We start from the raw sequence: 113,782 nt of genomic DNA, 5'->3' as shown, positions 1-113,782 counted from the left end.
AACGCGAACGCCCAGATCATCGCCGGTGACGAGCCGGGCACCTGCAAGACCGTCTCCACGACCGTCCTCAGCTGCACCGCCAAGATCCAGTTCCGGCCCACCGCCTCCAGCGCGTACGACGACCTGGCCAACGGCCAGGCCGGCACCTGGAAGGTGGGCGCTCTCGCCGTCCCGCACGACGCCACCGGTGAGGCCGACCTCAAGTGGCAGGGCAACCTGGGCGCCGTCAACGTGCAGCGCCAGGCGCAGCTGACGGCGGACGCCACGCCCGAGCCGGTGAAGAAGGGCAAGACCCTCACGGTCACGGGCAAGCTGACCCGCGCCAACTGGGACACCAACAAGCTCGGCGGTTACGCGGCCCAGCCGGTGAAGCTCCAGTTCAAGAAGAAGGGCAGCACCACCTACAGCACGGTCAAGACCGTGAGGACCAGCTCGACCGGCGCCCTGAAGACCACGGTCAAGGCCGCCGCGGACGGCTCCTACCGCTGGAGCTTCGCCGGCACCACGACGACCCCGGCGGTCAGCGCGGCGGGCGACTTCGTCGACGTCAAGTAGGCGGCGGGGGCCCGGCCTAGGCCGGGAAGCGGCGGTCGACCCATCTCCAGGAGAACTCCAGGGCGACCGCCGCCACCGCCGCCACGCCCACCGCGATCCACGGCATGGTCATCCCGACCAGCTTCAGCGCGAAGAAGTCCTGGAGCCACGGGACCACCAGCACCAGCACGAACGCCGCGCCCATCGAGGCCACCAGCAGCACCCGCCACCAGGTGTAGGGCCGGGCGATGATCGCCAGCACCCACATCGAGATCAGGAACAGCGTGAGGGTCGCCGCGCTGGTCTCGGCCTCCAGGGAGCCCGCGCCGGTGTAGTGGTGACGGGCCACCAGATAGGTGACGAAGGTCGCGACGCCGGCCACCACCCCGCCCGGGATCGAGTAGCGCATCACCCGGCGGACGAAGTGCGGCCGGGCCCGTTCCCTGTTGGGGGCGAGGGCGAGGAAGAAGGCCGGGATGCCGATGGTGAGGGTGGACAGCAGCGTCAGGTGCCGGGGCAGGAACGGGTACTCGACCTGCCAGCAGACCACCAGCAGGGCCAGCAGCACCGAGTAGACCGTCTTCACCAGGAAGAGGGTCGCCACCCGGGTGATGTTGCCGATGACCCGCCGGCCCTCGGCCACCACCGACGGCAGGGTCGCGAAGCTGTTGTTCAGCAGCACGATCTGGGCGACCGCCCGGGTGGCCTCGGATCCGGAGCCCATCGCGACGCCGATGTCGGCGTCCTTCAGGGCGAGGACGTCGTTGACGCCGTCCCCGGTCATCGCGACCGTGTGCCCGCGCGCCTGGAGCGCGCCGACCATGTCCCGCTTCTGCTGCGGGGTCACCCGCCCGAACACCGTGCCCTCGTCCAGGGCCCGGCCCATGTCCTCCGGCTCGGTGGGCAGCCGGCGCGCGTCGACGGTCCGGCCGTCCAGCCCGAGCTTCGCGGCCACCGCCCCCACCGACACCGCGTTGTCGCCGGAGATGACCTTGGCGCGGACGTCCTGCTCGGCGAAGTAGCGCAGGGTGTCGGCGGCGTCCGGCCGCAGCCGCTGTTCGAGCACGACGAGCGCGGCGGGCCGGGCCCCGCGCGCGGGTTCGGGGTCGTCGAGATCGCGGACGGCGCGGGCCAGCAGCAGCACCCGCAGGCCCTGCTCGTTGAGGCGCTCGGTCTCGGCGAGGGCGGGGTCGCCGTCGGCCAGCAGCACGTCCGGCGCCCCCAGCAGCCAGGTGCCGTTCTCGCCGTTGCCCTCGCTGAGACTGGCGCCGCTGTACTTGCGGGCGGAGGAAAAGGGCAGGGACTCGGTGCAGCGCCAGTCCTCGGCGTCCGGGTAGGCGGCGATGATCGCCTGGAGGGAGGCGTTCGGCCGCGGGTCGGACTCGCCGAGGGCGCCGAGCACCCGGCGTACGTACGACTCGTCGTAGCCGTCGAGTGTGCTGAGGCCGGTGACGTCCATGCCGCCCTCGGTGAGCGTGCCGGTCTTGTCCAGGCAGACCGTGTCGACGCGGGCGAGGCCCTCGATGGCCGGCAGCTCCTGCACCAGGCACTGTTTTCGGCCGAGCCGGATGACGCCGATCGCGAAGGCGACCGAGGTGAGCAGGACGAGCCCCTCGGGGACCATCGGGACGATGCCGCCGACGGTGCGGGCGATGGACTCCTTGAGGTCGTTGTTCTTGACGAAGAGCTGGGTGACGACCAGACCGACGGCGGCCGGGACCATCATCCAGGTCACGTACTTGAGGATCGTGGAGATGCCGGTGCGCAGCTCGGAGTGGACGAGGGTGAAGCGGGACGCCTCCTCGGCGAGCTGGGCGGCGTAGGCCTCCCGGCCGACCTTCGTTGCCCGGAAGGCGCCGCCGCCGGCCACCACGAAGCTGCCCGACATCACCTGGTCGCCGGGCCGCTTGACGACGGGGTCGGCCTCGCCGGTGAGCAGCGACTCGTCGATCTCCAGTCCGTCCGCCTCGACGCACACCCCGTCCACGGCGATCTTGTCCCCGGGCCCGATCTCGATGAGGTCGTCCAGGACGAGTGCGGAGGTGGAGACCTCGACGGCCGTGCCGTCGCGGCGGACGGTGGGGCGGGCCTCGCCGACGACCGCGAGGGAGTCCAGGGTCTGTTTCGCCCGCCACTCCTGGATGATGCCGATGCCGGTGTTGGCGAGGATCACGAAGCCGAACAGGCCGTCCTGGATGGGCGCGACGAACAGCATGACCACCCACAGGACGCCGATGATCGCGTTGAACCGGGTGAACACGTTCGCCCGGACGATCTCGCCGACGGAACGGCTGCTGCGGACGGGTATGTCGTTGACCTGGCCGCGCGCGACGCGGTCCGCGACCTCGGCGGCGGTCAGGCCGGTCGCCGTCGGCGCTGAGGCGGGTGCGTCGGTATGGGCCATGGGTTCGACGGTACGTGCGGATCTGGGGCTTCACCCCCTGAGGACGCCGAAGATCCGACCTCGGGAGGACGGGCGCGGCGCGGTGCAGTACCTCGGTAGTAGCGCCCCGGGAGCCAGGTGGGGGACAGCCCCTAGTCGGTGGCCGGGCCGACGGGTCCGGCGGGCTCGCGTGCCGCGTCCCGTTTGATCGCCGCGTCCCGCCGGCGGACGTACCAGATGCCGATGAGGCCGAGCCCGGCGCCCGCGAGGCATGTCCACACCCACCACGCACGGCCGTGGTCCTCGTACCAGCCGTAGAAGGGGAGCTGGACGAGGAAGAGGACGAACCACAGGATCGTGCCGCCGGTGATGGTGGCGACCACGGGGCCCTCCAGGGGCTCCGGCGCCTCGTGCCTGGGGGTCCACTTCTGGGTCCGCTTCTCCATGGGGCACAGCTTACGAGGCGGTCACATCTACGCGCGGAGATGGCCGTTCCGAACGTTATATGTTCATACTGAAACGGTTTGGTTCTGACCACTTCTCTTCGTAGGAAACGCCAAAAAGATGCCCACGTCGGCCCCTGCCAAGGTCCCCGCCCCGGAACAGCCGGGAGCCACGCCCGTCTTCGGCGCCCTCGACCGCTACTTCCGGATCACCGAACGGGGCAGCACCCTGCCCCGCGAGATCCGGGGCGGTTTCGCCACCTTCTTCGCGATGGCGTACATCATCGTGCTGAACCCGATCATCCTCGGCAGCGCCAAGGACATGTACGGGCATCAGCTCGACAACGGCCAGCTGGTCACCGCCACCTGTGTCACCGCCGCCTTCACCACCCTCCTCATGGGCGTGATCGGCAACGTGCCCATCGCCCTGGCCGCCGGCCTCGGCGTGAACTCGGTGGTCGCGCTCCAGCTCGCCCCCCGGATGGCCTGGGCCGACGCGATGGGCATGGTCGTGCTCGCGGGCTTCGTGGTCATGCTCCTGGTCGCCACCGGTCTGCGGGAGCGCGTCATGAACGCGGTGCCCTTCGGCCTGCGCAAGGCGATCAGTATCGGTATCGGCCTGTTCATCATGCTGATCGGGCTCGTCGACTCCGGCTTCGTCAGCCGGATCCCGGACGCCGCCCACACCACCGTCCCGCTCCAGCTCGGCGCCGACGGTCACCTGAACGGGTGGCCCGTTCTCGTCTTCATCCTCGGCGCCCTGCTCACGCTGGCGCTGATCACCCGCAAGGTGCCCGGCGCGATCCTGATCTCGATCGTCGCGATGACGGTCCTCGCGCTGATCATCAACGCGGTCGCGACGATCCCGTCCTGGGGCCTCACCACCCCCGAGTGGCCCGGCAACCCCGTCGCCACCCCGGACTTCGGGCTCATCGGCGAGTTCAGCCTGTTCGGCGGCTTCGGCAAGGTCGGCGTCCTGACCGGCGTCCTCTTCGTCTTCACGGTCCTGCTGTCGTGCTTCTTCGACGCCATGGGCACGATCATGGGCGTCAGCGACGAGGCCAAGCTGACCAACGCCCAGGGCGAGATGCCCGGCATCAACAAGGTCCTCTTCGTCGACGGCCTCGCGGTCGCCGCGGGCGGTGCCAGCTCCTCCTCCGCCACCACCGCCTTCGTGGAGTCCACGGCCGGTGTCGGCGAGGGCGCCCGCACCGGACTCGCGAACCTCGTCACCGGCGGCCTCTTCACCGTCGCGCTGTTCCTCACGCCGGTCGCCACGATGGTCCCGTCCCAGGCCGCCACCCCGGCGCTGCTGGCGGTGGGCTTCCTGATCCTGGCCGGCTCGGTCAAGGAGATCGACTGGGCCGACCTCACCATCGCCATCCCGGCCTTCATCACCATGGTGATGATGCCGTTCACCTACTCGATCACCAACGGCATCGGCATGGGCTTCATCACCTTCGTGCTACTGCGCCTGGCGGCCGGGCGCGGCCGGGAGGTCCCGGTGCCGATGTACGTGGTCTCCGCCGTCTTCGCCTTCTACTACCTGATGCCGGCCCTCGGCCTCACCTGACGGCCCGGCTCGGTCCGACGGCCCGCGGCCTCGCCCGACCCCCGTCCGCCCGCTCGCGGCGGGGGCTCAGGTGAGGCCGTAGAACTTCTCCGTCTCCTCGACGGCGGTCTGGAACCGCTCGTCGAAGTCATCACGAATGAGCGTCTGGACGACATAGTCCTGGACGCTCATTCCCCTTTTGGCGGCATGTTGCCGGAGCCGTTCGAGCAGCTCCTCGTCTATCCGCAGGCTGAGCACACTGGTCCCCATGGGACGAGGGTCGCGGGCCCGTACCGCAGAACGGTCACTTTCCGCTGCCTACTCACTCGTTCGAGTGATGACGAGGTTTCCGTGGCCGGGCTCACGGGGAATCCCGGCACCCCTCAGCTTGTTTAGCCAGGGTAATGAGTTATCCTAAAGAGATGCCTGACCTCACCCATGGCGACAACGCTGCCGCCGTGAACTCCCTGCGTTCAGCCGTGATGCGGCTGTCCCGTCGGCTCAAGCACCAGCGGGTCGACGAGTCGCTGAGCCCCACCGAGATGTCGGTGCTCGGCACCCTTTCCCTCTGCGGCAGTGCCACCCCGGGCGAACTCGCCCGCAAGGAGCATGTGCAGCCGCCCTCGATGACCCGCATCGTGGCGCTGCTGGAGGCGAAGGGCCTGGTCCGGCTGGAGCCGCACCCCGAGGACCGGCGCCAGAAGGTCGTCACCAAGACCGAGCAGGCCGAGGCCATGCTCGAGGAGAGCCGCGCCAAGCGGAACGCCTTCCTGGCCACCCTGGTCGACGGCCTCGACGAGGACGAGTGGGCGAAACTGCGCGCCGCCGCCCCCGTGCTGGAGAAACTCGCACACCTGTAGACAGCCGTCAGGCCATGAGGAGGCGACCCTTTTGAGTTCGGGATCCGGAGCAGACTCCGCCCCCGCACCGACCACCCACGAGACCCTTGCCGAGGAGCCCGTCACGGGCACCCGCAAGTCATCCATGTTCAGCTCGTTGAAGGTCAGGAACTACCGCCTGTTCTTCATGGGCCAGGTCGTGTCCAACATCGGCACCTGGATGCAGCGCATCGCCCAGGACTGGCTGGTCCTCAGCCTCACCGGCTCCGCGACCGCCGTCGGCGTCACGACCGCCCTCCAGTTCCTGCCGATGCTGCTCTTCGGCCTCTACGGCGGTGTGCTGGTCGACCGGCTGCCCAAGCGCCGGACGTTGCTGTTCACCCAGTCCGCGATGGCCCTCACCGGCATCGCGCTCGCCGTCCTCACCCTCTCGGGCCACGTCGAGGTCTGGCACGTCTACGTCGCCGCCTTCGCCGTGGGTCTCGCGACCGTCCTGGACAACCCGGCCCGCCAGACCTTCGTCTCCGAGATGGTCGGCCCCGACCAGCTCCAGAACGCGGTCAGCCTCAACTCCGCGAACTTCCAGTCCGCCCGGCTGGTCGGTCCCGCCGTGGCGGGCGTGATGATCACCGGTGTCGGGACCGGCTGGGCGTTCCTCTTCAACGGGCTGTCCTTCGTCGCCCCCCTCGTCGGCCTGCTGCTGATGCGCTCGCGCGATCTGCACGCCGTCTCGCGCGCCCCGCGCGGCAAGGGCCAGCTGCGCGAAGGGCTCCACTACGTCGCCGGGCGCCCCGAGCTGATCTGGACGATCGTCCTCGTCGGGTTCGTGAGCACCTTCGGCTTCAACTTCCCCGTGTATCTCTCGGCCTTCGCCGACGACGTCTTCCACGCGGGCGCGGGCTCCTACAGCCTGTTCAACACCCTGATGGCGGTCGGCTCGCTGGCCGGCGCCCTGCTCGCGGCCCGGCGCGGCACGGCCCGGATGCGGGTCCTGGTCGCCGGCGCGGTGGCCTTCGGCACGATGGAGATCGTGGCCTCCATGGCCCCCTCCCTCTGGCTGTTCGCCCTGCTCATGGCCCCGATCGGGATGTTCGGCATGACGGTCAACGTCACCGCCAACAGCAGCGTCCAGATGAGCACCGACCCGGCCATGCGCGGCCGGGTGATGGCGCTCTACATGATGGTGTTCATGGGCGGCGCCCCGATCGGCGCGCCGATCGCCGGCTGGATCACCGACGCGTACGGCGTCCGCGCGGGCCTCGCGGCCGGCGGTGCCGTCTCGGCGGCCGCGGCCGTCACCGTCGGCCTGGTCCTGGCCCGGATGGGCAACCTGCGCCTGGCGGTGGGCTGGAACCGCGGCCACCCGATCGTGCGGTTCGTGCCCCGGGAGGACCGGGAGCTCGCCACGGTGGCGTGACGGCACCCGCCGTCACGGGCCACCGGTGACCCGGTCACCCGTGACCCGGTCATTCGGCCACCCGTGACCGGCCCTTTGTGACCCGGTCATCCGGCTATCCGTGACCGGCCACCCGTGACCCGGTCATTCGGCCACCCGTGACCGGCCACCCTTGGCCTGTCACCCTCGCCGGTCACCCGGAGGACGCGGCAGGGGCCGACAGGGGCCGTACCCTCCGGGCCAGCACCTGGCCCGGCCACGCGTGGTCGCCGACGGTGTACGCCTCGGTCGGGGTGAAGCCGTTGGCCTCGTAGTAGGCGACCAGCCTGCGGTCGTCACCCGCGTAACAGTCCACCCGCAGCAGGCCGACGCCCGCCCGCCGGGTCTCCTCGGCGGCGTGCGCGAGCAGGGCGCTGCCCACGCCGTGGCCCTTGAAGCGGCGGTCGGAGGCGAGCCAGTGGATGTACCGCTCGGGCTCCCCGGGCGGCGGGAGGTGCGCCAGATAGGCGCCGGGCGAGTCGGTCAGGGTGAGGGTGGCGGCCGGCACGCCGTCGGCCTCGGCGACGAACACCCAGCCCTCGTCCATGTACCGGATGACCGACTCCACCGTCTTCCGGCTCCGGGAGAGCGGTTCCGTCCCCCACTGGCCGGGCCGCCCCTGCGCGACCAGCCATTCCACGCTGCTGTCGAGCATGCCGAGTATCACGGGGACGTCGTCGGGCCCGCCTTCTCTGATGGTGATCCGCATGACGCCCATCATGCCGGGCGGACGGCCCCGCCGACCGGGAAAATCGGGGCCATGAGACTCTTCGCCGCCGTGCTGCCCCCGGCCGACATCGCCGACGAACTCGCCGTCGAGGTGGCCCGGTTGCGCACGCTGCCCGGTGCCGACGGCCTGCGCTGGACGGACCGCCCCGGCTGGCACTTCACCCTCGCCTTCTACGGCGAGGTCGACGACGGCCTCGTACCGGAGCTGACGCGGCGGCTGGACCGGGCCGCGCACCGCGGCACGCCCTTCGGCCTGGCCGTGCGGGGCGGGGGACAGTTCGGGCACGGGCGGGCGCTGTGGGCCGGGGCCGCCGGGGATGTTCCGGAGCTGCGGCTGCTGGCCGACCGCGCGGAGGCGGCGGCCCGCAAGGCGGGCGTGGAGATGGGGGAGCACCGCCGCTACAAGGCCCACCTCACGCTGGCCCGCAGCCGGGAGGCGGTCGACGTGCGGCCGTACGTCGAGGCGCTGGACGCCTTCGAGGGCCGTACCTGGACGGTGGGGGAGCTGGTGCTGGTGCGCAGCAGCCTGCCGAGGTCCGGCGTTCCCGGGGAGCAGCCCCGGTACGAGCCGGTCGGGCGCTGGGCGCTCGGCGGGGCCGGTTAGGCTCCCTGCGTGGACCCGAAGACCAGGAACCGGATCATGGCCGGTGCGCTCGTGTTGTTGTTCGTCGTGGTGGCCCTGGCGGCCGCGCTCGGCAGATAGGCCGGGCGCGACCGTCGAGGCGCGCCCCGCTACCAGGCGAAGGCCTCCGGGGAAGGGCCCGGGCCGGGGAAGATCTCGTCCAGGCCGGACAGCAGTTCCTCGCTCAGCTCCAGTTCGACCGCGCGCAGGGCGGAGTCGAGCTGCTCCGCGGTGCGCGGACCGACGATCGGACCGGTGACGCCGGGCCGGGTGAGCAGCCAGGCCAGGCCGGCCTCCCCGGGCTCCACGCCGTGCTTGTCCAGCAGGTCCTCGTAGGCCTGGATCTGCGCGCGGGCGGTGGGGTCGGCGAGGGTGTCGGCGGCCCGTCCGGAGGCGCGGCGCCCGCCCTCGGCCTGCTTCTTGATGACCCCGCCGAGCAGACCGCCGTGCAGCGGCGACCAGGGGATGACCCCGAGGCCGTACTCCTGCGCGGCCGGGATGACCTCCATCTCGGCGCGCCGCTCGGCCAGGTTGTACAGGCACTGCTCGCTGACCAGCCCGATGGTGCCGCCGCGGCGGGCGGCGGTCTCGTTGGCCTGGGCGATCTTGTAGCCGGGGAAGTTGGACGACCCCGCGTAGAGGATCTTGCCCTGCTGCACCAGTACGTCGATGGCCTGCCAGATCTCCTCGAAGGGAGTGCTGCGGTCGATGTGGTGGAACTGGTACAGGTCGATGTGGTCGGTGCCCAGCCGCTTGAGGCTGGCGTCGACGGCCCGCCGGATGTTCAGCGCGGACAGCTTGTCGTGGTTGGGCCAGGCGTCGCCGTCGGCGGCCATGTTGCCGTACACCTTGGTGGCGAGGACGACCTGGTCACGGCGCCCGCCGCCCTTGGCGAACCAGCTGCCGATGATCTCCTCGGTACGGCCCTTGTTCTCACCCCAGCCGTACACGTTCGCGGTGTCGAAGAAGTTGATGCCCGCGCCGAGCGCCGCGTCCATGATCGCGTGGCTGTCGGTCTCGTCGGTCTGCGGGCCGAAGTTCATGGTGCCGAGGACGAGGCGGCTGACCTTGAGTCCGGTACGTCCGAGCTGCGTGTACTTCATGAAGCACAAGCCAACGACTTCGAGTGCGCTCCATGCAAGGGGGGCCGGCCGGGGAACAGGTCAGTCGCGGGGGAACTTGCTGTCCTTCACGGAGCGGTCGGCCATGGCAGCCAGGTCACATGCAGAGCCGTTCAGATGACCGGGAATGTCGATGCGTAGATCGGATGCGAGCCGCTTGCGGGGGTATTTGTCACGCAGCTGCTCGAAAATGCCCGAGATGATCTCCCAGTGGTGCTGCCGCCGCGGTGACATGAAGACGTTTCCCCCGACGATCTCAGCCTTTGTTCCCTCGGGGACGGGCATCTTCTCGGATAACGGCGCGGAGCGCATATGCCAGAACCGGGTGGGGCGCGTCCCTCAGTCCGCGTACTCCCCGCCCAGGCCCCAACCCTGGTGCATCGCCTCCGCGAAGGCCGAGGCCAGCCGGTGTTCGCCGCGCTCGTTCGGGTGGGTGCCGTCGTAGGTGTGGGTGTCGATGTCCCAGGTCCGCGGTACCGAGGCCAGCAGGATCGGGGAACCCGGCTCGTCCAGGTCGGCGGCCGTCTTCGCCAGGAGTTCGTTGAAGCGGGTGACCTGCGCGGCGAAGGCCGCGTCTTCCGCGGCACGGATGTTGGGGATGACCGGCAGCCACACCATGGCGATCCGCGGGTCGGCCGCCCGGGCCTCGGCGGCGAAGGCGCGGGCGTTCTGCGCGGTCTGCTCGGCGTTCGTGTAGAAGCCCAGGTCGATCAGGCCCAGCGAGACCAGCAGGATGTCCGCCCGTGACGTCCGCACCGCCTCGCCGATCAGCGGGGCCATGTGCAGCCAGCCCTCGCCCCAGCCGGCGAGGTGTCCGCGCGGGAAGTCGGGGTCGGCGTAGGCGTACGAGACGGCCGAGTCCGTCGCCTTGTCGTAGAGCGTCTCGCGGGGACCGGTCAGCGTGAACGGGCCGCCGTACGTGGCGCACAGGTGCCGCCACACGCGGTAACGCCAGGTGTGCTCGCCCGAGCTGCCGATCGTCATCGAGTCGCCTACGGGCATGAACCTGAGCATCCGCTCATGATGAGGGATCGGCAAAGGATCACCCCCTCCGGGGGCGTGTGAGACGGGCCACGAATCCGTGAACGGCGGGGCGGGATGGCAGGCTTGTGGACATGCGCCGATCTTTCGCCGTCCGGGCCGGAGCCCTTCTCACCGGGGTCCTCCTCTCGGGTGCCTTCACCGTGCTCGCCGCGTCCACCGCGCCCTCCGCGTACGCGGCCGACGGGGACGAGGGATTCACCATCGAGGATCCGCGTATCACCGAGTCCAGCGGTCTCGCCGCCTCGCGGCAGCACCCGGGCGTCTACTGGACCCACAACGACAGCGACGACGGCCCCTACCTCTACGCCGTCGACAGCGCGACCGGGAAGACCGTCGCCCGGCTCACCCTGACCGGTGTCGGCACGCCCCGTGACGTCGAGGCGATCTCCATCGGTCCGGGCAACGAGATCTGGGTCGGCGACATCGGCGACAACCTCGGGGGCACCTGGCAGTACGTGTGGATCTACCGGCTGCCCGAGCCGGCGAAGCTCGTCGACCAGACCGTCAAGGCCACCCAGTACGTCGTGAAGTACTCCGACGGCGCCCGCGACGCCGAGTCGCTCCTCGTGCACCCCAAGACCGGGCGGGTCTACATCATCGACAAGAAGGAGGACGGCGGTCACCTCTACGAGGGGCCGGCGAAGCTCTCCGCCTCCGGGGCGAACGTCTTCGAGCCCGTCGCCGCCGTCGACCTGTGGGCCACCGACGCGGCCTTCTCGCCGGACGGCACCCAGCTCGCCGTCCGCGGTTACTTCGGCGGTATCTCCTACGCCTGGAACGGCGGGAAGATCGAGCGCGAGGGCCGGCTCGACGTGCCGCTCCAGCGGCAGGGGGAGTCCGTCACCTACTCCGCCGACGGTACCGAGCTCCTGTACGGCAGCGAGGGCGCCGGCAGCTCCGTGGTGGCGGAGGACGCGCCCGGGGGCACCGGTCGGGGCGCCGAGTCGTCGTCCGGCGGCGGGAGTCCGCGTGCCTCGGACGAGGGCGGCGGGTCCTCGGCCGGCGGCAGCGTCACGTTCGGCGCGCTGGCGGTCGCCGCGGTCTGCGTCGCCCTCTTCGGGCTCCGCCGGTTCCGGCGCCGCGACTGAGCCGCTTTCCGCGCGGAGGCGGAACCACCGCTGCCGCACTCCTTGACGTGGTCATGATGTGTCAGTTTCCTGGGGGGTGCGCGGTGCGTGGGAGCGCTCCCATGTGTTTCGGGCCCGCGCCTCCCGAGAGGAAGCAGCGAGATGTTCCGCAGCTTGCGAAGAATGCTGTGCGGCCTGGCCGCCGCGCTTCTGATCCCGCTGGGAGCCGGAGCGCAGTCGGCCCACGCGGCGGACGCCGTCGTGGCCGAGGCCGGCGCCGGTTACTGGCACACCAGCGGCCGGCAGATCCTGGACGCCGCCGGAACGCCGGTCCGGGTCGCCGGGATCAACTGGTTCGGCTTCGAGACCGGCAACCACGTCGTGCACGGCCTCTGGTCCCGCGACTACAAGAGCATGATCGACCAGATGAGGTCGCTGGGCTACAACACGATCCGCATCCCGTACAGCGACGACATCTTCAAGAGCACCACCGTCCCCGACAGCATCGACTTCAGCGGCGGCAGGAACGCCGACCTCCAGGGCCTGAACTCGCTCCAGATCCTGGACCGGATCGTGGCGTACGCAGGTCAGGGCGGTCTGAAGGTCATCCTCGACCGGCACCGGCCGGACTCGGGCGGGCAGTCGGCGCTCTGGTACACGGCCGCCGTCCCCGAGTCCACCTGGATCGCCAACCTCAAGGCGCTCGCGGCCCGTTTCCAGGGACAGGACACGGTCGTCGGCATCGACCTGCACAACGAGCCGCACGATCCCGCCTGCTGGGGCTGCGGGGACACCGCGACCGACTGGCGGCTTGCCGCGCAGCGGGCCGGCAACGCCGTCCTGTCCGTCAACCCCGCTCTGCTGATCTTCGTCGAGGGCGTGCAGACCTTCAACGGGGTCTCCGGCTGGTGGGGCGGCAACCTGATGGGCGTCGGCCAGTACCCGGTGCAGCTCGACGTGGCGAACCGGGTCGTGTACTCGGCCCACGACTACGCCACGAGCGTCGCCCAGCAGAGCTGGTTCAGCGACCCCTCGTTCCCCGCGAACATGCCGGGGATCTGGGACAAGTACTGGGGCTACATCTTCAAGCAGAACATCGCACCCGTGTGGGTGGGCGAGTTCGGCACCACGCTCCAGTCGACGGTGGACCAGAAGTGGCTGGCGGCACTGGTGAGTTACCTCCGGCCGACGTCGACCTACGGCGCCGACTCCTTCCACTGGACCTTCTGGTCCTGGAACCCCAACTCCGGTGACACGGGCGGCATCCTCAAGGACGACTGGCAGACCGTCGACACCGTGAAGGACGGGTATCTGGCGAGCGTCAAGGCACCGGGCTTCCCGGGGACCGGCGGCGGAGGAGGCGGGGGCGGCGGTGGCGGCACGGCCGCCTGCGCCGCCACGTACACCGTCAGCAGCGACTGGGGCGGCGGCTTCAACGCCGAGGTGAAGGTCACCAACACCGGTACCACGGCGATCGGTTCGTGGAAGGTGACCTGGACCTGGAGCGGCGCCCAGCGGGTGACGAGCATGTGGAACGCCTCGTACACCCAGAGCGGGACGAGCGTGACCGCGGTGAACGCCGCGCACAACGGGGCGGTCGCGGCGGGCGGTTCGGCGAGCTTCGGGTTCGGCGGGGCCCCCGGGGGCGGGGGTGTGCCGAGCGTGAGCTGCACCGCGGTGTGAGACCCGCGGCATCACGGCGTGGGCTTCGCGGCCGGATGAGGAAGGGCGCCCGGTGTGCACCGGGCGCCCTTCGCCGTCGTACGTCGTCGTGCGGGCCGTTCTGCCGCCGTACGGGCCTCGTCGTGCGAATGCCGTCGTGCGAGTGCCGTCGTGCGGGGAACGGTTACAGCTTGTCGATCACGTAGTCGATGCTCTTCGTGAGGGCCTCGACGTCGGCCGGGTCGATCGCCGGGAACATCGCGACCCGCAGCTGGTTGCGGCCGAGCTTGCGGTACGGCTCGGTGTCGACGATGCCGTTGGCGCGCAGCACCTTGGCGACGGCGGCCGCGTCCACGTCGTCGGAGAAGTCGATCGTGCCGATGACCTGGGAGCGCTTGGCCGGGTCGGCGACGAACGGGTTGGCGTACTTGACGTCCTCGGCCCAGCCGTACAGCGTGCGCGCGGAGGTGGCGGTGCGGCGCACCGACCAGTCCAGGCCGCCCTGGCCGTTGATCCACTCCAGCTGCTGGTTCAGCAGGAAGAGGGTGGACAGGGCCGGGGTGTTGTACGTCTGGTTCTTGCGGGAGTTGTCGATCGCCGTCGGCAGGCTGAAGAACTCGGGGATGTGCCGGCCGGAGGCGTGGATCCGCTCGGCGCGCTCGATCGCGGCCGGGGAGAACACACCGATCCACAGACCGCCGTCGGAGGCGAAGGACTTCTGCGGGGCGAAGTAGTAGACGTCCGTCTCGGCGATGTCGACCGGGAGGCCGCCCGCGCCGGAGGTGGCGTCCACCAGGACCAGGGAGCCCTCGTCGGCGCCCGCCACGCGCCGGATCGGGGCGGCGACACCGGTGGAGGTCTCGTTGTGGGTGAAGGCGTAGACGTCGACACCCGCCTCGGCCGCGGGCTCCGGGTGCGTGCCCGGGTCGGCGGAGACGACCGTCGGCTCCGCGAGCCAGGGAGCCAGCTTGGCGGCCTTCGCGAACTTGGACGAGAACTCGCCGAACGTCAGGTGCTGCGACTTGTTCTCGATCAGACCGTGGGTCGCGATGTCCCAGAACGCGGTGGAGCCGCCGTTGCCGAGGACGACCTCGTAGCCCTCGGGGAGGGAGAACAGCTCGGAGATGCCCTCGCGCACCTGGCCGACCAGGTTCTTGACCGGGGCCTGGCGGTGGGAGGTGCCGAGGAGGGACGTACCGGTGGCGGCCAGGGCGTCCAGCGCCTCCACCCGCACCTTGGAGGGGCCCGCGCCGAATCGACCGTCGGCGGGCTTGATGTCAGCAGGAATCTGGATCTCAGCCACGAGGGCGAGGTTAGCCGGTGGGGGAAACCTGGGTGAAACCTGGTCCGTCGGGTGAGACGGGGCGTGTCGCCGTCGTGCGGGCGGTGCCCCCGGCCACCGGCGGCCCGCACGTCCTCGCCCTCGATCGCCGGACGGGCCCCGGGGGCGGACCCATGCTGGTTTGCTGAAGTCATGACGGATCTTGAGGCCGAACTGCGCAAGGCCGTCCGGGGCGACGTCGGCTTCGACGTCACCTCCCGGGCGCTCGTGACCATGGACGCTTCGAACTACCGACGCGTCCCCCGGGGCGTGGTCGCGCCCCGTGACGGTGACGACGTGGCCGCAGTGCTGGAGATCTGCCGGGCGGCCGGGGTCGCGGTCGTCGCGCGCGGTGGCGGCACGTCCATCGCCGGGCAGGCCACCGGTGTCGGCGTGGTGCTGGACTTCACGCGTTATATGAACCGGTTGGTCACCTTGGATCCGGAGGCGCGGACGGCCGTCGTGCAGCCGGGGCTGGTGCTCGACCGGCTCCAGGAGGCCGCCGCCCCGCACGGGCTGCGTTTCGGCCCCGACCCCTCCACGCACAGCCGCTGCACGCTCGGCGGGATGATCGGCAACAACTCGTGCGGCTCCCATTCGGTGGCGTGGGGGACGACGGCGGACGGTGTGCGCGAGCTGGAGGTGGTCACCGCGCGCGGGCGGCGGCTGCGGCTCGGGCCGGGCTGGGCGGGAGCGCCGGACGGTCTGCGCGCCCTCGTCGACGGCGAGCTCGCCCGGCTGCGGACCGGATTTCCCGAGCTGCCCCGCCGTATCTCGGGCTACGCCCTGGACGCGCTGCTCCCGGAGAACGGCGCCGACGTCGCCCGGTCCTTCTGCGGCAGCGAGGGCACCCTGGGCGTGCTCACCGAGGCCGTCGTCCGGCTCGTCGAGGCGCCACGCGCGCGGGTGCTCGCGGTGCTCGGTTACCCGGACGAGGGCGCCGCCGCCGAGGCCGCCGCCGGGCTGCTGCCGTTCGGGCCGCTGACGGTGGAGGGGATGGCGGCCGACCTCGTACCGCCGGGCGCGACGGCCGGGCTGCCGCGCGGCGGGGCCTGGCTGTTCGTGGAGACGGGCGGCGGGTCGGAGAGCGAGGCACGCGCGCGTGCGGAGACGATCGTCCGCGCGGCGGACGTCCTGGACGCGCGGGTCGTACGGGATCCGGCCGGGCAGCGGGCGCTGTGGCGGATCCGCGAGGACGCGAGCGGGACGGCGACCCGCATGCCGGACGGCACGGAGGCCTGGCCCGGCTGGGAGGACTGCGCGGTGCCGCCGGCCCGGCTCGGCGCGTACCTGCGGGACTTCCGGGCACTGCTCACCGAGCACGGACTGCGGGGCGCGCCGTACGGGCACTTCGGGGACGGCTGCATCCACGTCCGTATCGACTTCGACCTGCTGACGGCGGCGGGGATCGCCCGCTTCCGCCGGTTCTCCGAGGAACTGGCCGAGCTGGTCGTGTCCCACGGCGGCTCGCTCTCCGGTGAACACGGCGACGGACAGGCGCGCGCCGAGCTGCTGCCGAGGATGTACGGGCAGGAGACGGTCGCTCTGTTCGAGCGGGCCAAGGCGGTCTGGGATCCCGACGACCTCCTCAACCCGGGGATGCTGGTGCGCCCCGCGCCCCTCGACGGCAACCTGCGCTTCGCCGTGCTGCCCCGCGAGCCGGTCGACGTGGCCTTCGGCTACCCGTCCGACGGCGGTGACTTCTCGGCGGCCGTCCGCCGGTGCGTCGGCGTCGCCAAGTGCCGTACGACGACGCCGCCGGGGGCGGTGCCGGGCGCGGGACCGGGGGCGGGGGTGATGTGCCCGTCGTTCCGGGTCACGGGCCGGGAGGAGCACTCCACGCGCGGGCGGGCGCGGCTGCTGCACGAGATGCTGGCCGGCGAGCTGGTCACCGACGGCTGGCGCTCCACCGAGGTCCGGGACGCGCTCGACCTGTGCCTGTCGTGCAAGGGCTGCCGCTCCGACTGCCCCGTCGAGGTCGACATGGCCACCTACAAGGCGGAGTTCCTGTACCACCACTACGAGGGCCGCCGGCGCCCGGCCGCCCACTGGAGCATGGGCCGGCTCCCGGTGTGGCTGCGTTGGGCGAGCCGGCTGCGGGTGACCGCCCCGCTCAACGCGCTCGCCTCGGTCGGCCCGCTCGCGAGCCTCGCCAAGCGGCTGGGCGGGATCGCGGCCGAGCGGGACCTCCCGCGGCCGGCCCGGCGGACGTTCAGCGGGTGGTGGCGGCGCAGGAGGCCCGCCCCCGGGGCGGGTCAGGCCGGCGATCTGGTGGTCCTGTGGCCCGACACCTTCACCGAGCACCTCTCGCCGTCCGTGGGCCGGGCCGCCGTACGGGTCCTGGAGGCGGCGGGGCTGCGGGTGGCGCTGCCGCCGACTCTGCTGATGCGGGGCCGGCCGGTGGGCGACGGCCGGTCGAGGAGCGCGGCCACGCTGCTGACCGCCCGCCGGGGCCGGGTCTGCTGCGGGCTGACGTACGTCTCCACCGGCCAGCTCGACCACGCGCGCGTGGTGCTGCGCCGCACGCTCGACCTGATGGAGCCGGTGCTGGAGACGTCCGCCCCGGTCGTCGTCCTGGAGCCGAGCTGCGCGGCCGCCCTGCGCACCGACCTGCCCGAGCTGCTGCACGACGACCCGCGCGCGGCCCGTCTCGCCGCCCGCGTCCTGACCTTCGCCCAGGCCCTGGAGCGGCACGCGCCCGACTGGACCCCGCCCCGCCTGGACCGTCCGGCGGTCGGCCAGACCCACTGCCACCAGCACGCGGTCCTGGGCGACGCGGCCGAGCGGCGGCTGCGCGAGGCCGCGGGTCTCACCGGTGAGCTGAGCGGCGGGTGCTGCGGCCTCGCCGGCAACTTCGGCTTCGAGAAGGGCCACTTCGAGGTGTCGGCGGCCTGCGCGGAGGAGCAGCTCCTGCCGGCCGTACGGGACGCCCCCGAGAGCGCGGTGGTTCTGGCGGACGGTTTCTCCTGCCGCACCCAGCTGGACCAGCTGGCCGGGACCCGGGGACGGCACCTCGCGGAGGTGCTGGCGGAGGGCCTGGCGGACGCAGACGAGGCAGAGGCGGAGGCGGAGGCGGAGGCAGAGGACTGAGGGGAGACCTGGGGGCCCGGGCCAGGCACGGGGCGGCCCGTCGGCAGGTCCGGGGGGAGGGCCGAGGCGGCCGGTGCAGGCCCTGCGCGGGCGGTGAGGGTGGTGAGGGCGGTGAGGGTGGCGGTGGCGGGCGTGGCTGAGCGGGGGACGGGCGGGGGCCGCTCCTACGCTGGCCGGGACGGTCGTCCGGCGCTGCGCACGGGCCGACGCCCCGAACCCGAACCGCCATTCGAAGGAGCCCGGCGTATGAGTCTGCGCGTCCAGTCCATCACCCGTGACGAGCACCTGGCGTTCGTCGCGGGCCGCCCCGCCGCCAGCCATATGCAGATCCCGTCGTGGGGCGACGTGAAGCCGGACTGGCGGGCCGAGAGCCTGGGCTGGACCGACGGGACGGGCGCGCTCGTGGGGGTGGGGCTGGTGCTGTTGCGGCCGCTGCCGAGGCTGCGCAAGTACCTGGCGTATCTGCCCGAGGGGCCGCTCGTGGACTGGCACGCGCCGGACCTGGTCGAGCGCTGGCTGGAGCCGATGCTCGCGTGGCTGAAGGCGCGGGGGGCGTTCTCGGTGAAGATGGGCCCGCCCGTCGTCGTACGGCGCTGGAGTGCCGAGGCGGTCAAGGCGGCCATCGCGGACCCGGGCGCCCACCGGCTGCGGGACGCCGAGGCGAGTTCGTACGAGCCGCGCGCCCTCGGCGTCGCCGACCGGCTGCGCCGCGCAGGCTGGCAGCAGAGCGAGCCGGGCGGCGAGGACGGCTTCGCGGCCGGCCAGCCCCGCTACGTCTTCCAGATCCCGTTCGCGGGACGCACGCTCGATGACATCCACGGCGGCCTCAACCAGCAGTGGCGGCGCAACATCAAGAAGGCCGAGAAGGCGGGCGTGAAGGTCGTCCGGGGCGGTGCGGAGGACCTTCCGGCGTTCTACGGGCTGTACACCGAGACCGCCGAACGCGACCGCTTCCTCCCACGGCCGCTGTCCTACTTCGAGCGTATGTGGAGCGCGTTGAACGCCGAACACCCCGACCGGATGCGGCTCTACCTCGCCCACCACGACGGCGAGGTCCTCGCCGCGGCGACCATGCTGACCGTCGGCGAGCACGTCTGGTACTCCTACGGCGCCTCCACCGGCCGCAGGCGCGAGGTCCAGCCGAACAACGCCATGCAGTGGCGCATGATGACCGACGCCCATGAACAGGGCGCCGCCGTCTACGACCTCAGGGGGATCACCGACACCCTGGAGGAGTCCAACCACCTGCTCGGCCTGCTCCGCTTCAAGGTGGGCACGGGCGGCCAGGCCGTGGAGTACCTGGGCGAGTGGGACTTCCCGCTCAACAAGCTGCTGCACCGGGCGCTGGACCTCTACATGTCGCGCAGATAGCCACCCGCGCGAGCGCTCCGGCGGCCGACGTCTCACAGCCCGAGACAGCGGCAAAACGGGTTCACACACCTGACGGAGTCCATTACCCTGGACTGGACAGTGCAGCGTGATGTACGTATCCCGAGCCGAGCACCAGGACCGCCCGTGACTGCCCCCGACACCGCCGCCACACCCCAGCTCGCCCCCACCGGCGCGACGACCGGCTCCCCCGGCCCGCAGGGCCGGCTGGGAGCCCTCGGCCCGGTCGGCCTCGTGCTCGCCGGAGGCATCTCGGTGCAGTTCGGCGGCGCCCTGGCGGTGACGCTGATGCCGAGGGCGGGCGCGCTGGGCGTGGTGGCGCTGCGGCTGCTGGTGGCGGCGGTGGTCCTGCTCGTCGTCTGCCGGCCCCGGCTGCGCGGCCACTCCCGCACGGACTGGGGCACGGTCGTCGTGTTCGGCGTCACCATGGCCGCGATGAACGGCCTCTTCTACCAGGCGGTGGACCGCATCCCGCTGGGCGCGGCGGTGACGCTGGAGGTCCTCGGCCCCCTCGCGCTCTCGGTGGTGGTCTCGCGCCGCGCGCTGAACCTGGTCTGGGCCGGTCTGGCCCTCGTGGGCGTCTTCCTGCTCAGCGGGGGCGGTGGGCACGGCGGTGACGGGTCGGGGTTCGGCGGCGGCCTCGATCTGGTGGGCGTCGCGTTCGCGCTGGGCGCGGGGGCCATGTGGGCGGCGTACATCGTCTTCAGCGCCCGCACCGGCCGCCGCTTCCCGCAGGCGGACGGCCTGGCCCTGGCGATGGGGGTGGGCGCGCTGCTCTTCCTGCCCCTGGGTCTCGCCGAGTCGGGCACGAAGCTGGCCGACCCGGTGACGCTGGGCCTGGGCGCGGCGGTGGCCCTGCTCTCCTCGGTCCTCCCCTACACCCTCGAACTCCTCGCCCTGCGCCGGATGCCCGCCTCCACCTTCGCGATCCTGATGAGCCTGGAACCGGCCGTGGCCGCCACCGCGGGCTTCCTCATCCTCGACCAGGCCCTGACCACGCTCCAGGCGGCCGCGATCGCCCTGGTCGTCGCGGCGAGCATGGGTGCGGTCCGCACCCAGGTGGGCCGGCCGAAGTCGGCGGTCCCGGAAGCCTGACCGGCCCCCCGCCGGGGGCGCCGACGCCTGTCGACGACAGCGTCAGGCGGGCCCGCCTGACGACAGCGACAGACGGGCCCGCCCCCACGACGGCTCGCGCGTCGGCGAGACGGCAGGCCCGCACGCGGCCCGCGAGGGGCCCGCGAGGCCTCCGGGTAATTCATGCAAGCATGCTTGATTGTTTCTTGTCCCGCTGCCATGCTCCACCCCATGGCCGACCCGACGCCCGTGCTCGACGACCTCCGTGCCGAAAGCGACGAACTCGACCGGCTGGTGGCCGGGTTGAGTTCCGAGCGGTGGACACTGCCGACGCCCGCCCCCGGCTGGACCGTCGCCCACCAGATCGCCCATCTCGCCTGGACCGACCACTCCTCCGTGCTGGCCGTGACCGATCAGGACGCGTTCTCCCGCGAGGTCGAGAAGGCGCTGGCCGCGCCCGGGGACTTCGTCGACACCGGCGCGCGGGAGGGCGCGGCCAAGCCGCCCGAGCGGCTGCTCGCGGACTGGCGGGCCGGCCGCGAGGCCCTGGCGGACGCCCTGCGGAAGGCACCCGCGGGAGCCCGCTTCCCCTGGTACGGGCCGCCCATGTCGGCCGCCTCCATGGCCACCGCCCGGCTCATGGAGACCTGGGCCCACGGCCAGGACGTGGCGGAGGCGCTGGGCGCGACGCCCGCACCCACCGACCGGCTCCGGCACATCGTCCGGCTCGGCGTCCGCACCCGGGACTTCGCCTTCGGCGTGCACGGACTGCCCACGCCGTTCGAGGAGTTCCGGGTGGAGCTGCGCGGCCCGTCCGACGAGCTGTGGACGTACGGCCCGGAGAACGCCGCGGACCGCGTGACCGGCCCCGCCCTCGACTTCTGCCTCCTGGTCACCCAGCGTGCCCACCGCGCCGACCTCGCGTTGCGCGCCGAGGGTCCCGACGCGGACCGCTGGCTGGACATCGCCCAGGCCTTCGCGGGCCCGCCCGGCGGCGGCCGCGCGCCGAAGGGAACCGCCCGGTGACGGTCCTGCGCATCGGCAACGCGTCCGGCTTCTACGGCGACCGCTTCGACGCCCTGCGCGAGATGCTCACCGGCGGCGAACTCGACGTCGTCACCGGCGACTACCTCGCCGAACTGACCATGCTGATCCTCGGCCGCGACCGGCTGAAGAACCCCGCCGGCGGTTACGCCCGCACCTTCCTCCGGCAGCTGGAGGAGTCCCTCGGCCTCGCCCACGACCGCGGCGTGCGCGTCGTCACCAACGCCGGAGGCCTCAATCCGGCCGGACTCGCCGACGCCGTGCGGCAGTTGGCGGAGCGGCTCGGTATCCCGGTACGCGTCGCGCATGTCGAGGGCGACGACCTCGGCGCCCGTTATCCGGGCAGCCTCACCGCCCACGCCTACCTCGGCGGCTCCGGTATCGCCGCCTGTCTGCGCGAGGGCGCGGAGGTCGTCGTCACCGGGCGGGTCACCGACGCGGCCCTCGTCACCGGCCCGGCCGTCGCCCATTTCGGCTGGGGGCCCGGGGAGTACGACCGGCTCGCGGGCGCCGTCGTCGCCGGACACGTCCTGGAGTGCGGGACGCAGGCCACCGGCGGAAACTACGCCTTCTTCGCCGAGGGGGGCCGGGACCTGCGGCGGCCCGGTTTCCCGCTCGCCGAGATCCACGAGGACGGCAGCTGTGTCATCACCAAGCACCCCGGCACCGGCGGCTTCGTCGACGTCGGCACGGTGACCGCCCAGCTGCTGTACGAGACGGCGGGCGCCCGCTACGCCGGCCCCGACGTCACCGCCCGCCTGGACACGGTACGGCTCACCCAGGACGGTCCCGACCGGGTCCGGATCCACGGCGTGCGCGGGGAGGCCCCGCCCCCGACCCTGAAGGTCGGCCGCACCCGCCTCGGCGGCTTCCGCAACGAGGTCGTCTTCGTGCTCACCGGCCTGGACATCGAGGCCAAGGCCGCGCTCGTGCGGGAACAGATGGCCCAGGCCTTCCTCAAGTCCCGTCCGGCGGAGGTCCGTTGGGAGCTGGTCCGCACCGACCGGCCCGACGCCGACACCGAGGAGACCGCGAGCGCACTGCTGCGGCTCGTCGTGCGCGACCCCGAACAGGATTCCGTGGGACGGGCGTTGAGCGGGGCGGCCGTGGAGCTGGCGCTGGCCGGGTATCCCGGCTTCCATGTGCTCGCGCCGCCCGGCAAGGGCTCCCCCTACGGCGTGTTCGAGGCCGCGTACGTGCCGCAGGATGAGGTCGGGCACCTCGCCGTCCTCGACGACGGCCGTCGCCTGCCCGTGGCCGCGCCCCCGGCCGAAGGCACCCGCGTGCTCGAGAAGGTGCCGGAACCGGACCTGCCGGATCCGCTGCCGCCGGGTCCGCTACGGCGGGCGCCGCTGGGGCTCGTGGCGGGCGCCCGCAGCGGCGACAAGGGCGGCGACGCCAACGTGGGGGTGTGGGCCCGGACGGACGAGGCCTGGCGCTGGCTCGCCCACGAACTGACGACCGACAGGTTCCGGCAGCTCGTCCCCGAGAGCCGCGAGCTGACCGTCACCCGGCACACCCTGCCCCGGCTGCGCGCCCTGAACTTCGTCGTCGAGGGCCTCCTCGGCGCCGGGGTCGCCGCCCAGCACCGCTTCGACCCGCAGGCCAAGGCACTCGGCGAATGGCTGCGCTCCCGACACCTGGACATCCCGGAGGCCCTCCTGTGACGGCTCTGACGTCCGCCCTGGACATCCAGGGCCCCGACTACCGCGCGCACCGCGAGACCATGCTCGCCAAGCTCGCCGACCTCGACGCCGAACACACGAAGGCGCTGGCCGGGGGAGGGGAGAAGTACGTCGCCCGGCACCGCGCCCGCGGCAAACTCCTCGCCCGCGAGCGCGTCGAGCTGCTCCTCGACCCCGACACGCCGTTCCTGGAGCTGTCGCCGCTCGCCGCCTGGGGCAGCGAGTACACGGTGGGCGCCTCCCTCGTCACCGGCATCGGCGTCGTCGAGGGCGTGGAGTGCCTGATCACCGCCAACGACCCGACCGTGCGCGGGGGCGCCAGCAACCCCTGGTCCCTGAAGAAGGCCCTGCGCGCCAACGACATCGCCCTCGCCAACCGGCTGCCCTGCATCAGCCTGGTGGAGTCGGGCGGCGCCGACCTTCCGTCGCAGAAGGAGATCTTCATCCCGGGCGGGGCCGTCTTCCGCGACCTGACCCGCCTCTCCGCCGCCGGGATCCCGACCGTCGCCGTCGTCTTCGGGAACTCGACCGCGGGCGGTGCCTACATCCCCGGCATGTCCGACCACGCGATCATGGTCAAGGAACGCGCGAAGGTGTTCCTCGGCGGGCCGCCCCTGGTGAAGATGGCGACCGGCGAGGAGAGCGACGACGAGTCGCTGGGCGGCGCGGAGATGCACGCGCGCGTGTCCGGCCTCGCCGACCACTTCGCCGCCGACGAGCGGGACGCGCTGCGGCAGGCACGCCGCGTGGTGGCCCGCCTCAACCACCGCAAGGCGTACCGCGACCCGGGCCCGGCCCTCCCTCCCAAGTACGACGAGGAAGAGCTCCTGGGCATCGTCCCCGGCGATCTGCGCACCCCCTTCGACCCGCGCGAGGTGATCGCCCGGATCGTCGACGCCTCCGACTTCGACGAGTTCAAGCCCCTCTACGGGACGAGCCTCGTCACCGGCTGGGCGACCCTGCACGGCTACCCCGTCGGGATCCTGGCCAACGCCCAGGGCGTGATCTTCAGCGCGGAGTCCCAGAAGGCCGCCCAGTTCATCCAGCTGGCCAACCAGCGCGACATCCCGCTGCTCTTCCTGCACAACACCACCGGCTACATGGTCGGCAAGGAGTACGAGCAGGGCGGCATCATCAAGCACGGCGCGATGATGATCAACGCGGTCGCCAACTCGAAGGTCCCGCACCTGTCCGTCCTCCTGGGCGCCTCGTACGGCGCCGGCCACTACGGCATGTGCGGACGCGCCTACGACCCCCGGTTCCTCTTCGCCTGGCCGAGCGCCAAGTCGGCGGTGATGGGTCCGCAGCAGCTCGCCGGGGTCCTGTCCATCGTCGCCCGGCAGTCGGCGGCCGCGAAGGGGCACCCCTACGACGACGACGCGGACGCCGCACTGCGCGCCATGGTGGAGCAGCAGATCGAGTCCGAGTCGCTGCCGATGTTCCTGTCCGGGCGGCTGTACGACGACGGTGTCATCGACCCGCGCGACACCCGCACCGTTCTCGGCCTGTGCCTGTCGGCCGTCCACACCGCGCCCTTCGAGGGCGCGCGGGGCGGCTTCGGCGTCTTCCGGATGTGAGGCTCATGATTACTTCCGTTCTGGTGGCCAACCGCGGCGAGATCGCCTGCCGGGTGTTCCGCACCTGCCGCGAGGCGGGCATCCGCACCGTCGCCGTGTACTCGGACGCCGACGCCGGCGCCCTCCACGCGCGCGTGGCCGACGCCGCCGTACGGCTGCCGGGCAGCGCGCCCGCGGACACCTACCTGCGCGCCGACCTCGTGGTGAAGGCCGCCGTCGGCGCGGGCGCGGACGCCGTGCACCCCGGCTACGGCTTCCTCTCCGAGAACGCCGACTTCGCGCGCGCCGTCCTGGACGCGGGCCTCGTCTGGATCGGGCCGCCGCCCGAGGCGATCGAGGCGATGGCGTCCAAGACCCGCGCCAAACAGCTCATGGGGCTCGCCCCGCTCGCCTCGGACGCGGTGACGGAGGCCGACCTGCCCGTGCTGGTGAAGGCGGCCGCGGGCGGCGGCGGGCGCGGTATGCGCGTCGTACGCCGTCTGACGGAGCTGGACGCCGCGCTGGAGGGCGCCGGGGCCGAGGCGGCCGGCGCGTTCGGCGACGGCGAGGTGTTCGTCGAGCCGTACGTCGAGAACGGCCGCCATGTCGAGGTGCAGATCCTCGCCGACACCCACGGCACGGTGTGGGCGCTCGGCACCCGCGACTGCTCCCTCCAGCGGCGCCACCAGAAGGTGATCGAGGAGGCGCCGGCCCCCGGCCTGTCCGAGCGGACGGCGCAGGAACTGCGCACGCTGGCGGTGCGCGCCGCGCGGGCCGTGTCCTACGTCGGCGCCGGCACGGTCGAGTTCCTCGTCGCCGACGGCCGCGCGCACTTCCTGGAGATGAACACCCGCCTCCAGGTGGAACACCCCGTCACCGAGGCCGTCTTCGGCCTCGACCTGGTGGCCGAGCAGATCCGGATCGCCGAGGGCGCCGCCCTGGACCCCGAGCCCCCACGCGCGCGTGGCCACGCCGTCGAGGCCCGCCTGTACGCCGAGGACCCGGCGAACGACTGGACTCCGCAGACCGGCACCCTGCACCGCCTGGCCGTCCCCGAGGGCGTCCGCCTGGACACCGGCTTCGGCGACGGCGACGACATCGGCGTCCACTACGACCCCATGCTCGCCAAGGTCGTCGCCCACGCCCCCACGCGCGCGGAGGCGATCCGCAGACTCGCGGGCGCCCTGGAACGCACCGTCCTGCACGGCCCGGTCACCAACCGCGAGCTGCTGGTCCGCTCCCTGCGCCACGCGGAGTTCACCTCCGCCCGCATGGACACCGGCTTCTACGACCGGCACCTCCCCGACCTCACCGTCCCGGCCCCCGAGCCGTACGCCCCGCTGGCCGCCGCCCTCGCGGACGCGCGCACCCGCTCGCCGCTCGGCGGCTGGCGCAACCTGCCGTCCCAGCCGCAGACGAAGCGGTACGCGGCGGCGGGCGAGGAGACGGAGGTCCGCTACCACCACACCCGGACCGGCCTCACGGCCGAGGGCGTTCAGGTGGTGCACGCGGACCCCGGCCTGGTCGTCCTGGAGATCGACGGGGTACGGCGGCGGTTCGAGGTCGCCCGCTACGGCGACCGCGTCCACGTCAACGGCACCGCCCTCACGGAGCTGCCCCGCTTCCCCGACCCGGAGGCCCAGCACGCCCCCGGTTCGCTGCTCGCGCCGATGCCCGGCACGGTCGTCAAGCTCGCGGACGGCCTCATCACCGGATCGAGTGTCCGCTCCGGTGAACCGCTGCTGTGGCTCGAAGCGATGAAGATGCAACACGTCATCTCGGCCCCGGCGGACGGGACCCTGACGGCGTTGCCGGTGACGACGGGACAGCAGGTGGAGGTGGGCACCCTCCTGGCCGTCGTCGAGGGAGACGCGCCCTGAGGGCGTGGGAGACCGCCGCGCGACCGGCCACGACGCACTCGCAGACGAAGGAGTCACATTGAGCACGCTGATCGAATCCGACGAGCACAAGGCACTCCGCAAGGCGGTTACGTCCTTCGCCAGGAGCCACGCCCACGACTCCGACGCGGAGCGCGGCGGCCTCTGGCAGGAAGCCGCCAAGCTCGGCTATATCGGCGTCAACCTGCCGGAGGAGTACGGCGGCGGGGGCGGCGGCATCGCGGAACTCTCCCTGGTGCTCGAGGAGCTCGGGGCCGCCGGAGCCCCGCTGCTGATGATGATCGTCTCCCCGGCGATCTGCGGCACGGTCATCGCCCGCTTCGGCACCGAGGCCCAGAAGCGGGAGTGGCTGCCCGCCCTGGCCGACGGCAGCCGTCTGATGGCCTTCGGCATCACCGAACCCGACGCCGGCTCCAACAGCCACCGCATCACCACCACCGCCCGCCGCGACCCCGCGAGCGGCGACTGGCTGTTGACAGGCCGCAAGGTCTTCGTCTCCGGCGTCGACATCGCCGACGCCACCCTGATCGTCGGCCGCACCGAGGACGCCCGCACCGGCAGCCTCAAGCCCTGCCTGTTCATCGTCCCGCGCGACGCCGAGGGCTTCTCCCGCCGCCGGATCGACATGGAACTGGACAGCGTGGAGAAGCAGTTCGAGCTCGTCCTGGACGAGGTGCGGCTCCCGGCGGAGGCGCTCGTCGGCGACGAGGACGCGGGCCTGCTCCAGCTCTTCGCCGGGCTCAACCCCGAGCGCATCATGACGGCCGCCTTCGCGATCGGCATGGGCCGGCACGCGCTCGCCAAGGCGATCGCGTACGCGCGCGAACGCACCGTCTGGAAGGCCCCGATCGGAGCCCACCAGGCCATCGCGCACCCCCTCGCGCAGGCCCACATCGATCTCGAACTGGCCCGTCTGATGATGCAGAAGGCGGCCCAGCTGTACGACGCGGGGGACGACGTCGGCGCGGGCGAGGCCGCCAACATGGCCAAGTACGCGGCCGGGGAGGCCTGTGTGAAGGCCGTCGACCAGTCCGTGCACACCCTCGGCGGCAACGGCCTCACCCGCGAGTTCGGCCTCGGCAGGCTGATAACCGCCTCGCGCGTGGCTCGTATCGCCCCGGTGAGCCGGGAGATGATTCTCAACTACGTCTCCCACCAGACCCTGGGCCTGCCCAAGTCGTACTGACCGCAGCCGGCGCCCGTCGTGCCCGGCGCGCGCGAGGAGGAACCATGTTCCGCAGCGAGTTCGCAGACGTCCCGCCCGTAGAACTCCCCATCCACGAGGCCGTGCTGGGCCGCGCGGCCGAGTTCGGCGAACTGCCGGCGCTCGTCGACGGCACGGACGGCACCACCCTCACCTACGACCAGGTGGACCGGTTCCACCGCCGGGTCTCCGCCGCGTTCGCCGAGGCCGGGGTCCGCAAGGGCGACGTACTGGCCCTGCACAGCCCCAACACCGTCGCCTTCCCGCTCGCCTTCTACGCGGCCACGCGCGCGGGCGCCACGGTCACCACCGTGCACCCGCTCGCCACCGCCGAGGAGTTCGCCAAACAGCTCGGGGACTCCGCCGCCCGCTGGATCGTCACGGTCTCCCCGCTGCTCCAGACGGCCCGGCGGGCGGCCGAACTCGCGGGCGGCGTCGAGGAGATCTTCGTCTGCGACACCGCCGCCGGACACCGTTCGCTCGTCGACATGCTGGGCTCGGCGGCCCCCGAACCGCACGTGGACATCGACCCGGTGGAAGACGTGGCGGCCCTGCCGTACTCCTCGGGCACGACCGGTGTCCCCAAGGGCGTGATGCTCACCCACCGGCAGATCGCCACCAACCTCGCCCAGCTCCGGTCGGTGATGTCCGCCGGACCGGGTGACCGCATCCTCGCCGTGCTGCCGTTCTTCCACATCTACGGCCTGACCGCCCTGATGAACGCGCCCCTGCGGCAGGGCGCCACCGTCGTGGTGCTGCCCCGCTTCGACCTGGAGAGCTTCCTCGCCGCCATCCAGGACCACCGCATCACCGGCCTGTACGTGGCTCCGCCGATCGTCCTCGCCCTCGCCAAGCACCCGGCGGTCGCCCGGTACGACCTGTCGTCCCTGCGGTACGTCGTCAGCGCGGCCGCGCCGCTGGACGCCGCCCTCGCCGCCGCCTGCGCCGAGCGCCTGAACCTGCCCCCGGTCGGCCAGGCCTACGGCATGACGGAACTGTCCCCGGGCACCCATGTCGTCCCGCTCGACGCCATGCGGGACGCCCCCGCGGGCACCGTCGGCAAGCTCATCGCCGGCACCGAGATGCGGATCGTGTCCCTCGACGACCCCGGCAAGGACCTGGAGGCCGGTGAGGCCGGCGAGATCCTCATCCGGGGACCGCAGATCATGAAGGGCTACCTGGGGCGCCCCGACGCCACCGCCGACATGATCGACGGCGACGGCTGGCTGCACACCGGCGACGTGGGGCGGGTCGACGCGGACGGCTGGCTGTTCGTCGTCGACCGCGTCAAGGAACTGATCAAGTACAAGGGCTTCCAGGTGGCCCCGGCCGAGCTCGAGGCCCTGCTGCTCACCCACCCCGGCATAGCGGACGCGGCCGTCATCGGTGTCTACGACGACGGCAACGAGGTCCCGCACGCGTACCTGGTCCGCCAGCCCACCTCGCCCGATCTCTCCGAGGGCGAGATCGCGATGTACGTCGCCGAGCGGGTCGCCCCCTACAAGCGCGTCCGCCGGGTCACGTTCATCGACGCCGTGCCGCGCGCCGCCTCCGGGAAGATCCTGCGCCGCCGACTGAGGGAGCGTGCATGACGACCGCCCTGGTCGGACGGACCCGCCTGCGGGGCGTGGAGATCCTCAGTCTCGACTCGCCCGCCACCCGCAACGCCCTGTCGAACGCCCTCGTGAGCGAGCTGACGGACGCGCTCGGGGCCTGCGACAAGGACGACGGCGTACGCGCCGTCGTCCTCACCCACACCGGAAACACCTTCAGTGCCGGAGCCGACCTGAAGGATCCCCCGCGGCCGCACGCGGTGCCCGCGCTGCTGCGGCGGATCCTCGAACTGCGCAAGCCCGTGGTGGCCCGGGTCGCCGGGCATGTGCGGGCGGGCGGGCTGGGCCTGCTCGGCGCCTGCGACCTCGCGTTCGCCTCCGGGACGGCGACCTTCGCGTTCACGGAGGTGCGCCTCGGGGTCGCGCCGGCCGTCATCTCCCTGCCGCTGCTGCCGCGCGTCGACCCGCGGGCCCTCGCCCGCTACTGCCTCACCGGCGAGACCTTCGGCGCGGCCGAGGCGGCCCGGATCGGCCTCGTCACCCACTCGGCCGGCGACGGCGACCTGGACGAGGCCCTCGCGCCCGCCCTCGACGGACTGCGCAGGGCCGCGCCCACGGCCCTGGCCAGGACGAAGGAGCTGCTCACGGCTAAGGTGCTGGAGGCCCTCGTCGAGGACGCGGGCGCGATGACCGAGCTCTCGGCCTCGTTGTTCGCAGGCCCCGAAGCCCGCGAGGGACTGACGGCCTTCCTCGAACGACGGGATCCTCCATGGGTGTTGTGACCACGGACGACCGCGGGCCGGGCGACCGCACCCCGGGCGACCGGGTGCCCAAGCAGGACCGCAGCCGGGCCACCCGGCAGCGGCTCCTGGCGGCCGCCGTGGCCTGCCTGGCCGAACGCGGCTGGGCGGGCTCCACGGTCACCGTCGTCGCCGAACGCGCGGGCGTCTCCCGGGGCGCGGCCCAGCACCACTTCCCCACCCGTGAGGACCTCTTCACCGCGGCCGTCGAGTATGTCGCCGAGGAACGCTCGGACGCGTTGCGCGCGCTGTTCCCGCAGGGTGCGACGGGGGATCGGCGCGCCGCCGTCGCCGCCCTCGTGGACCTCTACACCGGCCCGCTCTTCCGCGCCGCCCTGCACCTGTGGGTGGCCGCCTCCAACGAGGAGCAGCTGCGCCCGCGGGTGACCGAGCTGGAGGCCCGCGTGGGCCGCGAGAGCCACCGCATCGCCGTCGAGCTGCTGGGCGCCGACGAGTCCGCCCCCGGCGTCCGTGAGACGGTCCAGGGCCTGCTGGACATGGCCCGCGGCCTCGGCCTCGCCAACCTCCTCACCGACGACGGGGGCCGCCGCGAGCGAGTGGTGGCGCAGTGGGCGGGCCTGCTGGACGACGCCCTCGGCTGAACCCGCCCGGGGGTCCGAGTCCCCCCGCGGACGATGCCGTCAGGGGCTGAGCCGCTCGACCCGCCAGCTCCCGTCCGGCCGCGCCACGTACCGCAGCCGGTCGTGCAGCCGGTTCAGGCGGCCCTGCCAGAACTCCACCGACTCCGGGGCCACCCGGAAACCGCCCCAGTGCGGCGGCACCGGCACCTGCTCGCCCTCCGGGTAGCGGGCCGCCAGCTCGGCGTAGGAGGCGTCGAGAACGGCCCGGTCGGCGATCACCGAGGACTGGGCGCTGGCCCAGGCGCCGAGCTGGGAGCCGTGCGGCCGGGTCCGGAAGTAGGCGGCCGTCTCGTCCCGCCCGGTGCGCCGCGCCACTCCGCGCACGATGACCTGCCGGGCCATCGGATGCCAGGGGAAGAGCAGCGAGACGTACGGGTTCTCGGCGAGGTCGTGGGCCTTGCGGGAGTCGTAATTGGTGTAGAAGACGAAGCCCTGCTCGTCGAAGTGCTTCAGCAGCACCGTGCGCGAGCCGGGCCGGCCCTCGGCGTCCGCGGTGGAGACGACCATGGCGTTCGGCTCGAAGAGATGGGCCTCGACGGCCGCGTCCTTGAACCAGCGGGCGAACTGCTCCACGGGTGTGGCGGCCAGCTCGGCCTCGGCGAGCCCCTCGGCCCGGTACTGCTTGCGCATGGCGGCGGGATCGGGGGCGGGGCCGGGGAAGACGGCGTCTGCGTCGGTCACGTGGTCATCTTGCCGTATGGCCCGGCGGGGCAGACCGGTCCACCAAAGGTGGCACTGAGTGCCGCGACCACTCCCCAAGGGTGGCACTCGGAGATATGGTGCAGAGGCACCCGCAGCCGCCGTCCCGCCCCGGCGGGGTGCCGACCGGGTGACCGACGGCCGCACGGGGCATCAGTGGAGTACCGCCCCCACCCGCCCCACACCCCCCTCCGCTCCCTCCCGTTCCAGTCCCCCGGTTCCACCCGCTCCGTCCCAGCCCCTCCGTTCCACCTCTTCCGTCCCGCACATCCCGTCGCACACATCACGAGGAGCCGCCCGATGTCCGACTTCGTACCCGGACTCGAAGGAGTCGTCGCGTTCGAGACGGAGATCGCCGAACCCGACAAGGAGGGCGGCGCCCTGCGGTACCGGGGCGTCGACATCGAGGACCTGGTCGGCCATGTCTCCTTCGGCAACGTCTGGGGGCTGCTCGTCGACGGCGCCTTCAACCCCGGCCTGCCGCCCGCCGAGCCGTTCCCGATCCCCGTCCACTCCGGTGACATCCGCGTCGACGTGCAGTCCGCGCTCGCCATGCTCGCCCCCGTCTGGGGCCTCAAGCCGCTCCTCGACATCGATGCCGAGCAGGCCCGCGCCGACCTCGCCCGCGCCGCCGTCATGGCCCTCTCCTACGTCGCCCAGTCCGCCCGCGGCCAGGGCCGGCCGATGGTCCCGCAGCGGGAGATCGACAAGGCACAGTCCGTCGTCGAGCGGTTCATGATCCGCTGGCGCGGCGAGCCGGACCCCAAGCACGTGGCCGCGGTGGACGCCTACTGGACGTCGGCCGCCGAACACGGCATGAACGCGTCCACGTTCACCGCGCGCGTGATCGCCTCCACGGGCGCCGACGTCGCCGCCGCCCTGTCCGGCGCCGTGGGAGCCATGTCGGGTCCGCTGCACGGCGGCGCCCCCTCCCGCGTGCTCGGCATGATCGAGGAGATCGAGCGGACCGGGGACGCGGAGGCGTACGTCAAACAGGCCCTCGACAAGGGCGAGCGGCTCATGGGTTTCGGCCACCGCGTCTACCGCGCCGAGGACCCCCGCGCGCGGGTGCTGCGCCGTACCGCCCGTGAGCTGGGCGCGCCCCGCTTCGAGATCGCCGAAGCCCTGGAGAAGGCGGCCCTCGCGGAACTCCACGCCCGCCGCCCCGACCGGGTCCTGGCGACGAACGTCGAGTTCTGGGCGGCCATCATCCTGGACTTCGCCGAGGTCCCGGCGCACATGTTCACCTCGATGTTCACCTGCGCCCGCACGGCGGGTTGGTCGGCGCACATCCTGGAGCAGAAGCGCACCGGCCGTCTGGTCCGCCCCTCGGCCCGCTACATCGGCCCCGGCTCCCGCAACCCCCGCGAGATCGAGGGCTACGGGGCCATCAGCGGCTAGGCCGCGGCGTCACCCGCGGCACCCACCCGGCGTCACGCGGGGCTGAGCAGCTCCGCGTGATGCCGTTCGGCCACCAGCGGGTGGGCCCGCAGCTTGCCCTTGAGTTCGTTGAAGCCGTACTCGGCGAAGAGCGGGTTGGCCGGGTCGTCGGTCACGCCGGGCGCGGTGGAGGCGTGCGGGAAGGGCAGCGGCTCGACGCGGGCGTCCAGACGAGGGTTGTAGAAGAAGGGCACGGAGAACCGCTCGACCGCGCTCGGCGGCGACACGACCCGGTGGTTGGTGGCCACCAGATACCCGTCGGTCGCCACCTCCAGCAGCTCGCCCAGGTTGACCACGAAGGCGCCGGGCAGCGGCGGGACGTCGTGGAACAGCCCGTCCGCGCGCTGCACCTGGAGCCCGCCGACCTCATCCTGGAGCAGGAGCGTGAGGAACCCGTAGTCCTTGTGCGCCCCCACGCCCTGACCCGCGCCGTCGCCCGCGCTGCCCGGGTACCGCACGAGCTTCAGATGCGGATGCGCCCGCTCCCCGAAAGCCCGGTCGTAGAAATCGACGGGAGCCCCGATCGAGGCGAGCAGCTCGTGCAGCAGCTTCTCGGCGACGGTGCTCAGCCGCTCGATCCACGCGAGCGCGGCGGTGCGCAGCGCGGGCAGCCCGGCGGGCCACTGGTTGGGCCCCTCCAGCCACCAGTAGGCGGGCTCGTCGGGGCCCGGTGCCCGGGCGGGCCGCTCGGCGCCTATGTCGAGCTGGTCCCGCCAGTCCTGCCGCCCGCCGGTCCGCTCGTCGCCGGTCCGGGTGTAGCCGCGGAAGTGCGGCGAGTTCACGTTGTCGATGGCGAGCCGCTCGGCCTCGGGCAGCGCGAAGAAGGCCCGCATGGCGGACAGCAGCTCACCGGTCTCCCGCTCCCCGACCCCGTGCCCGACCAGCTGGAAGAATCCCACGTCGTGCGCGGCGCTGTGCAACTGCGCGTGCAGCAGGGCCCGTGCCTGGGGACCGCGGTCGGCGGCGGAGAGATCGATGATCGGCAGTTGCTGGTACGACGGGTTCGTCATGGTACGTCCGCAGGTGTACGGGGGGCCGGCCGCCGCCGTGGGTGGGGCGGCGCACGGGTGCCCGGTGGGCAGGGAGGGAGGGAGTGCGAGGAACGCGGGCGGCGGTGGACCGCGGAAGGGGCCGGAAGCTCAGAGGGAGCGTCGACAGCCCATGCTCGTGACGCGGACGTAGTCCACGTGGCGGCGTCGAACGAGCGAAAGCATGCGCCCAGGGTACTGCCTGACGAAAGATCCGTACGTGGCGCGGATCACGGCCCGCAAACCCTGCGGGCGGAGGGCGCGGGCGCAGGGCCGGAAAAAGCAGACGACCCGCGAGTCTGGTCCTCGCTCAGGAGGGCCGGCCGGACGTACCGGCGACTCGCGGGTCGGGTGACTGCGTTGAATTGGCCGGTTGCGCGCGACTCACACGCGCCGGTCCGGCACCGCACTCAGTGGGCGACGGGCCACTAGCCCGCAGCCACCTCCGACGTCCGGTGTGCATACATGCTTCGGACCACCTCCTTTCCTTCGGTACCGAACACCCTAGGAAGCCGTCCCCGCTCGCTCAAGTGTTTTTCCGGGATGTTGACCCGGCGGACCGGGAGGCGATTCCCTGGCCGCGTGAACGATCTTCGCCGCGGCTCCCGCCCCGTCGTGGCCGGGGCGCGCTACAACGATTCCTCTGCAATCTTGCGGGAACCATATGTGGGCTGCGTCACGTTCGAGTTGAATGAGGGCACGTGAGCGAACCTGCCAGGGGGTCCAGGTGAGTGCTTCCCGACGGAGTGGGACCACCGACGAGCTGGGGCCGGACGAGCCCGAGCGGTCGGGCGGCGACGGCCCCACGCCCCCGGAGGGCGCGGAGCCCTCGCCCGGTCCGGTCGGCCCGGACGGCACCGATCTGCTCGCCGCGCTGCTCGACGGCATGGACGCGGCGCTCTGCGCGTTCGACGGCGACGGCATCGTCACCCACTGGAACCGCGAGGCCGAGCGCATCCTCGGCTGGACCGCCGCCGAGGCGGTCGGCCGGCGCGGCTTCGCGGGCTGGGCCGTGCGCGAGGCCGACGCCGGGGACATCGAGGACCGGCTGATGTCCGCCATGCACGCGCCGGGCCGCCAGGTCCACGAGTTCGCGCTGCTGACCAAGGACGGCGGCCGGGTCCTCGTGCGCAGCCAGTCCGCCGCCGTGCGCGGGCCGGACGGCAAACCCGCGGGGCTGTACTTCGCGTTCAGCGAGGTGCACGCCCAGATCGACCTGGAGCGCTCCATCGCGCTCAGCGAGGCGCTCTTCGAGGACGCCTCCTGGGGGGTCGTCCTGGTCGACGCCGACCTGCGCCCCGCCGTCGTCAACGCGCACGCCGCCCGGGCGCTCGGCACGGGCCGTACGGCCGCCCTGGGCCGCCCGCTGGGCGATCTGCTCACCCAGGGCGTCGAGGAGCTGGAGAACGCGCTGACCCACGTCCTCGCGGAGGGTCCTCCGCCCGCCCCCGCCGAGCTGTGGGTCGGGGTGCGCACCCCGGAGGGCGAGAAGCGGCGCTGCTGGCGCAGCGGCTTCCTGCGACTGGCCTCGCCGCTCGCCGAGGAGCCGGTGCCCCTCGGGGTCGGCTGGATCTTCCAGGACGTCACCGAGGCCAAGCAGGGCGAGCAGGAGGCCTCGCTGCTGCGCTTCCGCGCCAACCAGCTGCACCGGGCCGCGCGCGCGGCCGCCGAGTGCGAGGACCCCGCCGAAGCGGCCACCGTGCACCTCGACTTCGCGCTCGCCGGCTTCGCCGACCACGCCCTGGTCGACCGGGTGATGGGCGGCGCGCGGGCCGACGCGGAGGGCGCCGGGCCGCCGCGGCTGATGCGGGTCGCGGCCACCCCGTCGGGCGGGCCGGGTCCCAGCGCGCTCACCGGGCACACGGGTCTGCCCGTCCGCTACGGCGAGACGCACCCCGCGCTCCAGTGCGTGGCGCGGGCCGGTTCGGTGCGCGCCGGCGCGGGCTCCGCGCCGGCCGACGAGGCGCGGGAGTGGGCGCGGGCGCGCCTGTGGCCCGAGGACACGGTGCACGCGCTGTGCGCGGTGCTGCGCAGCCGGGGCCGCACCCTGGGGGTGGTGACGTTCCTGCGCGGCGGTGGCCGTACGGCCTTCGAGCGGTCCGACGCGGCCTACGCCGAGGATGTCGCGGTCCGGATAGCCGCGGCGCTGGACCTCGCCGATCTGACCGGGACGGCCGACGCCGCGGGCCCGGGCGACGGCGCCTGACCCGGCCGGGATCAGCGGCGGTAGAAGATCCGGTCCCGGTACTCCTCCATGATCCGTCCGTTCCAGTCGTGGCCGCCGTCGACGTTGCCGGAGCGCAGCAGCGGCGGCTCGATGCCGCGCTCGGCGAGGACACCTGCGGCGGTGGCCATCACGGCCTGGAGGAGGGCCGAGGTGACGACCGTGGAGGCCGGGGCGAAGGGCGCGGGGACGGTGTCGAGGGTGAGCTCGGCGTCGCCGACCGCGATCTTCGAGTCGAGGACGACGTCGCAGTGGTCCTTCAGGAACGTCCCGGAGGCGTGCCGGGACGCCGTCTGCGCGGCGTAGGCCACCGACGTCAGGCCGATGACCCGGACGCCCAGGGCGCGGGCGGTCTGGGCCATCTCGACGGGCAGGGCGTTGCGGCCGGACAGCGAGACGATGACGAGGGCGTCGCCCGCGCGCAGGGGCGAGGTGTCCAGGACGGCGCTCGCGAGGCCGTCGACGCGCTCCAGCGCCGAGCCGAGGGTGGCGGGGGTGACGTCGACGCCGACGACGCCCGGGACCGCGAGCAGGTTCATCAGGGCGAGGCCGCCCGCGCGGTAGACGATGTCCTGGGCGGCCAGGGAGGAGTGACCGGCGCCGAAGGCGAAGAGGCGACCGCCGGCGGCCACGGTGTCGGCGAGGAGCGTGCCGGCGGCCTCGACGGTGTCGGCCTCCTCGTCGCGGGCCCGCTGGAGCAGGGCGATCGCGGCGTCGAAGAACTGGGCGGCGAGCTGGCGGTCGCTCATCCGTGGGGCCCCTTTGCCGTAGCGGGTGTGCGTGTCGCGGATCACCGTGCGGTCTGGACCAGTGCGCTGTCAATACGCCCGGTGACGGTGGTGCGGGCGGGGCGGGGGAGGGCCTCGCGGCGGGGGTGCGCGCCCCGATGTAACCGCCTCGTTTCAACGGCGCGGCACGCTTGTCAGTGGTATCCGGCAGAATTGGGTCCAGGGCAAGCGCACGCGCCGGAGAGCCGTCCAGCCTTCGGCAGAGCTAATCGAGGGGCACACATGTCCGGACTGATCGACACCACGGAGATGTATCTCCGCACCATCCTCGAGCTGGAAGAGGAAGGCGTGGTGCCCATGCGAGCCCGGATCGCCGAACGCCTCGACCAGAGCGGGCCGACGGTCAGCCAGACGGTGGCGCGCATGGAGCGCGACGGCCTGGTCTCCGTGGCCAGCGACCGGCACCTCGAGCTCACCGACGAGGGCCGCCGGCTGGCCACGCGCGTGATGCGCAAGCACCGCCTCGCCGAGTGTCTGCTCGTCGACGTGATCGGCCTGGAGTGGGAGCAGGTGCACGCCGAGGCCTGTCGCTGGGAGCACGTGATGAGCGAGGCCGTCGAGCGTCGCGTACTGGAGCTGCTGCGGCACCCGACCGAGTCGCCGTACGGCAACCCGATCCCGGGCCTGGAGGAGCTGGGCGAGAAGGACGGCGCCGACCCGTTCCTGGACGAGGGCATGGTCTCGCTGGCCGACCTCGACCCGGGCCTGGAGGGCAAGACGGTCGTCGTGCGCCGTATCGGCGAGCCGATCCAGACGGACGCGCAGCTGATGTACACGCTGCGCCGCGCGGGCGTGCAGCCCGGCTCGGTGGTGAGCGTGACGGAGTCGGCGGGCGGTGTCCTGGTGGGCAGCGGCGGCGAGGCGGCCGAGCTGGAGTCGGACGTCGCGTCCCACGTGTTCGTCGCGAAGCGCTGAGTTCCGTCCCGGCGGTCACGGGTCGTCGTACGGGCGGCCGCGGGTCGTCGTCGAAACGCTGAGCATTGTTCAACTCCTGGGGAGCGCGGGCAAGTTGGGGTGTTCCGTCGATCTCGTCGAATCGCAGATTCCCTGTGTCGAATCGCAGCGCTCCGGCGCTTCACGTGCCAGGCTGTCGCGTGGGGCATATGACCTGAGGGGGCCGGATGCCGTGCCGCGGAGCAGTGGAGAGCCCCGGTGCCGTACGGCACCGGGGCCTGTCCTCCCCTGTTCCGACCCGGAGCCCCGAGCTCTCAGGGTCGTTCCCCTCGGACCGATTTCCCCGAGCGGTCCGCCTCCCGTTGGAGATCTCCCCTGGGCGGCGGGGATCATTCCTTGAGTGTGGTCACTCGAACGAGGGGTGTTGTGCGCGGAGAGTGCATTTCTCGAAAGGCCATTCGATAGCCTGCGGGTGATTGAAGGCAGTACGAAGGCATCGGAAGCGCAGCGGTATGACGGCTAGGGGGGTGCCAGGACCTATGGCGCGACGCATCGACGTGACCGGGGCGGGCGGCGTACGTCTGGCGGCCTGGGAGTTCGGTGACCCGCCCAAGGGCGACCCGGCGACCGTGGCGACGGACCCTGAGATTCCGCCGCAGTCGGTACGGACGCCGGAGGGGGGCCGGCTCGCGGCGCCCCTCGAGAACGGCACCGGAAGCAGGCCGGGCGTCCTGTTACTGCACGGTCTGATGGGCCGGGCCTCGCACTGGGCGTCCACCGCCCGCTGGCTCTCCGAGCGGCACCGCGCGGTCGCCCTCGACCAGCGCGGCCACGGTCAGAGCGCGAAGTCGCCCGAGGCCGCCTTCACCCGTGAGGCCTACGTCGAGGACGCGGAGGCCGCCCTGGAGCAGCTCGGCCTCGCCCCCGCCGTCCTCATCGGCCACGCCATGGGCGCGCTCACCGCGTGGCAGCTCGCCGCCAAGCGCCCCGACCTGGTGCGGGGCCTGATCGTCTGCGACATGCGCGCCTCCGCGCTGGGAGCGGCCTCGCAGCGCGAGTGGGGCGACTGGTTCAAGTCCTGGCCCGCCCCCTTCGCCACGCTCGCCGACGTCCGCAAGTGGTTCGGCGAGGACGACCCGTGGGTGGAGCGCCCCAACCCGTCCCGGGGCGAGTTCTACGCCGAGGTGATGCAGGAGTCGCCGGACGGCTGGCGTCCCGTCTTCGAGCCCGAGCAGATGCTCAAGTCCCGCGAGACCTGGGTCTACGACGCGCACTGGGAGGAGCTCACCCAGGTGCAGTGCCCGGCGCTCGTGGTGCGCGGCCTGGACGGCGAGCTCGGTCGCGCCGAGGCGCAGGAGATGGTGCGGGTCCTGCCCCGCGGCGCGTACGCGGAGGTCGCCGACGCCGGGCACCTCGTGCACTACGACCAGCCGGAGGGCTGGCGCACAGCGATCGAACCGTTCCTCGACGCCGTACTCACCCCTGAAGCCCCGTGAGGCACGCGAGGCCCGTGATGCCCGCGCGGCTCGTGAGGCTGTGGACACGTGACGCCGTGAGGCTCGTGCGGCCCGTGAGGCAGACAGGCGAGGCTCGTGCGGCTCGGGTGGCGCGTGTGGGGCATCTGATCCCCGCGCGGCCCGCGGAGGCCGCCTGTGCCTGCCGGCACGCCTGAGTGCCCGCTGGCCGCGCCTGGCCTGCCGACACCGCCTGAGGCCCGCTGAGGCCCGCAGAGGACCGCTCCGGCGGGCTGAGGCCCGTTGAGGGAGGGCCGGGGGTCAGCCCTTGCTGACCGCGGTCAGGATCTCCGGGAGGCGCGTCGCCGTCCGGGGCGCGGCCAGGCGCAGTCCCAGCAGCGTGATCGCCGCTCCGTACACCGCGCCCCCCGGCAGCAGCAGCCAGGTCCAGGAGTCCCCGCCCTCGGTGACGTGCAGCCAGATCGTCACCGCGATGACGGGCGCGCACAGCAGGGCCGCCGAGACCATCCCGCCGAAGATCGCGATCCAGGCGAGACCGGCCTGACCCGGGGCGACGTTCTTGTAGCCCTCCTGCGGGATCGAGTAGGGGAAGCGGGCCGAGGTCCAGGCGCCCGTCGCCAGCATCGCGCCCAGCAGGGCCAGGGACAGCCCCAGCGCCTCGGGCAGCTTCGACCAGTCGCCGAGCATCGCCGTCGTCAGCACCGTCACCAGCGTCGCGTACGGCAGGGTGATCAGCAGCAGCGCCAGCGCCCGCGCGCGCAGTTCGACATAGGCGTCCCGGCGCGAGGAGATCGTCATCGCGACCATCCAGAACGCGGACGTGTCCTGCCCGAACTGGTTGTACATCTGGATGCCGAGCATCCCGGCGGCGAAGCACGCGAAGTAGATCGAGCCGGTGCCCTGGAGGGCGTTGAGGACGGGCACGATCAGCCCGATGGCCAGCGAGGTCACCCAGGCCGCCTTCGTCTTCGGATCGCGCCAGATGTAGCGCAGTCCGCGCTCCATCACGGTGCCGGTGCGGCCGCCAGGCAGCAGCCGCCCGAGCCCCGAGCTCCGCCGTTCCCGCGCGGCCGGCTCGGCCGCCTGGAGGGTGGAGCCGTCGGGCGAGATCATCAACCGGGTCAGACTCCGCGTCCACGCCCGCACCAGCAGCGCCACGGCGCCCGCGCTGACGGCGAGCTGCGCGGCGGCGACCCCGTAGGCGCCCTCGCTCACCGAGTCCACCGCGCCGATCGCCGAAGCGGGCGGCAGCCAGCGCAGCACGTCCGCCGCCGGGTCGAGCTGCCCGAGACCGGACGTCCCGAGCCGCTGCGCCCCGAAGTTGACGACCTGCGCCCCGATCGCGATGACCAGCCCGCTCAGTACCGCGAGATCGCGTCCCTTGCGGCTGGTCAGCAGCCGGATGTTGGCGGCGGCCACGGCCCGGGCGAGCGCCACGCACACCAGCAGCCCGAGGGCGACGGCGAGCACGCCCACCGCCCACGCGGCGGCCCCGTGCGCCACCGACACCACCGATCCCACCAGCATCAGCAGCGTGAACAGCGGCCCGATGCCCACCAGCGAGGCCGCCAGCAGCGCCCGCACCAGCGGCCGGGGCCGCAGCGGCAGCATCACCAGCCGGGTCGGGTCCAGGGTCTCGTCACCGCTGGGGAAGAACAGCGGCATCACCGCCCAGCCCAGCCCCAGCACCGCGGCGAGGAGCACCACCAGCGACACCGCGTGGTCGTGCCCGCGCAGCGCGATCAGCCCGAGCAGCTGGAGCGCGGCGAACAGCAGGGTGACGACGGCGGAGGCGACGTACGCGGCCCGTCGCCCGCCGGACTGCCGCAGTCCGTTCCGCAGCAGCGACAGCTTCAGCCGTACGACGGTGGGGACGAGGCCCGGCGGGGAGGCCGACCCGCTCACCGGGCCGCCCCGCCGCCCAGCCAGTCGAGGTGGGAGCCGGTGTCCCGGCCCTGTGCCCCGACGAGTTCGAGAAACGCGCGCTGCAAGGAGGGGGCGGACCCCCGCACCTCCTCCAGCGTTCCGTGCGCCCGGATCCGCCCCGCCGCCAGCACCGCCACCCAGTCGCACAGCGACTCGACGAGCTCCATGACGTGGGAGGAGAAGACGACCGTCGCCCCGGACGCCGTGTACCGCTCCAGCACCCCCCGGATGATCTGCGCGGACACCGGGTCGACGCCCTCGAACGGCTCGTCGAGGAAGAGCACTTCGGGGTTGTGCAGCAGCGCGGAGGCGAGCCCGATCTTCTTCCGCATGCCGGTCGAGTAGTCGACGACGAGCTTGTGCTGGGCGCCGGCCAGGTCGAGGACGTCGAGCAGCTGCGTGGCCCGTTTGTCGACCTCGGGACCCGGCAGCCCCCGCAACCGCCCGCTGTAACCGAGCAGTTCACGCCCCGACAGCCGCTCGAACAGCCGTAGCCCCTCCGGCAGCACGCCGATCCGCGCCTTCACCTCGACGGGATCGCGCCACACGTCGTGCCCCACGACCTCGACGGACCCCTGATCGGGCCGCAACAGCCCGGTCACCATCGACAGCGTCGTGGTCTTCCCGGCGCCGTTCGGTCCCACGAGCCCGATGAACTTCCCGGACGGCAGATCGAGATCGATCCCGGCGACGGCGACCTGCTGCCCGAACCGCTTCCAGAGGTTACGCACGCGTACGGACGTCATGCCTGAACCCTACGGCGGAGAAGGCTTCCCGGGGGGTCAGCGATCGCGCCCGCACGCGTAGGCGAGCGGCGAGATCAACTCCTCGGCGTCCGGCAGCCAACGGTTCGCGGCGGTGGGCCGGCACGCCCACTGCACGGCACCCCGGGACCCGAACCGGGTGGGCGGCGCGGCGACGTACATGCCCTCGCCGAGCGTCACGAGGTCCAGCGCGCCCAGCGACCAGCCCAGCTTGCGCACCAGGTCCGGCACCTTCGCCGATGCCCCCGGCAGCACGAAGAACTGCATCCGCCGGTCCGGCGTCAACGTGACGGGACCGAGCGTCAACTCCATCCGCTCCATCCGCGCGAGTGCGAGGAACCCGGCTGTCTCCGGCACGGAGATCGCGTCGAACGTACGCCCGGTCGGCAGCAGGATCGAGGCGGTCGGCTGTTTCTGCCACATCCGGCGCGCGACGGTCGCGCTGCCGGTGGCCTGGGTCGCCCAGTCGGGGCGCGCGGGGTGCGCGCCCGGCGCCGCGCACGCGCCGTCGCCGCAGGAGCAGCGCTGCACTCCGTCGACGGGTTCCAGCCAGGTGCCGGGGAAGACGTCCCAATGACGTTCCTCGGCGTATCGAACAGCGGTCTCGAGCAGCGATTCCCCGCGCTGCTTCGGGATTTGGGTGGCTTCGGCGCCCGCGATGGTCTCTTCCACGATGAACACAACTCTAGCCGTCACCAGGGGTTACGCCCGCCCCAGTGCGCGGGGGAGGAGCATCGATTCCGCGTCCGGGGCGCATGGGTGCACGTGCGGGGGCGCGCGGGAGGAACGGGCGCGGGAGCGGGTAACCAGGAAGAGGGGGCGGGCTTCCGCCATTAACCGGCAATTCTCTGTATTCCTCGGCAAGTCTTGGCAATCCTCACATGCCTCGCATTTTCGCTGTGGCTGTGGGGCATTGATCTTCTCGGCCGGAACTTTTCGGTGGAAGACACGTCAACTCGGTGTGTGGACGGGCACCCGCCGTCCCGGTCACCGCAGCCACAGGGGGTAGTGCCCATGGCCGCAAGGCCGCTAGTCGCGCGGCAGCCGAACGAACGGCTGCAAGCGCTCATCCAGGAGGCGGGGTGCTCGAACGCCGGGCTCGCCCGCCGCGTCAACATGTGTGGCGCCGAGCACGGCCTCGACCTGCGCTACGACAAGACGTCCGTGGCCCGTTGGCTGCGGGGGCAGCAGCCGCGTGGCCGCGCCCCGGCGATCATCGCGGAGGCGCTGGGCCGCAAGCTCGGCCGTACGGTCACGATCGACGAGATCGGCATGGCCAACGGCAAGAACCTCGCCTCGGGCGTGGGTCTCCAGTTCTCGCCGACGGTACTGGGGGCCATCGAGCAGGTCTGCGAGCTGTGGCGCAGCGACGTGGGGCGGCGCGACTTCCTCTCCGGTTCGTCCGTGGCCGCCTCGGCGTTGGTCGAGCCGAGCCGCGACTGGCTGATCTCCTCCCCCGACGCGCAGGTCGCGCGGTCCGCCGGGCCCCGGGTGGGCCTCTCCGACGTCGCGGCCGTCAGGGCGATGACCCAGGCGCTGGTCGAGCTGGACCACCAGTACGGCAGCGGACATGTGCGCCCGGTCGTCGTGCACTACCTCAACAGCGTCGTCTCGGGACTGCTGGCCGGTTCCTACCGCGAGTCGGTGGGCCGGGAACTCTTCGCGGCCGTCGCCCGGTTGACGGAACTCGCCGGTTACATGGCCGTCGACACCGGCCAACCCGGCCTCGCCCAGAGGTACTACATCCAGGCCCTGCGGCTCGCCCAGGCGGCGGGCGACCGGGGGTACGGCGGATACGTCCTCGCCGCCTCCATGAGCCATCTCGCCGCGCAGCTCGGGAACCCGCGGGAGATCGCGCAGTTGGCGCGCGCGGCCCAGGAAGGTGCGCGGGGGCGGGTGACGCCGCGCGCGGAGGCGATGTTCCTCGCGGCCGAGGCGCGCGGCCACGCGCTGCTCGGGGACGCGCGCGGGGCGCAGACGGCGTCCGGGCGGGCGGTGGCGGCGCTGGAGGCGGCCGATCCGTCCGCCGGGGACGACCCCACGTGGATCGCGCACTTCGACGAGGCCTATCTGGCCGACGAGTTGGCGCACTGCCACCGTGACCTGGGCCAGGCCGAGGCGGCGGCGCGCTGCGCCGAGCAGTCCCTGGCCGGGCACCCGGAGAGCCGTGCGCGCCGGCGCGCGATCGGCTACGTCCTGCTGGCGACCGCGCAGGTGCAGCAGCGCGAGATCGAACAGGCCTGCCACACGGGGCTGAAGGCGGTCGAGCTGCTCGAGACGCTCCGCTCCAACCGGGGCGCGGAGTACCTGGAGGACCTCCAGCAGCGGCTGGAACCGTTCCGGGAGGAGTCGGTGGTAAGGGAGTTCGGGGCGCGGCTGGAGCTGAAGGCCGCGGCGTGAACGGACGGGGCGCCGCCGCGTGAACCGGCGGGAAACAGCGCGGCCGTACGCAAGGAGGGCCGGATACAGCGCGCGGCGCTCCGGAACTGTCACCGATGTCACGGTCGGACCCGGTAGGAGGGAGATCACGTTCTGAGCTGCGTGGCACGGGGTTCCGGGGACCCGGTAGCGTGAGCCGACGATTCCGAAGGTCCCCCATTCGTAGGAGTCCCGGTGACGCAGAGTGGACAGGGCGAGGAGCCCTCGGCGCAACCCGCGCGCGAAGGCATCGTGCTGCCCTCCGACGGCGGGGAACCCCTGCTGCCGGGAATGACGACGAACACCCCGAGGGCGGTGCCCCCTCAGGGTCCGCCGCCCGGAACGCCGTCGGGTGAGCAGCCGGGCCGGTACGGCGCCCAGCAGTACGGGCAGCAGCAGTACGGACAGCAGGACGAGTACGGGCGGCAGTACGGGCAGCCCGACTACGGGCAGCACGGGCAGCAGGCGCCCCAGGGGCAGCCCGACTACGGGCAGCAGGCGCCGGCCGGCGGACAGACCTGGGGCGATCCCTGGGGTCCCGCCGCGCAGCAGAGCGCCCCTCAGCAGAGCGCACCCCAGCGGTCCGCCCCGGGCTGGCCGCTCCCGGCCGACCTGACGGACGGGCCCGGCCGTACGGACCAGGCACACCAGCAGCACCAGCAGCACCAGCCGTCGTACCCGCAACAGCCGCAGGGCCAGTGGAACGGCGGGCAGCAGGCCGGGTGGAACGGCGGCACCCCGGCGGGCGCCGGCCCGCTCCCGCCGGAGAGCGCACCGGCGCCGGGAGCGCCCCTGCCGCCGGCCGCCCCCGCGCCGATCGACGAGGGCGCCACCCAGTACATACCGCCGGTCCCGGCCGACCCGGCCGCCGACGGCCATGGCCCGTACCCGCCGCGGTTCGCCGCGCCCGGCGCCGCCGACGAGGGCGCCACCCAGTACCTGCCGCCCGTCCCCGCCGCCCCCCTCGACGAGGGCGCGACGCAGTACATACCGCCGGTCGCACCGGGCGCGCTGCCGCCCGAGGTGCCGGCCGAGTCGACCCACTTCCTCGGCCGGACCCCGCAGCACGGACCGGGGCCGATGCCGTCCGCCGGGACGCAGCCGGGGGCGTACTCCGACTCCGAGCCCACCCAGTACATACCGCCCGTCACCGCGCAGTCCGACGGGGACCGGCAGCCGCCCGCCGAGTTCGAGAACCTGTTCCGCAGCGGGCCGGGCAGCGACAGCCCGGCCGGGTCCACCCAGCAGCTCCCGCGCTTCTCCGAGCCGGACGCCCCCGGCCGCGGCCACGGCGGCGCCCCGGGCTACGGCGCCGGGCCCGCCGCCCGTTCCCCGCAGTCCGGCTACACCCCGCCCGGTGACCCGGCGGCGGGCGGGCGGCGCGGGGTGCGGGACGACGGCGGTGGCCGGGGCGGCCGTACCGGCTCGCGGCTGCCGCTGTTCGCGGCGATCGGCGTGGCCCTCGCGGTCGTCGGCGTCGGCGCGGGCGCGATGCTCGCGGGCGGGGGCGGCGGCGAGGGCGACGACAACCAGACCGTCGCCGCCTCGGCCCCCGCGACCGAGGGGTCCGCTTCGGCGTCCACCGGCGCGGCCGAGCAGCAGGCCACCGAACTCGACAAGCTGCTCGCGGACAGCGGCAGCAGCCGGGCCAGTGTGATCAGCGCGGTGGCCGACGTGAAGGCGTGCGGCAACCTCGCCCAGGCCGCCACGGACCTGCGGGACGCGGCGAAGCAGCGCAACGAACTGGTCACCAGGCTGTCCGCGCTCGAGGTCGACCAGCTGCCGGACCACACGGCGCTGACCACCGCCCTCACCAAGGCGTGGCAGGCGTCCGCGTCCGCCGACGACCACTACGCGGCCTGGGCCGACCAGGTCGCCGCCGACAAGAAGAAGAGCTGCAAGAAGGGCTCGGCCCGCACCACCTCCGAGACCCAGGCCGGCAACCGCGCGAGCGGTACCGCCAGCTCCCAGAAGACGCAGGCCGCGAAGTTGTGGAACAAGATCGCGCGGACCTACGGCCTGACCGAGCGCCAGCCCGTCCAGTTGTAGACGCGGACCGGCCGGGCCGTCGCGGTGGCGGCCCGGCCGGGAGGGTCGGGACGGTCGGGCGGGTCGCCCCCCCGGGCGGGTCAGTCGACGTCGGCTTGCTCCAGGGTCTTCGTCACGTCCACGAAGCCCTTCTTGGCGGCCACCAGCCGGCCCTTCCGCACGGCCTGGAGGGTGACCTCGGCGTTGACCAGGCGGGGGAAGCCGATGGAGGCGAGCTGGTCGGTGAACTCCCAGCGGAGCGTCGGCGTGAGGCCGCCCGTCGTGACCTTCAGCCCGTCGTCCAGGGCGCCCCGTACGGAGTCGGCGCTCACCTCGCCGCCGTCCAGCGACTCCACGGCCTGGCGGAACACGGTGTAGGCGATCCAGGTGGTCTGCACGCCGGTGTCGGTGGCGTCGATCCGGGTGTCGGAGAACGCCTCCTCGCTGATCACCTTCTTCATCGGCGCCCAGGCGGGGTCGCTCGTCACCGGGTACCAGCCGGTGACGTAGGCGCCCTCGAAGGGGCCCGAGGCGGCTCCGGCGGCGTTGATCACCGTCTGGTCGACGCTGCCGAGGACGGTGCCGGTGCGGACGTCGGGGTAGTCGTCGCGGGTGCGCCGGAAGGAGTCCATGAAGGTGGCGGTGCGGTCGCCGAGCGCGGTCACCACGCAGCCCTTCCGGTCCCCGGCCTTGCCGTCGGTCGCGTCGTCCACGGCGGCCTCGGCCTGCGCCGCGTACTCGGTCGCGTCCTCCGGCGCCCGCTGGTCCTCGGCCTCGCTGTGCCCGCCCGCGGTCAGTCCGGCGTTGAGCATCGGAGGCAGCGCGTCACCCGCGACGGTGTCGGGGCGGACGAGCGAGACGGGGCCGCAGGTCGCGCCGAGCTCCTTGCCGAGACCGGCCAGCAGCGAGGGCTGGCCGCCGTTGACGGGGTAGGACAGCGGGCTGGTGAACTCGGCGTTCGTGACGCCGTAGCCGCCTATGTAAGGGATGCCGGCGCCTTCCAGGTGCGGCAGGAAGGCGTCGGAGTGCTGACTGTAGGAGCCGACCACGGCGACCGCGTTCTCCTTGACGGCCCGCCGGGCGCACGCCGCGGCCGACACCGTGTCGTTGTGGTCGTTGCAGGTCAGGACCTTGAGCTTGCGGCCGTTCAGGCCGCCGTTCGCGTTGATCCAGCGGGCGTAGGCGAGGGCGAACGCCGGCATGCCCGGCTTGTTCGTGGCGGACGTCCCCTCGGGCGCCCAGGTCATGACGACGATCGGGTCGTCCCCGGAGCCCCCCGAGACACCGGGGACGACCCCACAGCCGACGGCGAGTGACGCACAGGCGGCCAGGGCACCCGCCGAGAGGGCGGTCGCTCTGACGGACCTGGTGAAGCGGAAGGACCTGGGGAGGAAGGTGCCTCGCCTTGATGTGCGTCGCTTGCCGGTCATGGACACGCACGATTCCGTTACATCGCTAACCTGGGAGTGACCCATGGTCAACGGGCGGTGACGGCAAGGTGAATTACGGGGGCACCCGAGGTGCGGGGGACGGGGAAACGTACGATCTATGACCGTGCAAGGTTCGGAGAACTCTTCCCGTCGCGGCCGTCGCTCCTCCACCATGGGCGGCATGCCACTCAACGACATGCCGTGGTGGCGCTGGCGCAGCAATGTGCGCTCCGCGCTGCACATGCTCTCCGACCCGGTCTTCCAGCAGAACGTCTGGCTGGCCGGCGTCGAGGGGTACGGGGACGTCACCGACGCCGTGTACCGCCTCGTCGAGGACACCTGGCTCGACAACTGGTCCGCCGAGAAGTACGTCGGCACGATCTTCCGCGACTCCCAGGAGGCGGCCCTCGTGGACACCGCCGTGCTGCGGGTGCTGCGGATCATGCACCAGGTCGGACCGGACGCCCAGGTCTCCGCGTACGTCGACCACGAGGCCTGGCCGGAGGCGGTGCGGGCGGCGCGGGACGCGCACGTACGGATGGCGGCGAGCGACGGTGACGACGCCGACGCGCCGCCGCGCACCCTCGAGGTGCTGCGCATCATGACGCGGGCCGCGTAGGCCGTGTAGGCCGTGTAGGCGGCGCAGGCGGCGCAGGCGGCGCAGGCGGCGCAGGCGGCGCAGGCGGCGCAGGCCGTCGGCGGGGTCGGGGGAGCGGGGCGGACGCCGTGTTCCGTCCTGCGGGACGATTGCCCACGGCGGTGGCCGGTGTGCGACCCTGTCGGGCATGAACGCGCAGCCCACCCGAGCCGCGGCGACCGCCGCCGACCAATACGTCCTCACCCTTTCCTGCCCCGACAAGCAGGGCATCGTGCACGCCGTGTCGAGCTACCTCTTCATGACCGGCTGCAACATCGAGGACAGTCAGCAGTTCGGCGACCACGACACGGGTCTGTTCTTCCTGCGCGTCCACTTCTCGGCCGAGCCGCCGGTGACCGTGGACAAGCTCCGGGCGAGCTTCGCGGCGATCGGCGACTCCTTCCACATGGACTGGCAGATCAACCGGGCCGACGAGAAGATGCGCGTCGTCCTCATGGTCAGCAAGTTCGGGCACTGCCTGAACGACCTGCTGTTCCGCGCCAGCATCGGCGCGCTGCCGGTGGAGATCGCGGCCGTGGTGTCCAACCACACCGACTTCGCCGAGCTGGTGGGCTCGTACAACATCCCCTTCCGCCATATCCCGGTGACGAAGGAGAACAAGGCGCAGGCCGAGGCGGAGCTGCTCGAGCTGGTGCGGGAGCAGAACGTCGAGCTGGTCGTCCTCGCCCGTTACATGCAGGTCCTCTCCGACGACCTGTGCAAGCAGCTCAGTGGCCGGATCATCAACATCCACCACTCCTTCCTGCCGAGCTTCAAGGGCGCCAAGCCGTACCACCAGGCGCACGCGCGGGGCGTGAAGCTGATCGGGGCGACGGCGCACTACGTGACGGCCGACCTCGACGAGGGGCCGATCATCGAGCAGGAGGTCGAGCGCGTCGGGCACGGCGTCACGCCCGACCAGCTCGTCGCCGTCGGCCGGGACGTGGAGTGCCAGGCGCTGGCGCGGGCCGTGAAGTGGCACGCGGAGCGGCGGATCCTGCTCAACGGCCGCCGCACGGTCGTCTTCGCGTAGCGGTCGCCCCGCTTCCGCCGCCGCATCCGGCTGAGCGCGCTACATCCGGCTGAGAGACGCCGCCGCGAACAGGACGTCCCGGATCGCCTCGCGGTCGCCCAGCTGGCCCGCCGCCGCCTCCTCCGGGGAGACATGGCCGGCCGCCAGACGGCAGAACTCCACGTCGTCCAGGGCGACATGGGCCACCTCGTGGTCGGCGGAGCCCACCGCGCCCGGTGAGTCCAGCGGGATCAGCCACTGGCCGCCGCCCGAACCCTCGATCTCCAGACGCAGACTGCGGCCGGGGCGGCCCGCGGTCACCAGGTGGCGGGTCGGCGCGGGAGCGGCGAGCCCCGCGCGACGACGGGCCGCGAGGGTCTCGGGCAGCATCCGCGCGGCCAGGTCGATCATGCCGTGCAGATGGCGTGGGGCGGGCGGCGCGTAGGGGTAGTCGACCGCTTCCGCGATGTCCTCGGCGTGCACCCAGCACTCGAAGGCCCGGTCCAGCATCGCGTCACGCAGCGGCAGTTCGAACCCGCCGTACGACACCGGCATGGTGCCGTGACCGCCGCCGGTGCCGGTGCCGGTGCCGATGAAGGACACCGTCCGGACGAGGGCGTGGGTCTGTTCGCGCCAGGGCCCGCGCACGGAGCGGGTGGGCGGGAAGTGCGAACCCGCCCAGAACGACTCGGTGCGCCGGGCCGGCGTGTCCATCGGCCCGCCGGCCCGGTCCGCGTCCTTCGCGCCCTTCGTGCCCTTCGTCTTCTCCAGGTCCCCCGGGTCGTCCGTCCCGGTGGCCGCGCCCGGCTCGCCGGGGGCGAACGGGGCCAGCGGGTCGTCGAGGCCCAGGGCCACGGCCACCAGGCCGTCCACGGCGAGCAGGTGGGCGATGACTCCGGCGACGGTGGTCCGGCGGCTCGTGGCCTCCTCGCCGCGGAACCAGCGCAGCCGCACCGGCGCGTGCCACTCGGCGTCCCCGAAGTCCTGGAGCAGGGCGTCGAGCCGCGCGGTCTCGGCGTCGTACGACGCGGCCCAGAGGGGTACGGGGATGCGGGGCGGACGCCGGTCCAGGCAGCCGTCGAGGACGCGGGTGCGCAGGCCGGGGTCGAGGTCGAGGCTCTCCGGGCGCTGGAGCAGACCGACCGCCTCGCGCAGCCGTCGCGCCTCGTCGGCGCAGGCTCCGCAGTCGCCGAGGTGCTCCTCGACGGCCGCCGTCTCGTCGGCCGAGCAGGCCGCCAGCGCCCAGGCGCCCAGCAGGGACTTGAGCACCGGGTGCTCGAGTGCGAGCGGCTCCGGACCGGCCGGCTCCACCGACGGCAGCGGCAGCCCGCCGTCCTCCACGGAGGCACGGGGCAACGGGATGCGCGGCGCGCCCCCGGATCCCACAACCGACGACGCGCCGTTCCCGTCCCCGGTCCGGCCGTCCCCGGTCCGGCCGTCCCCGGTCCGGCTGACACCGGCCCCGCCGTCACCGGTCCCACCGTCCCCGGCCCGGCGGTCACCGGGACCATCGTCCCCGGTCCGGCTGTCGCCGGTTGCGCCGTCCCCGGGCAGGGGGTCATCGGTACGGCTGTCGTCGGCTGCGCCGTCATCGGTCCGGCGGTCACCGGGCCCGCCGTCATCGGCACCGGTGGCTCCGGACTCGCCGTCGCCAGGGACGCTCGGCATGTCGCCGCCGCCGCCGTCGTCGGCGCCGTCGAGGCCGGACGTCGTCGCCCTGCCCGTCTCCGGATCCGTCCCCGGATCCGTCCCCGTCCTCGGAGTCCTCGGATCTCGCTCCGGGTCCCGTTCCCGGTCCCCGTGGTGGTCCTTGTCCTGGTCCCTGTTCATGGCCTCTTCGTCTCCGCCGTCCTCCGGCGGTCGGAACACGTTCTCGCCGCTCATGCCGCGCCCCCGTATCCGGGCGGCGCCCCGGGGGCCGCGGAGTCGTGGGCGGTGGAGAGCAGTTGGAGGCCGAGGCGGAGCCTGCGGCGGGCCTCGTCCTCCGTGACGCCGAGGTCGGCCGCGGTCTGGCGGTAGTCGCGCCGCTGGAAGTAGGCCAGCTCCAGGGCGGCGCGCAGCGGGGCGGGCATGGCCTGGACGATGTAGTCGGCGCGGGCGGCGACGGAGGCGTGCCGCACCCTGCGTTCCAGTTCCTCGGTCGCCTCGGCGGAGCCGGGTCCCGCCTCGGCCAGCGCGGCGGTCTCGGTGGCGCGCAGGCGCTGCACGGCGAGGCGGTGGGTCAACGCGGCCACCCACGTGCGCAGCGGGCCCTGCTTGGGGTCGTAGGCGTCGGGGTGTTCCCAGACGTGCGCGAAGACCTCGCGGGTGATGCCGTCGGCCGCGCGTTCGTCCCCGAGCACGCGGTGGGCGAGACCGTGCACGAGCGAAGCGAACCGGTCATAGAGCTCGCCGAGGGCGGCCGCCTCACCGCGCGCCAGCCGTTGTTGCATCTTGCGGTCCCAGCGGGGCGGTGCGTCCCTCTTCGCCATGCGGCCCCCTCACCCGTGCGCGTGCCTCTGCCTGTGCGTGTGTCCAGCGTGCGTCCGCCGTCACCTCGAATGTAGTCGGCACGTCCGACAACGCACGCCCCTTTGTTTCAATGTGCGCCCCCTGTCCGTGAGCGGGTGGTATGGGCGACGTCTGCCCGACAGAGAAGGATCGAACCGGACGGGATACGACTGGAACAAGCCTCTTCCCCTCCGTTTCTGTTTTTCCTTCGGCGTTTCGGGGCACGGCCGCTGGGCAGCCGCGCTGCAAGGAAGCGAAGGGACGGCTTCCGTTTTCCGCGAGCTACAGCGAGCGAAGGGCGTGGTGGTGGCCTTCAAAGTGACCGGCGGGGAGCAGGACGGATGGGCCGTGCTCCATGTGTCGGGCGAACTGGATCTGGTGACGTCGCCGGTGCTGCGCCAGAGGGTGCACGACGAGGTGGCCGAGGGGCGCCACAGTCTCGTCCTGGACCTCTCCGAGGTGTACTTCTGCGACTCCAGCGGCGTCGGCGTCCTCATCGCCTCGCGCCGCCTCATCCGTTCCTGCCGGGGACGCCTGCGCCTGATACTGCCCGCGCGGGGCGCGGCGGAGGGCTCCCACGTCAACCGGGTGCTGGGCGCGCTGGGCGTCCGTCGTCTCTTCGACGTGTACGGGGACCTCGCGGCCGCCGTCGACGACGGGACGGAACCGCTCTCGGCGTAGCTCCACGGGTCCGCCGGGGCCCGATCCGCCACACCCTTGTCCCGGAATTCCCCCGGTCTCGGCACAGGCGTCGCTTTCCCGATGCCCGGGAGTCGACGGCGTCGTACGCTCCCTGCCGGAACCACTCCCAGCAGCATCTCCACGCGACGACGTAAGGCGGCCCGAGAAGACATGGTCAGCAGTGAGTACGAACGCAGGATCGCCGCCCGGTTCACCACCTTCGACCAGGACGGCAACGGCTACATCGACCGGGCGGACTTCGGCGCGGCGGCCAAGGCGCTGCTCGCCGAGTTCGGTACCGCGGCCCGGTCCGACAAGGGGCAGGCGCTGTACGCGGGCGCGGAGGCCTTCTGGCAGGGCATGGCCGGTATCGCCGACCGGGACGGCGACCAGCGCATCACCCGGGACGAGTTCGTGAACGGCGCGGTCAAGCGCCTGCGCGACAACCCGGAGCGGTTCGCCGAGATCGCCCGTCCCTTCCTGCACGCGGCGCTGGACATCGCCGACGCCGACGGTGACGGCCGGGCCACGGTCGCGGACACCGAACGGGTGCTCCGGGCGCTCGGAGCGCCCGAAGAGGTCGCCCGGGGTGCCGCCGCCGCCCTCGACGCCGACGCGGACGGCAAGGTCGGCGAGGCGGAGATCGTCCCCGCCTTCGCCCGCTACTTCACGGTCGCCGAGTAGCCCCGGGCGGCGGCCCCGGCAGTCCCGTCAGTCCCGGCGGCCCCGGCAGTCCCGACGTCCCCCGTCAGTCCCGGCGACCCCGGCAGTCCCGGCGGCCCCGGCAGCCCGACGGCTCCGGAGCAGCCCGCGGCCGACCGGTGGCCGTGCCCGGTCGGGCCGCCCTCACCGGGAGAAGCGCTCGCGCAGCTTGTACTTCAGCACCTTGCGCAGTGTCTCGTTGCGCGGCAGGGCGTCCAGCACCTCCAGCCGCTCCGGCAGTTTGTGGACCGCCAGGCCGCCCGCGCGCAGATACGAGCCCATCGCCTCGAGCGTCAGCGGTTCCCCGCCTCCGGGCGCCCGTTCCACCACCGCGCACACCAGCTCACCGCGCTCCGCGTCGGGCAGCCCGATCACCGCGACGTCCCCGACGGCCGGGTGGGCGGCGAGCAGATCCTCGATCTCCTTCGCCGACACGTTCTCCCCCTTGCGGATGATGACGTCCTTGAGCCGCCCGGTGAGGACCAGATGTCCGCTCCCGGTCACGTGCCCCAGGTCGCCGGTGCGCAGGAACCCCTCCTCGTCGAACGCCTCGGCCGTCTGAGCGGGGTCCAGATACCCCTGGCACACGGCCTCGCCGCGCAGCCGCACCTCGCCGTCCACCACGCGTATCCGCATGCCCCGCGGTGGCCGGCCCTCGGTCGTCGCGAGGTTCTCCGCGGTGTCGTCCGGCGCCCCCATGGTGATCATCGGCACCTCGGTCATCCCGTACCCGTGCGTCAGCTGCACCCCCATCTCGCGCACGACGGCGTGGTACACCTCGGGCGGCTTGGGCGCTCCGCCGCCCGCGAGCAGCCGCAGTGAGGGGATCAGCGGCGTTTCCGGCCGCTTGCGCTGCTCGGCGAGGAACATCGAGTAGAACGCCGTCGACCCGCCCGCGACGGTCACCCCGTGCCGCCGGTACCCCTCCAGCGCGTCGGGCAGCGCGAAGTGCTCGAACATCACGGCCGGGAATCCGTAGAGCAGCAGCATGACGGTGTAGTCGGGGCCGGCGATGTGGGCGTAGGGGAACGCCATCGAGCCGACGTCGTCCGCCGTGAGGCGCAGCGCGTGGGCCAGGCAGGAGCCGCCCGCGATCAGTGAACGGTCGGTGTGCAGCACGCCCTTGGGGTCGGAGGTGGTGCCCGAGGTCCAGTAGATCCAGCGCACCGAGGTGCCCTCGGCGGGCGGCGGCGGGAGGACGGCAGGGTCCCCGTCCGGCAGCTCGTCGTACGCCTCGAAGACGCCCTTCGCGCCCAGCCGCCGGGCCATCTCGGTGTGGTCGAAGCCGCGCCAGACGCCCGGTACCGCGAAGAACTCCGCCTTGGACTCGCGCAGCGCGAAGCCGACCTCGCGGTCGCGGTAGAAGGGGATGACGGGCGACTGCACGGCTCCGAGGCGGGCCAGCGCGAAGGACAGGACGGCCGTCTCCAGGCGGGTGGGCAGCTGCCAGGCGACGACCGTGCCGGGACGTACGCCCATGTCGTGCAGCCCGGCCGCGACCCGCTCGGCCCTCTCGCGCAGCTCCCCGAAGGTCAGCACCCGGTCGTCCTGGAGGAGGACCGGGCGGTCGGGGGTGCGGTCGGCGCGGCGGGCGAGCAGGTCCCAGAGGGTGCGGGACGCGCTCAGCTCGTGGGCGGTGGCGATGGCGGTGGTGGCGGTCGCGCCGTCGGTGGCGGTGTCGTTCGCGTTCGGCCCGTTCACGGTCGGCCCCCTGCCGTAGCTGACGGACAGTCAGATTTTCGGCAGAGCGTAGGGCCGGTCGCCTTGTCGGTCCAGGGGTCGCGGACTAGCCTGCTGGGGAGAGCGGATCTGACGGTCCATCAGAAAAGCCAGCGGACAACTGGCGTTCCGCCAGGCGGAGGGGAAGCCATGAGCACCGAACTGCCGCGCATCGTCAGCGTCGACGACCATGTGATCGAGCCCGCGCACCTCTTTTCGACCTGGCTGCCGCGCAAGTACCGGGACCGGGGGCCGCAGCCCCTCACCGCCGGGATCGGCGAGCTCGCCTACGTGGCCGGGAAGTACCGGATCACCATGGACCCGGACGGCCAGCCCACCGACTGGTGGATCTACGAGGACCTGAAGTTCCCGTACAAGCGCAACATCGCCGCCGTCGGCTTCGACCGTGACGAGATGACGCTGGAGGGCATCACCCGGGAGCAGATGCGGCGCGGCTGCTGGGACCCGAAGGCCCGGCTGGCGGACATGGACCTCAACCACGTCGAGGCCTCCCTGTGCTTCCCGTCCTTCCCGCGCTTCTGCGGGCAGACCTTCGCCGAGGCGCACGACAAGGAGGTCGCGCTGGCCTGTGTGCGCGCCTACAACGACTGGATGGTCGAGGAGTGGTGCGGGGACAGCGGCGGGCGGCTCATCCCGCTCTGCCTGATCCCGCTGTGGGACATCGACCTCGCGGTCGCCGAGATCCGGCGCAACGCGGCTCGCGGGGTGCGCGCCGTCACCTTCTCCGAGATCCCCAGCCACCTCGGGCTGCCGTCGATCCACTCCGGCTACTGGGACCCGTTCTTCGCGGTGTGCGAGGAGACCGGGACGGTCGTCAACATGCACATCGGTTCGTCCTCGCAGATGCCGGCCGCCTCACCGGACGCGCCCCCGGCCGTACAGGCGGCCCTGTCGTTCAACAACGCGATGGCCTCGATGATGGACTACCTCTTCAGCGGGGTGCTGGTGAGGTTCCCGCGCCTCACGCTCGCCTACTCCGAGGGCCAGATGGGCTGGATCCCGTACGCCCTGGAGCGCGCGGACGACGTCTGGGAGGAGCACCGCGCGTGGGGCGGGGTCAGGGATCTCGTCCCCGAGCCGCCGTCCACGTACTACTACCGGCAGATCTTCTGCTGCTTCTTCCGCGACAAGCACGGCGTCGCGTCCCTGGACGTCGTGGGGCGCGACAACGCCACCTTCGAGACCGACTACCCGCACGTCGACTCGACCTTCCCGCACACCAAGGAGGTCGCCCTCGACCACGTCAAGGGCCTCGACGACGAGACGGTCTACAAGCTCATGCGGGGCAACGCGATCCGCATGCTCGACCTGGACCTCGACAAGTAGCCGGGCGGCCGGGAGCAGGGGGATCAGGACCATGGACCTCGCGGACAGCCCCGAGGACGCGGAGTTCCGGGCCCGGCTGCGCGAGTGGCTCGGCAAGGCGCTGCCCGCCCTCCCGCCGAAGCCGTCCCCGGACGACTGGCCCGGCCGCCGCGCCTACGACCTCGGCTGGCAGCGCACGCTGTACGACGCCGGGTACGCCGATGTGCACTGGCAGGCCTCACCGGGCGTCCGGCTGATCTTCCTGGAGGAGACGGAGCGGGCGGGCGCGCCCTACGTGGGCGCCGGCTTCGTCGGGCTGCTGCACGCCGGGCCGACGATCGCCGCCGAGGGCACGGCCGGGCAGCGGGCCCGCTGGCTGCCGCCCATCCTGCGCGGCGAGGAGGTGTGGTGCCAGGGCTTCAGCGAACCCGGCGCCGGGTCGGACCTCGCGGCGCTGCGCACGCGCGCGTGGCGCGACGGCGACGACTACGTGGTGAGCGGGTCCAAGATCTGGACCTCGCACGCGGAGGTCGCCGACTGGTGCGAACTGCTGGTCCGCACGGACCCGGAGGCGCCGAAGCACCGGGGCATCACCTGGCTGGCCATGCCCATGGACGCCCCCGGCATCACCGTGCGGCCGCTGCGCACCCTGGCCGGATCCGCCGAGTTCGCCGAGGTGTTCCTCGACGAGGTGCGGGTGCCGGTCGGTCATCGGGTGGGGGAGGAGAACGACGGCTGGCGGGTGACGATGGTGACGCTGTCGTTCGAGCGCGGCACCGCCTTCGTGGGGGAGGTCGTCGCCTGCCGGCGCGTGCTGGGCGAACTCGCCGTGGAGGCACGGAGGAACGGCCGCTGGGACGATCCCGCCCTGCGACGGCGGCTGGGCGGCCTCAACGCGGAGTTCCGGGCGCTCTGGCGGCTGACCCAGTGGAACGTGAGCGAGGCGGAGGCCGCGGGCGGCCTGCCGGGCATCGGGGGTTCGGTTTTCAAACTGAGGTACTCGCAGGCCCGTCAGGACCTGTACGACACCGCCGCCGACGTCCTGGGCGACGCGTCCCTCGACACCGACCGCCCGTGGGTCCACGACCGGCTCTCCTCCCTGTCGTACACCATCGCGGCCGGCACCTCGCAGATCCAGCGGAACATCGTGGCCGAACGCATCCTGGGCCTGCCGAAGGGACGGTGAACCCGCCGCCATGCGATTTCGACTGACGGAGGACCAGCGGGCGCTGCGGGACGGGGTGCGCGCCCTGCTGGCACGCCGCTTCGACCGGGCGGCGCTGCGGGCCGCCGTGGACCGGCCGGGGCGGCTGGACCGGGCCCTGTGGCGGGAGCTTGGGGCCGCGGGGTTCTTCGCGCTGCGGCTGTCCGAGGCGGACGGCGGGGTCGGACTCGGACTGCCGGAGACGGTGCTGGCGTTCGAGGAGGCCGGCCGCGTCCTGCTGCCGGGGCCGCTGGTGGCCACCCATCTCGCGGCGGGCCGCGTGCCCGGGGCGGCCGAGGGGGAGACGGTCGTGACGGCCGTGGACGGCGGCGGCCTGGTGGAGTGGCTGACGGCCGCGGACGTCGTGTGCGGGGCGGCCGACGGGGCCGTGCCGCTGCGGTCGGTGGACCCGCTGACGCCGCTGCACCGCCTTCCGGGCGGCTCGGCGGCCGTGGATCCCGTCGCCGTCCTCCTCACCGCGGCCGAGCAGCTCGGCACGGCCACGCGCGCGTGCGAGCTGGCCGTGCAACACGCCCGGGCGCGCGAACAGTTCGGGCAGCCGATCGGGGCCTTCCAGGCCGTCAAGCATCTGTGCGCGGAACTGCTGGTGCGGGTCGAGGTGGCCCGCGCGGCGGTCTACGCGGCCGCCGTCACCGCCGACCCGGCCGACATCGCGGCCGCCCGGCTGCTCGCCGACGAGGCCGCAGTACGCGGCGCGCGCGACTGCCTCCAGGTGCACGGCGGCATGGGTTTCACCTGGGAGGCGGACGTACATCTGCTGCTCAAGCGGGCCTGGCTGCGCACCCGCCGTGCGGGCGGCGGAACGGAGAGTGAGGAGCTGCTCGCCGCCGACCTGCTGTCCCGGGCGGCTCGTTGACCACGCCCGCCTGCGGTGACCGGAGGGGTGCCGGGTGGCCGTCCGCGCGGGTGTCGCGGATTGTGGCATACCGGAATCACGGAGCGTTGATACCGGGTTGTGTCCGATGCGTGACCCGTCACGGCCCGGAGTCGGCGGGCCTCTCCGGTACCTTCTGTGGGATGCGAGTGGTTCCGAGCATGAGCCATGCCGGCGGTGCCCCTGGGGCGGTGCCGGATCCGGCGGTGCGCGCCGCCGCTCGCAGGGCGGACGGGCTTCGAGGGCCCGCCTGTTCGACTCCCCGCAACGAGCGTCGCACAGTATGCCGCACGGGTACTCCTTCGCGCTGGAATATGCCCGAAGCGCTTGTTGAGGTGACTGTATGTCAACCAAGCTGTCTCGTAAGGGATTCACGTTCCGTCACCCTGCCTCTGGCTGTTGTTCTGGCCATGCAGAAAATGGCTACGATCGTGGCCCCCGTCGTCATGGTGCACACGCGGCTCGCGTGGCTCGCGTGGCGCACGGCCATGTGTCCGCCGGTTCGGATGGTGTGAGCGGTGCAGGTGCTTCAAGTGCAGCTGGAGATCCGGCCCGACCCCGCTGAGGTGGGGCGCGCCCGCAGGTGGGCCCGCTCGCGCCTCGCCGGGTCCGGGATAGGGGACGAGGAGCCGCTCGCCGAGACGCTGATCCTGCTCGTCTCCGAACTGGTCACCAACGCCGTGGTGCACACCGGCTGTCCGGCCGTGCTGCGGCTCTCCCTGCCGGGCGGGACGGCCGAGCCGTCCACCGTCCGGCTGGAGGTCGCCGACACCAGCGACCGGGCCCCGGTGCCCCGGTGCGCCGGGGACGAGGCGACCGGCGGCCGCGGTCTGGCCCTCGTCGACGGGCTCGCGGACCGCTGGGGGTGGAGCGTCGAGGGCGCGGGCAAGCGCATCTGGTGCGAACTGGACCGCTGCGTGGACGTCGTTGAGGCCGAGGCGGACCACGGGGGCACGGAGGACCGCCTCGGCGCGGAGGAGCGTCGGGGCGTGGACGAGCGCCGGGGCGCGGTCCCGGCGGAGCCCGAGCCGGCTTACGGCGGGCTCGCGTACGAGGCCGTCTGAGCGGCGGTCGGGCGACGATCCGGCGGCGGTCGGGCCCCGGTGGGGTGGCCGTCGGGCGGCGGGCGAGGGCGCACGGTCGCGGAGGCCCCGCGGGATGGTGGTGCACGGGCGCAGAAAGCGCTGTCGCGCACAGTCCGGGCCTGTATCGGTGCGCCCGCCTGTGCTTCCGTGCGCGCCCACCACAAAGGGGATGTAAGTAATAAAACTCCGTGCGGGTGTTGACGTGACGTGTCCGTTTGATCACGCTTGTGGTCAGCGATTCGCCGTGAGGGGACGACGAGGGCTTCGGTGACGGAGGCTCTCGCCGAGTGTGGGTCGTGATTCGGCGCCGGCTCCCTCAGGGCCGAGGGGAGTCGGTGGGGGTCCCTCCCGCTCGGGCACAGCCGGGAGTGGGGGAGGGCGCGCCGGAGTCGGATGGCGGTGCGCGGTGCCGTGCTCGGGGCGGGCAGCCGCGCGCCGCCAGCCGACATGAGGGGAACGCCTGTTCACGTGTCCTGTGCCTGTCCGCGTCTGTCCGCGTCTGTCCGCGGGTCGGTCCGCGGGTCGGTCCGTCGCCTGCTCGGGGTCCTGCTCGCGGGCTGGTCCGGGCGCGGGCCCGCGGGCTCCTAGAGCACCGCCACCGGGGCCACCGGGGTTCCCGTGGCGCCGACGAACGGCTCGGGCATCGCCGACAGCAGGAAGGCGTAGCGGCCCGTTCGTCCACAGGCTGTGGACAACTCTTCGAGATTCCAGTTCTGGCCCTGGAGCATCCCCATCTCCACCAGGTGGAGCGCGTGCACCGGCAGCCACAGATCGTCGATCTCCGGCGGGAAGATCTCGAACGTGAGGGTGTCGTTGGCCACCGCCGCCACATCGCGCGCGTGGAACCACTCCGGCGTACGGACCGAGAGCCCCGGTGACGGATAGCCGTACCCCTGCTTGTCGCCGGACAGGTAGACCCGCACCTGCCCGGTCCGTACGAGCACGATGTCGCCGGCGCGCACCCGGGTGCCGGCCAGTTCCTCCGCCGCCGTCAGGTCCTCCGGGGTGACCGCGTGCTCGCCGTCCAGCCGGTCGACGCCACGCGCGCGTGCGACGTCCAGGAGGACGCCGCGCGAGACGATGTGCCGCGCCTTGTCGATACCGCCGAACTCGGCACCGCCGTGCGGGGTGATCGTGCCGGCGGGCCGGCCGTTGTAGAGCTTCCCCGAGTGCGAGACATGGGTCAGCGCGTCCCAGTGGGTGCCGGCCTGGAGGCCCATGGTCACGGCGTCGTCGCTGCACGCCACCGTGCCCGGACCGAAGATCTCCTGGTTGATCTGCACCATGGCGTGCAGGGGGTTGACCCGCCCGGGGATCAGTCCCGTCTGCACGCCGTCCTCCCGCAGCGGCAGCGCGAGCGGGACGCGGTGGCCGGTGCGGACCTCGGCGACGGCCGCGCGGACGACGTCGTCGGTGATGAGGTTCAGCGTGCCGATCTCGTCGTCGGCCCCCCAGCGCCCCCAGTTGTTGACGCGCTTCGCTATGTCGTGGAACTCGACCGGCAGTGTCATTCCGTGCCTCCCCGGGGCTTGTCCCCGACCGACGGACGGGTCAATCTAGACCTCGAATCTCAAATCTAACGGTCCGTCAGAAACTGCGGGAGGGGGCCGGACGTGGGGAACTTCCTGACCGGCAAGGTCGTCGCCGTCACCGGGGCGGGACGAGGCATCGGGCGGGCGGTGGCGCTGGCGGCGGCGGCCGAGGGCGCGCGGGTCGTCGTCAACGACTACGGGGTCTCGGTGGACGGGGCCTCACCCACCAGCGAGGTCGCCGAGTCCGTCGTCAAGGAGATCGAGGCGGCGGGCGGGGAGGCGGTCGCCGTCGCCGACGACATCTCGACGATGGCCGGCGGGCAGCGGCTCGTCGACACCGCGCTGGCGTCGTACGGCAGGATCGACGGGGTGGTGTGCGTCGCCGGGATCCTGCGCGAGCGGATGCTGTTCAACATGAGCGAGGAGGAGTGGGACTCGGTCGTCGCCACCCACCTCAAGGGCACGTTCACCGTGTTCCGGGCCGCGTCGGCGGTGATGCGCGGACAGCGCTCCGGCACACTGATCGGCTTCACCAGCGGCAACCACCAGGGCTCGGTCGCGCAGGCCAACTACAGCGCCGCCAAGGGCGGCATCATCTCGCTCGTGCGGAGCGCCGCGCTGGGTCTGCACAAGTACGGGGTGACCGCCAACGCGGTGGCTCCCGTGGCCCGTACCCGGATGTCCGCGGGCGTGCCCATGGAGTTGACGGAGATCGGGGAACCCGAGGACGTGGCCGCGTTCGTGGTGTACCTGCTGTCGGACCGCGCGCGGGAGGCGAAGGTCACCGGGCAGGTGTACACCGTCGCGGGGCCGAGGATCGCGGTGTGGGCGCAGCCGCGTGAACTGCGTTCGGCTCATGCCTGCGGCGGTTGGACGCCGGAGACGATCGCGGAGTTCCTGCCGGGGGCGGTGGGGGTGGATCCGATGCCGATGCTTGCTCGGTTGGAGGAGATGGAGCGGGCTGCGCGGGAAGGGGATCGGCCCAACGCCCGGTAGCCCGGAGGCGTGCGTGGTTCGGCGGCTGCGGGTGCGGCGTGGTTGATCGCGCGGTTCCCCGCGCCCCTGAGGTGGCGGCGGTCGCCCCTTTTCCAGGAGGTCAGCGTGGATTTCGGTTCTGCTCCGGCGGACGATTCGTTCCGTGCGGAAGTGCGCGGTTGGCTCGATGCGCATGTTCCGCGTGCCTCCGATCGGCGTTCCTGGGAGCGCACCCTCGGCTCGGCCGGGTGGATCGGCCTCGGGTGGTCGGAGGGCGGGTTCGGGAACCGGACCGGGAGCCTGACCCAACAGGTCGCCTGGGCCGAGGAGTACGCGCGATCGGGGGCCCCGGCCCGGTCCGGGCACATCGGGGAGAACCTCCTCGCGCCGACCCTCCTCGCGCACGGCACGGCGGAGCAGAAGGCGCGCTTCCTGCCGCCGATCGCCGCCGGTGCGGAGCTGTGGTGCCAGGGGTACAGCGAACCGGACGCGGGATCCGACCTGGCCGGCGTCCGGACCAGAGCCGAACCCGCCCCCGACGGACGGTCGTACCGCGTCACCGGGCAGAAGATCTGGACCTCGCTCGCCCATGAGGCCGACTGGTGTTTCGTGCTGGCCCGCACCGACCCGGCGTCCAGGCGGCACCACGGACTGACCTTCCTCCTCGTCCCCATGGACCAGCCGGGACGGATCGAGGTGCGGCCGATCCGGCAGCTGACCGGCACCAGCGACTTCAACGAGGTCTTCTTCGACGGGGCGCACGCGCGCGTGGAGCACGTCGTCGGCGCGGCGGGCGACGGCTGGCGGGTGGCGATGAGCCTCCTCGGCTTCGAACGGGGGGTGTCGACCCTCGCCCAGCAGATCGGCTTCGCCCGGGAACTGGAACGGGTCGTGCGCACGGCGGTGCGCACGGGCGCGGCCGACGACCCCGTCGTCCGCGAGCGGCTGGTGCGGCTGTGGGCCGAACTGCGCACCATGCGGTGGAACGCCCTGCGGACGCTGGGCGGCTCCGGCGGGCCGGGCGCGCCCAGCGTGGCGAAGCTGCTGTGGGCCGGCTGGCACCAGCGTCTGGGGGAGGTGGCCGTGCAGGTGCGGGGAGCGGCGGCGAGTGCCGGCCCGGCGGACTGGTCGCCGTCGTCCCCGTACGAACTCGACGAGGCGCAGCACCTGTTCCTGTTCTCCCGGGCCGACACCGTCTACGGCGGCTCGGACCAGATCCAGCGCACGATCATCGCCGAGCGGGTGCTCGGTCTGCCCAGGCAGCCCAAGGGATAGCGGACCGGAAACGGACAGGACGGTGGGGACGCGATGCGAGGCGTGGTGTTCGACGGGAAGCGGGCCGAGGTCGTCGACGACCTGGCCGTCCGCGATCCGGGGCCGGGCGAGGTGCTCGTCGCCATCTCGGCGGCCGGGCTGTGTCACAGCGACCTCTCGGTCGTCGACGGGACGATCCCGTTCCCGGCGCCCGTCGTCCTCGGCCACGAGGGCGCGGGGGTCGTCGACGCGGTCGGCGCGGGGGTCGCCCATGTCGTGCCCGGGGATCACGTCGCGCTGTCGACGCTCGCCAACTGCGGCACGTGCGCGGAGTGCGACCGCGGCAGGCCGACGATGTGCCGGCAGGCCATCGGGCGCCCGCGCAAGCCGTTCACGCGCGCGGGGGCCCCGGTGTTCCAGTTCGCGGCCAACTCCGCCTTCGCCGAGCGCACGGTGGTGAAGGCGGTACAGGCGGTCCGGATCCCGGCGGACGTCCCGCTCACGTCGGCCGCGCTGATCGGGTGCGGGGTGCTGACCGGCGTCGGGGCCGTGCTCAACCGCGCGCGGGTCGGCCACGGGGAGAGCGTCGTCGTCATCGGGACGGGCGGGATCGGGCTGAACGTGGTGCAGGGGGCGCGGATCGCCGGCGCCTCGCGGATCGTCGCGGTGGACGCCAACCCGGCGAAGGAGGCGACGGCCCGGCGGTTCGGCGCGACGGACTTCCTGACCTCTACGGACGCGGTGCGCGAGGTGCTGCCCACGGGCGCGGACCACGCCTTCGAGTGCGTCGGCCGGGTCGAGCTGATCCGGCAGGCGATCGACCTGCTGGACCGGCACGGCCAGGCGGTGCTCCTCGGGGTCCCGCCGGCCACCGCCGAGGCGTCCTTCCTGGTCTCGTCGATGTACCTGGACAAGTCGATCCTGGGCTGCCGGTACGGCTCGTCGCGCCCGCAGCGGGACATCGCGCTCTACGCCGAGCTGTACCGCACCGGCCGGCTGCTGCTCGACGAACTGGTGACGGACACCTACCCGGTGGAGGACTTCGCGAAGGCGGCGGCGGACGCGGAGGCGGGGCGGGTGGCACGGGCGGTGCTCACGTTCTGACCGGGGCGACGAAGGCCCCGTCGGCCGACCGGGAAACCCGGCCGGCTGCCCGGAAAACCCGTGGGGCCGGGTCGGTGCCGCCCCCTACGGTCCTCGTATGACCTACCGTGACGTCGCCACCCGCCAGGTACTGATCTGGTGCTGCACGGCCGTCGGCGCCCGTATGCCGGTCGCCATGGCGCCGCTGGCGCTGGTGTTCCTGGTGCGGGAGCGTCCCGGCGGCTACACGCTGGGCGCGGTCCTCGCGGCGGGGTACGTCGTCGGGGAGATCGTCGGCGCCCCGGTCCTCGGGATGCGGCTGCGCCCCGAGCGCGCCCGGCTCCACCTGGCCGTCGGGCTGATGGCCGGGGCCGCCGGATTCGCGGGGCTCGGGGCGTTCCCGGCCGCGCATCCGGCGGTGCTCGGCGGGTGCGCGGTCGTGGCCGGTGCCGCGCCGGCCGCCGCCACCGGCGGACTGCGCACGCTGCTCACCGCGCTGGTGCCGGAGCGGGCGGCGGCACAGGCGCTGTCGGTCGAGTCGATGCTGACGGCCGGGGTCTGGGCCGCCTCCCCGGCGGCGGTCGCCGGCCTGGCCCTCGGTGTCGCTCCGCGCGTCCCGCTGGTCCTCGCGGCCGCCCTGATGGCCGCGTCGGTCGCGGGCCTGTGGCTGCTCCCGGCGGCCTGGAGCGGGCACGGACCGGACGACCCGCGGGGCGGCGACCGGGCGGGCGCGTCGCCGCTGCGGGTCCTGACCGGCGCCTGGCCGGTGTACGTGACCGGCGCGGCCGGCCTCACCCTGCTCGGGCTGGCCGAACTCGTCCTGCCCGCCCTGCTGGAGCAGCGCGGCGTCGGCGTCGGCTGGTCCGGTCCGCTGCTGACCGGGATGGCGGTGGGCGGCGGGCTCGGCGCGTTCGCCTACGGCCTGCGGGTCTGGCCGGGACGGCTGCGCACCCGCAGCGTGGTGCTGACGGCGGGGACGTCGGTCTGTGTCACCTTCGTCGCGCTGACCCCGGACGCGGGGGGCATCGCGGTGGCGCTGGCCGTGGGGGGCGTCCTCCAGTCCGCGGCGGTGCTCACCCGCAACCTGTCCCTGCGCGAGGCGCTGCCGCCGCACGCCCTGGCCGCCGGTTACTCCGTCATGTACGCGGCGGCGGGCGCGGGGTACGCGGCGACGGGCTCCCTCGCCGGTGTCCTGCTGAAGGTGGTCGCCCCGTCCACGGCGGTGCTGGCCGGGGTCGGTCTGACCCTGCTGCTCACCGCGATCGGCTGGTGGGGCGAGTTGCGCACCGCCGGGAGGTCACCGCAGGGCGGCGTCGGCGACGCCGTGACCACCGCTCCCTCCACGCCCGCCACCCCCGTCGCTCCCTCCACGCCCGCCACCCCCGTCGCTCCCTCCACGCCCGTCGCTCCCGTCGCTCCCGGGGCGGACGGTGCGGAAGGTGCGGCGATACGCGGTCGGCGTGACCCCGAGGGCCGCCTGTAGGTGCTGCCGCATCGACTGGGCGGTGCCGAAACCGGCGTCCCGGGCGATCCGGTCGACCGACCGGTCGCTGGACTCCAGCAGGTGCCGGGCCCGCTCGACCCGTTGCTGGGTGAGCCACTGGCCGGGGCTGATGCCCACCTCCTCGCGGAAGCGGCGGGTGAACGTCCGTACCGACATGGCCTCCTGCTCGGCCATGTCGCGCAGTTGGATCGGCTCGTCGAGACGGCCCAGCGCCCAGGCGCGGGCGGTGGTCGTGGTCGCCTGCTGCGGGTCGGGCACGGGACGCTCGATGTACTGCGCCTGACCGCCGTCGCGGTGCGGTGGTACGACCGTACGGCGGGCCACCTCGTTGGCGACCGCCGCGCCGTGGTCGCGGCGCAGGAGATGCAGGCAGAGGTCGATCCCGGCCGCCACCCCGGCGGAGGTGAGGACGTCGCCGTCGTCGATGAAGAGCACGTCCGCGTCGACCCGGATCTTCGGGAAGAGCCGCTGGAAGTGCTCGGCGTGCATCCAGTGCGTGGTGGCCGGACGGCCGTCCAGCCGGCCCGCGGCGGCGAGGACGTAGCCGCCGGTGCAGATCGAGACGAGGCGGGTGCCGGGGCGTACACGGGCGAGGGCGGCGGCCAGTTCGGGGGTGAGCACGCCCTCCTCGTAGACGGGGCCCAGCTCGTAGGAGGTGGGCACGACGACGGTGTCGGCGGTGGCCAGTGCCTCGGGGCCGTGGGCGACCAGGACGGCGTAGTCGGCGTCCGTCTCGACCGGGCCGGGCGGCCGGACGGAGCAGGTGACGACGTCGTACAGGCGGCGGCCCGCCGCGTCGCGGGCCTTGCCGAAGATGCGCTGCGGAATGCCCAGTTCGAAGGGCATCAGCCCGTCGAGGGCGAGGACGACGACGCGGTGGCGGGAGGGTGCGTACGGTTCGGCCATGGCCCGATCCTAGCGAATGCTGTCCCTCGGGCCACTCGTTCGCCGGGTGCCGGTGCCCGAAGCTCGGTGACGTGACCCAGACAACCGATACATCGGCGTCCGCCGAAGGAGAGAAGCCCGTCTCCGACCGTGTCCCCGACGGAGCCCCCGGCCGCGTTTCCGCCCGCGTCTCCGGTCGCCTCGCCGGCCGCCGTCGCGGTCGTGTCCACCGCGCCTGGTTCGTCGCCGCCGTCACCTTCGTCACGATCATCGGCGCGGCCGCCTTCCGTTCGCTCCCCGGTCTGCTCATCGACCCGCTGCACCAGGAGTTCGGCTGGTCGCGCGGCACGATCGGCGCGGCGGTCTCGGTCAACCTGGCGCTGTACGGGCTCACCGCCCCGTTCGCGGCGGCGCTGATGGACCGCTTCGGGATCCGCCGGGTGGTCGCGGTGGCCCTGACCGTGATCTCGGTCGGCTCGCTCCTGACGGTCTGGATGACGGCGGCCTGGCAACTGCTGCTGTACTGGGGCCTGCTGGTGGGCCTCGGCTCGGGCTCGATGGCGCTCGCCTTCGCCGCGACGGTCACCAACCGCTGGTTCACCGAACGCCGGGGCCTGGTCAGCGGCATCCTGACCGCGGCCTCCGCCTCCGGCCAGCTGATCTTCCTGCCGCTGCTGTCCTGGCTGGTCACCCGGTACGACTGGCGTCCGGCGGCGGTGACGGTCGCGCTGGCCGCGCTGGCCGTCGTCCCCTTCGTCTGGCTGCTGCTGCGGGACCATCCGGCGGACGTGGGCCAGAAGCCGTACGGCGCGACGGAGTTCGTCCCGAAGCCGGCCCCGGTGCAGGGCGCCGCGCGCCGCACGCTGCGGGTGCTCTTCTCGGCGGTCCGCACGGGCCCGTTCTGGCTGCTGGCCGGTACCTTCGCGATCTGCGGCGCCTCCACGAACGGCCTGATCCAGACCCACTTCGTGCCCGCCGCGCACGACCACGGCATGCCGATCACGGCGGCGGCCTCCCTGCTCGCGGTCATCGGCGTCTTCGACGTGGTCGGCACGATCGCCTCCGGCTGGTTCACCGACCGCTTCGAGCCGCGCCGGCTGCTGGCGGTGTACTACGCGCTGCGGGGCGTCTCGCTGCTGTTCCTGCCGATGCTGCTGGCCCCGTCCGTGCACCCTCCGATGATCTTCTTCATCGTCTTCTACGGCCTCGACTGGGTCGCCACCGTCCCGCCCACGCTGGCGCTGTGCCGTGAGCAGTACGGCGAGGACAGTGCCATCGTCTTCGGCTGGGTCCTGGCCTCCCACCAGGTCGGCGCGGCCCTGGTGGCCTTCCTGGGAGGCGTGGCGCGGGACGCCTTCGGCTCGTACGACATGGTCTGGTACGCGTCGGGTGCGCTGTGCGCGGCGGCGGCGCTGATGGCGCTGGTGATCCGGCGGCGGCCGGTGCTCCCCACGCCCGCGCCCGTGCCCGCACCCGTGACGGCCTGAGCCCGTCGGCCGCCCGGGCTGTCGACCGCCCGGGCCCGCCGAGTCCCTGAGGCGGCCGGGTCTCTGACCGGGCGCCCGAGCCCGGCGGGGCCCCGGGCCGGTGGTCGGGCGGCCGGTGAGGCGGCGAGGGTTTCCGAGGGCCTTTACGTACCATATGGGCACATTCCGACACGGATGGCTGCGAGCCGCGGCCTCCGTGTCGTCGCTCTGCCCGGCCGCCCGGGGACCGTCCGCGGCGCTCGGCTGCCCTGTGCCCATGGAGGCGATACGTGACATCTCTGGCCCGTCGTGGCGTGCTGAAGTGCCTGCCGGTCGCCGCCGGAGCGGTCGTGACCGGCGTGGCGGCGAGCCCGCGGGCGGCCGCGAGTCCGCGGGAGGTGGCGCGACAGGGGGCCGACGCCGCCTTCCCGCAGCCGGAGGTCCGCAGGTCGGTGACGCGCACGGGGCGGCTGGAGACCGGTCTGACCGTCGAGTTCACCGAGCAGTCGCTCCCCGGGATCGGCACGGTGACCACCCGCACCTACGAAGGCGCGATCCCCGGGCCCACCCTGCGGGTGCGGCCCGGGGACACACTCGAGATCACACAGGTCAACGCGCTGCCGCCGAACGACGGGGCGGCCCATCAGGACATGAACGTCCCGCATCACTTCAACACCTTCAACCTGCACCTGCACGGGATGCACGTGGACCCGACGGGCGAGGCGGACAACATCTACCGCACGTTCGAGCCCTCCGGCACGCCGGGGACCACCGCCACCTACCGCACCAGGGTCGACGTCCCGGCGGATCATCCGGCCGGCACGTTCTGGTACCACCCGCACCATCACGGCTCCACGGCGACCCAGCTGCTGGGCGGTCTGGGGGGCGTCCTCGTCGTCGAGGGGGACGTGGACGAGGTGCCGGAGATCGCCGCCGCCAAGGACGTCGTCGTCTGCATCAACGAACTCAAGCTGTCCGGCGGGCGGGTTCCGGAGCTGACCTCGCACGGCGCCTACGACGGCGTCGCCTCCACCTTCCTGGTCAACGGCGTGAAGAATCCCGTGCTGACCATCGCCCCGGGGGAGGTCCAGCGCTGGCGGGTCGTCAACGCCGGCGCGATCACCGCGCACTTCCTGAGTCTGCGCGCACACGAGCTGCACCAGATCGCCTGCGACGGCATCACCTTCATGGAACCCGTCGCCACCACCGGTCTGACGCTGCCGATGGGCGGGCGCGTCGACCTGCTGATCCGCGGGGGCGAGCCCGGCACCTACAAGCTGACCGGCGGCGGCCCCTCGCAGACCCTGCTGACCCTCGTCGTCACCGGTGAGGCCCGCCCGATGCGGCTGCCCGCCGCCCTGCCCGGCAGGCCCACCAGACTGCCCGAGCCCACCCGCACCCGGTCTTTGACCTTCCGCAGCTACGAGAACGTCTTCCCGGGCGCCTTCCCGAACGCCTACCGCATCCTGGGCGACGGCGAGACCCCGCCCGCCGACCCGCTGGCCGGGCGCCACGACCTCGCCTGGGGCCGTCTCGCGCCCGATTTCGTCAACCAGCGCGTCCGGCTGGGCGAGGTCGAGGAGTGGACGGTCGTCAACGACTCCCACGCCCACAGTCACCACCCGTTCCACCTGCACACCAACCACTTCCTGCTGACCGCCGTCGACAACCGGCCGCTGGCCACACCGGTCTGGCACGACACCGTCGCCGTACCGCCGAACGGCTCGGTCACCTTCCGGCTGCGCGCCGAGGACTTCACCGGCCGCTCGATGCTGCACTGCCACCAGCTCCAGCACGGCGACGAAGGCATGATGCAGATCGTCGAATACGTGCGCTGAGCCGGCGTACCGGACGACCGACCCGGCCGCGTGTCCCGCTCGGGCGAACCGGACGGGCGAACCCCTCGGCGAACCGGACGGGCGAACCGCTCGGCGAACCGGACGGGCGAACCGCTCGGCGAACCGGACGGGCGAACCGGACGGCGTTCAGAGGAAGCGGCCCCGGTGGAACAGCAGGGGCGGCTCGTCCGCGGCCTCGCCCGTCCCCAGGGCGTGCACCCGGCCCACGACGACGAGGTGGTCGCCCCCCGTGTGGACGGCGTGGATCGCGCAGTCGATCCAGGCGAGGGTGCCGGCCAGGCGGGGTGCCCCGGACACGGGAGCCGCGTCGTGGGCGACCCCCGCGAACTTGTCGGTGCCGCTCGCCGCGAAGGCGCGGCACAGACCGGCCTGGCCGGCGCTCAGCACGTTGACGCAGAACACGCCGGCGCGGGCGATGCGCGGCCAGCTCGTGGACGTGCGGCCGACCATGAAGGCGACCAGCGGCGGATCGAGGGAGAGGGAGCAGAAGGACTGGCAGGCGAAGCCGGCCGGGCCCGCGATCCCCTGCCCGCCGCCGTCCTCGCCCTCGACGGCCGGTGCCGTCACGACCGTCACGCCCGACGCGAAGCTCCCCAGCACCCGCCGGAACTCGCCCTGGTCCACCGGGGCGCGTTCGTCCTCGCGGACACAGCGCAGCTCCGGGCGCGGCAGTGCCTCGACCGGGTGGTCCGCCCTGAGGTAACGGACGGCCGCGGCCGCCATGCCCACATGTCCCATCATGTGTTCCATTGAAACTGACGCTTCGTCAGATAGGAAGGCCCGCGGCGGCCGGGAACCGTCACCGGCCCCGGAACCTCGGCTCGCGTCGCTCCACGAAGCTCGCCACGCCGTCCCGCGCGTCCTCCGTCGTCATGTTGATCTCCTGCGCGGCGGCCTCGGCGGCGAAGGCGGTGGCCCGGTCGCCGTCCAGGGAGGTGTTGACCAGGTGCTTGGTGAGGGCCAGCGCGCGGGTGGGGCCGGCGGCCAGGCGTGCCGCCCACTCCCGCGCCGTGCGGTCCAGTTCGTCGTCCGGTACCACCCGGTTGACCAGGCCCAGGCGTTCGGCGTCCGGCGCGCCGAGCGCGTCGCCGAAGAACATCAGCTCCTTGGCCCGCCGGGGGCCGATCAGCCGGGGGAGGAGGTAGGCCCCGCCGCCGTCCGGGACCAGGCCCCGGCGGACGAAGACCTCGATGAACCGCGCCGACTCCGCGGCCAGCACCAGGTCACAGGCGAACGCGAGGTGCGCGCCCAGGCCGGCCGCCGTGCCGTTCACCGCGGCGATCACCGGCTTCTCGCAGTCGAGGACGGCACCGATCAGACGCTGGGCGCCGCGTCGCAGGGTCCGGCTCACATCGCCGGCCACCCGCTCGCCGCCGGTGGGAGCGCCCCGCAGATCCGCTCCCGCGCAGAAGCCGCGGCCGGTGCCGGTGAGGACCACCGCCCGGACGTCCGGGTCGGCCGAGGCCTGCTCGAGGAGGTCGATCAGCCGGTCCCGCATGGCGGGGGTGAGGGCGTTCAGGGTCTCGGGGCGGTCGAGGGCGACATGGCTGACCTGCCGGCCGGCCGTGCGCGACACGGTGATGCTCACCGGCACACCGCCAGCGCGTCCAACGCCACCGCGCCCTGTCCCCACGGCAGGACCACCAGGGGGTTGATGTCCAGCTCGGCGAGGTCCTCGCCCAGCTCCAGGGCCATCCGCTGCACCCGCAGGATCACCTCGACGAGCGCGTCCAGATCGGCCGGGGGACGGCCCCGTACGCCGTCCAGCAGCGCTCTCCCGCGCAGTTCGGCCAGCATGTCGCGGGCCTGGTCCTCGCCGAACGGCGGCACCCGCACGGCCGCGTCCCGCAGGACCTCCACCAGCACCCCGCCGAGACCGACCGTCACGGTCGGGCCGAACAGGTCGTCGTGGGTCACGCCGACCACCATCTCCACGCCCCGCTCCACCATCTGGCAGACCAGGACGCCGTCCAGCGCGACCCCCTCGTAGCGCGCGATGTCGGTCAGCTCGCGGTAGGCGTCCCGGACCTGGCTGGCCGAGGTCAGACCGACCTTCACCAGGCCCAGCTCGGTCTTGTGGGCGAGCCGGCCGCCGGACGCCTTCATCACCACCGGGTAGCCGACCAGCCCCGCAGCCCGCACCGAGGCCGCGGCGCTGGTCACCAGCTGCTCGCGCGGGACCCGGATGCCGTACGCCCGCAGCAGCTGCTTCGCCGCGTGCTCGCTCAGCTGCTGACCCGGCCGCATCAGCAGCTGTGCCTTGCGGAAGGACGGGGACTGGGTGCGCGGTGCCTCGTCGAAGGGGGAGCGGTAGTCGCGCACGAAGCGGTGGTGCCCGAGGTGGGCGCGGACGGCCGAGACGCAGTTGGCGAGGGTGCGGAAGGTCGCCACCCGGGAGGAGCCCAGCAGCACGTCGCGGTAGGCCGGTTCGGTGCCCACCGGTGAGCCCCAGACCACGCACACCAGCTTGTCCGTGTGTTCCGCCGCGTCCACCAGGTCCTGGACCAGGCGGTCGCTCAACGGCGGGAACGGGCCGGTGATCGGGCAGATCAGGACGCCGACGGCGGGGTCGTCGAGGATCGCGTCGATGATCTTCCGGCCGCGCTCGTCGCCCACCGGGTGCCCGCCGTTGTCGACCGGGTTGGCCACGTTCAGATACGCGGGGATCCACTCGTGCAGCTCGGCCTGCTTGGCCGCCGACAGGGTCGGCAGGGTCAGGCCCGCCGCCGTCGCGAGGTCGGCCGCGTGGGCGCCGGTGCCGCCCGAGATCGAGTAGACGACGACCCCGTCGGCCCGCGGCGGCCGGGCGCGGGCCAGCAGGGCGGCGGTGTCCTGGAGTTCGTCGAGACCGTCCACCCGGATCACGCCGTACTGGCGCATCGCCGCGTCGACGACCTCGTCCGCGCCGGTCAGCTTGCCGGTGTGGGAGGCGGCGGTGCGGGCGCCGGTCTCGGTGCGGCCGACCTTGACCGCGACGACCGGCACCCCGCGCCGGGCGGCCCGGTCGGCGGCGAGGAGGAAGGCCCGGCCGTCCTTCAGCCCCTCGACGTAACAGGCGATCGCGCCGACCTCGGGCCGCTCGGCGAAGTAGGAGAGGAAGTCGGCGGTCTCCAGGTCGGCCTCGTTGCCGGTCGGCGCCCAGTGCGAGAGGCGGATGCCGAGCTCCTGGAGGGCGAAGACCGGGCGGCCCTGGTGGCCGGACTGGGTGATCAGCGCGATCGACGGTCCGGGGAGATCGTCGCGGAACCGCTCGAAGGCGTTGAGGTTGGTGTTGGGGCCCAGGAGACGGATGCCCGAGCGGGCCACCGCCGCCGCGAGACGGTCCTGCGCGGCCGCCCCCTCCTCGCCCGTCTCCGCGAAGCCGGAGGCGAAGACGACGGCGAACCTCACCTTCGTCTCGGCGAGTTGCTCGATGACGGGCAGCGGGTCGGCGACCAGCAGGACGGCCAGGTCGACCTGTTCGGGCAGGTCGGCGACGGACGGCGAGCAGGGCAGCCCGAAGACGCTCGCGCGGGTGGGGTGCACGGGATGCAGCCGCGCCCCCACCCGCTCGGCCCAGCCCACCAGTTGCCGGGTGACACCGGTGTTCGGGCGTCCTTCGGCGTCCGAGGCGCCGATGACCGCGACCGACTCCGGCCGGAAGAACCGGTCCAGATCGGGGACGTCCGCGGCGAGCGGACGGCCGCTGACGTCGAGGTCGTCCGCCTCGGCCGGCCGGCCGTGGACGGCGGTCCCGGGATGCTCGCCGCACGCGATGACCCGGGCCCGGCGGGAGTCGGTGGTGAGGGTGCCGTGGGTTGATCCAAGCATCGGTCCGCCCGCTCCTGTGTGACTGCCATGAGTGACCGTCAAGTAACTGACGCTCTGTCAGGTTACATAGCTGACGGAGCGTCAGGAATGGTCGTGCACACAGAAAGGAGCGGGCGGGCGGCGGCCGGAGGGTGGGCGGGGAGCCGGGCGGTGAGCCTGCGGGGGCCGGGCGCGGCGGCGGCCGGCTGTGGAGGCCGACGGTGGGGGCGGGCGGTGGCTACAGCACCGCCTGCACCTCCTTCGCCACCCGCTCGCCCGACCGCACGGCTCCGTCCATGAAGCCCATCCAGTGGACGGAGGTCTCCGTCCCGGCCCAGTGGATCCCGCCGACCGGCGCGCGCAGGGCCGGGCCGTACTGGGTCAGAACGCCCGGCGCGGCGATCGAGACCGGTCCGCCGCGGGTGTAGGCCTCGTTGTTCCAGCGCTGGAGGACGAAGGAGGAGGGGGAGGCGGCCTTGTCGCCGAAGTACGTCACGTAGTCCTTCAGCACGGCCGCCCTGACCTCCGCCTCGCTAGCCGCGTCCAGCTTCCGGGCCTCGTCGGCCTCGATGAAGCCCATCAGCGCGCCGTACGAGGCGTCGGGCGGGGAGTTGTCGAAGGTCGAGCTGATCACTCCGGTGTCGCTGACCACCTGGCCGTTGAGGCCGTCGGCCCGCCAGAAGGGGGTGTCGTAGATCGCGATCGCCTTGCCGACCGAGGCCATCGGCAGGCGCTGGGTGAGCTGGTCGCGGGCGGCGGGCAGGAGCGGCTCGTACCGGATGCGGGCGGCGAGCGGCGGGGGAACGGCGACGACGACCCGCTTGGCGGTGACGGTGATGCCGTCCGCGGTGACGACGTACCTGCCGCCGGACCGGACGATCGTGCGCACCGGCGCGTTCAGGACCACCCGCTCGCCGAGGCTCGCGGCGAGCTTGACCGGCAGCAGCTGGGAGCCGCCGACGAAGCGCAGTTCCTGGGCGCCGTTCGCGGTCTCGGTGAGGCGTTCCAGAGTGCCGGGGGTCGACTCGTTGCCCGCGGCCGCGATGTAGAACAGGACGAACAGGAGCGAGAGTTCGCGGGGTTCGGCCGAGAAGATCGAGGTGCAGGCCACGTCGAGGAGGAACTTCGCCGACGGGACCACCGCGTTGGCGTTCAGCCAGCTCTCGAAGGTCTGCTTGTCCCACTCGGCGGCCTTGGCGGCGGTCCAGGGCGCGTCCACGGGCACCGTCCTGGCCATGTCGTCCAGCGAGGCCTGGACGATCGCGGCGTTGGCTAGGCCGGCGACATCGACCGGCGGGACGGAGCCGAGGAGGCCGTCGGTGGCGTACGGGGTCTTCCTGCCGTCCTTGTAGAGGAGGTTCTTGCCGGTGTTGTAGGTGGCGAAGGTGGCCACGCCCAGGGAGTCGGCGAGCGCCTTGACGCGGTCCTGGGTGGGGCCGATGAACTCGCCGCCGCCCTCGGTGACTCCGCCGTTCGCCAGAGGCAGGTTGACCACCCGGCCGCCCACCCGGTCGCGGGCCTCCAGGACGGTGACCGTGCGGCCGGCGGCCACCAGGTCGCGGGCCGCGGTGAGACCGGCGAGTCCGCCGCCGACGATCGCGACGTCCACGTCCCGGGTGGCGGCCGCGGCGGCCGGACCGGCGGCGGTCGCCGTCAGGGCGGTGGCGCCTGCGGCCACGGCGGCGGAGCGCCCGAGCAGGGAACGGCGGGACATGCCGCCGTCACCGGTGCGGGGGGAGTGCTGTCTTTCACGTGCCACGTGCGTCCTCCGTAGAGAGGGGGAGCCGGAAAGGTGAACAGGGCTCACATTCTGGCTTCGCGTGGGGGCCCGGGACAACGCTCTCGTCACATCTGACGCGTCGGTAACTGAAGTAAGCGTCAACGGAGTTGGCGGCGCACCGCCTTCGCGATGCGCTCCGCGTCGATCGCCAGCTCGCGGAGTGTGCCGCTGATGGGGGTGGTGAAGCCGGTGAAGTAGAGGCCGGGAGTGTCCTTCGGGGGGCGGGCGCCGTGGCCGACGGGTCTGCCGCGGTCGTCGAGCACGCCGAGGTGGCCGACCAGGTCCTCCAGGCCGCGGACGTACCCGGTGGCGGCGACGACGGCGTCCGGGGTGATCCGGGTGCCGTCGGCGAGGACGACCCCGTCCTCCTCGAAGCCCGTCACGGCGGCCGTGATCTCCACCCTGCCCTTGCGCACGGCGTCGATCAGGCCGACGTCCTGCACCGGGATGGCGCCCTCCTTGACGCGGGAGTAGAGACCGCTGTCGGGGCGGGGCAGACCGTGCGCCGACAGGTCGGGCACGCTGAGCTTCGCCATCGGCCGCGCGAGCCGGTCCACCAGGCGCACCGGGAGCCGCCGTACCAGCACGGCCGTGTACTGCGCGGCCCAGCCTGCCGTGGAGCGGCGCACGATGTGCGGGGCGGTGCGCACGGACAGCCGCACCCGGGCCGCGCCGTTCTCCACCAGGTCGACGGCTATCTCCGCGCCGGTGTTGCCGACGCCGACGACGAGGACGTCCCGTCCCGCGTACTCCTTGCCGCTGCGGTAGGCGGCGGCGTGCGCCAGCTCGCCCTTGAACGTCTCGCGGCCGGGCCAGTCCGGCAGGTGCGGGGTGTGGTTGTAGCCGGTGGCGACGACCACCGCCGAGCCGACCAGCTCGCGCCCGCCGCTGGCGCGCAGCAGCCAGCCGGTGCCGTCCGCGGTGCGCTCCACGCGGGAGACCTCGACGCCGGTGACGGTCTCCAGCTCGTGCACCTCGGCGTACTTCTCCAGGTAGCGCACCATGTCGTCGCGGGCCACCCACCGTCCGAACCGGCGTGGCATCACCAGCCCCGGCAGGGCCGAGAGGCGCCGGGTGGTGTGCAGATGCAGCCGGTCGTAATGGCGGCGCCAGGACGCGCCGACCGCGTCGGCCTTCTCCACGACGACGGCCCGTACGCCCTGGGCACGCAGCGCGTACGCGGTGGCGAGGCCGCCGGGACCGCCGCCGATGACGTAGACGGGGCGGTCGGCCGGGTTCGCGGTGGTGATCGCCTGGGGGGCCGGGCGCGGTGCGGAGTCTTCCATGAGCGCGAGCGTAATCACGGGGACCGTTGATGGGTCTCGGTCAAGACCGGAATTGGTTGCGGATCGATCACGCGTGGGGGAAGTGCGGGTAGGGCCGGTGACGTAGGCCACTTGGTTGTGCCCGGCCGGGTGTGACGGTGGGGACGCGACGGCGGGGACGCGTCCCGGGGAAGGGTGCGACGCCCGGCCCAGGTGCGCTCGGGCCGGGCGTCGCGTGCGACGGCGTCGGTCGCTTATGACGGGAGACCGACGCCGGCGCGGGCGGGGCGTCCATGACCATGACGGGAAACACACGCCTCCGCGTTCAGGATGCCTCCCGGGCGGGCCGGGAGGCGCGCGGAACTACCGCTTCGCGGCCTTGCCGCCGGTCCTGGCCCGGTGGCCGGTCACCTTGGCGATCCAGGTGATGAAGTCGCCCGGGTCGGTGTTGGCGCCGTGGCCCTGGTCCCAGTAGTAGAGGTGGTCGACGTCGTCGCCGAGGCCGTTCGCCGCGGCGGCGATGTTGGCGGAGACCGTCAGCGAGGTGTCGGAGTCCTTGGTGCCGAGACGGATCCACCAGTGCTTGCTGCGGCCCGGGTTGGGCTTGTCCACCAGGAAGTACATCGGGTTCATCAGCCGCAGCAGCTCGGGGATGTCGCTGTCGAGGCGCTTGGCGGTGAGCCCGGTGGTGTCGTTCCTCAGGCTGTACGCCGTGAAGTGACGGGAGAGGACCGTGCCCTTGCCGAACTCGTTGTTCTCGCCCGCCGAAAGGTCGAAGGCGTCGAAGGCCGGTACGGTCTTCTTGCGGGCGCCGACGTGGGTGAGGAAGTCCGCCCAGGTGAAGCCGGCCTTGCCGTTCTTCCAGGTGATGAAGGTGTTGGCGGCGAGGTACGTCTCGCGGGCGGAGTCGGAGAGGGCCGCCAGGTAGGTGGTGGCCGACGGCTCCAGGTACTGCTCGACCAGGTACTCGTCGTAGTTGCGGGCGTTCAGCGGACCGAAGCCGCCGAGTCCCCTGAGCTTCAGTCCGGCCTGGTACTCGGCGAACTGCGACCGGAGCGCCTTCGACACCGTCTGGTCGACCTGCTTGCCGGTGCCCAGGGCGTTGGTGCCCCAGTTCCACTCGTAGGAGCCGTCGGCGTGCTCCAGGTCGGTGATCGGGCACCAGGCGCCGGTCGCGAAGATCGCGTCGGAGGCGTCGGCCGCGCCGAGCTCCTCGAGGTACTCGGCGTAGAGCGGGCTGTCGCCTGACGCGCCGAGCAGCGAGGAGAGCGCGCCGCCCGCGCTGGTGCCGGCGGACACGATCCGGTCGGTGTCGCCGGGGATGACGCCCTTGTTGGCCCGTACGTACCGCACGGCGGCCTTGAGGTCGACGATCGCGGCGGGGGCCACGCCGTAGTACTCACCGGCGGAGTTCTTGAGCGTACGGCCGCGGGCGCCGGGCTCGACGACGACGTAGCCGGCGGCCAGGGCCAGCAGCTGGTTGGAGGACAGGGCCCCGCCGGTGGCGTTGGTGTTGCCGTTGGCACCGGGGGCGGAGGCCGAGGCGGAGGCGCTGGCGGAGGGCGCGCCGCTGGGTGCGCCGCTGGGTGCGCCGCCGCCCGTTCCGCCGCCCATGCCGCCCGCGCCGATCCCGGTGGCGTCCGCCACGGAGGACGGCATGTAGCCGCCGACGGAGTTCGCGAACAGGATGGGCGCGTCGCTCGCGTCGACCGCCGTGCCGTCGATCTCCACCGGCACGCTCACGTTCAGCGACTGGTAGGCGGCGTCCACCGGCTTGGCGACGTAGGTGATCGCCTTCCAGAAGTGGTACGTCACGGTGTGCTCGTCGCCGGCGGTGTCCGTGACGGTCGTCGTGAGCCTCGTCCAGGCGTCCGGGTCGAAGGCCAGCGAACCGGCGTCCGAGGACGAGGACGCCGACGAGCCGCTGGAAGCCTGCGCGCCGATGGCGATCCCGCCCACAGCCGCGACACCCGCGGTGGCGCCGAGCCCCAAGACGACCGACCTGCGCTTGACTGCCCTGTGCTTCACGATGCTGCCTCTCGATGAACCGGGTGGTGACTGTGCTCTCCGGGCTTGCGAAGGCGAACGTAATTCGGCGCCAACAAAATCGTCAACAATCTTCGTGGCATTCACGGTCGACGCACAGTTTCACGGCGGACGCACAGGGATCTCTCGTCGGGCGGCGCGGTCTTCCCGTGGCGGGATAGCTGACGTACCGTCAGATCCATGGAGATGGGCGACCGTTCCGACGTTCCCGAGACCGACGCGTTCACCCGCGTGTACTGGGACGCGGCCGCCGAGGGCCGGCTGCTGATCCGGCGCTGCGGGGCCTGCGCACGGGCCCACCACTACCCCCGGGAGTTCTGCCCGTACTGCTGGAGCGAGGACGTGACCTGGGAGGACGCGAGCGGTCTGGCGACCCTCTACACCTGGTCCGTCGTCCACCGCAACGACCTGCCGCCCTTCGACGGGCGCACGCCGTACGTCGCGGCGGTGGTCGATCTGGCGGAGGGGCCGCGGATGTCCACGGAGGTGGTGGGGGAGGCCGGGGGTGAGTCGGCGGGGCCGCCGGCGGGGCTGCGGGCGGGGCTGGCGCTGACGGTCGCGTTCCGGGACGGGGTTCCGGTGTTCCGGCCCGCGCCGTGAAGGACCGGCGGTGTTCAATGGCCGGATGACCGACATACGCGAGCCGCACCCGGCCCCCCTCGCCTCCGGTCTCCACGGCCACGGCCTCACCCTGCGGCCCTGGGACCCGGAGTCCGCCACCGACGTGGACGCCTGGCTGCGCGGGCACGTCGACCCGGAGTTCGTGCGCTGGAACACCCCACTGCGGACGATCACCGACGCCGCGGGCGCCCGGTCGTCCCTGGAGGGCCGCGGCGCGGACATGGCCGCCGGACGCGCCATGACGTTCTGCGTCACGGACGCGGCCGACGGCACGGTCCTCGGGCAGGTCGGGGTGAACATGATCGACCGCGTGCTGAGCTTCGCCAGGGTCGGCTACTGGGTCCTGCCGGAGGCGCGCGGCCGGCACGTCGCCACCCGCTCCCTGCTGCTCGCCGCCCGCTGGGCGTTCACCGAGGCCGGTCTGCACCGGCTGGAGTTGGGCCACGCGCTCGGCCACGACGCCTCCTGCCGGATCGCCGAACGCTGCGGCTTCCCGTGCGAGGGGACCCTGCGCGGCGCGATGTGGGAGTCGGGCCGCCGGGACGCCTTCCGCGACGTCCACCTCCACGCCCGCCTGGCCACGGACCCGGAGCCGGACCGGCCTTGAGGGGCGCCCGATCAGGAGGCGGGCGGGGTGCCCGGCGGCCCCTTCCGGGTGAGTGAGGGGCCGGAGCGTGGCGGACGCCGGACTTTCGGCGGGGTCAGCGGGGGCTTCTCACGGCCAGAGTTGTTCTCTGGACCAGGCTCCCGCCGTCCGGCGGTACCGCAGTCGTGCGTGTCGGCGGGTGCTGTCGCCCTGGAAGAACTCGACCTCGTCCGGGCGCAGCCGGTACAGGGTCCAGGTCGGGGAGGTGGCCGTCGGGTTCGCGCGGGCGTGCTCCCAGGCCGCCTCCGACGCGGCCGTCAGGTCCTCCGTCGAGGTCAGGATCTCGCTCTGCCGTCCGGTCAGGGCGGCGGCCAGGGCCCCCGTCGAGCGGGCGTGCAGATCGGCCTGGGCCTCCTCGGAGGGGGCCGAGGCGACCGGGCCGCGCACCCGGACCTGGCGGCCCAGCACCGGCCAGTAGAAGGTGAGGGCCGCGTACGGGCGGGCGGCGAGCTGACGGCCCTTCCGGCTGGTGGCGTGCGTCGCGAAGGCCCAGCCGTCCGCGTCGGCGCCGTGCAGCATCACGATGCGGGCGTCCGGCAGGCCGTCCTCGCCCACCGTGGCGAGGGTCGTCGTGTGCGGCTCGCGTTCGCCCGCCGCCACCGCCTCGGCGAACCAGTCCGTGAAGAGCGGCAGCGGCTCGGCGGGGGCTTCCTCCGGGGCGAACGGAGGCAGCGCGGTCACCTCCGGGTCCCACACCCGCAGCGACCTCAGCAGCTCATGAAGATCCTTGGCCATACCGCGAGAGTAAGCGCTCAGTGCCGGGCGAACTGGACCCGCGTCGGCTGCACCACGTCCGCCCGGACGGCGATCCCCTCCACCGTCAGCCGCTCCCCGTAGATGTCGGTGAGCCGGAGCGCGCCGCCGCAGCCGCTGCCCTGCTCGGAGAGGAAGTAGTTGTACCCGGTGCGCGCCAGCCGGGTCCAGCCGGCGCCCGTGCGGACCTCCAGCCGGGCCAGCGGGTTGCGGTGGCCGATCGCCTGGATGCCGCACCAGTACCGGGTGGAGCCGGTCTTGTAGCGGATCGAGACCGTGTCCGAGGTGGCGGGGCTCAGCAGGCTCCAGGTGACCGGTATGCGGCCCGCCGAGAGGGGGGCGAGCTCGGCGAAGGCCTGGCGGCTGAGGTCGAGTTGGCCGGCCTCGCAGGGCGCCGGGCACTCGTTGGTGATGCGGACCGTGATCGACGCTCCGCTCCCGGCCCGGACGAGGACGTACGCGCCGCACGCCTTGGACGTCTCGTAGTCGGCGGTGTTCATCGCCGCCGTCATGACGTCGGAGGTGGGGCCGTAGGAGCAGGCGCCGTCGCCGTTCCCGACGTCGTAGGAGGTGGCGACACCCCGGTAGGCGGTCCCGGGCGCGATCCGCCCCGCCGCCGGTGCCGTGCCGGCCGCGGTCCGCGCGGCGGTCCCGGCCGGACGTCCGCCCGACGGGCCGGACGCGCCGGTGGGTGTGGCGGCGGGGGCGGCCGTCCCGCCGGCCGTCGCGCTCGGGGACGCCGTGGACGGCTTCGGCGACGGTGACGGCCCGGTGGTCCGGGTCGCCGTCGGTGAACCGCTCACTGCGGCCCCGGCGGCGGGCTCGACGGCGCGGGCCCCGCCGTCGGCCCCGGTCTCGGCCCCGCCGTCCGGGCGGAAGGCGACGACCAGGGACACGGCGAGCGCGACGGCCGCCACGGCGACCACCGTGACGAGGGGAACGCGGCGGGCGCGCCGCTCGGGGCGGGGCCGGCGGTGCGAGGAGGATGCCACGGATGAATCCTTACGCGGTTCGGTGGAGCACGTCCTGAAAAAGCCTTCGCCCCGTCGGTCGCCGCCGGTCCCGCAAAGGTTGCCGTCCCCGCCGGAGAACTTCGGCGAGTCGGGTGGGGCAGGGGTGGCGCGCCGGTCGCGTCGGCTCAGTCCCGGCCCAGGACCACCGTGCCCGACGAGCAGAACCAGCCGCCTGTCCCCGAGGCGACCCCCAGCCGGGGCAGGCCCCCGTCCGGTGTCCTCACCTGTCGCTCCCCGCCCTCGCCCCGCAGTTGCCGCACCGCCTCCACCAGCAGGAACAGCCCCCGCATCCCGGGATGCTGGGCCGACAGGCCGCCCCCGTCCGTGTTCACCGGCAGGGTGCCGGACAGCGTCAGCCGCCCCTTCTCCACGAACGCGCCGCCCTCGCCCTTCGCGCAGAAACCCAGGTCCTCCAGGGTCACCAGCGTCATGTAGGTGAAGGCGTCGTAGATCTCGGCGAAGTCCATCTCCCGCGGGCGCAGGCCCGCCCGCTCGAAGGCCAGTCGGCCGCTCACCGCCGCCGGGGAGACGGTGAAGTCGTCCCACCCGGACATCGCGGCGTGCGAGACGTGCTCCCCCGTGCCGAGGACCCACACCGGGTCCGTGCGGCAGTCGCGGACGTACTCCTCGGCGGCCAGGAGCACCGCCGCGCCGCCGTCGGAGCGCAGACAGCAGTGCAGTTTCGTGAACGGGTCGGCGATCATCGGGCCGGACAGGACGTCGTCCACCGTCACCGGGTCGCGGAACATCGCACCGGGGTTCAGGGACGCGTTCGCCCGTGCCTGGACCGCCACCTCCGCCAACTGCTCGATCGTCGTGCCGTACCGGAGCATGTGACGGCGGGCGGCCATCGCGTACTTGGCGATCAGGGTGTGGCCGTAGGGGACCTCGAACTGGAGCGGACCGCGGCCGCCGAAGGCGAAGGTGCCGGTGCGGCGGCCCGCCTTCACGTCCGCGCGGGCCGTCGAGCCGTACGCCAGCAGGACCGCGTTCGCATGTCCGGCGGCGATCGCGTCGGCCGCGTGCGCGGCCATGACCTCCCAGGTCGCACCGCCGACGGAGGTGGAGTCGACCCAGGTGGGCCGCAGGCCGAGGTAGTCGGCCACCTCGACGGGGGCCAGCGTGCCGAGCCCGGCGGACGCGAAGCCGTCCACCCGCGACCGGTCGAGCCCCGCGTCCGCCAGGGCCCGCCGGGCCGCCTGCGCGTGCAGGGCGTAGGGGGTGGCGTCGTCCACTCGGCCGCAGTCGGAGAGGGCGACACCGACCACGGCCGCTTTCCGGGTACCGGATGCCATGGATCTGACGGTACATCAGATAACGGCCGCCCTGAAGATGCCTTCTCTCTGTGCATTCCAGTTCCCCCGGCCTAATATGACGCGCCGTCAGCTCTGGACGGGACCGGACGAGAGGGGTGGCCATGGACCCCGGCTTCACCGCCGAACAGGACGGGATCCGCCGCACGTTGCGCGAACTGCTCCACAGACGCTGCGGCCCCGAGGAGCTGCGCGCCGCCCTGGACACCCCGCGCGGCCACGATCCGGCCCTGTGGACCGCCCTCGCCGAGCGGCTCGGGCTGCCCGGTCTCGCGCTCCCCGAGGCGTACGGCGGTGTCGGCTGTCCGGTCACCGATCTCGCCCTCGCCGCCGAGGAGACCGGCCGGGTGCTCGCGCCCTCGCCGCTCCTCGCGACCTCCGTTCTCGCCGCGCCGCTGGTCCTCGCCCTCGGCACGGACGCCCAGCGCGCCGGTCTGCTCCCCCGGATCTGCGACGGCACCCTGACCGCCGCCCTGGCCGTACCCGCGCCCGCCCTCGCCACCGCCCTCGACCTGACCGGCCCCCAGGACGGCGACTGGGCCGGCGGCGGGCGCGCGGGCGGGATCCAGGCCCGGCGGGTACAGGGCGTCTGGCGGCTGTACGGGGAGGCCGCGCAGGTGCTCGACGGGCACAGCGCCGGCGCGCTGGTGGTCGCCGCGCACACCGGCGGGTTCGTACGGTCGCGCACCCTGCTGTTCGTCGTGGCGGGGGACGCGTCCGGGCTGGTCCGCACCCGGCAGACGGCCCTGGACGCGACCCGGCCGCAGGCCCGCGTCCAGCTCCGTGACGTGCGGGCCGAACTGCTCGGCGGCGAGGAGGCGGAGGTGACGCAGGCGCTCTCGCACGCCGGTGACTTCGCGGCCGCCTTCCTCGCCTGCGAGGCCGTCGGCGCGGCCGACCGCGTGCTGGAACGAACCGTCGAGTACCTCGGCCGACGGGAGCAGTTCGGCCGGGTGATCGGCTCCTTCCAGGCGGTCCAGCACCGGCTGGCCGATGTCTACGTCCGGATCCAGGCGGCCCGGTCCGCCGCGTACTACGCCGCCTGGGCGGCGGGTGGTCCCGGTGACCCGGGCGGCTCCGGCCCGCCTCGTGAGCGGGTGGGCGGGCTGGCTCTCGCGCAGGCGCTGGAGGCGCTGCGCCGCGCCGCCGCCGAGGGGATCCAGTTGCACGGGGGAATCGGCTTCACCTGGGAACACGAGGCGCACCTGTTCTTCAAGCGGGCCACGGGCGACGAGCTGCTGTTCGGCCCCGTGCACCGGCTGCGGGCGCACGCGGCCGAGGGTGCCCGGCTCCTCGAGCGGACGGAGGTACCGGTGTGATCGGCGTCCGGCTGGTGCAGAGGGTCTCCTCGACGCGGGCCTTCGCGAAGGTCGCGCCGCGTGTCGTCCCCGCCCTCGACCGGGCCGTGCACCGGCTCACCCGGGGAAAGGTGCTGCTCAGCGCCCAGATGCTGCCCGGGGTGATCCTGACGTCCACCGGGGTGAGGAGCGGCCTGCCGCGTCGGACGCCGCTGGCCTGTATGCCCGAGGAGGGCGGCGGGAGCTGGATCCTGGTCGGCTCCAACTTCGGCCGCACCGGGCACCCCGCCTGGACCGGCAACCTGCTGGCCCACCCGGAGGCCGAGATCAGCTGGAAGGGCACGGACGTCCCGGTGACGGCCGTGCGGCTGACGGGGGAGGAGCGGGCGGCCGTCTGGAAGACCCTGCTGGTGTTCTGGCCGCCGTACGCGACGTACCAGGAACGGGTGGACCGGGAGATCCGCGTGTTCCGCCTCACCGTGAGGGGCCGGGGCCTCGGGGACTAGGGACCCGGGACCGGGGACCGGGGACCAGGGGCCGGGGATCGAAGGTTCCGGGGACCGAGGGTCCGGGGACCGAGGTCCGGTCCGCCGGGGGCCGGGCCTCGGGGCGGCTAGAAGGCGTGCTGGAGCAGCAGGAACGTGCCTGTCCCCAGCATCGCCGCTCCGGAGGTGCGGGTCACCGCGCGGGCCGCCGCCGGGCGGGCGCCCAGCAGTTCGCGGGCCAGGACGCCCACGGTCAGGTAGACGGCGGCGCAGCACACCATGTGGAGCAGGCCGAGCACGGTCGTCCGGGCGGCCACCGGCAGGTGACCGTCGCCCGTGAGGAACTGGGGCAGGACCGACAGGTACAGCAGCAGGCCCTTGGGGTTCAGGCCGCTGATCGTGGCCCCGCGCAGGAACACCCGCCCGCCGCCCGCCGCGATCTCCTCCCCCGCGCCCGGGACCCCAGGCCGCCGCAGCACCGTCCACCCCAGCCACACCAGGTACGCCGCGCCCGCCGCCGTCAGTGCGGTGAGCAGCGTCGGCGACCCCGCGACCAGCACCGCGAGGCCCGCCGCGGCCAGCGCCGTGTGCAGGGCGTACCCGCTCACCAGGCCGCCCACCGCGGCGCCCACCGAACGGCCGCGCAGCCCGGCGGAGATCACGTACGCCCAGTCGGCGCCCGGCACGCACACCAGCAGCAGGTCGACGGCGAGGAAAGAAAGGAGCGTTCCCGAGTCCATGTCGGGAACATTAGGCGCGATGTGGGCGAAAGTGTTCCCGAAGTTTTCGCGGATCGGCCCAGCACGGGGGAAGATCTGCCCCATGGACGATGTGGACCGGAAGATTCTTGCCGAGCTTCAGCAGGACGGGCGGCTGACCGTGACCGAGCTGGCCGCGCGGGTGCGGCTGAGCGTCTCGCCCTGTCACCGGCGGCTGCGGGAGCTGGAGCGGTCGGGGGCTATCAGCGGCTACCGGGCGGTGGTGGAGCCGACCGCCGTGGGGCTGACCTTCGAGGCGCTGGTCTTCGTCTCGATGCGGCAGGAGGACCGGGACACGGTCGCCGAGTTCGAGCGGGCGGTGGGCGAGGTGGAACACGTCCTGGAGGCGCAGCGGCTGTTCGGCGAACCCGACTATCTGCTGCGGGTGGCCACCGCCGACCTCGCGGCCTTCCAGCGGTTGTACGACGAGCGTCTCGCCACCCTGCCGGGGGTGCAGCGGCTGACGTCGACGCTGGTGATGAAGCACGTGGTGAAGGACCGGGCGCTGCCCGCCTGAGGCCGACAGCGCGGCAGGCGGCAGCTCACCGGGGTGAGCTGCCGCCTGGCAGACAGGACTTGACCGTAAGGACCGTGGGGGCGGGGCTACTTCGTCGGCTTCTTGCCGGTGATGCCCAGGTGCACCAACAGGGCCAGGTTCGGCTTGAGTTCGGCCTGCTTGACGCCCCAGGTCTGGAAGCCCTTCTGGTGCGAGGCGACCGCCGCGAGCATCGCGACGAGCGCGCCCGCGACCGCGGCCGGGTTCACGTCCTTGTCGACCTTGCCCTTGGACTGGAGCTCGGCGACGGCGTCCGAAAGGGAGTTGTTCACCGAGTTGAGGATCTTCATGCGGAGTTTGTAGAAGCGCTTGTCCCCCTCCGCCGCGCCGAGGTCGACGACCCGGAGGATCGCGTCGTTCTTCCGCCAGAACTCCAGGAAGCCGTCGACGAGTTCCTGCGCCGTCTGCCAGCCGGCCTTGCCGACCCAGGAACGTCCGGCGACCAGCGCGGTCAACTCCGCGCCCTCGGCGGCCATTTGCTCGGCGATCTCCAGGACGGCGCCCTCGACGTCCGGGAAGTACTGGTAGAAGGTCGCTGGCGAAGTGCCCGCCTTCCGGGCGACGTCGATGACCTTGACGTCGCGGTACGGAGAGGAGCTGAGCATCTCGCTGAGGCAGTCGAGCAGCTTCTGCCGCGTCGCCTGCCCGCGCCGACCGGCCACGCGGCCGTCGACGGTACGCACTTGTCCTGTCATGCCGTCAGCTTACCGAGGGGTGATCGGAGCGCGATTCGGCCGACTGCAAATGGGGTGCGAGGGGGCGCGGAGGCGGGTGTGCCTGGTCTGCGGCTTGCGCGCGGCGCCGTTAGTTTGGCTGCATGGCCGAAAACAGGGCATCGGTGTACGCAGAGGGCGTCCCCTGCTGGGTGGACGCACAGCTCCCCGACGTGGACGCGGGCAAGCGGTTCTACGGTGAGCTCTTCGGGTGGGATTTCGAGGAGGCGTACGGCTCCTCGGTGTGGGCCCGGCTGGAGGGCGCTCCGGTGGCGGCGCTCGCGCACAAGACGGACGGCCGGATGCCCACCGTCTGGACGGTGTACTTCGCGACCCCGGACGCGCAGAAGACCGTCGGCCGCATCCGCAACGCCGGCGGGCAGGTCGTCATGGGGCCGTTCCCGGTCGGCGGGGCGGGCACCGCCGTGCTCGCCGCCGACCCCGAGGGCGCGGTCTTCGGCCTGTGGCAGCCGGCCGGCCACCCCGGCTTCGGCGTGCGGCACCGGCCCGGCACCTTCGCCTGGGCGCAGCTCTACGCCCGGGACACCGGGGCCGCCAACACCTTCTACGGCCACCTCTTCCACGAGGCGCTGTTCGGGCCGGGTGCCGAACCCGAATTCGGGCGGGCGCCGGTCGGGGACGTCTTCCCGGAGGTCATGCCGCCGCATTTCCTCGTCCACTTCGGCGTGCGCGACTGCGAGGCGGCCCTGGGCGCGGTGAGCCGGCTCGGCGGGCGGGTGCAGGCGGGCCCGTTCACCGCTTCGTACGGAACCGTGGCGGTCGTCACGGACAATCAAGGGGCGTCGTTCGCGCTTCTTCAGCGCTGACGGGTGCCGTATGCGTGCTGTATGCGCGTATATGAAATGAGACACCCCGATTGCCCCCGGGTTCGCAACCGGCCGTCCGGCCAGGAAGAATCAGGGTGCGTGCCGCCACGGCGGTGCGGTGGTGAGACGCTGCACGGGGCCGTGTGCACAAGCGGGTGACGCGGTTCGTACGGGGAGGTGGCAGGCAAGTGGTGGATCAGCTGACGCAGCACGATCCGCGGCGGATCGGGCCGTTCGAGGTGCTGGGACGGCTGGGGGCCGGCGGCATGGGGCTGGTCTATCTGGCCCGCTCGGCCTCGGGCCGTCGCGTGGCGATCAAGACGGTCAGGACCGAGCTCGCCGAGGACCAGCTCTTCCGGGTGCGTTTCACGCGCGAGGTGGAGGCGGCCCGGGCGGTCTCGGGGTTCTACACGGCCGCCGTCGTAGACGCCGATCCCCGCGCCGCCGTGCCCTGGCTGGCCACCGCGTACGTTCCCGCGCCCTCCCTCGAGGAAATAGTGAACGACTGCGGGCCCATGCCCGCCCAGGCGGTGCGCTGGCTGGCGGCTGGCGTCGCCGAGGCGCTCCAGTCGATCCACGGCGCGGGGCTGGTCCACCGTGACCTCAAGCCGTCCAACGTGCTCGTCGTCGAGGACGGGCCCCGGGTGATCGACTTCGGTATCGCCTCCGGCGTTTCGAACACGCGTTTGACGATGACGAACGTGGCCGTCGGCACCCCCGCCTACATGTCCCCCGAGCAGGCGAAGGACTCGCGCAGCGTGACCGGCGCGAGCGATGTCTTCTCGCTCGGCTCGATGCTGGTCTTCGCCGCCACCGGCCACCCGCCCTTCCACGGCGCCAACCCGGTCGAGACGGTCTTCATGCTGCTGCGCGAGGGCCCGGACCTGGAGGGCCTGCCGGACGAACTGCGCCCGCTCATCGAGTCCTGCATGCAGATGGAGGCCACGGCCCGGCCCAACCCGGCCGACCTCCAGGCCCAGCTCGCCCCCCACCTCTTCGGCTCCGGCTCCGACGACAGCGGTACGGCGTCGGCGTGGCTGCCCGAGAAGGCGGTCGCGCTCATCGAGACGCGCCGTGGCGGCCGCCCGACGAAGCCGGCGCCGCCGAGTCCTCGCAGCGGCGGCGCGGGCGGCGTGGGCCTGGCCCGGCCGACCGCCCCGGCCGTGCCGCCCCCGCCGCCGCACGCCCCCGTGGTCCTGTCCCGCCCGGCTCCCGCGCCGGTGGCCGTCGGCGCGCCCGACATCGGTCCCGTCCGGCTGGCGGGCGCCGCCGTGCCGATCGGACCGGGTCCGCGCGTCGCCGACGTACGGGCCACGGCCGCCGTGAAGGCGCCCGTCGCCGAGCCCGGCCTGGTCGCCAGCTGGTCCCGCCCGCGCCCCGGCGTCAACGGCGCCGACACGACCGTACCGACCCCCCAGACCGCGCCCTCGGAGACCCCCGCGGGCTGGCGGCCCTGGCGTTTCCGCATGTCGAACGATGTGTGGGGCACGCCGTCCGTCGCCGGGGACCTCGTCTACGTGACCTCCTTCGAGGTGCACGCCCTGGATGTGGCCACCGGCCGGCGCCGCTTCAAGACGCGGGACGTCGCCTGGTCGATGGCGGTCGCGGACGGCCGGGTGCACGCCTCCGACGGGCCCACCCTGTTCGCCCTGGACGCCCGTGAGGGCGGCGACCTGTGGCGGCTGTCGACGGACGCCTGGGTGTACTCGCTCAAGGCCGACCGGGGCACGGTCGTCACCGGCACGCGCGGCGGCGGCGTCCAGGCCTGGGAGGCCTCGACCGGGCAGAAGCTCTGGGAGATCACCGGCTGCCAGACCGACTTCGAGTCCCCGGAGGCCGGCCCGGCCCTGCACGAGGGCACGGTCTACGTCTGGCAGGACGCCCGGCTCAGAGCCCTGGAAGCCCGCACGGGCGAGGAACGCTGGTCCTACCCCATCGGCGACACGGCCTCCTGCGGCGGTGTCCCGGTCCGGGTCACCCCCGCCCCCGACGGCTACGTCTACCTCTCCGCCGGCACCCGCGTCCTCGCCGTCGACGTCGCGAGCGGCATGGTGCGCTGGCACTTCGAGGCCCCGGCGGTCTTCCTGTCGCCGCCGGCCTTCGTGCCCGGCCCGGCGGTGACCGGCGGCGGCGTCTACCTCGCCGACTACCTCGGCACCGTGTACGCCATCGACGCCACCGACGGGCGCGACCGCTGGCGCATCGCCACCGAGGCCCGGGCGTCCGTCGACCCGGTGCTGGTGGCCGCCGGCCATGTCCACGTCGGCAGCGGCAAGGGCCTCTACACCCTGGACGCCGTCACCGGCACGCCCAAGTGGCGCTTCCAGGCGGGCGGCGACATCGTGGGCGCCCCGGCGGTCGCGGAGGGCCGTATCCACTTCGGCTCCACGGACCACCTGCTGTACACCCTGAAGGCCGACGACGGCAGGCTGCGCTGGAAGCTGGCGACCGGCGGCGAGATCACCGGCTCCCCGGTGGTCCGCGACGGTGTGGTGTACGCGTCCAGCAAGGACCGCTGTGTGTACGCGCTGGACGCGGAGAAGGGCACGGGAACGGCCCGTACGGCCTGAACCGTCCGCTCACCGCCGGGAGGACGGCCGTCGCACCGGGACGGCCGTCGTGCCGGGACGGCCGTCGTGCCGGGACGGCCGTCGTGCCGGGACGGCCGTCGTGCCGGGACGGCCGTCGTGCCGGGACGGCCGTCGTGCCGGGTGCACGGAAGGGAGCCGGACGGCGGCCGCCACCGCAGACGCTACGCCGGGGACCGGCCGGTCGCCACGCGGTGACATGGTCGTGACAGGCTTTGCCTAGGCTGGCCGCATGGATCGACGGGGGCAGAAACTCAGGTTCACAGCGGTGGCCGCGATCGTCGTACTGGCGCTGACCGGCTTCTCCACGAGCAAGGGGCACGGCCGCGGCGGCGGTCACGGCGACGGCGGGGGCGGCGGATGCAGCAGCTCCGGCCAGAACCACGACGGCTCGTCGTCGAGCGGCGGCACCTCGGGGAGCACGTACCACGACTACGACGACGATGACGACTACACGGACGACACCTCCGGCGGCAGCGGCTCCTCCGACACGTCCACGACGCAGGCGGACGCCACGGTGGAGCTGACCGCCTGCGCGACACCGAGCGAGGCGTACGCGACGGTCGAGGTCACCAACCCGAACGCGACCGGCGGCTACTTCACCGTGACGGTCGATTTCCTCGACGCCGGTTCCCGGCGGGTGGAGGAGCGCAGCGAGGAAGCGTACGTCGCGGGGAACGACACGACGACGGTCCAGGTCGACCTGTCAGCCCCGGGCGTCGCGGCGAGGGTCGACCACTGCGACCCGCAGCAGTACGCACCGGCCCGCTGACCTCCTCAAAGAACCGGGGGAGGAACTACCCCCCCCGCCCTCCCCGCCCGGAAGGGCCACGTCACCCGTCCGGGTGACCGGCTCCGCGCCGTCCCCGCAGCGCGGAAATCCCGGAGCGGGGTCAGCGGAGCCGTGGGGTGGTGGGGGAGCGGGCGGCGAACAGTTCTGCCTGGTGGGCGGTGGGCAGGTTGCCCAGGGAGATGAGGTGCGGGGCCTGGGCGAAGCCCGTCGTGCGGGCCGCCTCCTTCGCCGCCCACAGGGCCCGCACGGTGCCCTGGACCCCGGCGGGGGGATACCCGGCGACGACGCCGGCGCGGGCTGCGGCGGCCGCCGACGCCCCGCCGGTGTCGGTGAGTTCGGACACCAGCCCGATGTCGAAGGCGCGCCGGGCGGAGATCCGTTCCGCCGTCCCCATGAGCATCATCCGCGCGACCTCGCCGTACGGCATCCGCTGCGCGAGCAGCACCGACTCGTAGGCGCTGACCATCCCGTAGGTGGTGTGCGGGTCGAAGAAGGTGGCGTCGGCGCCCGCGACGATGAACTCGCACTCCCCGAGCAGGTAGAAGGCGCCCCCGCAGGCCATCCCCTCCACGGCGGCGACCACCGGTTTCCACAGGTCGTTCGCCTTCGGGCCGACGGCGAGCAGCGGGTCGTCCTGCATGTACGGCGAGGCGGGCTGCGGCACGACGGCGTCCCGGTCGAGGCCGGTGCAGAAGGCCCGCCCCCCGGCCCCGGTGAGGACGACGGCCCGCACCGAGTCGTCGTACCGCAACCCCCGCCAGATGTCGCGCAGTTCGCGGACGGTGTCCAGGTCGAGGGCGTTCAGCCGGGCCGGCCGGTCGAGGGTGACGACGGCCACCCCGGTGTTTTCGTCGGTGTCCAGTCGCACACTCACGGCCGCTCCAGGACCCACTGCGGGAGTCCGGAGCCGTCGAAGACGACCTGGACCCGGGCGCCGATGCGGACGCGGTGGGGGGAGAGCGAGTCGAGCGGCGCCCCCGCTCCGCTCACCAGGTTGCCCACCATCCGGATGCGGGGCGCCTCGGCCAGTTCGACGAGGATCACGTTGTAGGGGGCGAAGGCCGCGTAGTCCGGCAGCAGGGGCGGATGCGGGACGACGAAGGACCAGACGCGGCCGCGGCCCGAGGTCCGCCGCCACCGGCTCGCGAAGGACTGGCAGTGCGGGCAGCAGGGGCGGGGCGGGAAGCGGGGTTCGCCGCAGTCGGCACAGGTCTGGACGCGGAGTTCGCCCTGGGCGGCGTACCGCCAGAACGGGGCGCCGTCGGCGTCGGTGACGGGGGTGAGCATCGCGGGATCAGCTCCTCGGTGCGTTCTCCTCGGTGGGTTCAGTTCCTGAGCAGCAGAGCGGAGGTCGGGACGCCCTCGCCCGCGGTGACCAGGCAGGTCGCGGCGCCGGGCACCTGGGCGGTGCTGGTCCCGCGCAGCTGCTTGACGCCCTCGTTGATGAGGTTGAAACCGTGGACGTAGGCCTCGCTGAGCCCGCCGCCGCCGGTGTTGAGGGGCAGCCGTCCGCCGGTCTCCAGGGCGCCCTGCTCGGTGAACGCCCCGCCCTCTCCCCGGCCGCAGAACCCGTAGCCCTCCAGGGAGAGCGGGACGAGCGGGGTGAAGGCGTCGTAGATCTGCGCGACGTCGACGTCCTGCGGGGTGAAGTCGGCGTGTTTCCACAGGTGCCGGGCGGCCGCCCAGGCGGGGCCGGTGAGCGGGTCGTCGTTCCAGTAGTTGACCATGCCGTGGTGCTGGGCGGGCAGGCCCTGGGCCGCGGAGTGGATGTGGACCGGTGCCCGGCGGCAGTCCCGGGCCCGTTCGGCGCTCACCACCACGCAGGCCAACGCCCCGTCCGTCTCGAGGCAGTTGTCGTACAGGCACAGGGGCTCGCTGATCCACCGCGACGACATGTACATCTCGCGGGTGAGGGGCCGCTCGTACATCACGGCGGCCGGGTTCTGGTTGGCGCGGTTGCGGCAGGCGAGGGCGACGTTGAAGAGGTGGTCGCGGGTCGCGCCGTACTCGTGCAGATAGCGGCGGGCGAGCATGGCTATCTCGTCGACGGGCCGCAGCAGTCCGAAGGGCCGGGTCCACTGGGCGGGGGTGGGGAGCTGGACGGCGGTGTTCGTCCACGGACGCGGGCCGGAACCCCGTTTGCGCGACCGCCAGGCGACGCCCACCGTGGCCTGGCCGGCGGCGATGGCGGCGGCGAGGTGGGCGACGGTGGCGCAGGAACCGCCGCCGCCGAACCCGATCTTGCTGAAGAAGGTCAGGTCCCCGAACCCGACGGCCTTCGCGAGCTCGACCTCGTCCGTCTCCTCCATGGTGTAGGAGGCGAGGGCGTCGACCTCGCCGGGGGCGATCCCGGCGTCGTCGAGGGCGGCCAGGACGGCTCGGCAGGCGAGGGTCCGTTCGTCCTCGGGGAGGTGCTTGGCGAAGGACGTCTGCCCGATGCCGACGATGGCCGTGGCGTCCTTGATTCCGGTCACTGCGGGCATGCCGCACCCACCTCCACACGGCGACAGTGCTGCTGACAGTCCGTCAGGTTACCGCTAATCTGACGGTCAGTCAGCTAGTGCTCTCCGGCGAGGAGGAGGCTGGTCGTGCGCGGTGACGTGGAGTGGGGGACGATCCCCGGTTTGGTCCGCTGGTCGGCCGAGCGGTACGCGAGCGCCGAGGCGGTGGTGGAGGGCCGCACCCGGATCTCGTACGCCGAGCTCGGCGCCCGCGTCGAGCGCGCGGCGGCGGCCTGTCTGGCGAACGGGCTGCGGGCGGGCGACCGCGTCGCCCTCTGGGCCCCGAACTCCCTGGACTGGATGGTCGCGGCGCTCGGCGCGGTCGGCGCGGGCGCGGTGCTCGTGCCGCTGAACACCCGTTTCAAGGGCACGGAGGCGGCGGACGTACTGCGCCGCAGCGGGACGCGGCTGCTGTTCGTGACGGGCACCTTCCTCGGGACCTCGTACGTGGCCTCGTTGCGCCGGGCGGCGGCCGAGGGCGCCGGTGGCGGCCCGCTGCCGGGGCTTCCCGCGCTGGAGCAGGTGGTGGTGCTCGCGGACGACGCCCCGGCGGACTTCCGGACCTGGAAGGACTTCCTGGCGAGCGGGGAGGGCGTCGGGACGGCGGAGGTGAGGGCCCGGGCGGACCGGGTGGCGGGGGAGTGGCCCTCGGACATCGTCTTCACCTCGGGCACCACGGGCCGCCCCAAGGGCGCGGTGATCACCCACGCGCAGACGCTGCGGGCCTACGGGATCTGGACCGACCTGGCCGGGTTGCGGCAGGGCGACCGCTACCTGATCGTGAACCCCTTCTTCCACACCTTCGGCTACAAGGCGGGCGTGATCGCCTGTCTCATGCGGGGCGCGACGATGATCCCCCAGCCGGTGTTCAACGTGGACACGGTCCTCGCGAACGTGGCGGCGGAACGGGTGTCGGTCCTGCCCGGTCCGCCGACCCTGCACCAGTCGCTGCTGGACCACGCCTCCCGCGACAAGCACGACCTGTCGGCGCTGCGGCTGGTGGTCACCGGCGCGGCGGTGGTGCCGCTGCGGCTCGTCGAACGCCTGCGGGGCGAACTGGGCGTCGAGACCGTCCTGACGGCGTACGGGCTCTCGGAGGCGAGCGGTGTCGTCACCATGTGCCGCCGCGGCGACGATCCCGCGGTCATCGCCTCGACCTCCGGCCGCGCGATCCCCGGCACCGAGGTGCGGGTGGACGCGGCGCCGGGCCGGCCCGGGGAGGTCCTGGTCCGGGGCTTCAACGTGATGCGCGGCTACTACGAGGACGAGGCGGCGACGGCCGAGGCCCTGACGCAGGACGGCTGGCTGCGCACCGGCGACGTGGGCGTGCTGGACGCCGCGGGCAACCTCCGGATCACCGACCGGCTCAAGGACATGTTCATCGTCGGCGGCTTCAACGCCTACCCGGCGGAGATAGAACACCGCCTCGGCCTGCACCCGGACGTGGCCGACGTGGCCGTGATCGGCGTCCCGGATCCCCGCCTGGGCGAGGTGGGCAAGGCGTACGTGGTCCGGCGGCCGGGCGCGGTCTCCACGGCCGACGACCTGATCGCCTGGGCCCGGCGGGAGATGGCCAACTACAAGGTGCCGAGGGCGGTGGAGTTCGTGACCGCCCTGCCCCGCAACGCGAGCGGCAAGGTGGTGAAGGGCGAGCTGCGCGCCCTCTGACCGCCCCTGCCGGGTCACCCCGGACACACGCCGGCCGCGGCGGCTCCCCTCCGCGCCGCCGCGGCCGATCCCCGTCGCGGTGCTGACGGGGTGGTGCCTACTTGCCGCCCAGGTCCAGGGCGGGCGGGACCGGCGCGTGGTTCTCCAGCGTGACGATCTTCTCCTCGGCGGACGGCGTGGCGACCGGAGCCGTGGCCGGCGTGGCCGCCTCGGTGGAGGTCGTCGGCGTCGTCGGCGTCGGCGTCGGCGTCACCGGCTTGTCCAGGGCCGGCAGGATCGGCGCGTGGTTCTCCAGCGTGGTGATGTCCGCGGTGGCGTCCGTCGTCTGCTTCTCGGTGCTGCTCATGTTCGGCTCCCCCTGGGAGTGTTCAAGTGAGTGAGGCGCCTCTGTCCGGCGATTCCCCCGAGTATCGCCGGACAGCGGCATGTGCCGGAGCCCACCCCCCAGCGGGCTCGTACGGCCTGTCTGCCCCCGAGGCGACGGACCGTTGAGCAGAGCCTGCCAGGCGGTGATAAACGTTCGCTGAACGCCGGCGACGGGAGGCTCAGGACGCGTCCAGAGGCGTCAGCAGGCGGCGCACCTCGGCGGCCTCGGGCGCCCCCGTCCGCTCCAGCAGGGACAGGGCCTCCTGCCAGCAGGCTCGTGCCCGGTCCGACTGGCCGAGGGCGCGCAGGCTGCGGCCCAGGACGGTCAGCACACTGCCCCGGATGAGGTCCCCGCCGATGAAGCCGATCGCCAGCGCCTGTTCGGCGTGCTGCGCGGCCTGGGCCGGACGCCGGTCGGCCAGGTGCAGCTGGGCGATGCGGAAGTGCGTCGTCCCCTCCCACAGGCGCTGCCGGTTGCTGCCGAACATCTCCAGCGCGTCGGACAGCTGCACCAGGCCCTCGGCGAGCCGGCCGGCGCTGATCAGCGCGACGCCCAGGGCGTAACGGCCGTTGGCCAGGCGCAGGGTGAGCCCGAGCTGCTGGTAGATGTCGACGCCCTGCCGGGCCAGGGTGACGGCGTCGCTAGGGCGGTTCATCCGCTCGTAGAGCCGCGAGAGGTTGCACAGCGCGTTGGCCTCTCCCGGCCGGTTCCCGTCCGCCCGGTAGCCGTCCCTGGCGGTGGTGAGGAACTCCTCGGCCTCCTCGTAGCGGCCCTGGCCGAGCGCGATGATCCCCCGGTCCGTCGCCGCCCAGCTGACCGGCGTCGCGTCCTTTGCCGCCGTGGCCAGCTCGATCGCGCGCCGGGCCTCGTCGTCGGCCTCGGCGTACCGTCCGGCGGCCAGATGGACGTTGGACAGCGCGGTCCGCGCACGGCTCTCCGCGCGGACGTCGGCGGCGTCCTGCGCGGCGTCCCGCAAGGCCGTCGCCGCCCACTCGTACTGCTTGGCGTTCGCGCCCGACTCCGCCAGGTCCTTGGCGGCCCAGAGCAGATCGACGGCCCGGCGCAGTCCGCTGCCCGTCTGCTGCTGCCGCGCGCACGCCAGCAGGCACTGCGCCTCCGCGAAGAGCCAGTCGAGGGCCTGCGTCCGCTCGCCGAAGGAGAGACCCCGGTACGACGTGGGTTCCAGGTGGACGACCGTGCGGTCGCCGGGGCGTTCGATCGCGTAGACGCCCGCCGCCGTCGCCAGGTAGAAGTCCAGCAGCCGCGACAGGGCCGCGTCGCGCCCGCCGGGGGGCTGTTCGTCGCGGTCGGCGCACGCACGCGCGTAGAGCCGCACGAGGTCGTGGAACCGGTAGCGGCCGGGAGCCGCCGACTCCAGCAGGGAGGTGTCGACCAGGGACTCCAGCAGGTCCTCGGTGTCCTCCACCGGCAGGTCCAGGACCGCCGCGGCCGCCGCCAGGGAGGTGTCCGGGCCGTCCGCGAGGCCCAGCAGCCGGAACGCACGGGCCTGGGCGGGCTCCAGCGCGCCGTAGCCCAGTTCGAACGTCGCCTTCACCGCCAGGTCGCCCGCCTGGAGTTCGTCCAGCCGGCGCCGTTCGTCCGCCAGCTTGGCGGCGAGGACGGACACCGTCCAGGTGCGGCGGGCCGCCAGCCGGGAGGCGGCGATCCGGATCGCCAGCGGCAGGAAGCCGCACGCGGCCACCACGTCCAGCGCGGCCTTGCGCTCCGCCGCCACCCGCTCCTCGCCGACGATCCGGGTGAAGAGGGCGAGGGCCTCCTCGGGGGACATCACGTCCAGGTCGACGAGGTGCGCCCCGGCCAGGTCCACCATCCGCACCCGCGAGGTGACCAGCGCCGCGCAGCCCTCCGTGCCCGGCAGCAGGGGGCGTATCTGGGCGGCGTCCTTGGCGTTGTCCAGCAGCACCAGCACCCGGCGCCCGTCCAGCACCGAGCGGTACAGCGCCGCCCGTTCCTCCAGCGAGTCGGGGATCGCCGAGTCCGGCGTGCCCAGGGCCCGCAGGAACGACCCGAGGACCGTCTCCGGCTCCGCCGACCGGGGGCCCGCGCCCTGGAGATCGACGTACAGCTGCCCGTCGGGGAAGGCGGGCCGGGCCTGGTGGGCGACGTGCACGGCGAGGGTCGTCTTGCCCACGCCGCCGATGCCCGCGAGCGCGGACACCGCCATCACCCGGCCGCCCCCGCCCGCGCCACCGTCACCGGCGCGTGCGAGCACCTCGCTCAGCTCCCGCACGAACGAGGTGCGGCCCGTGAAGTCGGGCACGGTGGCCGGGAGTTGCGCGGGGCGGACCCGGACCACCGCCGGTTCCGCCGCCGGCGCCGACGGTTCCGCGAGCTCCGGGTCGGCCTGGAGGATGCGGTGCTGGAGCAGGCGCAGCCCGGCCCGCGGGTCCACCCCGAGCTCCTCCGCCAGCAGCCGCCGGGTGTCCGCGTAGACCGCGAGCGCCTCCGCCTGCCGGCCGCTGCGGTACAGCGCCAGCATCAGCAGTTCGCGCAGCCGCTCGCGCAACGGGTACGCCGCCGTGAGCGCGGTGAGTTCGGAGACGGCCTCCGCGTGGCAGCCCTGCTCCAGGTCCATGTCCAGCCGGGACTCCAGCAGCCCCAGCCGCCATTCCTCCAGCCGGACGCGCTGCGCCTCCGCGTACGGCCCGGGGACGCCGGCCAGGGCCTCCCCGTCCCACAGTCCCAGCGTCCGGTTCAGTACGTCGCGGGCGTGCGCGAGGTCCCCGGCGTTCCGTGCCTTCTCCGCCTCCGCCGCCCACTCCTGCGCCACCGCCAGGTCCAGCGCCCCCTCCGCCGGCACGCGCACCGCGTAGCCGCCCGACTCGCTCACCAGGACGCCCGGGTCGAGCACCTTGCGCAGCCGGGAGGCGTAGGTCCGTACCGCCGCCAGCGCCTGCGACGGGGGCTCCTCGCCCCACAGCGCGTCGATCAGTTCGGCGGCCGTCGCCGTACGTCCCTCGCGCAGCAACAGGGCTGCCAGCAGGGCACGTTGCTGCGGCGAACCGGTGGCGAGCCGCTCGTCGCCGCGCCGTGCGCGCACCGGGCCGAGCACGTCGAAGCGCAGCGTCGCCGGCTCCTCGGGGGAGCCGGGCCGTCTCTGCTCCGGCACACGCGGGTCGCGGTGTCCTACCCGGTCGTCCATCAGGGCTCCCCTTAGGCATCCGAATTACCAGGCCCAGTTTGCCCTGTCCATGCCGGAAGCGTCAGCTTGCCCGGCAGGCGCACGGGAGTCCACACACCCCTGACATCCGGTGTGCACACATCCCCACAGAGTCGATCAACTCCGGCTCCCGTCCGCTAGCTGACGATCCGTCAGATCGGCGCTACCGTGCCCCCATGGAGAACGCACCGGAGAACGCATCGCAGACCGCGGCGCAGGCCGCGGCGCAGAACGCATCGCAGACGGGCTCGCAGACGGCGGCGCAGGCCGCGGCTCGCGCCACGAAGGCCACGGAGACCCTCCCGCTGATCATCTCCGTCGACGACCACACCGTGGAGCCGGCCACCGTCTGGCAGGACCGCCTCCCGAAGAAGTACCTCGACACCGGCCCCCGCGTCGTCCGGGCCCCGCTGAAGGAGATGACGTTCCTCGGCGGCCGCTTCAAGCCCGTCATGGGCGAGCCCGGCGACGACGGCCCGATCGGCGACTGGTGGATCTACGAGGACCTGCACCGCCCCCTCACCCGCCTGGACACCGCCGTCGGCTTCAGCCGGGACGAGATCAAGCTGGAGGTCATCACCTACGAGCAGATGCGCCCGGGGTCCTACGACGTCCCGTCCCGCCTCGCCGACATGGACGTCAACCACGTCCAGTCCGCCGTCTGCTTCCCCACCTTCCCCCGCTTCTGCGGCCAGACCTTCACCGAGGCCGCCGACCGCGAACTGGGCCTGCTGTGCGTGCGCGCCTACAACGACTGGACGGTGGAGGAATGGTGCGGCCCGCAGGCCCGGGGCCGGCTGATCCCGCTCACCCTCATCCCGCTCTGGGACGCCGAACTCGCGGCGGCGGAGGTCCGGCGCAACGCCGCCCGCGGGGTCCGCGCGGTCGCCTTCTCCGAGATACCCCCGCACCTCGGCCTGCCCTCCGTGCACACCGACTACTGGGACCCCTTCCTGGCCGCCTGCGACGAGACCGGCACGGTCGTGGCCATGCACATCGGCTCGTCGAGCCGGATGCCCTCCACCTCCGCCGACGCCCCGCCCGCCGTCGGTTCCACGATCACCTTCGCCAACTGCTGTTTCTCGATGGTCGACTGGCTGATGAGCGGCAAGTTCGAGCGCTTCCCGAACCTGAAGGTGATGTACGCGGAGGGCCAGATCGGCTGGATCCCCTACATCCTGGAGCGCGCCGACGTGGTGTGGGAGGAGAACCGGGGGTGGGGCGGGGTCGCCGACAAGGTCCATCGCCCTCCGTCGGAGCTGTTCGCCGACCACGTCCACGGCTGCTTCTTCGACGACGCCTTCGGCCTGCGCAACCTCGACTCCATCGGCGTCGGGAACGTCCTGTACGAGACCGACTACCCGCACTCCGACTCCACCTGGCCGAAGTCGCGCGAGGTCGGCGAGGCGCAGATGGGCCACCTGGCGCCGGACGTGGTGGAGCGGATCGTGCGGGGCAACGCGATCGACCTGCTGGGACTGACGCCGGACGGTCTCTGGAGCCCGCGGTGAGCCTCGACTACGGCATCCAGCTCCCGGTCCAGTCGCAGTCCACGCTCTACGCCGAAGCCTGGGAGGCCGACGCGGGGCCCGCCGACCTCGTCGAGGTCGCCCGCGCCGCCGACCGCGCCGGATTCGCCTACGTCGCCGTCTGCGACCACGTGGCGATCCCGCACCGGCTGGCCGAGGCGATGAGCACGGTCTGGTACGACCCCGTGGCCACTCTCGCCCACCTGGCCGCCGTCACCGAACGCGTCCGGCTGCTCGCGCACGTCGCCGTCGTCGGCCTGCGCCACCCCCTGCTCACCGCCAAGCAGTACGCGACCCTCGACCACCTCAGCGGCGGCCGGCTGATCCTCGGCGTCGGCGCCGGTCACGTACGGGAGGAGTTCGAGGCGCTGGGCGCGGACTTCGAGCGGCGGGGCGCGCTGCTCGACGAGACGATCGACGCGCTGCGCGCCGCGCTCGGGCCGGACGAGTTCCCCTCCCACCACGGCAAGTCCTACGACTTCGAGGGGCTCGGGCAGCGGCCCCGGCCGACCCAGGCGCGGGTGCCGCTCTGGGTCGGCGGATCCTCCCCGGCCGCCGTCCGCAGGGCCGCGCTCAAGGGCGACGGCTGGCTGCCCCAGGGCGACCCGAGGGACCGGCTGCCCGCGCGGATCGAGACGCTGCGGCGGCTGCGCGGGGACGGCCCGCCGCTCACCGTGGGCGCCATCGCGGAGCCGCTGTACGTCGGCGCCCCCGGCTGGGAGGTGGGCCGCCGCACCCTCACCGGGCCGCCGCAGGCCCTCGCCGAGTCGCTCAGCGCCTACGGGGCGATGGGCGTGCACCAGATCCAGGTGCGCTTCCGCTGCCGGAGCCGTACCGAACTCACCGATCAGATCGCCCTGTTCGGAGCAGAGGTGGGACCACTGCTGGCCGACACGCCGTGAGGGGGACTCCGTCGTGACGGGGGTGCGGGGTCGTGACGGAGGTTCCGTCGTGACGGGGGGTGCGGTCGTGACGGGGGTCCCGTCGTGACGAGGGTGCGGTCGAAGTGAGGGCGCCGTCCAGGTGAGGGCTGTGGCGAGACGGGGGCGCGACATGCGCCGGTCCGCCGCCGTCCGCCTTCCCCGCGCACGTATCTGATGTTCCGTCAGATACGGCGTTACGATGCTGAGCTCCACCGATGCGAAGGGAGCCGGCATGGGCAAGCTCGACGGACGGGTGGTCCTCGTCACCGGATCGGCGCGCGGCCAGGGCGAGCAGGAGGCGCGGCTGTTCCGGGAGGAGGGGGCCGAGGTGGTCGTCGCCGATGTGCTCGACGAGCAGGGCCGGGCGCTCGCCGAGGAGATCGGCGCGCTGTACGTGCATCTCGATGTGGGGGTGGAGGAGGAATGGGTGGCGGCGGTGCGGGAGGCCAAGCGGGCGTACGGCCGTCTCGACGGGCTCGTCAACAACGCCGGCATCCTGCGCTTCAACGCGCTCGTCGACACCCCCCTCGACGAGTTCATGCAGGTCGTACGGGTCAACCAGGTCGGCTGCTTCCTGGGGATCCGGACCGCCGCGCCGGATCTGTCCGACGGCGGCACCATCGTCAACACCGCCTCCTACACCGGGCTGACCGGCATGGCGGCCGTCGGCGCGTACGCGGCGAGCAAGCACGCCGTGCTCGGTCTCACCCGGGTCGCCGCGCTGGAGCTGGCGCCGCGCCGTATCCGGGTCAACGCGGTGTGCCCCGGAGCCGTCGACACCGCGATGTCCAACCCGTCCAGGCTGGAGCCGGACGCCGACCCCGAGGAGACGACCCGCGCCCTCGACTCCCTCTACCGCAAGCTCGTGCCCCTGGGGCGGATCGGCCGCGCGGACGAGGTGGCCCGGCTCGCCCTGTTCCTCACCTCGGAGGACTCGTCGTACATCACCGGGCAGCCGTTCGTGATCGACGGGGGATGGCTGGCAGGCGTCTCGGTCATCTGAGTGACCGTCAGCTATTGACCATCCCGGTACCGGGTGCCACAGTCGGCGGCATCCGCAGAATCTGACGAACCGTCAGTTAACCGCGATCCAGGAACCGGGACGGTGAACCTCCGTGGAATTCGGGCTCTTTGTACAGGGATACGTGGGCAAGCGCGCCGAGACCGATCCGCTCGCCGAACACAAGGCGCTGATGGAGGAGACCGAGTACGTCATCCAGGCGGACAAGTCCGGCTTCAAGTACGCCTGGGCCTCCGAGCACCACTTCCTCGAGGAGTACTCGCACCTCTCCGCCAACGACGTCTTCCTCGGCTACCTCGCCCACGCGACCGACCGCATCCACCTCGGTTCGGGCATCTTCAACCCGCTCGCCCAGGTCAACCACCCGGTGAAGGTGGCCGAGAAGGTCGCCATGCTCGACCATCTCACCGGCAACCGCTTCGAGTTCGGCAGCGGGCGCGGCGCCGGCTCGCACGAGATCCTCGGCTTCCTCCCCGGCATCACCGACATGAACCACACGAAGGAGATCTGGGAGGAGACCATCGCCGAGTTCCCGAAGATGTGGCTCCAGGACGAGTACGTCGGCTTCCAGGGCAAGCACTGGCAGCTGCCGCCGCGCAAGATCCTGCCGAAGCCGTACGGGAAGTCGCACCCGGCGATGTGGTACGCGGCCGGGTCGCCGCCCTCGTACGCGATGGCCGCCCGCAAGGGTCTCGGGGTGCTCGGCTTCAGCATCCAGAAGGTGTCCGACATGGAATGGGTGCTGGAGCAGTACAAGACGGCGGTGGTGAACGCCGAGCCGGTCGGCGACTTCGTCAACGACAACGTGATGGTGACGACGACGGCGATCTGCGCGCCCACCCACGACGAGGCGATCCGGATCGCCGTCGAGGGCGGGCTGCACTATCTGCCCTCGCTGGTGTTCCGCTACCACGACACCTTCCCGCGGCCCGAGGGCTTCCCGGTCTGGCCGGAGACGCTGCCCGAGTACAACGCCGAATTCGTCGAACTCCTGGTCGAGGAGGAGCTGTTGATCTGCGGCGACCCGGACGAGGTGCTGCGCCAGTGCAAGCGGTGGGAGCAGGCCGGGGCGGATCAGCTGTCCTTCGGGCTGCCGGTGGGGGTGCCGAAGGAGGAGACGCTCCAGACGATCCGGCTGATCGGGGAGCAGGTCATTCCGAAGATCGACACGGATCCCGTCCATCGGACGACGCGGTTCCGGCAAGGAGCGTAGTCGCTGTCGCGGACCTGCGGGCGCGTGGTCGTCCGGGGTGCGGGCCGCCCGGCGGCCGCGGGTCCGTCGTGGCCGGCCGCGCCCACGCGGCGGAGCCGCACTGCGATACAGCCCCGCGCCCCTGCCGGGCGCCCATCGCATCGGAGTTGAGGAGGAGCCCTCATGCTCGATCACGTCATCAAGGGCGCGACCGTCGTCGACGGGACGGGTGTGCCCGGGTTCGTCGGCGACGTCGGGATCCGGGACGGGCGGATCGCCGTCGTCGGGTCGGTCACCGAGGAGGCGCGGACCAGCGAGGACGCGCACGGGCTCGTCCTCGCCCCCGGGTTCGTCGATCCGCACACCCACTACGACGCCCAGCTCTTCTGGGACCCGTACGCCACCCCGTCCCTGAACCACGGGGTGACCACGGTCGCGGCCGGGAACTGCGGGTTCACGCTCGCGCCGCTGAACCCGGACCGTCCCGGGGACGCCGACTACACGCGGCGGATGATGTCCAAGGTGGAGGGCATGTCCCTGGTCGCCCTGGAGGAGGGGGCACCCTGGAGCTGGCACGGCTTCGGGGAGTACCTGGACGCGCTGGAGGGACGGATCGCCGTCAACGCCGGGTTCATGGTCGGGCACTGCGCGCTGCGCCGGTACGTGATGGGCGCGGACGCGGTGGGCGGGCAGCCGAGCGAGGAGCAACTGGCCGCTATCGTCCGGCTGCTGCACGAGGCGATGGACGCGGGCGCGTGGGGATTCTCCACCACGCAGTCCTCGACGCACTCCGACGGGGACGGACAACCGGTCGCGTCCCGGCACGCCCGGCCGGAGGAACTGCTCGCGCTGTCCCGGGCCGTCGGTGAGCACGAGGGCACCCAGATCGAGGCGATCGTGGCGGGCTGCCTCGACCAGTTCAGCGACGCCGAGATCGATCTGTTCGTGGAGATGAGCGCCGCCGCCGGACGCCCCCTGAACTGGAACGTCCTCACCGTCGACGCCGCCGTCCCGGAACGCGTGCCCCGGCAGCTCATGGCGAGCGAACGGGCGCGGAAGGCCGGCGGCCGGGTCGTCGCGCTGACCATGCCGATCCTCACGCCGATGAACATGTCCCTGGGCACCTTCTGCGCGCTGAACCTGATCCCGGGGTGGGGGCCGGTCCTCGGCCTGCCGGTCCCTGAGCGGATCGAGCGGCTGCGGGACCCGGAGGTGCGGGCGGAGCTGCTGCGACGGGCGAACTCCAAGGAGGCGGGCGTCTTCCGGCGGCTCACGAACTTCGGCCGGTACGTCATCGGCGACACCTGGAGCGCGGCGAACGAGGGCCTCACCGGGCGGGTCGTCCGCGACATCGCCGCCGAACGCGGCCTGGACCCCTTCGCCTGTCTGGTCGAGATCTGCGCCGCCGACGAGCTGCGTACGGTCCTGTGGCCCATGCCGACGGACAACGACCCGGACTCCTGGGCGCTGCGGGCCGACACCTGGAACCACGAGGACGTCCTGCTCGGGGGCTCCGACGCGGGCGCGCACCTGGACCGCATGTGCGGAGCGCCTTACACCACCCGCTTCCTCGGCGACTGTCTGCGCGGCCGGAAGCTGGTGGGCCTGGAGCAGGCGGTGAGGATGCTGACGGACGACCCGGCGCGGCTGTTCGGCCTCCGGGAGCGGGGCCGGATCCGGGAGGGCTGGCACGCGGACCTGGTCCTGTTCGACCCGGAGCGGATCGACGCGGGCAAGGCCACCCTGGTGCACGACCTGCCGGGTGACAGCCCGCGGCTGGACTCGAAGGCGATCGGCGTCCGGGCGGTCTGGGTCAACGGGGTGGCGGCCATCCGCGACGACGCGGTGACCGGCGCCGTCCCGGGCCGGGTGCTGCGCTCGGGGCGGGACACCAGGACGGTGAGCACGAGGTGACCGGCGGGACGGCCGGTGGCGCCGGCCGCGCCGGCGGTGGCGACGGGCAGCGGCTGTTCGTCGGCGGTGTCTGGGTGGAGCCCGACGGCGGCCATTACGAGGTCGTCGACCCGGCGACCGAGGGGACCGTCGGCCGGGCTCCGGAGGCCTCCCGGGAGCAGGTGCGCGCGGCCTGCGCGGCGGCCCGGGAGGCCTTCGGGCCCTGGTCGCGCACCCCGCCGGAGGAACGGGCGGCGATCCTGGGCCGGGCGGCCGACATCATGCGCGCCCGGCTGCTGCCGTACGCCGAACTGGCCCAGGCGGAGACCGGCGCCACGACCGGGACGGCGCGCGGGATGCAGGTCGGCGTGGGCGTGGCCCGCTTCCGGCGCTACGCGCGCGTGGAGCCCGCCGAATGGCCGATCCCCCCGCAGATCAACGAGGCCGGACCGATGGGGAGGGCGGGCGTGATGGGCGCGGTCGCCGTCCGCCAGCCGGTCGGGGTCGTCACCTGCGTCACCTCGTACAACAACCCGTGGGCGAACCCGGCCGGCAAGGTCGCCCCCGCCCTCGCCATGGGCAACACGGTGGTGGTGAAACCGGCCCCGCAGGACCCGCTGTCCGTGTACCGGATGGCGGAGGCGCTGGAGGCGGCGGGGGTGCCGCGCGGGGTGGTGAACGTCGTCTCCGGGCGCGCGGTCGGGATCGGTGAGACGGCGGTGTCGTCGCCGGACGTCGACATGGTCAGTTTCACCGGCTCGACGGCGGTCGGGCAGCGCATCGCCGAGGTGTGCGGCCGGGACATGCGGCGGCAGTTGATGGAGCTCGGCGGGAAGGGCGCGGCGCTCGTCCTCGACGACGCGGACCTCGCCTCGGCGGTGGCCGGCATCGGCACCACGTTCTCCTTCTACAGCGGCCAGATCTGCACCGCACCGACCCGGGTGCTGGCCCAGCGCCGGGTCCACGACCGGCTGGTGGAGCAACTGGCGGCCTACGCGGCCGGGTTGAAGGTGGGGGACCCCCGGGCGTCGGACACCGTGGTCGGCCCGGTGATCTCGGCCGCCCACCGGGACCGGGTGGAGTCGTACGTCGAACTCGGCCGGAAGGAGGGCGCGGTGGTCGTCGCGGGCGGCGAACGGCCGGCCCTGGACAGGGGTTTCTTCGTCGCGCCGACCCTCCTCGCCGACTGCACCAACGACATGCGGGTGGCGCGCGAGGAGATCTTCGGTCCCGTCGTCACGGTCATCCCCTTCGACGACGAGGAGGAAGGGATCGCCCTGGCCAACGACAGCGACTACGGCCTGATCGACTACGTCTGGTCGGCGGACGTCGCCCGGGCCTTCCGGGTGGCGCGACGCCTCCGGGCCGGCGGCGTCGGGATCAACACCGTGGGCCGCAACATGGAGGCGCCGTTCGGCGGCTTCAAACGGAGCGGTGTCGGCCGCGACGTCGGCTCGTACGCGCTGCACGCCTACAGCGAGGTGCAGGCGATCGTGTGGCCGGGGTGAGGACCCTCAGTCCGCCAGATCCACCCGGACGGTGAGCAGACCCGTCCCGAGGGTCCGCACGGCCGCGCTGTTGGCCTTGGGCAGGGTGCGCAGCCGGGCGACCGGGTCGTCGTCGGGGAGCAGGTGGGCGGTGCCGTGGTGCCACCGCCCACCGATCCGCACCCGCACCCGCGGATCGGCCTGGATGTTGCGGACGTACTGCGACCGCTCGCCGAACTCCGAGACCAGCCAGAAGACATCACCGATCCGCCGGCCGCCCAGCGGGGTGCGCCGGGGCAGACCGGAGACCCGGCCGGTGGTCTCCAGCAGCGTGTGGAACGGCAGACGGCGCGTGAGGGGGTTGGCGACGTACCGCTGGAAGGCGGTGGTCGCGCGGAAACGGAGGTCGCTGGAACGGGCCATGATCCGTGGGACTCCTTCGCGCACAGGTTTGTTGCTTCAATGGTCCCCGACGCCGTCGGCGTGACGAGAGCGGGTGGCTGCACATGCGAGTGGTGACCTGGAACCTGTGGTGGCGGTTCGGCCCCTGGCGGGAACGCCAGAAGGCCGTGCTGGCCGTGCTGCGCGAGCTGGAACCCGACGTGGTCGGACTCCAGGAGGTGTGGGCGGCCGGTGCCGAGAACCTCGCCGAGTGGCTGGCCGAGGAACTGGGGCTGCACTGCGCCTGGGCCCCCTCACCGGCCCCCGAACGCTGGCGGAAGCGGATCGCGGACCCCGACGCCGGCTCGGTCGACGTCGGCAACGCGGTGCTGAGCCGCTGGCCGGTGGTGGAGCGGGAGACCCTGCTGCTGCCCGCCCCCGCCGACCTCGCCGACGGCCGCGCGGCCCTCTACGCACGGGTCGCCGCCCCCGCCTTCGACATTCCCTTCTTCACCACCCACCTCACGTCGGCCCCGCACGCCTCGGCGGTGCGCCGCGAACAGGTCGTCGCTCTCGCGGAACTCGTCGCCCGGCACCGCGGCGGCACGCCCTTCCCGCCCGTCGTCACCGGCGACTTCAACGCCTGGCCGGACTCCGACGAGATCCGCCTGTTCGGCGGCACGAGGACCGCTGGAGCCGTCCCCGGCCTGGTCCTCCACGACGCCTGGGACTACGCCGACCCGGCCGCCCCGGGCGCCACCTGGAGTCCCGAGAACCCTTACGCGGCCCGCCTGTTGGAACCCGCCGTCCGCATCGACTACATCCATGTGGGCCCGCCCGGCCCGGTCGGCGAGGGCCACGTCCGGCACATCCGGCGGGCCGGCCACGGCCCCGTGGACGGGGTCTGGCCCTCGGACCACGCGGCGGTGGTCGCGGACCTGGCGGAGGAGGAGACGGCGATCCTCTAGGCCGTGTCCTCGATGACCTCCCGGGGGCCGGTCCGTCCGCGCAGCGTGACCAGCACGGCGGCCGGGACCGGGTGCTCCGGCGTCCGGGCGTGTCCGCACCCGCGCCGGTGACCGACACCCGCCCGTCCTCCTCGATCCGGATCAGACCGGCGAGTCCCCGGAGTGCTCGGACCACCGCGTCCATCGGGCGTCCTCGGCCCGCAGGAAGGGGTCGCGCCGCCGGCGGTGCTCCGCGTCCACGTACAGCCGGTTCAGCGGGGACGCCGGGCGGCGCGAACAGCTCGCCCGAGCCATGGCCTACCGGCCTCCCGCGGAGCCGGACAGGTGGCCGCTCGACACCCCCGGCGCGTTCGGAGCCGATGCCGACCAGTCGGTATGGACAGGGGACCGTCCCGCAGGTAGAGATGGGAACGTCACCCGCGACGACGCCGTCGACAGAGCCGTACACAGCGAAAGGCCCCCCATGCGCATCGCCGTCACGATCTTCCTCACCGACGAGACGATCACCCCCATCCGCCTCGCCCGTGAGCTGGAGCAGCGCGGCTTCGCCGGGCTCTACCTGCCCGAGCACACGCACATCCCCGTCGAGCGCACCAGCCCCTACCCCGCGGGCGGCGACCTGCCCCGCGAGTACGGCCGCACCCTCGATCCCTTCGTCGCCCTCGGCCAGGCCGCGGCGGTGACGGAGACCCTGGGCCTCGGCACCGGCATCACGCTCGTCGCCCAGCACGACCCGATCGACCTCGCCAAGCAGATCGCCACCGTCGACCACCTCTCGGGCGGCCGTCTCACCCTCGGCCTCGGCTACGGCTGGAACGTGGAGGAGGCCGCCGACCACGGCGTCGAGTGGCGCACCCGCCGCGAGCTGGTCCGGGACCGGATGCGGCTGATGCAGGCCCTGTGGGCGGAGGAACCCACGGCGTACGAGGGCGAGTACGGCAGCGTCCGCGCCAGCACGGCGTACCCCAAGCCGGTGCAGAAGCCGCGCGGGCCGGTCGTCGGCCCCCGCACCCTCATCGGCGGCGCCGCCGGGCCGAAGCTGTTCTCGCACATCAGTGAGTACGCCGACGGCTGGCTGCCGATCGGCGGCCGGGGCCTGTCCGAGGCGCTGCCCGTGCTGCGCGCGGCGTGGGCGGACGCGGGCCGCGAACCGGACGCCCTCCAGGTCGTGCCGTACGCCGTCCACCCGTCCCCCGGAAAGCTCGCGTACTACGCCGGACTGGGCATCGAGGAGGTCGTGGTGCAACTGCCGCCGGTGGGCGAGGCCGAGGCGCTGGGCCTGCTCGACGGGTACACGCCGTACCTCTAGGCCCGATCGCCGTACCCCCGGGCCCGGTCCCGCTGAGCCCGGTCCCTCTGAGCCCGGTCCCGCTAGGAGCCCTTCTTCGCCGAGGGCCCGAAGGCGGGCGGCCACAGCCGCTCCCCGGCGGGCTGGTCGTCGCCCTGGCGCCAGTCCGGGTCCACGGCGCAGGGCGTGGAGGCGCCGCCGGTGAAGTAGTCGCGGTCCGCGAACCACTGGAAGGACACGCGCTCGTCGCCGTCCGAGCGGGAGGCGTAGAGCTCCCAGTAGTCGCCGGAGACGTTCTCCCGGTACGAGGTGATGTCCCACCCGGTGTCCTCGAGATGGTCGCGCAGCCGGCGCAGGCCGGGGACCGCCCGCTCGGCGGGGACGTGGTCGAGCGCCCAGCTGTGACTGATGCTGAAGGCGCCGTCCACGGCCTCGTCGGTCAGGCCGCCCCGGCGGCAGTAGTTCGCGCCGACCGTGTTCTCGCTGGAGACCCCGATCTTCTCGACGCCGGGCCTGATGGTGCGGGTGAACCCGAGGACGTCGTACGCCTCGCGGGAACGGTCGACGGCGCGGTTCACCATCTCCTCGGGAGCTGCGCGCGGGAAGTCCGAGGCGTCCTTCGTCACCACGGCGATCCACGCGACGAAGGCGAGGACGAGGACCAGCGGTACGGCGACCAGCACCGCGCAGCCGATCCCGAGGGACCGCGCGGTCGAGCGGCGGGGCGGGACGGGGACGGGTGCGGGTGCGGGTGTGGGGGCGGCGGCGTCGGTGTCGGTGTCGGTCTTCTCGGGCATGCGGCGACCGTAGATCGGCCGGGGTGCGCGGGGCATCGGTACGGCCGCGCACGGGGGATGGGTACGCGTACTCAGAGTCCGCGGACCGGCGTCCGGGCCGGCGCCCCGCGCACCCCGGCCGATGCCGCCCGGGGCCCCGGTCCGCCCCGGGCCCGGAAAACGTGATCGTATGCTCGAAGGATGACGACTTCCGCGACCTCCGGAACCGGCCCCGGTCCGACCTCCGGCCCCACCGAGAACTCCATGCGTCGCGCTCTCAAACGGGCCCGGGACGGCGTCGCCCTGGACGTCGGCGAGGCGGCGGTGCTGCTCCAGGCCAGGGGTGCGGCGCTGGCGGACCTGACCGCCTCGGCCGCCCGGGTGCGGGACGCCGGTCTGGCGGCGGCCGGCCGGCCCGGTGTCATCACGTACTCGAAGAGTGTCTTCGTCCCGCTGACCCGGCTGTGCCGGGACAAGTGCCACTACTGCACGTTCGTCACCGTCCCCGGCAAGCTCCGCCGCGCCGGACACGGGATGTTCATGTCCCCCGACGAGGTGCTGGACATCGCCCGTCGTGGTGCCGCCCTCGGCTGCAAGGAAGCCCTCATCACCCTCGGCGACAAGCCGGAGGACCGCTGGCCGGAAGCGCGCGAGTGGCTCGACGCGCACGGCTACGACGACACGATCGCCTACGTCCGCGCGATCTCGATCCGCATCCTGGAGGAGACGGGGCTGCTGCCGCACCTCAACCCGGGTGTCATGTCGTGGACGGACTTCCAGCGTCTGAAGCCGGTCGCGCCGAGCATGGGCATGATGCTGGAGACGACCGCCACCCGGCTGTGGTCCGAGCCCGGCGGCCCGCACCACGGTTCCCCGGACAAGGAGCCTGCCGTCCGGCTGCGCGTCCTGGAGGACGCCGGCCGTTCCTCCGTCCCCTTCACCTCCGGACTGCTGATCGGGATCGGCGAGACGTTCGAGGAGCGGGCCGAGTCGCTGTTCGCGCTGCGCAAGGTCTCCCGCGCCTACCACGGCGTCCAGGAACTGATCATCCAGAACTTCCGTGCCAAGCCCGACACCGCGATGCGGGGCATGCCGGACGCGGAACTCGACGAGCTGGTCGCGACGGTGGCGGTGGCCCGGCACATCATGGGCCCGGCCGCCAATCTCCAGGCCCCGCCGAACCTCGTCGACAGCGAGTACGAGCGGCTGATCGGGGCGGGCGTCGACGACTGGGGCGGGGTGTCCCCGCTGACCATCGACCACGTGAACCCGGAGCGTCCCTGGCCGCAGATCGACGAACTCGCCGAGAGGTCGGCGGCGGCCGGTTTCGAGCTGCGGGAACGTCTTTGCGTGTACCCGGAGTTCGTGCGCCGCGGCGAGCCCTGGCTCGACCCGCGGCTGCTGCCGCACGTGCGCGCGCTGGCCGACCCGGAGACGGGACTCGCCGTGCCGGACGCGGTCGTCGAGGGCCGTCCCTGGCAGGAGCCGGAGGAGGTGTTCGTGCCGTCCGGCCGTACCGACCTGCACCGCACCATCGACACCGACGGCCGGACCTCCGACCGCCGTGACGACTTCGACGAGGTGTACGGCGACTGGGGCGCGCTGCGCGAGGCGGCCGCCCCCGGCATGGTCCCGGAGCGCATCGACACGGATGTGCGCCAGGCCCTCGCGACGGCGGCCGACGACCCGACGAAGCTCACCGACGACGAGGCCCTCGCCCTGCTCCACGCGGACGGCCCGGCCCTGGACGCGCTGTGCCGCGTCGCGGACGACGTCCGCCGCTCGGCCGTCGGTGACGACGTCACGTACATCGTCACGCGGAACATCAACTTCACCAACGTCTGCTACACCGGCTGCCGTTTCTGCGCCTTCGCGCAGCGCCGCACCGACGCCGACGCGTACACGCTCTCCCTGGACCAGGTCGCCGACCGCGCCCAGCAGGCCTGGGACCTGGGCGCGGTGGAGGTGTGCATGCAGGGCGGCATCCATCCGGACCTGCCCGGCACCGCCTACTTCGACATCGCGAAGGCGGTGAAGGAGCGCGTCCCCGGCATGCACGTGCACGCCTTCTCGCCGATGGAGGTGGTCAACGGCGCGACCCGTACCGGCCTGTCGATCCGCGAGTGGCTGACGGCGGCGAAGGAAGCGGGCCTGGACTCCATCCCCGGCACGGCGGCGGAGATCCTGGACGACGAGGTCCGCTGGGTGCTGACCAAGGGCAAGCTGCCCGCCGCGACCTGGATCGAGGTCGTCACGACGGCGCACGAGCTCGGGATCCGGTCGTCCTCGACGATGATGTACGGCCATGTCGACCAGCCCCGGCACTGGCTGGGCCACCTGCGGACGCTGGCCGGTATCCAGCAGCGCACCGGCGGCTTCACGGAGTTCGTCACCCTCCCGTTCATCCACACCAACGCGCCGGTGTACCTGGCGGGCATCTCCCGCCCCGGCCCGACCATGCGGGACAACCGGGCGGTCACGGCGATGGCCCGGCTGCTGCTGCACCCGTACATTCCCAACATCCAGACGAGCTGGGTCAAGCTGGGCGGCGAGGGTGCGGCCGAGATGCTCCGCTCGGGAGCCAACGACCTCGGCGGGACCTTGATGGAGGAGACCATCTCCCGTATGGCGGGCTCGTCGTACGGCTCCTACAAGTCGGTCAAGGACCTGATCGCGGTGGCGGAGGCGGCGGGCCGCCCGGCCAGGCCGCGGACGACGCTGTACGGCGAGGTGCCGGAGGAACGGCGGCGGGCGGCCTCGGCGTCGGACGGGCATCTGCCGGACCTGCTGCCGGTGCTGGACTGAGCGACCCGTCGGCGACCGCTCAGCGACCTCTCAGGGTCCGCTCCGGGATCACTCCGGGATCACTCCGGGACCACTCAGGGATCGGGGAGCGGGCCCCTCGCAGTACGATGATCGGGCCCCGACCGGAGGGGTCCCGTAGCTGAGGAGATGCGTGCCCGTGCCTGCCCGACGGCTTCCCTCCTGGGTTTGGGTCACCGGACTCACGGCCGGCGCGATCGCCGCGGTCGTCTTCCTGACGGCGCAGGCCGAGCAGGGCCCGCACCCGACGGCGTCGGCGGCGAAGCCGAGCGCCTCGGCGTCGGCCGGCGCGCCGCCCTCGGCCTCGCCGAAACCGTCGGCCACCCCCAAGACGGCCGAGGTGCCCGGCAGTTCGGGCACCGGCCGGCGGATCGTCTACTCGCTGGGGCAGCACCGGGTCTGGCTGGTCGACGCGGACGACACCGCCCGCC

Annotated in this window: 95 protein-coding genes (2 of these 95 cut by a window edge); 56 read left to right on the top strand and 39 right to left on the bottom strand. The window is 73.0% G+C overall.

Going from position 1 to position 113,782, the window contains the following annotated elements; genetic code table 11:
* Positions 1-555, top strand: the 3' portion of a protein-coding gene (locus AOQ37_RS17415) for a hypothetical protein (RefSeq protein ID WP_062645444.1). 258 nt of this gene lie to the left of the window's left edge; 555 of the gene's 813 nt are visible here — the last part of the coding sequence; its start codon lies off the left edge, out of view; it ends in the stop codon at positions 553-555.
* 16 nt (positions 556-571) lie between these two features.
* Here AOQ37_RS17415 and AOQ37_RS17410 read toward each other — a convergent pair whose 3' ends face one another.
* Both AOQ37_RS17410 and AOQ37_RS17405 read right to left on the bottom strand, forming a co-directional pair.
* Complete coding sequence (locus tag AOQ37_RS17410; RefSeq protein WP_062645443.1) at positions 572-2,938, bottom strand: HAD-IC family P-type ATPase; 2,367 nt, start codon at positions 2,936-2,938, stop codon at positions 572-574.
* A gap of 131 nt (positions 2,939-3,069) precedes the next feature.
* Positions 3,070-3,363, bottom strand: coding sequence for a DUF2530 domain-containing protein (locus AOQ37_RS17405; protein WP_062645442.1), 294 nt, complete (start codon positions 3,361-3,363; stop codon positions 3,070-3,072).
* 118 nt (positions 3,364-3,481) lie between these two features.
* Between AOQ37_RS17405 and AOQ37_RS17400 the strand changes: the two genes are divergently transcribed.
* On the top strand, positions 3,482-4,933 hold the full coding sequence (locus AOQ37_RS17400) for an NCS2 family permease (protein ID WP_062645441.1): 1,452 nt from the start codon (positions 3,482-3,484) through the stop codon (positions 4,931-4,933).
* A 66-nt stretch (positions 4,934-4,999) separates the two neighbouring features.
* Here the strand turns inward: AOQ37_RS17400 and AOQ37_RS17395 are convergent, their stop codons facing one another.
* Entirely contained in the window at positions 5,000-5,182 is a 183-nt protein-coding gene (locus AOQ37_RS17395) for a CopG family antitoxin (RefSeq protein ID WP_020130247.1), read from the bottom strand.
* A 152-nt stretch (positions 5,183-5,334) separates the two neighbouring features.
* On the opposite strand from AOQ37_RS17395, the gene AOQ37_RS17390 reads away from it, so the two are divergent.
* Positions 5,335-5,772, top strand: a complete 438-nt coding sequence (locus AOQ37_RS17390; protein ID WP_057600790.1) for a MarR family winged helix-turn-helix transcriptional regulator — start codon at positions 5,335-5,337, stop codon at positions 5,770-5,772.
* A gap of 31 nt (positions 5,773-5,803) precedes the next feature.
* A complete protein-coding gene (locus tag AOQ37_RS17385; RefSeq protein WP_107085221.1) occupies positions 5,804-7,168 on the top strand; it encodes an MFS transporter in 1,365 nt (454 codons plus the stop codon).
* A 172-nt stretch (positions 7,169-7,340) separates the two neighbouring features.
* Here AOQ37_RS17385 and AOQ37_RS17380 read toward each other — a convergent pair whose 3' ends face one another.
* On the bottom strand, positions 7,341-7,895 hold the full coding sequence (locus tag AOQ37_RS17380; RefSeq protein WP_062645439.1) for a GNAT family N-acetyltransferase: 555 nt from the start codon (positions 7,893-7,895) through the stop codon (positions 7,341-7,343).
* A gap of 51 nt (positions 7,896-7,946) precedes the next feature.
* Between AOQ37_RS17380 and thpR the strand changes: the two genes are divergently transcribed.
* Positions 7,947-8,519 (top strand): RNA 2',3'-cyclic phosphodiesterase, encoded by a 573-nt coding sequence (thpR, locus tag AOQ37_RS17375; RefSeq protein WP_062645438.1) that lies wholly within the window; start codon positions 7,947-7,949, stop codon positions 8,517-8,519.
* Positions 8,520-8,647: 128 nt separating this feature from the next.
* Here thpR and AOQ37_RS17370 read toward each other — a convergent pair whose 3' ends face one another.
* Genes AOQ37_RS17370 through AOQ37_RS17360 form a run of 3 tightly spaced genes read right to left on the bottom strand, consistent with a single transcriptional unit; the run spans position 8,648 to position 10,672 of the window.
* Complete coding sequence (locus AOQ37_RS17370) at positions 8,648-9,640, bottom strand: aldo/keto reductase (protein WP_062645437.1); 993 nt, start codon at positions 9,638-9,640, stop codon at positions 8,648-8,650.
* Between the two features lie 60 nt (positions 9,641-9,700).
* A complete protein-coding gene (locus AOQ37_RS17365; protein ID WP_199825030.1) occupies positions 9,701-9,943 on the bottom strand; it encodes a hypothetical protein in 243 nt (80 codons plus the stop codon).
* A gap of 54 nt (positions 9,944-9,997) precedes the next feature.
* Positions 9,998-10,672 (bottom strand): GDSL-type esterase/lipase family protein, encoded by a 675-nt coding sequence (locus tag AOQ37_RS17360; RefSeq protein ID WP_062645436.1) that lies wholly within the window; start codon positions 10,670-10,672, stop codon positions 9,998-10,000.
* 101 nt (positions 10,673-10,773) lie between these two features.
* Between AOQ37_RS17360 and AOQ37_RS17355 the strand changes: the two genes are divergently transcribed.
* A complete protein-coding gene (locus AOQ37_RS17355) occupies positions 10,774-11,790 on the top strand; it encodes a TolB-like translocation protein (RefSeq protein WP_062645595.1) in 1,017 nt (338 codons plus the stop codon).
* 141 nt (positions 11,791-11,931) lie between these two features.
* On the top strand, positions 11,932-13,452 hold the full coding sequence (locus tag AOQ37_RS17350) for a cellulase family glycosylhydrolase (RefSeq protein WP_062645435.1): 1,521 nt from the start codon (positions 11,932-11,934) through the stop codon (positions 13,450-13,452).
* 163 nt (positions 13,453-13,615) lie between these two features.
* On the opposite strand, the gene serC is transcribed toward AOQ37_RS17350, so the two are convergent.
* Positions 13,616-14,734 (bottom strand): phosphoserine transaminase, encoded by a 1,119-nt coding sequence (gene serC / locus AOQ37_RS17345; RefSeq protein WP_062645434.1) that lies wholly within the window; start codon positions 14,732-14,734, stop codon positions 13,616-13,618.
* Positions 14,735-14,905: 171 nt separating this feature from the next.
* Here serC and AOQ37_RS17340 point away from each other — a divergent pair, with 171 nt between their 5' ends.
* From AOQ37_RS17340 to AOQ37_RS17290, 11 genes are all read left to right on the top strand, one after another.
* On the top strand, positions 14,906-17,842 hold the full coding sequence (locus tag AOQ37_RS17340; RefSeq protein WP_062645433.1) for an FAD-binding and (Fe-S)-binding domain-containing protein: 2,937 nt from the start codon (positions 14,906-14,908) through the stop codon (positions 17,840-17,842).
* A gap of 246 nt (positions 17,843-18,088) precedes the next feature.
* A complete protein-coding gene (locus AOQ37_RS17335; RefSeq protein WP_062645432.1) occupies positions 18,089-19,213 on the top strand; it encodes a lipid II:glycine glycyltransferase FemX in 1,125 nt (374 codons plus the stop codon).
* A gap of 144 nt (positions 19,214-19,357) precedes the next feature.
* Complete coding sequence (locus AOQ37_RS17330) at positions 19,358-20,326, top strand: EamA family transporter (protein WP_199825029.1); 969 nt, start codon at positions 19,358-19,360, stop codon at positions 20,324-20,326.
* A 210-nt stretch (positions 20,327-20,536) separates the two neighbouring features.
* Complete coding sequence (locus AOQ37_RS17325) at positions 20,537-21,331, top strand: TIGR03084 family metal-binding protein (protein WP_062645431.1); 795 nt, start codon at positions 20,537-20,539, stop codon at positions 21,329-21,331.
* Complete coding sequence (locus AOQ37_RS17320) at positions 21,328-23,016, top strand: acyclic terpene utilization AtuA family protein (protein WP_062645430.1); 1,689 nt, start codon at positions 21,328-21,330, stop codon at positions 23,014-23,016. Before AOQ37_RS17325 ends, AOQ37_RS17320 begins: the two co-directional genes overlap by 4 nt.
* Positions 23,013-24,611 (top strand): acyl-CoA carboxylase subunit beta, encoded by a 1,599-nt coding sequence (locus AOQ37_RS17315; RefSeq protein WP_062645429.1) that lies wholly within the window; start codon positions 23,013-23,015, stop codon positions 24,609-24,611. The genes AOQ37_RS17320 and AOQ37_RS17315 overlap by 4 nt, the downstream gene beginning before the upstream one ends.
* A gap of 5 nt (positions 24,612-24,616) precedes the next feature.
* Positions 24,617-26,470, top strand: a complete 1,854-nt coding sequence (locus tag AOQ37_RS17310) for an acetyl/propionyl/methylcrotonyl-CoA carboxylase subunit alpha (RefSeq protein WP_062645428.1) — start codon at positions 24,617-24,619, stop codon at positions 26,468-26,470.
* Positions 26,471-26,528: 58 nt separating this feature from the next.
* Positions 26,529-27,674 (top strand): acyl-CoA dehydrogenase family protein, encoded by a 1,146-nt coding sequence (locus AOQ37_RS17305; RefSeq protein WP_062645427.1) that lies wholly within the window; start codon positions 26,529-26,531, stop codon positions 27,672-27,674.
* A gap of 44 nt (positions 27,675-27,718) precedes the next feature.
* Entirely contained in the window at positions 27,719-29,284 is a 1,566-nt protein-coding gene (locus AOQ37_RS17300) for a 4-coumarate--CoA ligase family protein (RefSeq protein ID WP_062645426.1), read from the top strand.
* Complete coding sequence (locus AOQ37_RS17295; RefSeq protein ID WP_062645425.1) at positions 29,281-30,027, top strand: enoyl-CoA hydratase family protein; 747 nt, start codon at positions 29,281-29,283, stop codon at positions 30,025-30,027. The genes AOQ37_RS17300 and AOQ37_RS17295 overlap by 4 nt, the downstream gene beginning before the upstream one ends.
* Positions 30,015-30,647, top strand: coding sequence for a TetR/AcrR family transcriptional regulator (locus tag AOQ37_RS17290; RefSeq protein ID WP_062645424.1), 633 nt, complete (start codon positions 30,015-30,017; stop codon positions 30,645-30,647). The genes AOQ37_RS17295 and AOQ37_RS17290 overlap by 13 nt, the downstream gene beginning before the upstream one ends.
* Before the next feature lie 39 nt (positions 30,648-30,686).
* Here the strand turns inward: AOQ37_RS17290 and pdxH are convergent, their stop codons facing one another.
* Positions 30,687-31,367 (bottom strand): pyridoxamine 5'-phosphate oxidase, encoded by a 681-nt coding sequence (gene pdxH, locus AOQ37_RS17285; protein WP_062645423.1) that lies wholly within the window; start codon positions 31,365-31,367, stop codon positions 30,687-30,689.
* Positions 31,368-31,685: 318 nt separating this feature from the next.
* Between pdxH and AOQ37_RS17280 the strand changes: the two genes are divergently transcribed.
* Positions 31,686-32,786, top strand: a complete 1,101-nt coding sequence (locus AOQ37_RS17280; RefSeq protein ID WP_062645422.1) for a citrate synthase 2 — start codon at positions 31,686-31,688, stop codon at positions 32,784-32,786.
* A gap of 32 nt (positions 32,787-32,818) precedes the next feature.
* On the opposite strand, the gene AOQ37_RS17275 is transcribed toward AOQ37_RS17280, so the two are convergent.
* Complete coding sequence (locus AOQ37_RS17275) at positions 32,819-33,835, bottom strand: isopenicillin N synthase family dioxygenase (RefSeq protein ID WP_062645421.1); 1,017 nt, start codon at positions 33,833-33,835, stop codon at positions 32,819-32,821.
* 709 nt (positions 33,836-34,544) lie between these two features.
* Between AOQ37_RS17275 and AOQ37_RS17270 the strand changes: the two genes are divergently transcribed.
* A complete protein-coding gene (locus tag AOQ37_RS17270) occupies positions 34,545-36,059 on the top strand; it encodes a PAS domain-containing protein (RefSeq protein ID WP_078890224.1) in 1,515 nt (504 codons plus the stop codon).
* A gap of 11 nt (positions 36,060-36,070) precedes the next feature.
* On the opposite strand, the gene AOQ37_RS17265 is transcribed toward AOQ37_RS17270, so the two are convergent.
* A complete protein-coding gene (locus AOQ37_RS17265) occupies positions 36,071-36,826 on the bottom strand; it encodes an SIS domain-containing protein (RefSeq protein WP_062645419.1) in 756 nt (251 codons plus the stop codon).
* Positions 36,827-37,087: 261 nt separating this feature from the next.
* Between AOQ37_RS17265 and AOQ37_RS17260 the strand changes: the two genes are divergently transcribed.
* Together AOQ37_RS17260 and AOQ37_RS17255 are read left to right on the top strand one after the other, a co-directional pair.
* Positions 37,088-37,780: an iron-dependent transcriptional repressor DtxR gene (locus tag AOQ37_RS17260; protein WP_020130217.1), complete on the top strand. Its 693-nt coding sequence runs from the start codon at positions 37,088-37,090 to the stop codon at positions 37,778-37,780.
* Positions 37,781-38,298: 518 nt separating this feature from the next.
* Positions 38,299-39,255, top strand: coding sequence for an alpha/beta fold hydrolase (locus AOQ37_RS17255; RefSeq protein ID WP_062645418.1), 957 nt, complete (start codon positions 38,299-38,301; stop codon positions 39,253-39,255).
* Positions 39,256-39,534: 279 nt separating this feature from the next.
* On the opposite strand, the gene AOQ37_RS17250 is transcribed toward AOQ37_RS17255, so the two are convergent.
* From AOQ37_RS17250 to AOQ37_RS17240, 3 genes are read right to left on the bottom strand one after another with little or no spacing between them, the layout of a single operon-like run.
* Positions 39,535-41,139: a hypothetical protein gene (locus tag AOQ37_RS17250; RefSeq protein ID WP_062645417.1), complete on the bottom strand. Its 1,605-nt coding sequence runs from the start codon at positions 41,137-41,139 to the stop codon at positions 39,535-39,537.
* Positions 41,136-41,906, bottom strand: a complete 771-nt coding sequence (locus tag AOQ37_RS17245) for an ABC transporter ATP-binding protein (protein WP_062645416.1) — start codon at positions 41,904-41,906, stop codon at positions 41,136-41,138. Before AOQ37_RS17245 ends, AOQ37_RS17250 begins: the two co-directional genes overlap by 4 nt.
* Before the next feature lie 36 nt (positions 41,907-41,942).
* Positions 41,943-42,605, bottom strand: a complete 663-nt coding sequence (locus tag AOQ37_RS17240) for a bifunctional DNA primase/polymerase (protein WP_107085220.1) — start codon at positions 42,603-42,605, stop codon at positions 41,943-41,945.
* A 333-nt stretch (positions 42,606-42,938) separates the two neighbouring features.
* Between AOQ37_RS17240 and AOQ37_RS17235 the strand changes: the two genes are divergently transcribed.
* Both AOQ37_RS17235 and AOQ37_RS17230 read left to right on the top strand, forming a co-directional pair.
* Positions 42,939-44,324: an NsdA family TPR-like regulatory protein gene (locus tag AOQ37_RS17235; RefSeq protein WP_062645415.1), complete on the top strand. Its 1,386-nt coding sequence runs from the start codon at positions 42,939-42,941 to the stop codon at positions 44,322-44,324.
* Positions 44,325-44,537: 213 nt separating this feature from the next.
* Entirely contained in the window at positions 44,538-46,391 is a 1,854-nt protein-coding gene (locus AOQ37_RS17230; RefSeq protein ID WP_062645414.1) for a hypothetical protein, read from the top strand.
* Between the two features lie 80 nt (positions 46,392-46,471).
* On the opposite strand, the gene AOQ37_RS17225 is transcribed toward AOQ37_RS17230, so the two are convergent.
* Positions 46,472-47,800 carry an ABC transporter substrate-binding protein gene (locus tag AOQ37_RS17225; protein ID WP_062645413.1) on the bottom strand — a complete coding sequence of 443 codons (1,329 nt, stop codon included), beginning with the start codon at positions 47,798-47,800 and terminating at the stop codon, positions 46,472-46,474.
* A 118-nt stretch (positions 47,801-47,918) separates the two neighbouring features.
* Between AOQ37_RS17225 and AOQ37_RS17220 the strand changes: the two genes are divergently transcribed.
* Positions 47,919-48,419, top strand: a complete 501-nt coding sequence (locus AOQ37_RS17220; RefSeq protein WP_078890223.1) for an SCO4402 family protein — start codon at positions 47,919-47,921, stop codon at positions 48,417-48,419.
* Between the two features lie 166 nt (positions 48,420-48,585).
* Entirely contained in the window at positions 48,586-49,470 is an 885-nt protein-coding gene (gene purU, locus AOQ37_RS17215; protein ID WP_062645411.1) for a formyltetrahydrofolate deformylase, read from the top strand.
* 39 nt (positions 49,471-49,509) lie between these two features.
* Here the strand turns inward: purU and AOQ37_RS17210 are convergent, their stop codons facing one another.
* The gene (locus tag AOQ37_RS17210) at positions 49,510-51,117 is read right to left on the bottom strand and encodes an anti-sigma factor family protein (protein ID WP_374701511.1); all 1,608 of its coding nucleotides are present in this window, start codon (positions 51,115-51,117) and stop codon (positions 49,510-49,512) included.
* A 212-nt stretch (positions 51,118-51,329) separates the two neighbouring features.
* Positions 51,330-51,920 (bottom strand): sigma-70 family RNA polymerase sigma factor, encoded by a 591-nt coding sequence (locus AOQ37_RS17205; RefSeq protein ID WP_062645410.1) that lies wholly within the window; start codon positions 51,918-51,920, stop codon positions 51,330-51,332.
* A 319-nt stretch (positions 51,921-52,239) separates the two neighbouring features.
* Between AOQ37_RS17205 and AOQ37_RS17200 the strand changes: the two genes are divergently transcribed.
* Both AOQ37_RS17200 and AOQ37_RS17195 read left to right on the top strand, forming a co-directional pair.
* Entirely contained in the window at positions 52,240-52,620 is a 381-nt protein-coding gene (locus tag AOQ37_RS17200) for an STAS domain-containing protein (RefSeq protein ID WP_062645409.1), read from the top strand.
* A gap of 171 nt (positions 52,621-52,791) precedes the next feature.
* On the top strand, positions 52,792-53,304 hold the full coding sequence (locus AOQ37_RS17195; protein WP_062645408.1) for an EF-hand domain-containing protein: 513 nt from the start codon (positions 52,792-52,794) through the stop codon (positions 53,302-53,304).
* Positions 53,305-53,466: 162 nt separating this feature from the next.
* Here AOQ37_RS17195 and AOQ37_RS17190 read toward each other — a convergent pair whose 3' ends face one another.
* The gene (locus AOQ37_RS17190; RefSeq protein ID WP_062645591.1) at positions 53,467-54,966 is read right to left on the bottom strand and encodes a class I adenylate-forming enzyme family protein; all 1,500 of its coding nucleotides are present in this window, start codon (positions 54,964-54,966) and stop codon (positions 53,467-53,469) included.
* Between the two features lie 225 nt (positions 54,967-55,191).
* On the opposite strand from AOQ37_RS17190, the gene AOQ37_RS17185 reads away from it, so the two are divergent.
* The 4 genes from AOQ37_RS17185 (at position 55,192) to AOQ37_RS17170 (ending at position 59,530) form a co-directional block, all read left to right on the top strand.
* Positions 55,192-56,388: an amidohydrolase family protein gene (locus tag AOQ37_RS17185; protein WP_062645407.1), complete on the top strand. Its 1,197-nt coding sequence runs from the start codon at positions 55,192-55,194 to the stop codon at positions 56,386-56,388.
* Between the two features lie 31 nt (positions 56,389-56,419).
* Positions 56,420-57,553: an acyl-CoA dehydrogenase family protein gene (locus AOQ37_RS17180; protein ID WP_062645406.1), complete on the top strand. Its 1,134-nt coding sequence runs from the start codon at positions 56,420-56,422 to the stop codon at positions 57,551-57,553.
* 10 nt (positions 57,554-57,563) lie between these two features.
* The gene (locus AOQ37_RS17175; RefSeq protein WP_062645405.1) at positions 57,564-58,448 is read left to right on the top strand and encodes an acyl-CoA dehydrogenase family protein; all 885 of its coding nucleotides are present in this window, start codon (positions 57,564-57,566) and stop codon (positions 58,446-58,448) included.
* A 551-nt stretch (positions 58,449-58,999) separates the two neighbouring features.
* Positions 59,000-59,530: an ATP-binding protein gene (locus tag AOQ37_RS17170; protein ID WP_062645404.1), complete on the top strand. Its 531-nt coding sequence runs from the start codon at positions 59,000-59,002 to the stop codon at positions 59,528-59,530.
* Positions 59,531-60,135: 605 nt separating this feature from the next.
* Here the strand turns inward: AOQ37_RS17170 and AOQ37_RS17165 are convergent.
* On the bottom strand, positions 60,136-61,062 hold the full coding sequence (locus AOQ37_RS17165) for a cyclase family protein (RefSeq protein ID WP_062645403.1): 927 nt from the start codon (positions 61,060-61,062) through the stop codon (positions 60,136-60,138).
* A gap of 102 nt (positions 61,063-61,164) precedes the next feature.
* On the opposite strand from AOQ37_RS17165, the gene AOQ37_RS17160 reads away from it, so the two are divergent.
* The 3 genes from AOQ37_RS17160 (at position 61,165) to AOQ37_RS17150 (ending at position 64,416) form a co-directional block, all read left to right on the top strand.
* On the top strand, positions 61,165-62,079 hold the full coding sequence (locus AOQ37_RS17160; protein ID WP_062645402.1) for an SDR family NAD(P)-dependent oxidoreductase: 915 nt from the start codon (positions 61,165-61,167) through the stop codon (positions 62,077-62,079).
* A gap of 105 nt (positions 62,080-62,184) precedes the next feature.
* On the top strand, positions 62,185-63,333 hold the full coding sequence (locus AOQ37_RS17155) for an acyl-CoA dehydrogenase family protein (protein ID WP_062645401.1): 1,149 nt from the start codon (positions 62,185-62,187) through the stop codon (positions 63,331-63,333).
* 33 nt (positions 63,334-63,366) lie between these two features.
* The gene (locus tag AOQ37_RS17150; RefSeq protein WP_062645400.1) at positions 63,367-64,416 is read left to right on the top strand and encodes a Zn-dependent alcohol dehydrogenase; all 1,050 of its coding nucleotides are present in this window, start codon (positions 63,367-63,369) and stop codon (positions 64,414-64,416) included.
* A 1,276-nt stretch (positions 64,417-65,692) separates the two neighbouring features.
* Here AOQ37_RS17150 and AOQ37_RS17140 read toward each other — a convergent pair.
* Positions 65,693-66,805, bottom strand: coding sequence for a GlxA family transcriptional regulator (locus AOQ37_RS17140; protein WP_062645399.1), 1,113 nt, complete (start codon positions 66,803-66,805; stop codon positions 65,693-65,695).
* A gap of 71 nt (positions 66,806-66,876) precedes the next feature.
* Between AOQ37_RS17140 and AOQ37_RS17135 the strand changes: the two genes are divergently transcribed.
* A complete protein-coding gene (locus AOQ37_RS17135) occupies positions 66,877-68,271 on the top strand; it encodes an MFS transporter (RefSeq protein ID WP_062645398.1) in 1,395 nt (464 codons plus the stop codon).
* 269 nt (positions 68,272-68,540) lie between these two features.
* Positions 68,541-70,088, top strand: a complete 1,548-nt coding sequence (locus tag AOQ37_RS17130) for a multicopper oxidase family protein (RefSeq protein ID WP_078890221.1) — start codon at positions 68,541-68,543, stop codon at positions 70,086-70,088.
* A 147-nt stretch (positions 70,089-70,235) separates the two neighbouring features.
* Here AOQ37_RS17130 and AOQ37_RS17125 read toward each other — a convergent pair whose 3' ends face one another.
* The 6 genes from AOQ37_RS17125 to AOQ37_RS17100 form a co-directional block, all read right to left on the bottom strand.
* Positions 70,236-70,847: a flavin reductase family protein gene (locus AOQ37_RS17125; protein WP_078890244.1), complete on the bottom strand. Its 612-nt coding sequence runs from the start codon at positions 70,845-70,847 to the stop codon at positions 70,236-70,238.
* Positions 70,848-70,908: 61 nt separating this feature from the next.
* The gene (locus AOQ37_RS17120) at positions 70,909-71,703 is read right to left on the bottom strand and encodes an enoyl-CoA hydratase/isomerase family protein (RefSeq protein ID WP_062645395.1); all 795 of its coding nucleotides are present in this window, start codon (positions 71,701-71,703) and stop codon (positions 70,909-70,911) included.
* A complete protein-coding gene (locus tag AOQ37_RS17115; protein ID WP_062645394.1) occupies positions 71,694-73,919 on the bottom strand; it encodes an acetate--CoA ligase family protein in 2,226 nt (741 codons plus the stop codon). The genes AOQ37_RS17120 and AOQ37_RS17115 overlap by 10 nt, the downstream gene beginning before the upstream one ends.
* A gap of 217 nt (positions 73,920-74,136) precedes the next feature.
* A complete protein-coding gene (locus AOQ37_RS17110; protein ID WP_062645590.1) occupies positions 74,137-75,612 on the bottom strand; it encodes a flavin monoamine oxidase family protein in 1,476 nt (491 codons plus the stop codon).
* Between the two features lie 164 nt (positions 75,613-75,776).
* A complete protein-coding gene (locus AOQ37_RS17105) occupies positions 75,777-76,964 on the bottom strand; it encodes a flavin-containing monooxygenase (protein ID WP_062645393.1) in 1,188 nt (395 codons plus the stop codon).
* A 342-nt stretch (positions 76,965-77,306) separates the two neighbouring features.
* Positions 77,307-78,971, bottom strand: a complete 1,665-nt coding sequence (locus tag AOQ37_RS17100; protein WP_234436923.1) for a subtype B tannase — start codon at positions 78,969-78,971, stop codon at positions 77,307-77,309.
* A 204-nt stretch (positions 78,972-79,175) separates the two neighbouring features.
* Here AOQ37_RS17100 and AOQ37_RS17095 point away from each other — a divergent pair, with 204 nt between their 5' ends.
* Together AOQ37_RS17095 and AOQ37_RS17090 are read left to right on the top strand one after the other, a co-directional pair.
* Positions 79,176-79,589 (top strand): Zn-ribbon domain-containing OB-fold protein, encoded by a 414-nt coding sequence (locus AOQ37_RS17095; protein WP_062645589.1) that lies wholly within the window; start codon positions 79,176-79,178, stop codon positions 79,587-79,589.
* Between the two features lie 25 nt (positions 79,590-79,614).
* Positions 79,615-80,217 carry a GNAT family N-acetyltransferase gene (locus AOQ37_RS17090; RefSeq protein WP_062645391.1) on the top strand — a complete coding sequence of 201 codons (603 nt, stop codon included), beginning with the start codon at positions 79,615-79,617 and terminating at the stop codon, positions 80,215-80,217.
* A 108-nt stretch (positions 80,218-80,325) separates the two neighbouring features.
* Here AOQ37_RS17090 and AOQ37_RS17085 read toward each other — a convergent pair whose 3' ends face one another.
* The 3 genes from AOQ37_RS17085 to AOQ37_RS17075 all read right to left on the bottom strand — a co-directional run bounded on the left by AOQ37_RS17085 (position 80,326) and on the right by AOQ37_RS17075 (position 83,317).
* On the bottom strand, positions 80,326-80,991 hold the full coding sequence (locus AOQ37_RS17085) for a pyridoxine/pyridoxamine 5'-phosphate oxidase (RefSeq protein WP_062645390.1): 666 nt from the start codon (positions 80,989-80,991) through the stop codon (positions 80,326-80,328).
* A 17-nt stretch (positions 80,992-81,008) separates the two neighbouring features.
* On the bottom strand, positions 81,009-82,001 hold the full coding sequence (locus AOQ37_RS17080) for an expansin EXLX1 family cellulose-binding protein (protein WP_062645389.1): 993 nt from the start codon (positions 81,999-82,001) through the stop codon (positions 81,009-81,011).
* Between the two features lie 146 nt (positions 82,002-82,147).
* Positions 82,148-83,317: a thiolase C-terminal domain-containing protein gene (locus tag AOQ37_RS17075; protein WP_062645388.1), complete on the bottom strand. Its 1,170-nt coding sequence runs from the start codon at positions 83,315-83,317 to the stop codon at positions 82,148-82,150.
* 122 nt (positions 83,318-83,439) lie between these two features.
* Between AOQ37_RS17075 and AOQ37_RS17070 the strand changes: the two genes are divergently transcribed.
* Together AOQ37_RS17070 and AOQ37_RS17065 are read left to right on the top strand one after the other, a co-directional pair.
* Complete coding sequence (locus tag AOQ37_RS17070) at positions 83,440-84,654, top strand: acyl-CoA dehydrogenase family protein (protein ID WP_062645387.1); 1,215 nt, start codon at positions 83,440-83,442, stop codon at positions 84,652-84,654.
* Positions 84,651-85,139 carry a nitroreductase/quinone reductase family protein gene (locus tag AOQ37_RS17065; protein ID WP_062645386.1) on the top strand — a complete coding sequence of 163 codons (489 nt, stop codon included), beginning with the start codon at positions 84,651-84,653 and terminating at the stop codon, positions 85,137-85,139. The genes AOQ37_RS17070 and AOQ37_RS17065 overlap by 4 nt, the downstream gene beginning before the upstream one ends.
* Before the next feature lie 107 nt (positions 85,140-85,246).
* Here the strand turns inward: AOQ37_RS17065 and AOQ37_RS17060 are convergent, their stop codons facing one another.
* Positions 85,247-85,858, bottom strand: a complete 612-nt coding sequence (locus AOQ37_RS17060; RefSeq protein ID WP_062645385.1) for a LysE family translocator — start codon at positions 85,856-85,858, stop codon at positions 85,247-85,249.
* A gap of 82 nt (positions 85,859-85,940) precedes the next feature.
* Here AOQ37_RS17060 and AOQ37_RS17055 point away from each other — a divergent pair, with 82 nt between their 5' ends.
* The gene (locus AOQ37_RS17055; RefSeq protein WP_062645384.1) at positions 85,941-86,393 is read left to right on the top strand and encodes an Lrp/AsnC family transcriptional regulator; all 453 of its coding nucleotides are present in this window, start codon (positions 85,941-85,943) and stop codon (positions 86,391-86,393) included.
* An 86-nt stretch (positions 86,394-86,479) separates the two neighbouring features.
* On the opposite strand, the gene AOQ37_RS17050 is transcribed toward AOQ37_RS17055, so the two are convergent.
* Positions 86,480-87,115 (bottom strand): TetR family transcriptional regulator, encoded by a 636-nt coding sequence (locus AOQ37_RS17050; RefSeq protein ID WP_062645383.1) that lies wholly within the window; start codon positions 87,113-87,115, stop codon positions 86,480-86,482.
* 134 nt (positions 87,116-87,249) lie between these two features.
* Between AOQ37_RS17050 and kbpA the strand changes: the two genes are divergently transcribed.
* The 3 genes from kbpA (at position 87,250) to AOQ37_RS17035 (ending at position 91,332) form a co-directional block, all read left to right on the top strand.
* Positions 87,250-87,972 carry an AfsK-binding protein KbpA gene (gene kbpA, locus AOQ37_RS17045; protein ID WP_062645382.1) on the top strand — a complete coding sequence of 241 codons (723 nt, stop codon included), beginning with the start codon at positions 87,250-87,252 and terminating at the stop codon, positions 87,970-87,972.
* Between the two features lie 188 nt (positions 87,973-88,160).
* Entirely contained in the window at positions 88,161-90,542 is a 2,382-nt protein-coding gene (gene afsK / locus AOQ37_RS17040; protein WP_062645381.1) for a protein serine/threonine kinase AfsK, read from the top strand.
* A 250-nt stretch (positions 90,543-90,792) separates the two neighbouring features.
* Positions 90,793-91,332 (top strand): hypothetical protein, encoded by a 540-nt coding sequence (locus AOQ37_RS17035; RefSeq protein ID WP_062645380.1) that lies wholly within the window; start codon positions 90,793-90,795, stop codon positions 91,330-91,332.
* A 121-nt stretch (positions 91,333-91,453) separates the two neighbouring features.
* Here AOQ37_RS17035 and AOQ37_RS17030 read toward each other — a convergent pair whose 3' ends face one another.
* The 3 genes from AOQ37_RS17030 to AOQ37_RS17020 are packed head-to-tail and all read right to left on the bottom strand — an operon-like array spanning position 91,454 to position 93,836.
* Complete coding sequence (locus tag AOQ37_RS17030) at positions 91,454-92,227, bottom strand: enoyl-CoA hydratase/isomerase family protein (protein ID WP_078890220.1); 774 nt, start codon at positions 92,225-92,227, stop codon at positions 91,454-91,456.
* Positions 92,224-92,640: a Zn-ribbon domain-containing OB-fold protein gene (locus AOQ37_RS17025; protein ID WP_062645378.1), complete on the bottom strand. Its 417-nt coding sequence runs from the start codon at positions 92,638-92,640 to the stop codon at positions 92,224-92,226. The genes AOQ37_RS17030 and AOQ37_RS17025 overlap by 4 nt, the downstream gene beginning before the upstream one ends.
* Positions 92,641-92,678: 38 nt before the next feature.
* Positions 92,679-93,836, bottom strand: coding sequence for a lipid-transfer protein (locus AOQ37_RS17020; protein ID WP_062645377.1), 1,158 nt, complete (start codon positions 93,834-93,836; stop codon positions 92,679-92,681).
* 105 nt (positions 93,837-93,941) lie between these two features.
* On the opposite strand from AOQ37_RS17020, the gene AOQ37_RS17015 reads away from it, so the two are divergent.
* A complete protein-coding gene (locus AOQ37_RS17015; RefSeq protein WP_062645376.1) occupies positions 93,942-95,522 on the top strand; it encodes a FadD3 family acyl-CoA ligase in 1,581 nt (526 codons plus the stop codon).
* A 97-nt stretch (positions 95,523-95,619) separates the two neighbouring features.
* On the opposite strand, the gene AOQ37_RS17010 is transcribed toward AOQ37_RS17015, so the two are convergent.
* A complete protein-coding gene (locus AOQ37_RS17010) occupies positions 95,620-95,868 on the bottom strand; it encodes a hypothetical protein (RefSeq protein WP_062645375.1) in 249 nt (82 codons plus the stop codon).
* A 199-nt stretch (positions 95,869-96,067) separates the two neighbouring features.
* Positions 96,068-99,052 (bottom strand): SARP-family global regulator AfsR, encoded by a 2,985-nt coding sequence (gene afsR, locus AOQ37_RS17005; protein ID WP_062645374.1) that lies wholly within the window; start codon positions 99,050-99,052, stop codon positions 96,068-96,070.
* 194 nt (positions 99,053-99,246) lie between these two features.
* Here afsR and AOQ37_RS17000 point away from each other — a divergent pair, with 194 nt between their 5' ends.
* The 6 genes from AOQ37_RS17000 (at position 99,247) to AOQ37_RS16975 (ending at position 107,136) form a co-directional block, all read left to right on the top strand.
* The gene (locus AOQ37_RS17000) at positions 99,247-100,581 is read left to right on the top strand and encodes an amidohydrolase family protein (RefSeq protein ID WP_234436922.1); all 1,335 of its coding nucleotides are present in this window, start codon (positions 99,247-99,249) and stop codon (positions 100,579-100,581) included.
* Positions 100,578-101,501, top strand: a complete 924-nt coding sequence (locus AOQ37_RS16995; protein ID WP_062645373.1) for an LLM class F420-dependent oxidoreductase — start codon at positions 100,578-100,580, stop codon at positions 101,499-101,501. The genes AOQ37_RS17000 and AOQ37_RS16995 overlap by 4 nt, the downstream gene beginning before the upstream one ends.
* Before the next feature lie 253 nt (positions 101,502-101,754).
* The gene (locus tag AOQ37_RS16990; protein ID WP_062645372.1) at positions 101,755-102,525 is read left to right on the top strand and encodes an SDR family NAD(P)-dependent oxidoreductase; all 771 of its coding nucleotides are present in this window, start codon (positions 101,755-101,757) and stop codon (positions 102,523-102,525) included.
* A 112-nt stretch (positions 102,526-102,637) separates the two neighbouring features.
* Positions 102,638-103,756, top strand: coding sequence for an LLM class flavin-dependent oxidoreductase (locus tag AOQ37_RS16985; protein ID WP_078890219.1), 1,119 nt, complete (start codon positions 102,638-102,640; stop codon positions 103,754-103,756).
* Between the two features lie 162 nt (positions 103,757-103,918).
* The gene (locus AOQ37_RS16980; RefSeq protein ID WP_062645370.1) at positions 103,919-105,649 is read left to right on the top strand and encodes an N-acyl-D-amino-acid deacylase family protein; all 1,731 of its coding nucleotides are present in this window, start codon (positions 103,919-103,921) and stop codon (positions 105,647-105,649) included.
* Complete coding sequence (locus AOQ37_RS16975; RefSeq protein ID WP_062645369.1) at positions 105,646-107,136, top strand: aldehyde dehydrogenase family protein; 1,491 nt, start codon at positions 105,646-105,648, stop codon at positions 107,134-107,136. The genes AOQ37_RS16980 and AOQ37_RS16975 overlap by 4 nt, the downstream gene beginning before the upstream one ends.
* Positions 107,137-107,142: 6 nt before the next feature.
* Here the strand turns inward: AOQ37_RS16975 and AOQ37_RS16970 are convergent, their stop codons facing one another.
* Positions 107,143-107,538, bottom strand: a complete 396-nt coding sequence (locus AOQ37_RS16970) for a nitroreductase/quinone reductase family protein (RefSeq protein WP_062645368.1) — start codon at positions 107,536-107,538, stop codon at positions 107,143-107,145.
* A gap of 83 nt (positions 107,539-107,621) precedes the next feature.
* On the opposite strand from AOQ37_RS16970, the gene AOQ37_RS16965 reads away from it, so the two are divergent.
* Entirely contained in the window at positions 107,622-108,464 is an 843-nt protein-coding gene (locus AOQ37_RS16965) for an endonuclease/exonuclease/phosphatase family protein (protein ID WP_062645367.1), read from the top strand.
* A 141-nt stretch (positions 108,465-108,605) separates the two neighbouring features.
* On the opposite strand, the gene AOQ37_RS40455 is transcribed toward AOQ37_RS16965, so the two are convergent.
* On the bottom strand, positions 108,606-108,758 hold the full coding sequence (locus tag AOQ37_RS40455; protein ID WP_159401346.1) for a hypothetical protein: 153 nt from the start codon (positions 108,756-108,758) through the stop codon (positions 108,606-108,608).
* A gap of 169 nt (positions 108,759-108,927) precedes the next feature.
* Here AOQ37_RS40455 and AOQ37_RS16960 point away from each other — a divergent pair, with 169 nt between their 5' ends.
* Positions 108,928-109,773, top strand: coding sequence for an LLM class F420-dependent oxidoreductase (locus tag AOQ37_RS16960; RefSeq protein WP_062645366.1), 846 nt, complete (start codon positions 108,928-108,930; stop codon positions 109,771-109,773).
* Between the two features lie 62 nt (positions 109,774-109,835).
* Here the strand turns inward: AOQ37_RS16960 and AOQ37_RS16955 are convergent, their stop codons facing one another.
* Entirely contained in the window at positions 109,836-110,549 is a 714-nt protein-coding gene (locus tag AOQ37_RS16955; protein WP_062645365.1) for a hypothetical protein, read from the bottom strand.
* Positions 110,550-110,729: 180 nt separating this feature from the next.
* On the opposite strand from AOQ37_RS16955, the gene AOQ37_RS16950 reads away from it, so the two are divergent.
* Both AOQ37_RS16950 and AOQ37_RS16945 read left to right on the top strand, forming a co-directional pair.
* Complete coding sequence (locus tag AOQ37_RS16950; protein WP_062645364.1) at positions 110,730-113,333, top strand: bifunctional FO biosynthesis protein CofGH; 2,604 nt, start codon at positions 110,730-110,732, stop codon at positions 113,331-113,333.
* A 151-nt stretch (positions 113,334-113,484) separates the two neighbouring features.
* Positions 113,485-113,782: the 5' portion of a L,D-transpeptidase gene (locus AOQ37_RS16945; RefSeq protein WP_062645363.1), read on the top strand. 287 nt of this gene lie beyond the right edge of the window; only the first 298 of its 585 coding nucleotides appear in the window; the start codon lies at positions 113,485-113,487; its stop codon lies off the right edge, out of view.

The organism is Streptomyces maremycinicus (assembly GCF_001184025.1).
Lineage (GTDB): Bacteria > Actinomycetota > Actinomycetes > Streptomycetales > Streptomycetaceae > Streptomyces > Streptomyces maremycinicus.
Note: the sequence above shows the minus strand (reverse complement) of the source record. Positions and strands in the feature narration are given on the sequence as shown.

Bases quoted from the DNA above. Each gene is read 5' to 3' on its own strand.
- AOQ37_RS16955 (WP_062645365.1), bottom strand. From the start codon at position 110,549: ATGCCCGAGAAGACCGACACCGACACCGACGCCGCCGCCCCCACACCC.
- AOQ37_RS17210 (WP_374701511.1), bottom strand. From the start codon at position 51,117: ATGCCGAGCGTCCCTGGCGACGGCGAGTCCGGAGCCACCGGTGCCGAT.
- AOQ37_RS17220 (WP_078890223.1), top strand. From the start codon at position 47,919: ATGACCGTGCAAGGTTCGGAGAACTCTTCCCGTCGCGGCCGTCGCTCC.
- AOQ37_RS17235 (WP_062645415.1), top strand. From the start codon at position 42,939: ATGGCCGCAAGGCCGCTAGTCGCGCGGCAGCCGAACGAACGGCTGCAA.
- AOQ37_RS17325 (WP_062645431.1), top strand. From the start codon at position 20,537: ATGGCCGACCCGACGCCCGTGCTCGACGACCTCCGTGCCGAAAGCGAC.
- AOQ37_RS17070 (WP_062645387.1), top strand. From the start codon at position 83,440: ATGGACCCCGGCTTCACCGCCGAACAGGACGGGATCCGCCGCACGTTG.
- AOQ37_RS17055 (WP_062645384.1), top strand. From the start codon at position 85,941: ATGGACGATGTGGACCGGAAGATTCTTGCCGAGCTTCAGCAGGACGGG.
- AOQ37_RS17245 (WP_062645416.1), bottom strand. From the start codon at position 41,906: ATGACGTCCGTACGCGTGCGTAACCTCTGGAAGCGGTTCGGGCAGCAG.
- AOQ37_RS17010 (WP_062645375.1), bottom strand. From the start codon at position 95,868: ATGAGCAGCACCGAGAAGCAGACGACGGACGCCACCGCGGACATCACC.
- kbpA (WP_062645382.1), top strand. From the start codon at position 87,250: ATGGCCGAAAACAGGGCATCGGTGTACGCAGAGGGCGTCCCCTGCTGG.
- afsR (WP_062645374.1), bottom strand. From the start codon at position 99,052: ATGGACGACCGGGTAGGACACCGCGACCCGCGTGTGCCGGAGCAGAGA.
- AOQ37_RS17260 (WP_020130217.1), top strand. From the start codon at position 37,088: ATGTCCGGACTGATCGACACCACGGAGATGTATCTCCGCACCATCCTC.
- AOQ37_RS17405 (WP_062645442.1), bottom strand. From the start codon at position 3,363: ATGGAGAAGCGGACCCAGAAGTGGACCCCCAGGCACGAGGCGCCGGAG.
- AOQ37_RS16970 (WP_062645368.1), bottom strand. From the start codon at position 107,538: ATGGCCCGTTCCAGCGACCTCCGTTTCCGCGCGACCACCGCCTTCCAG.
- AOQ37_RS17395 (WP_020130247.1), bottom strand. From the start codon at position 5,182: ATGGGGACCAGTGTGCTCAGCCTGCGGATAGACGAGGAGCTGCTCGAA.
- AOQ37_RS17140 (WP_062645399.1), bottom strand. From the start codon at position 66,805: ATGGCCGAACCGTACGCACCCTCCCGCCACCGCGTCGTCGTCCTCGCC.
- AOQ37_RS17310 (WP_062645428.1), top strand. From the start codon at position 24,617: ATGATTACTTCCGTTCTGGTGGCCAACCGCGGCGAGATCGCCTGCCGG.
- AOQ37_RS17195 (WP_062645408.1), top strand. From the start codon at position 52,792: ATGGTCAGCAGTGAGTACGAACGCAGGATCGCCGCCCGGTTCACCACC.
- AOQ37_RS16960 (WP_062645366.1), top strand. From the start codon at position 108,928: ATGCGCATCGCCGTCACGATCTTCCTCACCGACGAGACGATCACCCCC.
- AOQ37_RS17075 (WP_062645388.1), bottom strand. From the start codon at position 83,317: ATGGCATCCGGTACCCGGAAAGCGGCCGTGGTCGGTGTCGCCCTCTCC.
- AOQ37_RS17095 (WP_062645589.1), top strand. From the start codon at position 79,176: ATGGGCGACCGTTCCGACGTTCCCGAGACCGACGCGTTCACCCGCGTG.
- AOQ37_RS17225 (WP_062645413.1), bottom strand. From the start codon at position 47,800: ATGACCGGCAAGCGACGCACATCAAGGCGAGGCACCTTCCTCCCCAGG.
- AOQ37_RS17020 (WP_062645377.1), bottom strand. From the start codon at position 93,836: ATGCCCGCAGTGACCGGAATCAAGGACGCCACGGCCATCGTCGGCATC.
- AOQ37_RS16950 (WP_062645364.1), top strand. From the start codon at position 110,730: ATGACGACTTCCGCGACCTCCGGAACCGGCCCCGGTCCGACCTCCGGC.
- AOQ37_RS17175 (WP_062645405.1), top strand. From the start codon at position 57,564: ATGCGATTTCGACTGACGGAGGACCAGCGGGCGCTGCGGGACGGGGTG.
- AOQ37_RS17410 (WP_062645443.1), bottom strand. From the start codon at position 2,938: ATGGCCCATACCGACGCACCCGCCTCAGCGCCGACGGCGACCGGCCTG.
- AOQ37_RS17085 (WP_062645390.1), bottom strand. From the start codon at position 80,991: ATGGCCAAGGATCTTCATGAGCTGCTGAGGTCGCTGCGGGTGTGGGAC.
- AOQ37_RS17025 (WP_062645378.1), bottom strand. From the start codon at position 92,640: ATGCTCACCCCCGTCACCGACGCCGACGGCGCCCCGTTCTGGCGGTAC.
- AOQ37_RS17035 (WP_062645380.1), top strand. From the start codon at position 90,793: ATGGATCGACGGGGGCAGAAACTCAGGTTCACAGCGGTGGCCGCGATC.
- AOQ37_RS17290 (WP_062645424.1), top strand. From the start codon at position 30,015: ATGGGTGTTGTGACCACGGACGACCGCGGGCCGGGCGACCGCACCCCG.
- AOQ37_RS17060 (WP_062645385.1), bottom strand. From the start codon at position 85,858: ATGGACTCGGGAACGCTCCTTTCTTTCCTCGCCGTCGACCTGCTGCTG.
- AOQ37_RS17180 (WP_062645406.1), top strand. From the start codon at position 56,420: ATGGACCTCGCGGACAGCCCCGAGGACGCGGAGTTCCGGGCCCGGCTG.
- AOQ37_RS17390 (WP_057600790.1), top strand. From the start codon at position 5,335: ATGCCTGACCTCACCCATGGCGACAACGCTGCCGCCGTGAACTCCCTG.
- AOQ37_RS17365 (WP_199825030.1), bottom strand. From the start codon at position 9,943: ATGCCCGTCCCCGAGGGAACAAAGGCTGAGATCGTCGGGGGAAACGTC.
- AOQ37_RS17265 (WP_062645419.1), bottom strand. From the start codon at position 36,826: ATGAGCGACCGCCAGCTCGCCGCCCAGTTCTTCGACGCCGCGATCGCC.
- AOQ37_RS17090 (WP_062645391.1), top strand. From the start codon at position 79,615: ATGACCGACATACGCGAGCCGCACCCGGCCCCCCTCGCCTCCGGTCTC.
- AOQ37_RS17255 (WP_062645418.1), top strand. From the start codon at position 38,299: ATGGCGCGACGCATCGACGTGACCGGGGCGGGCGGCGTACGTCTGGCG.
- AOQ37_RS16965 (WP_062645367.1), top strand. From the start codon at position 107,622: ATGCGAGTGGTGACCTGGAACCTGTGGTGGCGGTTCGGCCCCTGGCGG.
- AOQ37_RS17110 (WP_062645590.1), bottom strand. From the start codon at position 75,612: ATGTCCCGCCGTTCCCTGCTCGGGCGCTCCGCCGCCGTGGCCGCAGGC.
- AOQ37_RS17400 (WP_062645441.1), top strand. From the start codon at position 3,482: ATGCCCACGTCGGCCCCTGCCAAGGTCCCCGCCCCGGAACAGCCGGGA.
- AOQ37_RS40455 (WP_159401346.1), bottom strand. From the start codon at position 108,758: ATGGCTCGGGCGAGCTGTTCGCGCCGCCCGGCGTCCCCGCTGAACCGG.
- AOQ37_RS17295 (WP_062645425.1), top strand. From the start codon at position 29,281: ATGACGACCGCCCTGGTCGGACGGACCCGCCTGCGGGGCGTGGAGATC.
- AOQ37_RS17360 (WP_062645436.1), bottom strand. From the start codon at position 10,672: ATGCTCAGGTTCATGCCCGTAGGCGACTCGATGACGATCGGCAGCTCG.
- AOQ37_RS17355 (WP_062645595.1), top strand. From the start codon at position 10,774: ATGCGCCGATCTTTCGCCGTCCGGGCCGGAGCCCTTCTCACCGGGGTC.
- AOQ37_RS17335 (WP_062645432.1), top strand. From the start codon at position 18,089: ATGAGTCTGCGCGTCCAGTCCATCACCCGTGACGAGCACCTGGCGTTC.
- purU (WP_062645411.1), top strand. From the start codon at position 48,586: ATGAACGCGCAGCCCACCCGAGCCGCGGCGACCGCCGCCGACCAATAC.
- AOQ37_RS16980 (WP_062645370.1), top strand. From the start codon at position 103,919: ATGCTCGATCACGTCATCAAGGGCGCGACCGTCGTCGACGGGACGGGT.
- AOQ37_RS17270 (WP_078890224.1), top strand. From the start codon at position 34,545: ATGAGGGCACGTGAGCGAACCTGCCAGGGGGTCCAGGTGAGTGCTTCC.
- AOQ37_RS17115 (WP_062645394.1), bottom strand. From the start codon at position 73,919: ATGCTTGGATCAACCCACGGCACCCTCACCACCGACTCCCGCCGGGCC.
- AOQ37_RS17185 (WP_062645407.1), top strand. From the start codon at position 55,192: ATGAGCACCGAACTGCCGCGCATCGTCAGCGTCGACGACCATGTGATC.
- AOQ37_RS17380 (WP_062645439.1), bottom strand. From the start codon at position 7,895: ATGCGGATCACCATCAGAGAAGGCGGGCCCGACGACGTCCCCGTGATA.
- AOQ37_RS17370 (WP_062645437.1), bottom strand. From the start codon at position 9,640: ATGAAGTACACGCAGCTCGGACGTACCGGACTCAAGGTCAGCCGCCTC.
- AOQ37_RS17150 (WP_062645400.1), top strand. From the start codon at position 63,367: ATGCGAGGCGTGGTGTTCGACGGGAAGCGGGCCGAGGTCGTCGACGAC.
- AOQ37_RS17280 (WP_062645422.1), top strand. From the start codon at position 31,686: ATGTCCGACTTCGTACCCGGACTCGAAGGAGTCGTCGCGTTCGAGACG.
- AOQ37_RS17350 (WP_062645435.1), top strand. From the start codon at position 11,932: ATGTTCCGCAGCTTGCGAAGAATGCTGTGCGGCCTGGCCGCCGCGCTT.
- AOQ37_RS17300 (WP_062645426.1), top strand. From the start codon at position 27,719: ATGTTCCGCAGCGAGTTCGCAGACGTCCCGCCCGTAGAACTCCCCATC.
- thpR (WP_062645438.1), top strand. From the start codon at position 7,947: ATGAGACTCTTCGCCGCCGTGCTGCCCCCGGCCGACATCGCCGACGAA.
- AOQ37_RS16990 (WP_062645372.1), top strand. From the start codon at position 101,755: ATGGGCAAGCTCGACGGACGGGTGGTCCTCGTCACCGGATCGGCGCGC.
- AOQ37_RS17105 (WP_062645393.1), bottom strand. From the start codon at position 76,964: ATGGAAGACTCCGCACCGCGCCCGGCCCCCCAGGCGATCACCACCGCG.
- AOQ37_RS17205 (WP_062645410.1), bottom strand. From the start codon at position 51,920: ATGGCGAAGAGGGACGCACCGCCCCGCTGGGACCGCAAGATGCAACAA.
- AOQ37_RS17340 (WP_062645433.1), top strand. From the start codon at position 14,906: ATGACGGATCTTGAGGCCGAACTGCGCAAGGCCGTCCGGGGCGACGTC.
- AOQ37_RS17165 (WP_062645403.1), bottom strand. From the start codon at position 61,062: ATGACACTGCCGGTCGAGTTCCACGACATAGCGAAGCGCGTCAACAAC.
- AOQ37_RS17275 (WP_062645421.1), bottom strand. From the start codon at position 33,835: ATGACGAACCCGTCGTACCAGCAACTGCCGATCATCGATCTCTCCGCC.
- AOQ37_RS17125 (WP_078890244.1), bottom strand. From the start codon at position 70,847: ATGGGACATGTGGGCATGGCGGCCGCGGCCGTCCGTTACCTCAGGGCG.
- AOQ37_RS17000 (WP_234436922.1), top strand. From the start codon at position 99,247: ATGGAGAACGCACCGGAGAACGCATCGCAGACCGCGGCGCAGGCCGCG.